The sequence below is a fragment of the Streptomyces sp. NPDC048504 genome (assembly GCF_043200035.1).
Classification (GTDB): Bacteria; Actinomycetota; Actinomycetes; order Streptomycetales; family Streptomycetaceae; genus Streptomyces.
Map to the genome: position 1 here is coordinate 1 of NZ_JBICXA010000024.1, position 115,072 is coordinate 115,072.

Sequence of the window (115,072 nt, forward strand, 5' to 3'; positions counted from 1 at the left end):
CGACCTGACGCGACATCACACTCTCCGGATCCTCCTCGGACCCGATCACTCTCTGCTGCCACAGCACGTAATCCGCGTACTGCACCGGCAACGGCACCCACCCAGGCGCACGCCCCTCACACCGCGCCTCGTACGCCACCGACACATCCCGCGCCAACGGACCCATCGACCAGCCATCACCCGCAATGTGATGCACCACCAGCACCAGCACATGCTCATCGCGGCCCACCCCGAACAACCACGCACGCAGCGGAATGCCGGCGCTCAGGTCGAAGACGTGGCGCACCGCCTCCGCCACCGCGGTGTCCAGTTCCTCCGGTCGCACGTCTGCGACGGTCAGTGCGAAGCCGCTCTCCTCGACCGGCAGAATCCGCTGATACGGCTCCCCGTCCGTCTCCGCGAACACCGTCCGCAGCACCTCATGCCGCTCCAGCACGTCCCGCAGCGCGCTTTCCAGGGCATCCCGGTCGAGTCGGCCCGACAGCCGTAGGGCCATCGGAATGTTGTACGTCGCGCTCGGACCTTCCAGCTGCGTCAAGAACCACAGCCGGCGCTGCGCGTACGACAACGGGATCATCGGGATTCCTCCTGTTTACGCGTAACCGCGGCGGGGATCGTGTTCCCCATTCGAAGGTGTCGCACCTGAGGGGCATGCCTTCGCAGCCTCCGCTCGAGCGGAGGCTTGATATTCAACTGCCGGTTTCGTCAGGGGCGGCAGTTGTTTTGGGCTTCGAACGGGTCGGTCATCCGTCATCCCTTACAAGACGTGTCCACGGGCGGCCGTAGGCGGAGCCAGTTCACTATGGTCCAGGCCGCATGTCTGATCAATGCCGGTGATCGAATTCGCCGATCGTTCAACTGCGTCCTGACCGCACTTGAACAGACGTGGCCGGCCCCCGCAGAGCATTGCCTGCCCGCGGTCGGGGCGTCATCGCTTGGGATTCCGGGCTTTCCCGGGGTACGTGCGCCGGACATGGGTGGAGCGACCGTTTTGAAACGTTGACTACCCTTTCGGGGGCCTCATTCCGCCGCTGTTTTCACTCAGGATGCCCGCATACTCACGTCTCGTAGTGGGCGCAATACGGAATATTTGGCTCCGAATAAACCCCCCTGTCGTCGCGCAGATGTGAATGTAGGGTGGATGCCGAAGAGCGTCCGACAACCGTCATACGGTCGCGTGTCGGCCACCCGGCGACCGTTAATGGCCATACAGACACCGGTCCGGCTCACCCCGTTGCTCCAAGTTCTCGTAAAAGTACGTGGCACGAACCGGCTCATGCACGGCACGACCCACGAACAGCGGTTCCGAGATACTGATTAATCTGGGGGTAGATCTTGACGCAATCTGGAAGTGAAAGGGCCATATCCAGACCGGAGTACGACTCCAGGACTTCGGACAGCCGGATCGCAACCGTACCCATCGCGTCGCTGCTGCGGGGTGACTCGCCTCGTACCGAGGGCGTGGACGCCCAGCACATCGCACGGCTCGCCGAAATCGAAGGACCCTTACCCGCCGTGCTGGTGCACCGACCGACGATGCGGGTCATCGACGGAATGCACCGCTATCTGGCGGCACTCTCGAACGGCCAGAAGACTATCGAGGTCGAGTTCTTCGACGGAACGACCGAAGAAGCGTATCTGCGGGCCGTGCAGGCGAATTCGATGCACGGGCTCCCGCTCTCCCCCGCCGAACGCAAAGCCGCAGCCGCCCGGATCATCGCATCCCTGCCCCACATGTCGGACCGCGCGATCGCGAAGGCGGCGGGTCTGGGTGCCAAGGCCGTGGCCGGCATCCGCCGCCGGATGGACGAGACGCCCCAACTCAACGCCCGTGTCGGCCAGGACGGCAAGGTCCGTCCCCTCAACAGCGCCGAGGCGCGGTACCGGGTCGCCGAGTTGCTGGCCGAACGTCCCGACGCCTCCCTGCGGGAACTGGCGCGGATCACCTGCGTCTCGCCGGCCACCGTCAGCGACGTCCGAAGACGTCTCGCCTCGGGCGAGTCGCCCGCCCCGGAGCGCTCGGGGGGCCGGAGCCAGGCGGACAAGGGCCCGGCCGCGAGCCGGCCCGCCGCCGCGCCTCCCCAGCCGGCCGGGCGTAAGCAGCACCGCCGGATGCGTCTGGTGGCGCAGGATCCCGGAGTGGTGCTCGACAAGCTGTCGCGTGATCCGTCACTGCGTCACAGGGAGGAAGGGCGGCGGCTGCTGCGGCTGCTCCAGCAGCACGCGATCGCCACGCAGGAATGGCCCGCGCTGAGCACCTCCCTGTCGGGCGACTCCAGGGAAACCGTGGCGAGTCTCGCCCGGGAGTACGCCAAGACATGGCTCGGCTTCGCACAGGAGCTGGACGAGCGTCTCCGGGCCGGGCTGCTCGCCAGCGGGTGAGGACGGCCGCCCGGGCGGGAGCAGGGGGCACACGCCTGCGGCCGCGGACCTGCTCCGCTCGCCGCACCGATGAGGAGCCCGGCCCCCGGGTGATCCGGCTGCCTCCGTCACGGTAATCGGCCCGGGACCGGCTGCGGCCGGAACAGGAACCCGCCCCATCCGGGCACGGCATCCGTCACCGGCCGCCAGGTGCCCTCCTGCCAGCCGTGCATCATGTACGACAGGGAGACGGTGAGGCTGCGGACGGTGTCGGCCGTACGCCGCCGGTGGGGGCGCCGGCGCCCCCACCGCAGGAGCAGAGCGGGGCGGTCGCGCAGCAGTGTCGCGAACGCCCCGAGCAGGACATCCAGTTCGTCCTCGCCGAACTGGATCCGGATGAAGTCGACCCGTGTCAGGTCCTTCCGCCGGCTGAGATCGTCCACGGTGGCCGCCCGTGGACCACCCGGGCGTCCCGGCACGAGACGGTGCACCTGCCCGTCCGGGCCCGCGAGGGTCCTCAATGCCGCGATGCACCGCGCGCAGCCGGCCCCGACGTCCACGCAGACGGCGCCGGGTGCCACGAGCTGGTCCAGTCCCGGGGCCTCCGGATGGGGCACCGGCCGGTGTGGCCGACTCTGGGCGACCGGGGAGGCGGGTCCCGGTTCCCGGGAGTGCCGGAGCCCTGGCAGCGCGACGACGGAACCGCGCGGGTCATCCGCTGTGGGGAGCTCGGATGCCTCGGTCGGCGGCCCGTCGGCGCCTTCGCGACCCGGCCTTCCGTGGTCTGCCACTGCGCATCAGTCCTTCCGGGTCGTGTCACCGCGCCGGCATCGTGGCCGGGCGCCCGTTGACGGTTCGAGGCTAGGTTCCTCACCCGCCGGACCGCGTCCCCCACGGTGACGACCCCGTGTCCTTCGCGGCGCCACGCCCTCCCGTCCGGGACCGTCGGAGGGTGTCCTCCCCTGGGCGTGTCATCCCCTAGGCGTACGCCTAAGGGCGGGGCCTGCGTGCCGGTGCCACAGAGGTGGGAGTCGACCCGGGGCGGGTGGGTGCGGTGCGTGGCTCACCGCGCGGCCAGTCCGTGCCGGCCGGCCGTCTCGTACAGGGCCTGGAGGTCCTCGCCGCCGAGAGCGTCGGGGCCGTCTCCGTGCGGGACGAGTTCGATGAGCAGGGTGTCGCCCAAGTGTGCTGAGGTGCCCACGAGATGGGCTCGCGCGGGGCCTCCTGCGGGCTGTTCGGCAGGTGTCGGTGTGCAGAACTCAACCCCGGCTTCCAGGAGTGCGCGGGCCGCGCGGGTGATGTCGTCCGTGCGGAAGGTGAGTCGCTGCTCCGCGCGGTGCGTGGGGGGCGATTGCGGCGTCGTCCCGTGGCGGAGGCCGGTATCGGGCTCCGGGGCCGCGAGGGTGAGGGCCATGTCGTTCTGGAGTCCGGCGAGTTCCACGGCGCGGGGCGTCGGGTCCGCTGCGCTGTCTCCGCACGGTCGGCGCGGGGTCAGCCCGAACCCTTCCTCGTACAGGCGGACACAGCCATGGAGGTCGGTCGCTCCGACACCGGTCGTCACGCCTTCGAGCCGCACGAGGGGGGCCGCGGGCGTCCTGGGGGCGGGGCTCTGCGGGAGCCGCGCCCAGCGGTGGCCGCCCGGCCGGCCCGCCGGGGTGTGTCCGGCGGGCAGCAGGGTGTGGTTCATGCCGCCGGCCCCCGCGAGGATCGGGTTGCCGCGTGCGGAGCCGACCTCACGGGCACCGGCCCGCAGCGCCCGCTCCGCGGTGGCGGTGACGTCCGTGCAGTGCAGTGCGATGTCGGCGATGCCGTCGCCGTGTGCGTCGAGGAAGCCCCAGGTGGCGGGTCCGGAGGTGACGACGAGGGAGGCGGTGTCCTGCCGTAGCAGCAGGGAGCTGCGGTCGGGGGCGACGGAGTCCGCCACGCACTCGAACCCCAGGGCCGAGACGAGGTACTGGGCGGTCCGCTGCTTGTCCTTGGCGTACAACTCGAAGTACGCGATGCCGTGCCCTGCCATAGGTCTTCCTTCCTGCGCGAGGTGGTCGGGAGGGCCGTGCCGTCCCCTCCGGGTGCCGACGTTCGAGGTGCGCGTCGTGACCGCGTGCACGTCGTGACCGCGTGCACGTCGTGAGCGCGTGCGCTGCGGTCGTGTGTGCGGCGCGCGCGGTTCCGGCCCGCAGCTTCGTGTCCGCGGGCCGTGGACGGTGCCGCGTGGTCAGTACTTGTCGAGGAACTCGATCAGGGCCGCGTTGACCTCGTCGGGGCGTTCCAGATAGCCGAGGTGCCCGCAGTCCGCGATCTCCACGAGGTCACAGTCGGGGATGGCGTCGGCCACCTCGGCGACCAGGTGGGGCGGGCAGACGAGGTCATGGCTGAAGGCGATGGCCCGGCACGGCACCGTGATGCCGCGCAGTGACGCGCGCCGGTCGCCGAGACCGTCGACGGCGGCGGCCTGGCCGGCGGAGGAGTGGCCGCCGCCGGTGAGTTCGAACAGCTCGAGCAGGGGCGTGACAGCGGTGTCGTCGTTGAGGGTCGTCGGGGAGAACATCTCACTGACCGTCTTCACGGCGTCGTAGCCGGCCGGCAGTCGTATGCCGCTCTCCCGCAGCGCGCGGTCGGCGGCGCTCTGGGCGCGCCGGAAGGCGTCGGAGCGGGCCCGGGACGCGATCAGGATCGCGGAGCGGACCAGTTCGGGTGCGGCGAGGGCGAGTTCCTGGGCGATCATGGAGCCGAGGGACGTTCCCACGATGTGGCAGGGGCCCAGTCCCAGCTGCTCGATGAGGCCCCGGGTGTCAGCCACCATGTCGGCGAGGCGGTAGTCGCCCGCGGGGGCGTCCGATGGTGCGATGCCCCGGTTGTCGAAGGCGACGGTCTCGTATCCGGCGCGGTTCAGTGCCGGCGTCTGGTGCATCGTCCATACCCGGCCCGACGCGGACGAGCCCATGATCAGCAGGACCGGCGTGCCGCTGCCGGAGCGCTGGTAGGAGAGCCTCATACCGTTGGTGTTCACGAATGGCATGTCGAGCCTGTTCTCGTAAGGGGGCAACAGGCGCTCTCCGTTCGGTCACCACGGAGAGGTCCGGGTGGCCGCCCCGCCCTCGGCCCCCGTCGGTCCCGGCTCGCGGGCCGGGTGTCGTGCTCGGTGGAGCGTGCGGGCTCCGTCACGGCTCACGATGGCATCGCACCTCGGCGGCGATCAAGCGTTGCCGGGGGGGGCGGGGTCGGTGTTCAACCGCTGCGCCCGCGCGGTTGAACGGCGGCCGGCCACAGCGCTTGCGGCGCGGTGCGGCCGGGCCTGCCTCGAACACCTGGGTACGGGAGGTCCGCGGGAGCGGGTGTGCCGGTGTGGGCGTCGCGTCAGGCACCGCGCCAGACCGGAGCACGCTTCTCGGCGAAGGCGCGCGGGCCCTCGACGGCGTCATGGCTGCGGCGTCGTTTCTCCTCCCACGGGTACGTCGCCGTGAAGGCCTCTTCCAGCGGCAGGTGCAGGGACCGCTGCACCGCTTCCTTGAGGGCCCGCACGGAGAGCGGGGCGCTGCGCCGCAGGGCGTCCGTCCAGGTGTCCACGGCGGCGTCCAGGTCGCGCAGCGGGACGACCTCGTTGACGAGGCCGAAGCGCAGTGCCTCGGCGGCGCTCATGCGGCGTCCGGTGAGCAGGTATCCCATGGCCTGTTTCAGGGGCATCTGCCGGGCCAGGCGGAAGGCGCCGCCCGCGCCGGGGACCAGGCCGAGCGTGGCCTCGGGCAGCGCGAACACGGCGTGGTCGGCGGCGACGACGAGGTCGCAGGCCAGGGCGAGTTCGAAGCCGCCGCCGAGGGCGTAGCCGTTGACGCGGGCGATCACGGGCTTGGACAGGTCGAACCGGTCGGTGAGCCGGGGTGAGCCGGGCTGTCCGCGGCTGCCGAAGCTGGTGGGCGGGGTGCCCTCCCGGTCCAGCCGGGCCCGCTCGCGCAGGTCCTGGCCGACGGTGAACGCGCGCTCGCCGGCGCCGGTCAGCACCGCTGCCCGGATGTCGTCGTCGGCCTCGATGTCGTCCCAGACGAGGGCGAGTTCGCGGTGCATGCGCTGGTTCATCGCGTTGAGCACCTCGGGCCGGTCGAGGGTGACCCGGGCGATCCGGCCGTCCTTCTCGTAGCGTACGCCCGAGTCCCCGCCGCCGATCACGGTGTGCGCCCGGCCGCGGGTGCCGAGGCGTTGGTGAAGCGGCCGACCTTGTCGATCACGTCGGAGCTGTAGAGGCGGAGGGCCTGTTGCAGCGCGAACTCGGACATGTAGCGGCGGAAGTCGTCGGGTGACTCCTCGGACAGGTTCAGCATCCGCCGGTTGGCGAGGACCGCGCTGCCGCGCAGGCGTTCCACGCTGCGTTCCACCGCGAGGTCGAGTTCGGTGCGGTCGTGGACCTCGTCGACGAGGACCCGGGCCTCGGGTTCGGTGGCGAAGATCCGCCGTCCTTCGAGGATCATCTGCCGTGACAGGCGTGGCCCCGCGGAGCGGGTCAGCCGGAAGTTGGCGGCGCCGGGGACGATGCCCTCCTGCGCGGCGGGGAGGCTGATGTAGGCGTCGGCGGCTGCGATGACGTGGTCGAAGACGAGCAGCAGTTGGGCTCCGCCGCCGATCGCGAAGGAGTCGACGACGGCGACCCACGGTTTGTCGGTGGTCCCCGACCGCCAGCCCGGTGCGTCGGTGCGGATGCCGCACAACAGCTTGTGGATGTAGCCGAGTTCGCGGCGAAGCAGGAAGTCGACGAGGGAGATGTCCCCGCTGTGCAGGGCTTTGAGGTTGATGCCCGCGCTGAAGACGCGGCGTCCGCGGTAGCGGGGGTGGGTCATCTCGCCGCCGCGCAGGAGTCCGACCTCGACGGCCGGGTCGAGCAGGGCGAGGTCGACCGCGGTCTCCATGTCGTCGACCTGGGCGTTGTCCTCGGCGTTGAGGGCGTCGTCGCGGCACATGGTCAGCCGGGCCACGGCTCCGGTGCGTTCGAGGCGGACGGAGCCCAGGTCGGCGCGGCCGGTGCGGGTGAAGTCGGGCAGCAGTGCGGTGGCGCGCGGGGTCGGGCGGAGCATGGCGTCGAGGAGGTGGGCGCCGGCCAGGGGTGAGCGCAGGATGCGGCTGAAGAAGATGCCCTGGTCTATTTCGTGGCCCTCTTTGCGGGCCTGTGGCCGGCCGCGTTCGGTGGCGAGCTGGTCGTCGGTGGGGACGAGGCCGGGGAAGGCGGTCGCGGCGGCCCTGGCCAGTTCGTCGATGCGCAGGGGGCGGGTGCGCCGGTCGGTGAGTTCGTCGTAGACCGCGTCGGTGTGGGTGTCGAGGAACGCTGCCCGCAGGTCGCGGACGGTGTCGGCGGCCGTGGTGGCGAGGGTCTGCTGCCGTGCGGAGCGTTCGCCGTGCGGGGGCAGGCCGTCCAGCAGGGTCCGGTGGTGGCGTGCCGCCTGTTCCAGGGTCTGTCTGGCCCGGGGCAAGGGTGCGCGGACGTCGTCCGGGTCGGTGTGCGGTGCGGTGGGTTCCGCGGTGGCGGTCATGCCTCGGCTCCTGTCGTGGCGCGGCGCAGGACGCGGTCGCAGGCCGCGAGGTGGGCGCCGAGCGCCTCTTCGAAGCTGGTGCCGGCCGCTTCGTGCAGCAGTTGGCGGCGGATGGCCAGTTCGGTGCCCGAGACGGCACGTGCGCGGTCCGCGGCGAGCCGGAGGGCCTCGGGCACGTCGTCGGTCAGCTCGTCGACCAGGTGCAGGGCCAGGGCGTCGGCGGCGCTGACGGGGGTGCCGTAGAGGACGGCGTGGCGGATGGGGGCCGCGTGGGTGCCGTGTCCGGCGAGCCGGTACAGGGCCATGCCCGGCCAGGTCCCGCCGCCCTCGACGGGGACGACCAGGCGCACCGTGGTGGTGGCGATGCGGTGGTCGGTGGCCAGCAGCACGTCCAGGGCGGGGCCTCCGCAGTCGCCGTCGGCGACGGCGACGGTGGTGGCGGGCAGGCGTTCCAGGCGGCGCAGGACGCGCTCCCACTTGCTGACGAGGGAGACGGTCAGGCCGTCCGGCAGGGGTCCACCCGGGGCGCCGGAGACGTGTACGACGACGCTGGCGCGTCCGTCGAGGTCCTCGGCTGCCTCGCAGGCCGCGGTGACGGCGGCGACGGTGTGGGCGGACAGGGGCTGCCGCCCGTCGATCCGCAGGGGGATCTCCTCGGACGCGGGGTGTGCCGCGGCCGTCGGGGTGCTCTTCATCGCTTCTCTCACCTGTTCCGTGGTCACCACTGCACCAGCGCGGTCTCGATGGTCGAGCCGGGTCCCATCGTCATCAATACGCCGTAGTCGCCGGCGTGGGCGGCTCCCTCCCGGAGCAGTCGCTCGTAGGAGAACAGGAAGGACCCGCTGGAGAGGTTGCCGTAGTCGCGCAGGACGCCGGTGGTGTGCCGTAGGTCGTGGCGGGTGAGGCCGAGGTTGACGCGTACGGCGTCGATCACCTTCTTGCCGCCGGAGTGCACGAGCCAGTGTGCGATGTCGCGCCGCCGCAGGCCGGCGCCAGTGAGAAGCCGGTCGACGATCTGCTCGGCGTTGGCTCCGACGACGTAGGGGACGAGCGGGTCGAGGTAGAAGCTGAACTTGTTCTGGTCGTCGTCCCAGTCGTAGCGCATCGCTTCGATGGCGTCGGTGATCAGGTGGCTGGCGAAGGCGAGGATGCGGGGGCCGTCCTGTGCCGGCGGGGTGCCGGCCGGGCCGTAGGCGGCGTCGGGTGGGTCGGCGGTGAGCGCGACGGCCGCTGCGCCGTCCCCGAAGAGGCTGTTGACGACGGCGGTGCGCATGCTGCCGTCGATGACGTAGGCGGCGGAGCAGGCTTCCGCGCAGAGCATCACGGCAACCTTGCCGGGGTTGGCGGTGACCCAGCCGGAGGTGGCGTTGAGGGCGTTGAGTCCCGCGTTGCAGCCCATGCCGACGACGTCGACGCGGCTGGTGCGGGGCAGGAGGCCCATGGCCTTGATGAGGTGGGCGCTGAGGCCGGGGGTGAGGAATCCGGTGGTGGTGGTGCAGCACAGGTAGTCGATGTCGGCGAGGTCGAGGCCGGCGTTCTCCAGGCAGGCGCGGATGGCTCGGGCGCCCATGTCGAGGGCGGTCCGCTTGTGCTTCGCGAGGAGTTCGCCCTGCGCCTCGGGAAGGACGGCGCCGTCGCTGTCCCGGGGCGGGAGGGTGAGGTGGCGGCGTTCGATGGCGCTGTTGAGGAAGACCGAGCGAACCTTGGGGTCGGTGATGCCGAAGAGGTCGAGGACTTCCCGCTGGGAGTACGAATGGTCGGTGACGGCGGTGCCGACCCCCATGATCCGTGGGCTGCCGAGGCCCTTGGACGGTGTGGTGACGGGGGTGTCGAGGAGGGCGGTGTCGTGGAGATCTGCGTCGGCGGTCATCGGAAGGTCCACCCCCACATGCGTGGCTTGCTGCGAATGAGACGTCGTGCTGTCGACACGGGACTTCGCTTTCTGTGAGTGACGGGAGGGAAAGGCGGTGCTTCAGCGGGCCCGGGCCGCTTCGGCCGTGATGAACCGGGCGAGCCGTGCCGTGCCTTCGGTGATGTCGGCCTGGGTCAGGTAGCTGATGGACAGGCGCAGGCTGTGCTCGCCGCCGCCCTGGGGATAGAAGTAGGACATGGGCGTCCAGATGACGCCGTGGTCCTCCGCCGAGCGCACCAGGGCGGCGTTGTCGGCGGGGAAGGGGACGTCCAGGGTGAGGAAGAACCCGCCGTCCGGCTCGTTCCAGCGAACGCCGAGTGCGCTGCGCTCGGGTTCGGGGAAGCATTCGTCGAGCCGTTTCAGGATGGCCCGCATCGCCTCCCCGTAGTGCGCCGAGGTGTCGGTGTTGAGTTCCGAGGTGCGTCCGCCGGCGGCGAGGAGCATGCCCGCCACGGCGGCCTGGCTCAGGGGCGAGGTGTTGACCGTGACCATGCTCTTGATCTTGATGAGTTCGTCGGCGAGGAGGCCCTGCCCGCCGTTCTCGTCCACAACCACCTGGTCGGCGACGGCGAAGCCGACCCGGGCGCCGGGGAAGAGGGTCTTGGAGTACGAGCCGAGGTGGACGACACGCCGGTCGCGGTCGAGGGACTTCAGGGTGGGCAGTTGCCGACCGGGGCTGACCAGCCGGTAGGGGCTGTCCTCCAGGATCAGGAAGTCCTCGCGCCGCGCCAGGTCGAGCAGAGCGTGCCGCTCCCGCAACGGCATCGTGGATCCGGACGGGTTGGAGTGGTCGGGGACGACGTAGAAGGCGCGGGGGCGGCGGCCGCGCGCCTTCTCGGCGGCGACCGCGGCCTCCAGACCGGCGCTGCGGAAGCCGTCGGGGCCCTCCGTCACCGGGGTCGGTTCGACGCCGAGCAGCCGGGCGGCCCCGGTGATGCCGACGTAGCACGGGCTGGAGACCAGCAGGGTGTCCCGCGGCCCCGCCAGCAGGGCGCGCAGGGTGAGGAAGATGGCCTCCTGGCAGCCCACGGTCACCACCACGGCCTCGGGCGGCACGTCGATGCCCTCGTCCTCGCGCAGTGACAGCGTGACGAGTTCGCGGATCTGCCCGCCCGTCGGTCCGTACTGGAAGAGCGCGTCGCGGATCTCCCCCGGTGTGGCGCCGCGTTCCTCCAGGTGGTCGAGGTAGCGGCGGATGTGCCGGAAGATCTCCTCAACGTCGAAGAAGCCGTCGTACGGGCGGCCCGGTGCGAACGAGACCGTCCGGGGGTAGCGGTGGGTGATCTCGTTCAGGAAGTTCATCGTGTCGAGGACCGGGTCGCTGACGCTGGCGTGCAGTTCCGCTCTCCGGAGGGTGGCGGGTGCCATGTCTACCAACGCCATTCCTGCTGGCCGTAGAGATGGCCGGCCTTGATGCCGCGGTCGGCGCACCAGGTCATGAACTCCTCGATCTGCTTGATCTGGTACGTGTCGGGGGTGTACGTCGTCGCCATGACGTGGCCGAGCCAGGGCTCCTCGCCCATGGCGTACACGTACGCCTCCTTGGCGCCCAGTTCGGTCATGATCGCGGCGGCCTGCTCGGCGTTGGAGCCGGACAGCTTGCGGGAGTTGCTCATCTTCTTGGTGATCGGGATGGTGAGCAGGGCCTGGTAGAGCCAGGTGAGGGGGGCGCCGTCGCACTCCATGCCGAGGAAGGCGTAGTCGGCGGCGCCCAGTTCCTGCTTGACGTAGCGGTAGAGGGAGGGCTCGATACCGGAGGAGTCGGCGCCGGCGAAGACGTTCTTGCCGGCGAGCCGCACCCAGTACGTGGACTTGGCGCGGATGTCGAGGTCGCAGTGCTCTCCGAGGAACGGGGTGGCCGTGACCTTGCCGCCGGGGAACTCGACCTCGTCGAAGTCGTCGACCTCGATCACCGGGAAGCCCTGGCTCTTGAGCATCAGCGCTATGTTCGGGTCGGCCAGGTTGCCGCGGGAGGACCGGGGCACGACGATCGCGCCGACGCGGCCACGCAGTTGCAGCAGGGTCTCCAGCACGATGTGGTCCTGGTGCCCGTGGGTGATCAGCACGAGGTCGATGAAGTCGGGCAGGTCGTCGAGGGTGTAGCGGTCGCCGGCCGTGTTGTCGGCGCTGATGAAGGGGTCCGTGACGATGGCCGCCTGCGGGGTCTGCATCACCAGACAGGCGTGGCCGAAGTAGCGGATGCGGCCGCCGGACTCGATGTGGCGGTCCTCGGCGAGGGAGGGCTCTTCGCTGAGCATGTGCGACAGCTGTCCGGCCTGGGTGTCGTCGAGGCCGAGGGCCTCGCGCAGGTGGCCGAGGGTGGTGGGCCGCACGCGGGTGCGGAACAGCTCCGCGAGACCCTCGTGGCGGAAGGGGATGTCGAGCTCCAGGACGTCCGGGGAGGGCAGGCGCGGAGTGCTGAGGACGAAGGGGCGCTCGATGCCGGTCTCGAAGGACAGCTGCACCGACTGCCGCGACTCCTGGTAGATGTCGCTCTTGTAGACGACCGGCTCCATGAAGCGCAGCTGCGCCTGGTTGTCGGTGTCGTAGGCGAGTTCGATCAGGCCGCCGAGCTCCGGCGGCAGCTTCGGGTACAGCGGGGTGAGGTCGAAGCCGGTGGCGTTGGCGCGCAGCAGTTCCTGGCCGGCGACGATCGCGTCGGCGAAGCGCAGGATGTGCGCGCGGTCCCGCTTGATCGCGGCGAGCAGATCGCGCACCTCGTCGGCGCGCTCCTCCGGGATGTTGATGAAGTAGCCGCCGCGGAGGTCGGGGTTGTTGCTGGCCGCCACGTGCACCTGGGGGGACTGCAGGTAGGACTCGAGCAGCGGTACCTGGAGGAATGCGAGGTTCATCGCCGACTGCACCGGTGCCGTGGTGTACGGCCACGCGAAAAATCTGTCGATCAGCGGTTCGACGATCACGTTCGAGCGCAGGAACAGCTGCTGATCAGCCATTGGTTTCCCATCTCTTGGAGCCTTTGAACAGGCAAGGGTGCGGCCTCAAGCTAGGCGTGACGGGGCCGACCGATCAATGTCCAACAGATTTAACGGCGTTGTGTTCAACTGCTTCCTCGCAGCAGTTGAACATGCGGAAAGCCCTCTGCAATTCGGGCAGAAAAACGCCGTCTGTTCAACCGTGTACCAGCGGCAGTTGAACACCCCTGGACCATTGTTACGGTTGTTCCATTCTTCGCCGACTCTTCCGTCGCCGCTTCGTGAATTGCCGCCGAATTCCCTATGCAGAAAGGGCCGATCGCGTGCTCCTCGACGAACTCGTGGTGGCTCCGGTGACGATCACGCCGACGAAACCGCTGACGCCGACGCATGTCAAAGGCCTGTTGTGGACCGACATACTGGTCAAGGCGAGCGCGTCGGTCGGGCGAGTTCGGCTGTTGTGGAACAACCGGATGGCGACCCTCACGACCCAGTCGACCGCGTTCTGGCACTACTTGGACCGGGTCGAGCCGGACACGGACTGGAACCTGGAGTCGGCGGCCGCGATCGGTCAGCGTTACGTCCGCTTCCACTCCGAGGGAGGGAGGAGCGACCCCCGGGGAGTGGGCGCCTACCTGGAGCGGGTCGACGCGGCCGGGTGGATCCACCCGGCCGGCCGGCGGGTGCTGGATTCATGGCGCGCGGAGCTGGAACTGCTGGGTGTCGGCGATCTCGGCCTCGGGGAGGACCGTCCGCTGGCAGCGGCGGCGGCCACGACGCTGCAAGCGCTGGCGGAGCGGGGCCTGTTGATCGACCACCGCCGCTTCGGCGGTCCCGTCCACCTGGACGGCACGCGCTGGGGCCTGCCGCTGCGGCAGCTGGTCGGGAGCGACGGGCATCCCAACTACCTGCTGCCCATCCTGCGCGAGCTGATCCCCGCGATCGGCCCGGGCCGGGTGTTCCTGCTGGTCTTCGACGACGGTCTGGCCGCCGACTATCTGCTGCTCGACCGGGTGCTGACCGCGTTCGGCGCCCGTTCGGTACGGCTCGCGTTCAGCAGGGTGCCCTTCGGTGGAACCGTCCGCTCCAGCCGGTACGGCGGCTGGAGCGGGACTACGCTCTCCGACCTGTCGGCGGTCTCCGGTTCGGCCGACAGGGCCGCCTACCGGCTGGGGATGCGGCTGTACTTCGCGGGGGTGCTGCCCCGCCGCTCCGAGCAGCCGTTCCGCATGCAGTTGCTGCGCCGATGCGTGGGACGCGCCGCCCGGCTGCTCACCCGCACCGCGGCCGACGTCGACGGGGGCATGCCGCCGGAGGCGCTCTCCCGGTCCCGGGACCCGAACGGCTTCGTCGACCCCTACCGGCTGACGACGTCCCTGCTCGGCCCGCCGCCGGCGGACCCGCGGCTGCTGAGGATCTACACGTGAGCGGGTTACCGGCCGGGGCGACGGCGGACGCGGCGGCCCTGCGGGACGCGGCGCTGTCCCGGGTGGCGGCGGTCCGTGCGCGGCTGGGCGCCGGACCGGTTCCCGGGGGGCTGGGGGTGGCCGTGGTCGTGGCCGACCTCGACGTCGCGGCGTTCGTTCGGGGCGCCGCGCTGTTCGCCATGGGGGTCCCGGCCGACCTGCGGGAAGGCTGGTACCAGACCTTCACCAGAACGGTGTTCCTGGCGGGCCGGCCGGAGGCCGTGGCCCTCCGGCACCCGCACCGGCTCGTCACTCCGGACGGGAACCTCGCGTGGCACGGCCCGGCCGCACGCGGGGCGCTGCTGCCGCTGTCCCGGCTGCTGCGCTCCTTCCAGGGCCCCCGGCCGGTCGAGGTGCCGGCCGGACCCCTGACCGTGACCGTGCCGGGGCCGCCCTCCGGACACGCCGCGCAGGTGTCGGTCGCGGTCGGCGACGTCAGCACCGGCGCCTACCTGGTCCATGTGCACCATCTGATCGCGGAGGCCGTGCTGCGCGGGCTGGTGGGCCCCGGTGACACCCTCCGGGTCGGCCACCGGCAGTTCCTCGACCCCGCGGAGTTCCACGACGCCCTCGACCCCGCCCGTGCCGGTGCGGTCCAGACCCGGATCGCCGGCAGCGGCTCCGACCCCGACCGACTGGCCCTGTTCGGCGTGCTGACGTCGGACCGCAACGAAGGAGACCACTGACGTGCAGGCCGAACGGGTGCTCGCGGAGCACCGCCGGTTCCTGGAGTGCCTGGAGCGCCCCGAGGAAGTGCAACAGGACCTGCTCCGGGACATGCTGGAGCGCAACGCGGACACGTCGTTCGGGCATGAGCACGGGCTGGCCTCGGTCCGCACCCTGGACGAGCTGCGCCGGGCCGTGCCGATCCGCACCCATGAGGCGATGATGCCGTGGATCGAGCGCGCCATGGACGGCGAGCCGAAGGTGCTGACCACCGACGATCCGGTCGTCTACTTCTCGTCCAGCGGGAGCACGGGCCGCGAGAAGCACATCCCCATCACCCGTACCTACATGCGGCAGACTTTCCTGCCCTTCTACCACGCGAGTTTCGCGCCGCTGCTGCGGACACTTCCGCAGGCTCCGGCCTCGCCCGGTGGTGTGCTGAACCTCTGGCAGGACCCGACCTCGCCGATCACCCGCACCCAGCAGGGCCGGCCGCACATCGGCGCCAGCCAAGTCGACTACCGCAAGTTCGGCGAGGACGCCGCCGTGGGTCTCGGCAACAACGCCGAGTGGAGCCGCATCCCGGAGGCGCTGGCCGGTGACGACCCCTGGGAGCGCAGCTTCTACAAGCTGCGCCTGGCCGCCGAGCAGGACATCCGGGTGGTGATCGGCGTCAATCCCGCGATGGTGGCCGGGCTGCCGTACCAACTGCGGCAGATGTGGCCACGGTTGGTGGACGACATCCGGGCCGGGACTCTCGGCGGGCACCGGCACTCGACGCCGAACCCGGAGCGTGCCGAGCAGATCGAGGAGTACGCGAAGACGTTCGGCACGGTCCACCCCTACCATCTGTGGCCGCACCTGGCCGCCGTGTTCGTGTGGAACAGCGGCCTCGCCCGGTCCTACCTCCCCCGGGTGAGGGAGACCTACGGGCCGGGGGTGCGGCTGTTCCCGGCGCCGATCGCGTCCTGCGAGGGGCCGGCGGCCGTTCCCGTCGACGGGCATCCCCACGGGGCGCCGCTGTACCTGCCGGGCTGCGTCTACGAGTTCGCCCCCGCCGAGCGGCCGGTCACCGCCGGCAGTGAAACGCTGTCGGCCACCGAGGTGGAGGAGGGGCGCGACTACCACCTGGTGCTCAGCCACGTCGGCGGGCTGTACCGGTGCGCCGTCACGGACGTGGTGACGGTGGTCGGGCGGGTGGGCCGTACCCCGCGTATCGAATACGCCGGGCGGGACGTCGCCCGGTCCGCGGCCGGGGAACGGCTGACCGAGGCCGTCGCGCTGCGCGCCCTGCGGGCCGCCTGTGACGACACCGGCGCGGAGCTGCGCAACGCGACGTTCCGCCTGCGCCCCGAGGACGAGGGGACCGGCGCCCGCTACCAGATTGCCGCCGCCTTCGCGGGGCCACCGGTTCCCGCACTGGCCGCCGCGCTCGACCGGCGGCTGTCGCGGGAGTGTCCCGGCTACGCCCCCGGCCGAGACTCCGGGGCGATCGGACCGCTCGAGGTGATCACCGTGCACCCGGACGCGTTCCTGCGGGAGTGGGAGCGCGCCGCACGCTCCGGGCAGCGTCCGCCCCGCATCAAGGACCGTGTCTTCCTGCCCGACGAGGAGAGGTGGGCGAGGATCGTCGCCACCGCGCAGGAGGTGGCGGTGTGACGCCGGAGCGGGCAGCGGGGCAGGGGTCGGCGGACGTGGTCCCCGGCCGGGGTCAGTACACCGAGGACGCCCGCAGACAGCGGCTTCAGTGGCTGCGCGGGCACAGCGGCGCCGCACTCACGTCGCTGGAGCGGACCGGCCTGGACGCGTACAACCTGGTCGGGAACGTGGAGAACTTCATCGGTTCGGTCGAGGTGCCGGTGGGTCTGGCGGGGCCACTGCTGTTCGTCGGGGACGCGGCGCGCGGGGAGGTGGTGGCCCCGCTGGCGACCACCGAGGGCGCCCTGGTCGCGTCGGCGTCCCGGGGTGCCCGGGCGGTGACCGCGTCCGGCGGGGTGACCACGATGGTGCTGTCGCAGCGGATGACGCGAGCGCCCGTGCTGGAGTGCGCCGGCATCGCCGCCGCCCACCGCCTCACCGAGTGGTTGCGGGAGCGGCGGCCCGCGCTGGAGGCTCAGGTCGGGCTGGTCTCCCGGCACACCCGTCTGGTGGACGTCGAACCTCACCAGATCGGCCGGTACCTGCACGTGCGGTTCGTCTTCGAGACCGCCGACGCGGCCGGGCAGAACATGACGACGGCGGCGACCTGGCAGATCTGTCGCTGGCTGACCGACACGCTCGCTGCCGATGAGGGGCTGCGGCCCAGGAACGTACTGCTGGAGGGCAATCTCAGCGGTGACAAGAAGGCGACCGTCGGCTCCATGCTGGCCGGTCGCGGAACCCGGGTGACGGCCGAGTGCCGCCTGAGCCGCGCCACCATGGACTCGGTGCTCAAGACCACGCCCGAGGCCATGGTCAAGGGCCACCTCTCCACGGTTCTCGGCGCCCAGCAGATCGGCATGCCGGGCCACGGCGTCAACGCGGCGAACATCGTCGCTGCCCTGTTCGTCGCCACGGGACAGGACGTGGCCTGCGTCCACGAGTCGGGCGTGTCGATCTTCTCGATGGAGCAGGACGGCGACGACCTGGTCGCCACGATCCTGCTGCCCAACCTGGTCGTGGGGACGGTCGGCGGGGGCACCGGGCTGCCGCACCAGCGTGACCTGCTCGACCTGCTCGGCTGCGCGGGCACGGGCGGCGGCCGCCGGTTCGCGGAGATCATCGCCGGGTTCGCGCTGGCCCTGGACCTGTCGACGATGGCGGCGCTTGTCAGCGGTCAGTTCGCCCAGGCTCACCAGCGGCTGGGGCGGGCCAGGCGGGTGGACTGGCTGCAGGACGGTGACCTCGACGCGGCCCTGCTGCAGCCGGTGCTGACGCGCGGGCTCGACGACCCCGGCCTGCACGTCACCCGGGTGGTGTCGTCGCCGCCCCTGCGCGGCGACGGGATCGCCGGCGAACTCGGCGCGCTCGCCGAACGGCGCAGGCTGAGCGGGCTGCATCCCCTGCGGGTCGACTGGACCGCCGGCGACGGGTCCACCACCACGGTCGACCTCGTCGCCAAGGTCAAGCCACGGGGCGAGGAGATCGTCGCCGGAATCGCGATGGTGCTGTCGCTGTGCGGCCCGGAACCGGCGCGGGCGTGGGAGCGTTGGGGCGCAGTCACCGGGTTTCCCGACGCGCACCGCCGTGAGCTGGCGGTGTACCGGCGCACGGAGAGCGCTCTGACGGATCTCCTCCCGCGCTGCTACGGGATTCTCGAGGACGACGAGCGCGAGGCGTACGTCGTCCTCATGGAGCGGTTGTCCGACGACGGCCGACCGTGGACACGTGACCGGATCGACAGCGTGCTGCGGGGCATCGGCCGGGTCCATGGGCACTGGCTCGGCCGGGACGGGGAACTGCTCGCCGAGGGCTGGCTGCAGCGCGTGCCGGAGCCGGCAGACCTGGCCAAGGCGCACGAGCTGTGGGGGGCACTGGTCCGGCACGCCGCGCACGAGCAGCCCGAGCTGCTGGGCCCCGCCCGGACGGACGTGCTGATCGGGCTGGTGGAGGACGCCGGACAGTGGGCCCCCGCCGTACACGCCCTGCCCCGGACGCTGGTCCACAACGACCTCAACCCGCGCAACATCGCGGTGCGCGGAGGACGGGTCGCCGTGTACGACTGGGAACTCGCCACGGTCGACGTGCCACAGCGCGACGTCGTGGAACTGCTCGCGTCCACCCTCGGTCCCGACGCCACGGCGGACGACGTCGAGCACGCCCTCACCGCGCACGCCGAAGCCGTGGCCGCGGTGTCGCCGGAGGCGGCGGCACTGGTGGCCGGATGCGACTGGCGCCGCGGCTACCAGCTGGCGCTGCGCACGTTTCTGACGACCCGGCTGACGCTGTACCTCGCCGGGCACAGCCAGCGCGAGTTCGGCTTCCTGCCCGGCGTCGTGGAGACGGCGTTCCGGCTGTGGCAGCTCGAAGAGGCCCGAGAGGACGACTGACATGCGGGCCGCTGTCGTGGGTATCGACGGTTCGGGCAAGACCACTGTGCTGCGCCGGATGCGCGAGCGGGGTGACGTCATCGTCGTGCACGCCATACGGGCCCACGACGACCCGGACAGTCCCTATGCCGCGCTGTCCAGGGCACTGGCCGGGGCGTCGGCCGCGGCGGACGCCCTGGGCCGGGTACAGCTGAAGCTAGCCGTGCTGTACCTGCAACTCTGTCTGTACGGCCCGACGGAGCGGCAGGCGTCGCGGAACGGCCGGCCCCTGGTCTCCGACCGGCATCCGCTGATCGATCCACTCGCGTATCTGCCGATGTTCGCCCGCACCGAACGGGAGGACACTCCTGGCGCGGACGTCGATGCTTGGTGGCGCGGGCAGGAACCACGGGACGCCCGCGCGGTACGCGACTGGCTCGTGGCCCGCACGGGAAGCGCCGACCCGTGGCCGCTGGGCACCGACTTCCTGGACCAGGCGACGAGGCCACTACAGGACGTACTGGATTATTTGAGCCGGTCGTTCGGCGTGCCGCTGCCGAACGCCGTGGTGCTGCTCGACCTGCCCGTCGAGGACGCCCTGGCACGGACCAGGAGCCGGTCGAGCAGGAGCGAGCTGCACGAGACGGCGGACCTGTTGTCGCTGGCCCGGCAGCACTACGACACCGCTCTGGCCTGGCTGCCGCGAGCACGGCCCGAGGTCTCCGTGCACCGTGTCGACTGCCGCGGCCGCACCGCAGCCGAGGTGACCGAGGCAGTTCGGGCAGTGGTCGCCTCTGAGGTCTGAGGGATAGGGCGGAGCGCGGCACTGACCTCCACCGCGGTACGGGCACTGCCGAATGACGGCGAGGAGGACCCGGTGGCAGTCATGAGCGGCGCCTCGCGCACCACCCTTCGCTGCTCCCTTGCCAAGGTCTTCATTCTGCGAGGCCAGTCGACTCCTGCCACCAACTCGACGGCCATGGCGGTGACTTCGGCCTTCGCGTCAGGTGCGAGTCGGCCTGGACGGTGTGGTTGTTGCCGAAGACCCGGGTCAGAGGTCCCGTGCCGGCGTAGCTCTTGCGGCCCCTCACGTCGGCGTAGCGGCCGGGGTCGTTTGAACCTCAACCGCCCCGATTGGCCAATGAGTTGGCGTGCTCGCGGGCATTGACGGTCTCCGTCCGTGCTGTCGGGACTGGCAGTCGGGGTTTCCTGCATCACTGGCATGGGGTGTTGATGGCGATCGGGTGGGGTGACTCGCCGGGTCGGCTGTCGGCACTGGGCTCCGTGTTCGCGCTGGGGTTCGCCGCTGTCGCGGTCGTAGTCACGCGCCGTACTTCCCAGATCGAGTCCGAACACGACTACGGAGTCGCCTTCGACGCGGACACCGCCGGCCTCCCCCAACAGCACTTTGTGGCCGGACTCCAAAACCCTTCCACGACCGACGCGTCGTCTGCCCGCATGACTGGATCGGAGATTTGATCTCCCGTGATCTGGTCGAGCCGAATGCCCTGGCCGCCGAACACCAGAGCGTCTTCCCCGCCCGGGCGCTGTCCGCGTTGACCGTCAACGGACGTCTGTACGGAATACCGCCAAGCGTGGACACCGTCGCACTGATCCACAACACGCAACTCGCGCCGCAACCACCCAAAACCTTGGACGAGTTGATTGCCACAGGCCGGCGGCTGGCTTCGGCTTGGCCGCTCCGGAATCCATCGCCGCGTTCGAACGGCTGGGGGAACTCGGCGAGTCCGGCACAGGACTGCTCCGTCGGTCGATCGACCGCGATGAAGCCTTCGAGCTCTTTGCCACGGCCCGTAGCCCCTGCCTGATCAGTTCCTCGGATGTCATGCAGCGCCTTCAACAGCGAGCACCAAGTCGTTCACGACTACCAGAAACGATCATGCAACTGATGAGAAGCGACTTTGAAAACGCTCCCTACGCTGCAGGCTGCTACGCCTCGTGAACACCCGTCCGGAGAACGTACGTCGCGAGACGTCGAGCCGGTTGCCAGGTCAGCCGAGCTGCCTCAACAACGCGAGGCCGCTTTGGTCAAGTTGGTAGAAGACACTTCCGCCGATGCGCTGCTTCCACACAACGCCGCTCCCGGTCAGCACCGCGAGATGTTGGGAGACGGTGCTCTTCGCAAGCCCCAGCGTCGCGGCCACTGCTGTGGTCGTCATCGGTAGTTCAAGGGTGCGCACCACCTGTGCGCGCCCCTTTCCCAGCAGCAACGCGAGCCGGTCCTCGGTTCCGCCGCCGTCGGCTCCGGCCGTCAGTACACGCAGGCGGCCCGTGGCCCGCGCCTGATACGACATGGCCACCCCGTCGCGGTTCTCGACGAGCAACCGGAGGCCGCCGGAGAACGCGGTGGGGACGAGGAGCAGCCGGGACCTCGTGATCCGCAGATCGAGATCCCGGTGGTAGGGCACGGTGAGCCGGGGCCTGGACCAGAGCACCCGGCCACCCAGCTCGCCGAGCATCGCCTCAGGGCCCTCGACGGCGAGAGTACGGCCACGGAGCAGGATCTCCTCCTCCAACGAGGAGCGGATCCGGTTCCAGTGGGGAGCGAGCGCACAGTCCCAGTACCGCTTCAGCAAGGAGTAGAGGCCCCGCTCTTCCGGCACGTTGCCCCTGGTGCGGCGCAAGCGGTCCAGTTCGGCCGCGAAGGTGTTCAGCGCAGGGTCCGGAAGGGGCACGAACCCGGGAACGAGGCGCGACAGCCCGGAGTCACGCAGCACCCCGGACAGGTCCCGCCCCAGCCCTGCCGGCATGTTGAGGCGTACCGCTCGCGCCCAGTCCGCGTACGGCGCGGGTACCTCACCCCGGTAGCGGGCGAGGAGACCGAGGCTGCCAAAGGTCTCCCACAGGGGGCTGAAGGTCAACCGCACGGTGCGGAGGGTGTCCTCGTCGACGTCGATCCTGATCACGACGCCGCGTGCCGAACGCGAGATCGTAGTGCCACTCCGCCATCCCCCTGTTCGTCGACCCGTAAGGCCTCTGTCCGGAATCCCAGCGCCGGCTGCGGACCGTCAGGAGACGTCCACCCGCATGGCGATGTCCTGACACAGGGCGAGCACGTCCTTGATCCAGGGACGAGGGTCGCCGCTCTCGTACGTCTTCATCGTCTCCACCGCCCAGTACTCCTCGAAGGTGAGGACAGCCGGAGAGGCGGCCTTGAACCTGTTGGCACGCCATTTGGGCTGGTGACTGCCGAACTCGCCCTCGCCTTCGAGCAGGGCGTCGACGGCATGGCCGAAGGCCAGTCGGGCCGAGAGCACCGCACTCTCCAGGTCGTCTGCCTCCATCTGCCCCAGCGCGTCCTCGACGTACATGTCCGCCTCCCCCAGAGAACGGGCGATGACGAACGAACGGAACGCCGTCCCGGCGAGACGACCGCGCCGCTCGTCGACCCAGTCGGCGCCGATCAGGGGAAGACAGTGTCTGATGCGGGCGAGCGTGAGTTCCTCGACGGGCGCCAGGACGTTTCCCGCGACGGTGCCCCGCTCGTACGCCTCCCACGAGACCTTGGCCAGCATCTGGTCGATCTGGGCGTCACACCAGTACTTCACCTCCCACCGTTTCTCCTGCGCGTAGAAGACCTCGAGGCTCACGAACGGAGGCTCCAGCGGCACCGGCAGAGCCCCGCTCGTCTCGGCGTCGTGGAGCGGGTTCGAGACGATGTAGATGTCGTAGTCGCTGCGCAGGTTGTGCCAGCCACGGGCAGCGGAGCCGACGACGAACGCGGCCTGGGTGTCGTCGGGGATGAGGTGACGCTCCCTCAGCGGGGCCAGCCAGTCTTCCTCGGTCATCTTCTGCATGCCGTACGCCCTTCTCCTGGACATGTCCGAACTCGATGCCATCGCCGCACAGCACGCCCGGACCCGTTGCTGAGCCCTTGAACGGACTCGTCAGCGGCCCCGCGCGAGCCGGGGCCCCTCACCATTCGACGATCCCCTTGTCCACCAGCTCGCCGAGGAACTCGACCACGTCCGCCAACACCTGCTCCTCGTCGGCCCCGTACTCCTCGGCCACCAGCCGCGCCACCTCGAGAGTGTTCCGGCGGCCGTCCAGCGAAGCGAAGATGAACGCGGCAATGCCCTCCAGGAGCAGTGCCCTGTCCTCGTCCCCGATCAGGAAATCGTCCTTCATCCGGCGGATTCTGATGCCGAGCACCCGGCGCGGCAGGACATCGCTCCGTGCGACGACCTCATCCATGGGGGATTCCCTTCCTTCGCGGCGTTTTCTACACGGGGATGCAGGAGTCCGGTGTCAGGCCCGCACCTCGCTCAGATCTCGAAGCTTCCGCACGGTGCTCATGACGAGTACGACCGGTGCGAACAGGAATCCGGCGCACACTATCCACAGCGCCGTGTGCAGGCCGAACGCGTTGGCCAGTACACCGCTGAGGAGGGCTCCCAGGGGAAGTGCGCCCCACGAGATGAAGCGCACCGTCGCCATGACCCTGGAGAGGAGATCCGGCGGTGACTCCACCTGCCGGTGCGTTCTGGCCATGATGCTGCCGATCACTAGGGCCATCGCCACTCCGGCGTTGCCGATGACGAAGAAGCCGATGGTGCCCCGCGTGGTCGTCATCGGTATCAACAGTGCGAGGACACCGCCGGCGACCGCTGACACGATCATGGCGCGCGCTGTTCCGATCCGCGCCGCGAGCCTGGCCGCCACCATCGAACCGAACAGGGCCCCGACTCCGTCCGAGGCGATCACGAGGCCGACCACGGTGGACGACGCTCCCACCTCCCGCACCAGGTAGAGCGGGGTCAGCGCCATCAGGGCCGCGGTGCAGAAGTTGCTCAACGCCGCCCAGATCATGCACGGTCTCATCACGGGATGCCGCAGCACGAAGAGGCATCCCTCGCGGATGAGCGTCCATACCGGCACCTGCGGCTGCGCCTTGGGCCTCCGCTCGGGAAGCGTCCACAACGTCGCGGCCGACAGGAGGTAGCTGACGCTGTCGATCAGGAGGACGTCGACGGCTCCCACGACCTTGATGAGCACCCCGCTCAGAGACGGTGCTCCGGTCGAGTTGACCGCGTCCGTGCCCGAGATCAGGCTGTTGCGCGCGGTGAGTTCGTCCTTGGAGACCAGCGCCGGCAGGAAGGTGGAGCTGCCGACGTCGAAGAGTACGGTCGCCAGACTTGTGATCAGGGCTGTCAGCAGCAGATGCACGAACGTGAGCCGGTCCAGCCACCAGGCCACCGGCACGGAGCCCATGGCCGTCATACGCACCAGGTCCATCGTCACCTGCAGCCCGCGCAGGGGGACCTTCTGCACGATGACCCCGGCCGGCAGCCCGAGGAACAGCCAGGCGGCCTGGCTCGCGGCGGCCAGCAACGTGACCTGGGAGGTCGTGGCATGCAGGTTGGTGAGTGCCACGAGTGGCAGCGCCACCGACGTCATGTTGGATCCGGCGCTACTGACGGTGGAGGCGAACCAGAAGCGCCAGAAGGTCCGGGAGTCGTTCGTGCCGCGGGTGGCGGCTTGGCTTGTCGTCATCCGGTGAGCTCTCTGGAAGCATCGCCGCGCTCCTCGTACCCCGGTCCCAGCAGCTCTGACTCCTCGAACGCCGCGAGGGTACGCATGTTTTCCAGCGCTCCGACCTCGGCGAGGTAGCGGGTCAGTTGCGACGCCGCTGCGGCGACATCGCTCTGGATCCTGTGCTTCGGCCAGCTCTCCGCGACGACCTGGTCGATCTGCTCGCTGGTCAGGCCGATGTCCCGAAGGTGGTGCGCCGTCTGCGCGTAGTCGGGTTCGAGGAAGGCGTAGACGGCCGCGGGGATCAGCGGGCCGAGGGCCTGTCGTTCGGAGCGCCCCAGGGCCGGCCACAGATGGGAGAGCACGGACCTGAAGTAGACATGGTGGCGGCCTTCGTCCTCCGCGTGGTCACGGATGATGTTGCGCACGGACTGCGGCAGTCTGCTGTCGCGAGGGATCTGGGACAGCATCCCCGAGATGAGGGTCTCGCTCACGATGGCGAACAACAGTCCTTCCACGCCCCTCAGATGCTGCGGCAGCCGGCCGCGTACCTCGTCGAGTCGCAGCAGGAACGCGGGGGGAACGCGGGCCCCTCTCCGCAGCCATGGCACGCGGGTCTCGGCCTCGATCTCGCAGGCGAACTCATGCGAGAACTGGGCGTGCCAGGCCTCGTCCGTGACGATCTTGTACGCGTCGGACCTCATGTGCCCGGGGAGGGCAAGACCCGAACGGCCCCGGCTGATCTTCGTGGCGACGGGGATGACCGCGAGGGTCTCCAGCTCCGTCGTGAACTCCAGGTAGTCGTACAGCCGTTGCAGGAGCAGCCCCTTCACGACGGCACTCCCCTTGGCCGCGACCAGGGGGTGCCGCACCACCGGGTACAGCTCGGGCGGGAAGTAGAGTTCCAGCTCCGCGGCGGCGAAGTGCCGACGGGGGCGGCGGCGTACGCTCGCGAGGTCGTCCCAGCGTTCGAAACGGCTCACGTACTCCGGACCGCGTGGCCGTTCGGCAGCCTCTCCACGGAGCAACTGCTCCTCGAACCGCTGGAGATACATGGGTGCTCCCGTTACGCGACGAAGAGGATCAACCGCTGGTCGACGAGTGTGTCCAGCTCCTCCTCCACGGCCGTGAGTTCGACGCGTGCCTCGCTGAGCACCGTGGCGAGTGTGGCCGTCCCGTCGATCCGCTGCAGCACCCGGACGATCGGGCTGTCCGGTTCGAGTACGAACTCGATCTGCCCGTCGTTCGCGAGGTACCAGTCGCCGCTGTCGTGGGACAGGAGCAGAAGTCCCTTGGCGGAGACGGGTACTCCGTCCAGGTCGTGGCTCCGCCTCGGCTCGAAGAGCTGCTGGGTGTCGGCCACCGGATCGCTCTGCACGCGGAGTTCGGAGCGCACCGTGCCCGCGTTCATCGACTCCAGCTGCGGCGCGGACGTCACCATCTCGGCGAGCAGACCCATGTTGATGATCCGTGTCAGGAGTTCCACGGAGGGTGAGTCGCTCGTCCCGTCCGCGAAGTCGCTCAGCCGCCGTCGGATCGCCCCGGCGTCCAGGTAGGCGTCGGCGCCCGGCGCCGCCAGGGCACGCTCGACCAGTTCCTGCCTGTTGCCGTTCATCAGCCTCACCAGCATGCCGTAGGCGTGGTGGGTACCGCTTCCATAGAAGAAGGGGCCCTTGGGCCGTTCGGCTATGCGCTGCGGGAGCCGCGATCCCACGGCGTCGCGGAGTATCCGTTTGTCCCACAGCAGTCGGGGACGCAGGTGCTCCGGGATGGACGAGGTGAGTTCCACGATCCGGTGATCGAGGAACGGCACGCGTGCCTCGACACCACTGCCGGCCGCGGTCCGGTCCTCGTGCCAGACGTTGTACTGCTGGATCTTGCGGTACTCGGACAGCACGTACGACGCGTAGACGTCGGCGCTCCGGGTCCTTCCCAGGGAGTCGAGGGCGTCGTCGGACAGGAACGACTCGTCCTCGCCCCACCAGTGCCGGAGGCCGGGCAGCCGGTCGAAGTGCGTGGTGCGGTTCATCCCGGTCAGCCCGGCGAGGAAGGACGGCCAGTCGTCGCTCATGCCGTCGGAGTAGCCGCCGTTGAACTCGTCACTGGCGGCTCCGAGCAGCATGCCGCGCAACTCCGGCCGCACTTGGCGGGCGAACCGATGGAGTTCGTGCTTGTAGTACACCTCCGGGCCGACCATGGGGCTCTCGGTGAGCCAGACCAGGCGCCGCCACTCCTCGGGTGTGGGCGTGAGGTCGGGTTCGAAGAGCACCTGATGGTTGTGGACCCCCCACAGACGGGACAGCCAACTGGCGTGCTCCGCGTCCCCGTTGGCGTGTGTGCCGCCGCTGAGGACGGTGAACGTGTGGATGTCCTCGACCTGCGTCCTTGCCAGGGCCAGGACGATCGACGAGTCGATCCCTCCGGACAGGAAGAGCCCCAGTTCACTGTCGGCGGTCGCGCAGTCGCGGATCGACGCCTCCAGCAGGTCTCCGTACCGCTCGATGAAGCCCTCGGCGCTGGTCGACTCGTCCGCCTCGGTGGGCAGTTCCCAGTAGCGGTGCTCCGTCGTTCTGCCGTCGCGGAGGTCCACGCGGAGCACCGAGGCCGCCGGCACGCTTTCCACGCCCTCGAACCAGGTGCACATCTGTTCCGCGCTGAACCGGGGTGCGGCGGCGAGGGCGGGCAGGGCCAGAGCCTTGTCCCATGCGAACCGGCGGGGCGTCGCGGGGTCGGCGAAGAGGCCCTTGATCTCGGACGACAGGACGATGCGCTCGTCTGTGCGGTGGTAATACAGCGGCTTGATGCCGAAACGGTCGCGCGCCAGGACGAGTTGTCCGCGGGCACGGTCCCAGAGGACGATCGCGAACATACCGCGCACGTCGCGCAGGAAGTCCAGGCCGTGCTGCCGGTAGAGGTAGAGCAGGACCTCGCAGTCCGAGCCCGTCTTCAACCGCACGTCCGACGGAAGGCCGGCGGCGAGCTCCTTGTGGTTGTACACCTCGCCGTTGGCGATCAGGACGAGATTGCCGTCGTCGCTGACGAGCGGCTGGGTGCCGTCCTGCGGATTCACCAAGGACAGCCTGGTGAAGGCAAGACCCACCGGACCGCTTCGCAGCAACTCGCGCTCGTCAGGGCCACGGTGGTGCAGCAGGTCGGCGAAGTCGTTCAGAAGGGCATCGAACTCCGGCCCGAGGTCCTGTCCGTCGAGCCGGGCAACGCCTGCGAGTCCACACATGAATCGTCCTTCAGTGGTGCGTTACCCGATTCCCGGATTTGAGCGGTAAGTGCGCCCCGGTGACGGGGCGCACTTACCAGCGGCCATGATCAGACCGTCCCACGCAGGACAGTGCCCTGGGTGACGGGCTTGGCGGCGGGCTTCGTGTACTTACGCATGCAGATCCCCTCCTCTCGTAATGGCGTACCGGCTCAGACCCCTGCGGCATTGAAACCGCTGGTGTCCGGTTCACCGGCCGATGAAGTGAAGCACGGGAGCAGCGGGCTCGACCAGATGTTTCGCCTCTCACCGAATCACCCTTTCCATTTGTCCGGATCGCGCGCGGATTGCCAGGAGTGCGTCGGCTGCTCCTCGTTCTTCGCGCCGCCATAAAACACCCCCGTCACTGTCTCGACCTGCACTTGTCATTCGGTGTGCGCGGCTGTATAGATGGGAATGCTCCCTCGACGTGTGCGGCGCCACCGTCCGGATGCGTCGAATGCCTCGTACGGCCTTTCTTTCCTCTCATATAGCGGCCCGAATAGAGAGGTGCGCGGAGCCATCACCCGCCCTGCCGAAATCATTGATCTCGGAGTGAGATTGTGACGCACAGCCAGGACCATCCATCCTCAGGTGCCACGGACGCGACCGGGGAACTCCGTGATGTGTGGCACCGTTTCCCGGGCCGCTCATGGCCGGGAGAAGTCGCCGACGAGGACAGGGAACTTCTGGGCTGGATCGGCCCGCTCGCCGTGTCGGCACAGGGAAACCTGCGCCGACGGCTCGGTGAGTCGAATCCCGGGCTGGGCCTGCTGGACCACTCCCACGCGTTTCTCGCACTTCCTTCCTCCCGTTTCCTGGCCATGGTGAAGCCGATGTTGGTTGAGGAGCTGAAGGCGGCACGGAGGAACCGCGAGCCGGACCCTCAGGATGCGGAAATCCGAGGTTTCGAGCGCTTCACCACCTCGCTCCGTGACCCGGAGACCGCCGTCGGCCTGCTGCGGAAATATCCCGCGCTGGCCAGGGAACTGGTTGCGGAATTCGACCGCTGGGTGGCCTTTCGTCTGGAATTCGTGACGAATCTGGTGACCGACCTGCCCCTGCTCCGCGCAGGGCTGGCGGTGACGGCCGCGTCCGCGGCCGATGTGGAAGCCGTCGACTTCGGCGCGGGAGACGCCCACAACGAGGGAAAGGCGGTGGCCGTGCTCTCCTTCCATGGGGGACCCAAGGTTGTTTACAAGCCGCGCTCCCTCGCCTGCGACGCGGCGTTCGCGGAATTCGTCGACTGGCTCGGCGACCGGGGTCTGACGCACCGTCTCCGCGCCGCGCGCGTCCTCGACCGCGGTACCCACGGGTGGTCGGCGCACTACGCGCCGGCTCCGTGCGCCGACGACGGGTCCTTGCGACGCTTCTACTGGCGGCAGGGCGCGTTCCTCGCCGTATTCCACCTGCTGCGCGGCTACGACATGCACTTCGAGAACCAGGTGGCGGTCGGTGACAACCCCGTCTACTTCGACTTGGAAGCGCTGTTCCACACGGAGCCCTCGGACCCGGGCTGGCTCGACGACGCGGAGGACGTGGTGGCACGGCGTCTCCGCGACTCCGTGCTGGCGGTGGGCCTCCTGCCGCACCGGCTCATCCGGACCGACGAACACGGCGTTCGGGCCATGGAGATGAGCGGCCTGGCCGGTGGTGCGGCACCTGGCGAGTTCTGGGCCCACCCCAGCACCGAGTACCGCGATCCCGGCACGGACCGCATGGAACCGGTCCCGGCGTTCCACCCGGTCGGGGAGTACGGCAACCGCCCCTCCGCCGTGGGCCGCAGTCACGCCCCGGAGGACATGGCTGATGACCTGATCTCGGGCTTCACCCACTGCTATCGCCTTCTGCTCGCTCAGCGTCCGGCGCTGTCGCGGGCCGACGGGCCGCTGGCGCGGTTCTCCCAGGTCCCGGTGCGGGCGGTGCTGCGCGACACCTTCCAGTACCGCGCCGTACTCACCGAGTCCTGGAACCCGGCCCTGCTCACAGATCCGGACCAGCGCCACGCCCACCTCGGGAGCCTCGCACGGTACGACGTCGGCAACGCCATCGAGGACAGCGAGTGGCGGCAACTCGCGTGCGGCGACATACCCGCCTTCCAGACCACCTCGGACGGCACCGATGTCAGAGACCACTCCGGGGTCCTGCAGAGGGACTTCTTCTCGCGAAGTGGCGCGGACGGTGTGCGGAATCGCCTCGCGTCCTTCTCGGAGGAGGACCTGCGGGAACAGATCTGGTTCGTCGAGACTTCGTTCGCCACCCGCCAGGAGGGCGGTCACCTGTGCCGCCCAGGTTCTTCCGCGTCCGGGGCCGCGTCCCCCGGTCTCGATCTGGATCTGGATCTGGATCTGGCAGTCTCCGCCGCCCAAGGCATCGGGGACCGGATATGCGACTCGGTGATCCATGGCGAGGGAGGACTGGTCGAATGGCCTTCGCTCCGCATGGCGGGTGACCGTTACTGGTTCGTGGAGGCCGGTGGTATGGGCCTCTACCGCGGTGTCAGCGGCATCGCGCTCTTCCTCGCCGAGCTGGGCCGGTTCACCGGTACGGACCGCTACCGCACACTGGCCCAGGACATCCTCGCCGCCCTCCTGGACCCCGACGACATGCCCGAACCGGAGGAGCTGGCGGGCCTGGACATCGGGGGATACGGCGAACTGGGGGGTGTTCTCTACCTCCTGACCCGGGTGGGCGAGATCTGGGATGCCCCCGAACTCCTCCGTTCCGCCCACCGGCTCGTGCCGGCGTTCACCGCGGCCCTCGACGCACCGCAGCCCCTGGACGTCATGACCGGGGTGGCCGGGGCGGCACTGGCCCTCGTCGCCCTCCACAGAGCCGACCCCTGCGCCCAGGCCCTCGAGGTCATCCGTGCCGCCGGGGCGAAGCTTGCCGACATGGAGGAGTCCACCGCCCCCGGATTCGCCCACGGCCTGGCGGGCAGGGCCCACGCGTTGACGGCTGTCGCGACCCTGACGAGCGACACGACACTGCTGGACAAGGCGGCCGAGGCGCGCAAACGCGTCGCCGGCGCGCGTCTTGCCTCAGCCTCCTGGTGCCGCGGGAACGCCGGTCTCGTCATGGCCGAAGTCGGCAGTCAGCGACTCGTCGACGGTGTCGGGTACCAGCGGCACCCCGGGCTGGACCTCGTCGAAGCGGCCGCGGTCCAGGGGGTCTGCAACGATTCGCTCTGTCACGGCACACTCGGTCTGGTCGAAGCGCTCCTGACCACCGCCGAGCACACGGGCAGCGAGGAACTGCTGCGAGCCGCGCGGGGTGCGGCAGCCGGCGTCGCCCGACGGGTGGCCGTCGGGCGGGTGGTGACCGGTGTCCCCCGGGGCACGTGGACGCCCGGCCTCCTGGACGGAGCCGCCGGAATCGGGTACGGCCTGCTGAGGACCGCGGCACCGTGGCGAGTGCCTAACGTGCTCCTGCTGTCCGCCCTGTAATAGCCCACCTGGTGACCGACGCGACAGACCCACCGGCCGCCGTGGCCCAGCGCTGACCGGCATGGTCCCCTCAACGCTGACGTGGGGCATGAAGGGGGCCGGAACTGAAACTCGGCGACATCACTCCCATGAAGCCACACCCCGATGTGCTCGCATCAGTGCGCACATACCGGAAGTGTGTTGAAAGTCTCCACCAGTTTTCGTGAGCCCGACATCGCGGTCAGGACGAAAAGGATGAATCAATCGCTTCACCGGGCGCCTCGCATCGCCGACGAATCGAGGCCTCATCCACAACGACGTCCTGCATCATTTCCCTTGTCCGGAAATGCACTCAGTGAACGATGCACACTCGAACATTGACAGCCGGACGGAGTGCAATCATGCTGTCACGCATGCCTGCTTTTCCACGGAAGGAAAAACCCTTCACGTACTTCAGCGGCGACGCTGCTCTCTACGACCAATCAAGGCCCGCATATCCGGAACCGATGATTTCTCGAATCGTCGCCGCGATGCCTGGACGTAGCGTGGTCAATGTCGGGTGCGGCACCGGCATCGAGGCCCGACAGTTCCAGGCGGCCGGGTGCACCGTGCTCGGGGTGGACCCCGATGCGCAGATGGCGGAGTACGCCCACAGCACCGGTGTCGAGGTCGAGGTCGCGGCGTTCGAGACCTGGGCTTCGGCGGGCCGCGTGTTCGACGCGGTCGTCGCCGGGACGGCCTGGCACTGGGTGGACCCGGTGGCCGGGGCAGCCAAGGCAGCACGGGTACTGAGGCCCGGCGGCGTGCTCGCACCGTTCCACCACTCGTCCCACACCCCGCACGAGTTGGTCGATGCCGTCGGCGGGAGCGCGCTGCCCGCCTGGACCACGCGCTCCGCGGAGGCGTACCAGCGAGTCGCGCCTGACTCCGAGTTCGACGCCGCCGGCCGTCGGAGATCGGCCATGGATCTCTATCAGCCGATGTTCGACAAGATCGCCGACGCGATCCGGGAGACGGGCGTTTTCGGCCAACCCGAGGAGTGGCGGCTCGACTGGGAGCAGAGGTACTCACGAGATGAGTGGCTCGCCCTGGTCCCCACGCAGACCGCCCTCGCCGGGCTTTCGCCGGACAGGATGGCTCAGATACTGGAAGCCACGGCGAAGGCAATTGACAAAATGGGCGGCAGCTTCACCATGACCTACACCACCGTCGCCGTGACGGCGGTGCGTGCGAATACCGGGAGCTGGGTCGGTCCGGCCGAGCACGGCACCCTGCAGAGCTGACTCGTCCTCATGCAGCTTCGGCGCTCGTAAACACCGCGGGAGAAGGTTCTCTTGAGAGCCCATCAGCACACCGGATACACAGAAGTCGGTTCCGCCGATGAATTGCGCGGGCTGCTTGGTAAGCCCAATCAGCGCGCGGTGAACAGGGCACGCCCTCGGCTGCACGAATACGACAAGCAATGGCTCACCATCTCGCCGTACTGCGTACTGGCGACTTCGGATGTTCACGGCAGATGCACGGCATCCGGGAGGGGTGACCCTGCTGGGCATCTTTTCCACGTCCTCGATGACACGACGATCGCCCTGCCCGAACGGCCCGGCAACAAGCGTGGCGACAGCCTCTTCAATATTCTGAGCAATCCACGCGTCGGGATCATCTCCCTGGTCCCCGGCTCCACATCGGTGCTGCTCGTCAACGGGCGAGGCCGCGTTCTCCGGGACGCGCCCTTCTTCGAAGCGATGACGCTCCGCGGGCACCGACCGAAACTCGCACTGCTGGTCGAGGTGGAGGAAGTCACCTACAACTGTCCCAAATCGTTAATTCGGTCCGGGCTCTGGCAGCCGGAGAGCTGGCAGCCGGAGGTGCTTCCCTCGCTCGCCACGCTGATCAAGGCGGTCGAGGCACCTCCTCAGACCGTGCAGGAGCTGGAGGACCACTACGCCCCGCAGAACTACTCCAAGCGTCTCTACTGACCAGCTCCCGGAGGGGAGTTGCGGTCTCCCGGTCCTGTCGCGCCCCTCATCATGAGACGTACGGAACCAGGGGCGGTATCCCCGGACCACCTCAGTCGGCCGACGGCCCAGGCGGCTTCTGGCCGCGCAGGAAGCCTGCCAGAACGGAGTAGTCCAGGTCCCCCAGTCCCGCAGCCATCGCCTCCCCGGCCAGCAACCGCGCCTGCCCCGCCAGGCGCAACCGCGTTCCGTGGTGGGCGGCCGTCGCCTCCGCGATCTCCATGTCCTTGGCGAAGAGCCTCAGCCGCGAGTCCGCGGGGAACTCGCCGCCCTCGATCATCGCCCGCTTGCGGACAACCAGTGGCCCGACCCGGGTGCGCTCGAGTTCGTCGAGCGTCAGGTACGGGTCGAGGCCCAATGTGTCGGCGAGGGCCAGTCCTTCGGCCAACAGAGCCATCATGGGCGAGACACACGCGTTCAGGACGCATTTCAGAGCCGCCGCGGCTCCCAGCGGGCCGCAGGGCACCACCGTCCCCAGCGTCTCAAGTACCGGCCTGGCGAGGGCACATGCCTCGTCGCCACCACCGGTCAGGACTCGGAGCTGCCCAGTCACCACCTGGGGAACGCTGCCCGTCACCGGCGAGTCGAGCAGGTGCACGTCCGGCGGCAGCCCCCTGGCCAGCTCGACGATCTCATGCGGTGCGATCGTCGACATCTGCGCGATCACCCGCGGCCGGCCGGCCACCATCCCCTCCGGCCCGCTCATCACCGACCGCACGGCGTTGGCGTCGCTCACCAGCACGATGGCCACCTGGGCACCCGCCGTGGCCGCCGCGGGTGACGGTGCCACCGTCACCCCGCTCCGCATGAAGGGCGCAGTCCTGGCCGGAGTGCGGTCCCACACACTGACGCCGTACCCGGCTTGCGCCAGCCGTACGGCGACCGGCCCACCCATCAGTCCGAGGCCGCAGACTGCCACGGCGATCACCCGGCCTCCCAGCGGAACGTTGTGGTCTCGACATGTCCAGCCCCCCGGCACCGAACCGGACTCACCGCACCAGCTCCACTGCCCCCGTGGGATGCGCACCGGACAACGTCCGCGCCGAGGCCAGCAAGGCATCGAGATCGGCGTCCGACCCGGACACGTGCAGGTCGGTGAGCATCCCGCTCGGCGGCATCAGCGCCTGGAGCCACGCCGGGCACGACACCTCCACCGGGTCACCGCACGCCTCACGCCATTTCGCCGAGAGGGCGATGTCGAACCCGGTACCCGACCGCCTGGCCGTGATCTCAGCCGGTCCACGCCGCGAGCGGTACTTCGAGGGCGCACTGTGTGCGGCGTCGGCGCCCGTCCCGTCGTCGGCGGGGCCCGAGTACATGTTGAACACCATGGCCGGACCGTCGAGCACGTACGTCAGGTGCCAGGCGCCGAACGGCACCACCGCCAACTCCCCGGACCGGCACACCTGGAAGCCCACGAACGCCTCGTCGCCGGACTCGTCAGCCATGCTGCTCAGCATGAGCACACGCCCGCTGAGCACCTGGAAGATCTCCAGCTGGTCGGCGGGGTTCCAGTGCCCGGTCGAGCGGAATGGCTCACCGCCGGGCAGCGTGCCGTGCTCGTAGACGACCAGGTCGGCGGACCATAAGGTGCCCCCGGCTCCCGCGGGGCCCTGCTCGGCCACCCGAGAGGGAAGCACGTCCCGGGCCGCGGAGTACAGGCGCGGATCGGAGCCGTCCGCGACCGCCGCCGCCATCGCGGCTGAGTCCGCGAAGAGTGCCTCTGGCCCGCTCTCCGCACCCTCTTGGAAGAAGTCCGAGAGACGCCGCTCCATGAGACGGTTGCCAGTGAGCTCCACAGAACACCTCATATCGTCATGCTCGAACATCCTTCGAGCGGTATCAGCTCTTACGAAAGCGGGGCGAACGGGATTTGCGACGGAGACCAGCCTCGAAGGGAGTCCTGGCGACCGGACAGAGCGGTCACTGCGGGGATGAGGAGGCCGTGGCCCACCCGTTGATCGTTGCCAAGCAGTCCAGATGCGCCGCGGGGTCGCTCTCGGGATCGTCGGGACCGGACAACAGGTTGTCGAGCAGCAGTAGCCCGCTGAGGTAGAGGCCCAGGGCGAGTTCGCGGCGAGCGGCCCATCCGGAGGCCCCGGGAAACTCGCGGTCCGTCCTGTCGGAAAGCCGGCAGGCCGCCTCCGACAGGACGTGGAAAGTGTGCGTGTAGAGGAGCCTTCGGGGCCACAGCGGGTCGCTACGGCTGAGTTCACGGAAGAACTCCACGGTCATCAGCATGGCGGGCAAGTCCACCGCGGCGCTGCCGTACGCCGGGAGCGGGCGACGCAGCCGAATCTCGTGGCTGAGGGAGGTGTCCTGGCTGATCTCGAATCCACCGCCGATCGCGGCATCGAACAGGGTCAGACTGAACAGCGCCTTCGCGGCGTCGTACACCGGATCCCAGTATTCCTCGATACCGCGCGGATCCAGCACGGTGAACCGCGGGCCGGGTATGCGGTCGACGCCGCTGCCGGGCCCCTCCTCCGTGCGGATGATGAGGTTGCCCAAGTTCAGGTCGCCATGCACCGGGTAGTACAGCCGCGCCGGCTCGATCGCGGCGAGCACGTCCGGCCGAGCAGCGACCCGGCGGAGCAGCTCGCGGACGGACGGAACCCGGCGCCCGTTCACCCGCAGCTCCGTATCTCCCACCAGCGGCCCCAAGTGCTGCTGGAGCAGTGGCAATCGGCGAGAGAGACGGTCCATGTGGGTGCCGAAACCGTGGCCCAGCGGGGCTGGCACCACATCGGCCGCGTAGCCATGGGTGCCGAGCACCGCGAACACCGACCGCAGCGTGGCCAGGAACCGTCGCCTGCCCTGATCCCCGTCGTGCAGCAGCATGGTGGGAGAGACCCCGTCGATCCGGGGCATCGCGTACGCTCCCCAGCCCGGCCCCCGCCACTGGCCGACGAGCGGCACGTAGTAGGGCGAGAGGTACGGCAGTTCCCTGTGAATCCGGGAGATCTGTGCGGACTTCCGGAGGAAGGAACCCAAGTCGTGGCCATCCACCACACCGGCTCCGGCGCGCAGGACCTTGACCACGACCGCCTTCGCGTCCTCGTCCTCGCACAGGTACACGTGCGCAGGAGTACCGCCGCCGCCGAGTGTGAGCGCCCGCCGCAGCTTGAGTTCCTCGCGCACCCCCGGGGGGATCTGTTCCAGGGAGTCCGCTGCGGAAGAAGGCACCCCCGTGCTGATCATCGATGTATCCGCCCTTCGCACCGCGTACGAATTGACAGTGGTCGCGCCTTCTCGCCGGTTGACGCCGGGCCCGACGCACTCGCACCCGGTGGCGCTGTCACGCGACCGCGACCGCGCGCGGGCCGGCGCAGAACTACGCAGTCCCCTGAAGGGGACCGGCCGCCTGCCACGCCGACGCGACATCGGCAACCACGATTTCGTTGACGGCGTCGAGGACCTCTTCGGCGGTGGCGCCGTCTCCGTCGACGATGTGCCAGCCCCATTGGGTGGCCATCCGTTCGTACTCCGCCAGCAGAGCGCTCTGCAGTTCCATGAAGGACGTCCGGCCCGCCCGGCCCGCGAAGCCCATGTCCTCCACCGGCCCGACGCCGCCACGCCGCGCTGTGATGCGCCGATAGCACTCCTCCGGCGTGACGCGCAGGAAGATTCCGATGTCGGGCTGCATATACCGGGTGGAGTAGCAGTCGGTGATGAAGTCGCGCATCCTGGCAATGATCTCGCCGGAGAGGTCGTCGTGCGGGACCTCTCCGGCCACGCGCAGCACCTTCATCACGTTCTTGTAGCCGAAGCTCTCCGTGACGACGATCCTGCCGCTGGACGCACTCTCGTTGATGAACTCCGCTTGGATCAGCATGTCGGCCACGAATTCAAGCATCGCGGATGTCGCCATGCCGGAGCGGTGGACGCCAACCGGGGAAACAGTGCCGTCCTGTTCGAGTTTGGCGCGCGTGAAATCCTCGTAGAGAGGCGGACCGTGTTGCACACGGAGCGAGGATGCATCCTCGGCGCCACCGTAGCGCGACCGCCATGTCTCCACGAGGAGCTGTCGCAGAGTGATGTGAGGGAATTCGACCCGGTCCACCTGGGCGGCGATATCCCGCCATCTCAGAAACTCGGACTTGTATCCCTGGTCGGCCAGCCGTGCGGTCAAGCCGTGAGCGACAGTGGTCTTACCAGCTCCGTCCAGCCCTAGGATTCCTACATAGAATCCTCGGCCGGCTCCAGCTGTATCCGTCATAGCCATGGAAATGCTTTCATGTCAGTTCAGCATCCATTCGCTCGATCCCTAGCAGTACCACAGCGCGCCATGTGTGCGCGAGGAATTACTCACCACTCAGTCGTCCCGTTGAGGTCGCAGACCCACATAAGCTAGCTGGCAGCCGGACGTACGGCAAGGGCATCAGAGCCGGGGCGGGTTGCCGCTTCCGCGCCGAGAACCCACGGAATGCAGGGAACAGTCCGATACAGCGCGGGTTCGGATGAACGCCGGTCCCATGGGCACGGGTTAGCGATGTCGCGCCTTACGCGGGCTTCGAACTTTCGATCCCGCGGTGGGGATGTGTCGCCCCCAACCAGCGCCGGAAAATCGGAATCAAAGCTTCCGTCAAACGCGAACGTCCGCAATTGACGGACCATGGGCGGCTTACCCGATTGCCGCTTCCGAACCTGGACCCCATAGACCTGATCAAAACAACGGACATAGCGGATTCAACCCGGCTATCAGGACGTTGACTCGCTCCGATCTCGGTGATTAGCTCGCTGTTCAAGGAAGATGAAGCGGGATGTTTAGATGCCCGCTCCTGCCTCTTGCACTCAGCGCGCCGGAGCCGCCAGGACCGGCTCCAGTCGACGCGCTCGGGATTCAAGCTCCGGTACATCGCTTCATGGTGAAGAAACTCCTGACGGCAGAGATTCGGAACGGAGTACATGATGGCCAACATCGAACATGACTGGCGTGGGCTCAGCAACGAGGAACTCTCGCAGTACGCGACCCAGGGGTACCTCCATCTGCGCGGGCTGTTCAACGAGGCGGAGATCGACCTCGGGCGGGAGATCGTCGACCGGGCCGTGGATGCCCTGATCGTCGACGGCGAGGATCCGGTGCCCTACCACGCCAGCTACTTCGACGAGGGCAGCAGGAAAGATCTGGTGCGGGTGCGCAACGCGATAGCCCAGCAACGCGCGCTGGCGTACTTCCTCGACCACCCACGGCTGGTCGGGCCGATGGTCTCGCTGCTCGGCGAGGGGCTGCACGTGCTGGGCACGGAAGTCTTCTACCGTGACATCGACCAGGCGCCCCACGAGCCCTGGCACGTCGACGGTGGCTCCGCGATGCACGACGTGAACATCGACCACTCGGGACGCAGTCTGCAGGCCAAGGCGCAGATCTTCCTCACCGAGGTGTCCGAGCCCCGTTCCGGGAACTTCCTGTTGATCCCGGGCAGCCACACGGGGCCCGCCCCCACCGCCACCGACATTGAGGAGCTGAACAGGCAGCAGCGCGCGGGAGGCGTCCCCGGGGCGGTGACCGTACGCGCGAAACCCGGTGACGTGCTGCTGTTCCCGTACTCGCTGTGGCACGCCGTCGACTGCAACGTCCACGCGCCGCGCAAGAGCTTCATCCTGCGCTTCGGGCACCTGTGGCACCGGCCGCACGACTACCACGCGCAACCTCCCACCGTGCTCGACGACCTCTCGCCGCGCCTGCGCCGGATGTTCGGCGACTTCGGGGCGACGGGACACCCGATGGACCACTACAAACCGACCGACCAGACGACGGTGATGGGCCGCGGCGGCGACTACACCCGGCTGGTCCCGGCTCCACTCCTCGAACAGCACGGCAAGGACGCGTACGAGCCCGCGTCCTGGGCGGCCGACACACCGTGGACGGTCTGCAACAGCGCTCCGGTACCGCGATGAGCAGCGGGGGGACGCTGTGGCTGTGAAGCTCCAACGGTATGAACTAACGCCGCAAATGCGGGATTACGACGAGTTCAACGACGCCGGGCGGCGTCATTACCTGCCCTACCTCATGTACTTCGGACGGCCTGATTTCATCTCGCCGACTGTCAACACCGACCGGTCCGGCTTCCGCGTCAGCACCGGGCCGGACGGGACCAAGGCGTCCGCCGCCGGGCATGTCCCGCCGGGACCGGTGCGTATCCTCACCGGCGGCTCGACCGCCCTCGGCGTAGGCGCCACCGGCGACGACAGTACGCTGGCATCCCTGCTGTGGAGCCGGTACGCCCCGTCCGAACCGTGGCTCAACTTCGCCGGCCACTGCTTCAACCCGGCCCAGGAAGCACTGCTTTTCACGCTGTACCGGAACCTGCTGGGCAACATCAGCGAGATCGTCATCTGTTCTGGTGTCAACGCCATGATGCTCGCGCGGCTGCCCGAGTGGCAGCAGGGTGATCATGGCGCCTTCTTCTTCTGCGGCGAGTACTTCGAGAAGATGGAGGAGCTGCGGGAGCAGAACCGGGACCGGTCCAGGCGCTTCGTCCGCCGGGCGAAAGCGTCGTCCTCACCAGCCGGCGTCGCGACCTTCGACGACGTGCGCCGCGACATCACCACGGTCATCGACTCCGCGGCGGACACCACGCTCCGCCAGCTCGACACGTGGCAGCGCGTAGCCGGTCCTGAGACACGTATTTCGTACGTTCTCCAGCCGATGTCCCGGTGGATGCGTCAGACCTCCACACCGCAGGAGGAGATCCTCTTCGAGGAGAGGGACCGAATCTACAAGCGGGGGGTGTGGGAGGAACTCTACGGGGACGTCGCGACGACAGAGGTCGCGCGAACCTTCGCCGCGGCGCTTCGCGTCGGCTGCGAGAAGCGGGGAGTCCGGTTCCTCGATCTGAACCCCGTCGTCGCCGAGGCGACGACCCCGCACGACTGGCTCTTCGTCGACCGCGTGCACTACAACGACACGGGCCACGACATCGTCGCCAGAACCATGGCCGAAGCACTCGAGCTCTCCTAGGCCCCAGCGTCTCCAGACACGCGGTGCGCGTGCTGCCCAAGCGAGGTGTGGCATGTCTTTCATACGCATGATCGTCGACAAGATCTTCCGGCGCCGGAAACGCGGCGGACGGAAGGACGACGCATCGATCTATCCGATGTTCTGAGAGTTCGCGACTCCGCTCGGCACACGTGGCAAGTCCACCTACTGGGAGGGCCCATGCACCATGACGTGACAAGCGGCGGCACCGTCGCACCCGCCTCATCCGCGCGGGGCGTCGGCTTCGAGCACACCTATCGCAGGCTCTACGCCCACGCCGCCGATCCTGAAGCGCTCGTCCCGGGTGGCACGCTGGTCGACCTGGTCCGCACGGAGCTGCTCCAAGCCTCCGTCGGCACCGATCAGCCGCTCGACAACCTGATCCGCATGGCCGCCGAGTGGTCGTCCGCAGCCGCCGACGCATACCGAGCGGTTGGGCGCCTCACTGACGCCGAGGGCCGCCGGCTCCTCGTCCGCAGGGCAGCCCTTGGATGGGCGCCCCTCGGCCTCGCGTCCGGGGCGTGGCTCCAGTGGCTCACGGCCCCGGGCACCGCGGACTCGACCCTGTCGCTCCGGACCCTCGCGCTCTACGCCTCCGATGTCGGCGTTGGCCACCCCGGTTCGGCCAGGGGCAGTGCCTACCTTGGTCTGCTGCGGCGGTTGCGGGCCTCGGACAACGCCGTACCGCTGGCTCGTCTTGCCGGCGACCGGCGGATCGCGGACATGGCATTCCGTCTCGCGGCCCTGCTCCTCCTGATGAGCCGACGGCCCGACGACTTCCGCGACGAGCTCATCGGGGCGGACCTGTGTCTGCGCGCCGTAGGGGTGCCGCCGCCGCTCGCTCTGGCTGGGCGGGAGCTGAACGCAGACTGGGCGGCGATCGACTACTCCGCGGCAACGGACGGCGGTCTTCCGCCGATCGACCGGTGCCGTGCCATCGCGGACACCCTGGTGCGGTCCGGTCCGGAGTCAGCCGCACGGGTATACACGGGCTTCCGCTGGGCACTGGCCACGCTGAAGGGCCAGATCGACGCGCTGCGCGAGGAGTTGCGCGCATCGCTGGACCCTGGCTTCGACATGGCCGAGCTGATGCGACGGCGTGCCAGGGAAGGCTCGTTCTACCACCGTCACGTCCTCTTGAAGGATCGGCCGCTGTCCGAGTGGCTGAAGGACTGCCGGGACGATCCGAAGCCGTTTCTCGATGTCCTGGCGCGCAGCGATCTCGTCAGACCGGGGCGTTCCGGTGCCAGTCCTCTGGTCAAGGGGTTGGTCAGCGAGCGCGGCCCGATGTTCAGGATCTTCTCGCCCGATGATCTCTCCGTCATCAGCCGGTGGATCGACGCCCTCCCCGGTACCACCAAGCCCCGCGATTCTGACGCTCCCACCCGTACACCGGCTCCCGCCGCACGGCCGTCGGACCCGCGACCCCTGGTGAAGCTGCCCGGCCTGCTGGAGACCGGAGTCCCGTCCGGCGGCGGCCCGCGCGACCTGCGCGAGGCCTACCACGCGCTCATGGTGCGTACCGGCAGCCCGGAACTGAACGACTGGTGCCTGCGATACATACGAGGATGGCTGGCACGCGCCCGGCATCGAATGGACTCCCGGTCCGTGCCGCTCCCGGCGCGGTGGACGACCGAAGGTCTGCGGCCCTGGCTCCTGGCGCAGCACGACCGGCACGGAGCGTACTTCGAGGAGAGCGTGAACGTCCCGTTGCCGTCACGCGAGGCCGTGGTGGACGACGCTGTGCAGACGGCGCCGCTCACCCTGATCGACGGAAGCTGGCTGCAGGGCTTCACCGACTACGAACTGGCGTCTTCGGACATCGGACACTCACTCTTCGCGACCTACTGGGACGAACTGGGCAATGGCGACACCAACCTGAACCACCCCCTGATCTACCGTCAGGTCTTGAAGGAGATGGCCGTCCAGCTACCGCCCACGGACTCACCGGAGTTCGCGCGCTGGCCGGGCTTCCGCTACGCGTCGTTCGAACTGCCCGTCTACTGGCTGTGCATCGGACGCTTCCCGCGCACCTTCCTGCCCGAGGTGCTCGGTCTCAATCTCGCCATGGAACTGTCCGGCGTGGGCGGCGCCTACCGCAGGGCGGGGCTGGCACTGCGGGAATACGGCTTCAGCACCCGCTTCGTGGACATCCACAACACCATCGACAACGTCGCGACTGGGCATTCCGCCTGGGCGGCCGACGCCGTCGACTCATTCATGACGAGCTTGCCGGACCGCGCCGGGCCGGGCAGCCGGGCAGAGACCTGGGAGCGGGTGCGCGTCGGCTACCGCTCGCTCAATCCCCCCACCGGATTCATGGCCCGCAGGGCCGGCCGTCACGGTCGGCTCGCCGGAAGCCGGTCTCGCGGTCCCAGAGCGGTCGTACCAGGGACGGAGGAGCACACCGGTGTCTGACCTGGTTCTCGGAATCTCGGCCTTCTACCATGACAGCGCGGCCGCGCTCGTGCGCGACGGAGTTCCCGTCGCGGCCGCGCAGGAAGAGCGTTTCAGCAGGAAACGGCATGATCCCTCGTTTCCCGTCCAGGCGGTCCGCAGCTGTCTCGACGAGTTGGAGGTGTCCTTCGCGGACATCTCCACGGTCGCCTACCACGAAGACCCCCGGCTGAAGTTCCGCAGGGTACTGGCCACCCTGATAGGTACCGCGCCCGCGGCTGTCACCTCCTTCCGTGAAACCCTGCCGAGTTGGCTGCGGTCCGACGGCAAGCTCCGGACGCTCCAGGTCATCCGGCGCGAACTCGAGTCGATGGGCCTGGGGAAGGTGCCGGACATTGTCGCGCGGCGGCACCACGAGTCACACGCGGCCTCGGCCTTCTTCCCCAGCCCGTATCAGTCGGCCGCCGTTCTGTGCGTGGACGGTGTGGGCGAATGGGCCACCACGACGTTGTGGCATGGCCGGGACACTCAGCTCAGGGCGCTCGCCGAGATCCGGTTCCCGCATTCGCTGGGACTGCTGTACTCCGCCCTGACCTACTTCTGCGGCTTCAAGGTCGATTCCGGCGAATACAAGCTCATGGGCCTGGCCCCGTACGGCAGGCCCCGGTACGCGGACCTGATGAGGGAGCGGCTGATCGACATCAAGCCGGACGGGTCGTTCCACATGGACATGCGGTACTTCGAGTACCTGCGGGGGCAGGTGATGACCGGCCGGGCGTTCGAGAAACTCTTCGGCGGTCCGCGGCGCACGCCCGAGGGACCGCTGACGCAGCGCGAGTTCGATCTGGCTGCGTCCGTCCAGAGCGTCACCGAGGACGTGATGCTCCGCCTGGCTCGTACCGCGCAGGAGCGCACAGGGGAAGCCACCCTCTGCCTGGCCGGCGGCGTGGCGTTGAACTGCGTCGCCAACGGAGAGATCGTCAGGAGCGGGGTCTTCGACGAGGTATGGATCCAGCCCGCTGCCGGCGACGCCGGCGGGGCACTGGGGGCGGCCATGGCGGTGGCGATGGAGCGAGGAGCCGTGCGCGACCACGTCGGCAGCCGACGTGACGCGATGTCCGGCTCACTACTGGGCCCCGCCTTCAGCGACGCGCAGATCGCCGAATTCCTGCGGAGCCACGGAATTCCACACCACCGTCCGGATTCCGGCAGCCTGGCTGATGACGTCGCGGCGGCACTGGCCGACGGCAAGGTCGTCGGATGGTTCCAGGATCGCATGGAGTTCGGACCTCGGGCGCTGGGAGCCCGCTCCATCCTGGGCGATCCGCGCGATCCCGCGATGCAGTCCACCATGAACCTCAAAATCAAGTTCCGGGAGTCGTTCCGCCCGTTCGCGCCAGCCGTGCTGGCCACTGATGCGAAGGACTACTTCGACCTCCGCCAGGAGAGCCCGTACATGCTGGTGGTGGCGCGGGTGGCGGCGGCCCAGCAGCTCCCGGTGACCGAGACCGACGCGACCGGAATCGACCTGCTGCACGTGCAGCGTTCCACGATCCCCGCCGTCACCCACGTCGACGGATCCGCGCGCGTGCAAACGGTCACCCCGGACAGCAACCCCGCCTACCACGAGCTGCTGACCGCCTTCAAGGCGCACACGGGCTGCCCGGTGCTGGTCAACACGTCGTTCAACGTCCGCGGCGAGCCGATCGTGAACTCGCCGCACGACGCCTACACCTGCTTCATGCGCACCGACATCGACATGCTCGCGATGGGCGGTTTCCTGCTGCACAAGAGCGAGCAGCCTGCGTGGTCCGAGGAAGGCGACTGGCGTGCGGACATCCCCCTCGACTGACCCCTCCCGCCAACCATCCTCACCGGAGAGGTCGTGAGAGACATCATGCTCTTCATCATCTACTTCCTGGTCGTCACCCCGATCGGCCTGGCGAGCCGCTTCCTTCTCGACCCGCTGACGCGACGTCGCAGGCAGCGGGCAAAGACCTACTGGATCGAATCAGCTGATCATTGAGCTTCTTCGAGTTGGCCACCGATCAGGTGATGGCCGGTGAAGCGCAACGAGCGAGGCCCCCGGGCTGTTGATCGAGATGTCTGACGTCTCAATCACGTTGCTCGGGGGCCTCGTTGGTCATCCATCCTGCCGCACTCGACCTGCCACATGCGCTCGTGGATTGGGTCACCATGCTCGTTGTCACCCGTGAGAGCGACCGGCGCCGCAAGCTCCGCCCGTCCCAACGCGCGATGGTGGCACTGGTGTACCTGCGCGAACACACCACTCTGGCGAAGATCGCTGCCGGGTTCGGGATCAGCGAGTCCACCGCCCACGCCTGCACCAGCGCGGTCATCGACCTCCTCGCCGACCGTGCACCGGGCCTGCTGAAGGTCCTACGCGAGCAGGATCCGGACTTCGTCCTCCTGGACGGCACGCTCGCCGAGTGCGACCGGGTCGGCGACGGACGGGCCGACTACTCCCACAAGCACCGCCGGCACGGGGTGAACGTGCGGCTAGTCACCGATCCGGACGGCCGGCTGCTGTGGCTCTTGCCCGCGCTGCCGGGCCGCTCCCACGACCTGACCGCCGCCCGCACCCACCGGACCATCCGCATCTGCGAGCGCCAGGGCGTCCCCATCCTGGCCGACCTTGCCTACCAGGGCGGTGACCCTTGGCTGACCACGGGCATCAAACGCAGGCCCCTGCGGGAACTCCCCCCTAGCGGGAAGACCGTCAACCGGTGCCCTGGCCGCGGCCCGGGCACCGGTTGAGCGCGGCGTGGCCTGCCTGAAGTCCTGGCGGATCTTCCACAGGTCCCACTGCCGCCCCAACCGCATGACGTCAATCGCCAAAGCCATGCTCACCCTGGAGCGGCAACACTGAAGAGGCTCCCTACGTTGTTCACTGACGGCGTCCGGCTCTACCACCAGGATCCGGTGCAGCTGGTCGAATACCCCCAGTCTGCTGCCACCTCTCCAGACGTCGCCAGCGGCTCGATCAACGCCCACAAGTGGTCGTCCGCGATTCACTGCCGAGTACTCATACCATCACGAACGGCCGAATCGACACACCGATCACGCCCGACCAGGACGGTTCAAGAAGGTCGTGTTACGAGTTCTACGGAGTCACCTGCTACTACATCGAAGCCTCGGTCTCATCTCTGATGGCCTGGATGCGCTCGTCCAGCTCCTTGGCGAACTCCGCCCAAGTCTCCGCATACTGTCTCGCGAGGTCGGCGATCAAGTCACCAAAGTGCGGCGGCACTGCTGCGGCAAGCTTGGACCACTCCTGAGCCCCGATGGCGTTCAGCTGCAGGACACGAAGCAGGTATCGCCCCTCTTCCTTGTGTCTCAGGGACGGATCACGCACCAGTTTCTCGACCAGCGAGACAGGATCCGGCTGAACCAGCCGCACTCTTCGTACTACACGCCCTGTACCGGCCTGCACCGAATCCGCCGGGCTGTGGCGATCGGGCTCGGAATCCGTCTCAGTCGCCACCTGCTCCGCCACGGGCGGCTCACCGGACGTGATTCGCTTACGGACGTCGCTCACGGTCGCCGGCGAGATACCTGCGCGGCGTGCCACTTCGCGTAGCGAAGCATCCGGATTCTCCGCGATCAGCTCGGCCGCACGGATCCTGCCCTCGGTGCTGTTGAGGGGGCGGGCCTTGCCGTCTCTGCCAACACGTGCACCCAGCTGCGACGCGTCAGCGTCCGAGCTTCGTCGGAGGAGCGCCACCGCCTTGGCTCCCAGGCCTGCGGCGCGTGCGATAGCCCGGTCCGACATCTCGGGATGTGACGCGATAATGCGCGCGGCCGCAGCTCGGCGATCTTCCTTTGACAGAGGAAGACCATGCGTCACATTAGCTTCGACGGCCCGCAGGAAGGCTTCCTCTGGGGTGCCATCGAACAACTCGACTTCGATCGTCTCCTGGCCTTTCAAAAAGGCAACCATCAGGCGATGCATCCCGTCGATCACGCGCATACTGCGCCGATCCACGAGAATAGGAGGAAGGGGAACATCAAGATCGGCTAACCGAGCTACGTGATTCGCATCCTGACCTTCCAACCGCGGTGATTCACCCGGCAGGAGAGACTCAATCAGAACGGGTACAACTTGTCTTTCGCGAGCCTTGGATGGCACAATCGGCGAGGCCGCATCGATCGCTCTATCTTCACGTATTGATGACATCAAGTCGACAGTGTGACGATTCAAGCTCATCTCCCCCATTGGCACAAGATTCGAATCCCTTTGCCACAAGAAAATCCGACAGACACCACCACGCTTTCCTGGAATCCGAGCAAGAGGCCGTAATAAGCGCCCAGGACATTACAGCGGCCCCTGAAACAGGGCATGGGTAAGAACGTCCAGTGCCTCACATCCGTTCCCAACTCAAGGCGAGCCCGACATCTCACCCATTCCTGCCGCCTCACTGGCGATCGCCGCCAGCACCTCCGGTGCGCCGACAACACCTCCAGCGAACCAATCCCGTCTCCCCTGAGCTCTCGAAAGCCCTTTCGAACACACATACATGTTCACGTTTCGCTGCAGAGCTGTCGAGGTTTCCTACCTGTGAACCGACGGCCGTTCAACTGCGGCGTCGCATCAGTTGAACGAGCTGCGCAACACATGTCCTGTGCGTTCCAACGTCCCAACCGCCACAGCAGTGACACGGCCACGCCCAACGGAGCCACTCGCAACACATCGTCCACACCACTCGCCACCGTCGGCCCAGAAGCGCGGGAGGAGACTTGGGCACCCGGGCCGCCCGGCACTACGCCCGACCACACCCCGCGTGCCACCAGAACTCCAAGTTGACGACGGCCGAGAATTACGCACCCACGAACACCTCATGCAGCGCGCCTTGACATGACGCAACGATCTCCCTCTCTGCAAACACTTTCCGTGACTCTCAGGGAGATCATTCCGACAGGCCCACGTGAGGCCGGAATACCGACGTTCGGAAATGTGCACGGTGAGACTCTCGATCACGTCGTCCTGCGTGTCGTAGCCGACCTCGTCACGCTGCTTACCGAGAGCCTTCCGGAACCGAATCGTGTACGGGTGCGGGCAACGGGCCGGCCTGGAACAACCGCACTCCTTGAAGAACGACCCCATTCCACGAGCAAGCTGTCGACCCACGCATCAAGCCTTCCGAGCAGGGCGATGGGCGGCACAGGAGGCCCCTGCCGCAGGCGCAGGCGCAGGTCAGCAAGCCGGAGATTCGGGAGTCTCTCCATGCTCGGTAAAAGGTCAGCACCGGGTCGGCTCCCTGCCTGCGTTTATGCAGGTCAAAGGCTGTTCGCCTACTTTACAGCGAGGGACCCGCGCCATCACAGGCCCAAGCGTCATGTATGGACCAGGTAAAGAGAGTGGTTCATAGATTCAGTTGCGGTTGCCGGGACCCCTGCGGGGGATGAATGTGGCCACACAGGCCTGATCAGCACCCTGGAGGCACCGTGACCACCACATCTGAGCCCCGGGTGTCGGGGCTGGAGATACGTTCCATCGACTATGTCCCCCTGAACGAGCGCCACGGCAAACTGTGGCATCTGGGCCCCCTGTGGTTCATGTCGAACGCGCAGATCGCCACCCTCGCCGTGGGTCTGATCAGCATCACCGAGGGCGGCAACCTCATCTGGTCGCTCATCGCGATCGTCGCGGGCACCCTGCTCGGCACCTTCTTCATGGCGTTCCACTCGGCTCAGGGCCCGCAGCTGGGGCTGCCGCAGATGATCCAGTCGCGGCCTCAATTCGGTTACGTGGGCGCCCTGTTGGTGTGGCTGTTCGCGTATGTGCAGTACGCGGGCTTCAACGTCTTCAACACGATCCTCGCCGGGGAGGCCTTGCACACCACGGTGCACGGCGGCACCAAGATGTGGGTCGCCGTGGTCACCGTGGTCGGCTTCGTGATCGCGCTGGTGGGCTACGACGTCATCCACAAGGCGGAGCAGTTCCTGACGTACACCTTCCTGGTCGTCTTCGGGATCTTCACCGTGGGCGTGCTGGCGACCCTGCACTACCCGGCCGGTTCCTTCGACCTGGGCGGCTTCTCCTGGACGCCGTTCCTCGCGCAGTTCGGTGTGGTCGCCGGCTATCAGATCAGCTGGGCGATCTACGTCTCGGACTACTCGCGCTACCTCCCGCCGGACGTGACCGTCCGCAAGACCTTCTACTGGACCTACTTCGGCTCGGCGCTCGGCGGGGTCTGGCTGATGACGCTCGGCGCGCTGCTCGCCGCCTGGGCGGGCAAGGACTTCGACACGATCCGCTCGATCGACGCGGCGGGCGACAAGGTGTTCAGCGGCTTCGGCGCGATCGTGCTCCTCTTCGCCACCCTGGGCCTGGTCTCCGTGACCGCGCTGAACATGTACGGCGGTTCACTGACCCTGATCAGCGCGATCGACTCGTTCAAGAAGGTCCAACCGACCGTGGGCGTAAGGGCGTTGACGATCGGGCTGACCGCGGTGCTCTCCCTGGTCGGCGCGATGGCCGCGACCGCGGACTTCCTGACGAACTTCAACAACTTCCTGCTGCTGGTGCTCTATCTGTTCATCCCGTGGACCGCGGTCAACCTGATGGACTACTACGTGGTGCGCCGCGGCCACTACGCGATCGCCGAGATCTTCAACCCCCATGGCATCTACGGCCGCTGGGGCTGGCACGGCATCATCTCCTACCTGGTGGGCTTCGGCGTCATGGTGCCGTTCTTCTCCGTCGGCACCCTCTACGTCGGCCCGATCGCGCATGCCATGGACGGCGCCGACCTCTCCCTGTTCGTCGGGCTGCCGGTCGCCGGGTTGCTGTACTGGTGGCTGAGCCGCTCGATCGACGTGGCGGCCGAGATCCGCGTGGCCGAGGCGGAGGCCGAGGAGTTGGAGCAGGCGGCACACGAACACCGCGAGCCCTGACGGCCGTTGGGCCCTTACACCACCGCTTCCTGGACCGGTCCGATCTCCGGCTGCTTCTCGAACTGCGTGCGGTACAGCTCGGCGTACCGCCCACCGGCGGCGAGGAGTTGGTCGTGCGTGCCGCGTTCCACGATCCGGCCCGCCTCGACGACGAGGATCTGGTCGGCGGAGCGCACGGTGGACAGCCGGTGAGCGATCACCACGGCCGTACGGCCCTGCAGCGCCTCGGCGAGGGCCTCCTGGACGGCCGCCTCCGAGGTGTTGTCCAGGTGGGCGGTGGCCTCGTCGAGGATGACGACGCGCTGGCCGGCCAGCAACAGCCGGGCGATGGTGAGGCGTTGGCGCTCGCCGCCGGAGAGCCGGTAGCCGCGTTCGCCGACGACCGTGTCCAGGCCGTCGGGCAGGGACCGTACGAGGTCGTCGAGGCGGGAGCGGCGCAGCGCGTCCCACAACTCGTCCTCGGTGGCGGCGGGTCGGGCCAGGAGGAGGTTGGCGCGGACCGAGTCGTGGAAGAGGTGGCCGTCCTGGGTGACCATGCCGAGGGTGGCCCGCAGGGAGGCGGCGGTGAGGTCGCGGACGTCGACGCCTCCGACGCGTACGGCGCCTTCGTCGACGTCGTAGAGCCGGGGCAGGAGCTGGGCGACGGTGGACTTGCCTGCGCCGGAGGAGCCGACGAGGGCGATGGTCTGGCCGGGTTCGGCGCGGAAGGAGATGCCGTGCAGGACCTCGGCGCCGCCGCGGGTGTCGAGGGAGGCGACCTCTTCGAGTGAGGCGAGGGAGACCTTGTCGGCGGAGGGGTAGGCGAAGCGGACCTCGTCGAACTCGACCGCGACCGGGCCCTCGGGGACCTCGCGGGCGTCGGGTTTGTCCTCGATGAGGGGTTTGAGGTCGAGGACCTCGAAGACGCGCTCGAAGCTGACCAGCGCGCTCATCACCTCGACGCGGGCTCCGGCGAGGGCGGTGAGCGGGGCGTAGAGGCGGGTCAGGAGCAGGGCCAGTGACACGACCGCGCCCGGCTCCAGGCTGCCGTGCAGGGCGAACCAGCCGCCGAGGCCGTAGACGAGGGCGAGGGCCAGGGCGGAGACGAGGGTCAGGGAGGTGATGAACACCGACTGGGCGGTGGCCGTGCGGACGCCGATGTCACGGACCTGGCTCGCGCGGTCCGCGAACTCCACGGACTCCTCGTCGGGGCGGCCGAAGAGTTTGACGAGGGTGGCGCCGGGCGCGGAGAAGCGCTCGGTCATGCGGGTGCTCATCGCGGCGTTGAGCGTGGCGGCCTCGCGCTGCATGCGGGCCATGCGGCTGCCCATGCGGCGGGCCGGGATCACGAACACCGGGAGCAGCACGAGCGCGAGCAGGGTGATCTGCCAGGACAGGGTGAGCATGACGACCAGCGTGAGCAGCAGCGTGACGAAGTTGCTCACCACTCCGGACAGGGTGTTGCTGAACGCGCGCTGTGCGCCGATGACGTCGTTGTTGAGCCGGGAGACGAGCGCTCCCGTACGGGTGCGGGTGAAGAAGGCGACCGGCATGCGCTGCACATGATCGAACACAGCCGTCCGCAGATCGAGGATGAGCCCCTCCCCGAGCGCGGCGGAGAGCCGCCGACCGAGAATCCCGAGGGCCGCCTCGGCGACGGCGATCAGGGCGATGAGCAGGGCGAGGCGTACGACGGTCCCGTCGTCGCCGCCCGACACGATCGCGTCGACGACATGTCCGGCCAGGACGGGGGTCGCGACGGCGAGCAGCGCGGTCACCACCCCGAGCAGGACGAAGCGGGCGATCGGGCGGCGGTGCGGGCGCGCGAACTCCGCGATGCGGCGCAGCGTGGCGCGGGCGAACGGGCGGCGCTCCTGTTCGGCGGTCATGACACTGTGCAGTTGGGTCCAGGCCGTGCTCTCCATGCTCATGGGAGAGACCGTAGGACCTCAAGCGTCGTTGAGGTCAACGAATGCGCCGGATCTCCGGGCGAGGAGTGGCACGAGGGCTCGTGTAGGGGCGCGCGTAAGGAACTGTCCCCGCTGCGGCAACCCGCAGTTGACGTGGCATGGGGACCCTCTCGGGATGTGATGGTCGTCCGAAACGCCCAAGGTCTCAAGCGTCTCCCCGTCCGGCAGATCCTGATGCTGGTCCCGCTCGCGCTCGTGCTGTGGATCGCCGTGCGCCATTGGCCGGTGCTCGTCGAGGGCTTCGGTCACCTCAAGGATGCCGACTGGCCGTGGCTGCTGGCCGCGGCGGCCGCGACCTGCGGTACCTGGGTCGCCGCGTCCGCCGGACGGCAGGGCGCGCTCGTCGAGCGGCTGCCCGTACGCCGGTTGCTGGCCACCCAGTTCGCGGCGGGCGCGGCCAACCACCTGCTGCCGACGGGGCTCGGCGCGAGCGCGGTCAACCTGCGGTTCATGGCCTTGTGCGGGGTGCCGCTGGCCCGCTCCTCGGCCGCCGTCGCGCTGTATCTGCTGGCCGAATCGGTCGCCCGGGTGGGCCTGTTGCTGGCGCTGCTGGTCGCCTTCCCGGACGCGCTGGAGATCGGCTCGCTGCTCCCGCACGGGGCGGTCGGTCCGCTGCTGCTCGGCATCGGCCTGGTGGCGTGCGCCGCGGTGCTGGTGCTGCTGCTCGCCCGCAGGCTCCGTACCGCCGTTCTCACCTTCGTGCGCTCCGCGCTGGGCGAGGCCAGGTCGGTGCACACCCGGCCGTCCCGCGCGCTCGCCCTGTGGGGCGGTGTCCTCGCCTTCCCCTCGCTCCAGGCGGCCGGACTCGTCGCGGTGGGGCTGGCGTTGGGGCTGCCCGTGCCGCCCGCGTCCATGGTCGTCGCCTACCTCGCCGCGACGGTCGCCGTCGCGCTGATACCGACCCCCGGCGGAATCGGCTCCGTCGAGGCCGCGCTCATCATCGCGCTGGTCGCGGCGGGCGGCCCGGTCGCGGTGGCCACGGCGGTGGTGCTGGCCTACCGGATCATCACCGTCTGGATCCCTATCATTCCGGGCGCGTTGACGCTCGGCGCACTGGTCCGACTGAGAGTCATCTGATTCCCTGACCCGCTCCAACATTTCTGTAAAGCACCATCAGCCCTGGTCGGTACATCGACCGGGGCTTCTTCGCGCTCACCTCAACCACCTTGTTTTACTTTTTACTTGACTCCACATGACAGCACGAGTTGACTGAAGAGCGTTGATTTGTCAGCCGAGGAGGCAGGACTGTCATGGGGGACGAGACGTTAGGAATCATCCTGGCGGGAGGCAGGGGCGAACGCGCCAAGCCGCTCACCCTCGCCTCGGCCGACTACATCCGCAGCAAGGCCCTCATCCCGTTCGTCGGCCGCTCCGTCGTCGAATGGCTCGTCGAGGCCTGCCGCGACCAGGGCATCCGCCGCTTCTACGTGATCGCCCAGGGCGCCGAGAACCACAGCCAGATCAAGCTCGTGCTCGGCCACGGCGAACGGTTCGGCGTGGAGATCCACTACTCCCGTGCCCGCCTCGACCGGTACAACGTCGGATCGGGCGCCGCCACCCTGCACAACCTCGAACAGTGGGACCTGACGGGCCGTGCGCTGGTGCTGCCGGTGGACTCGGTCTTCGAGTTCGACCTGAACAGGCTGAACGACGCGCACGACGCCGCCGACGCCGTCGTGACCGTCGCCTCGGTCGGCCGCACCCCCGAGGAGATCGCCGGCAAGTACGGCGTGATGCAGACCTCCCCGGACGGGCTGGTCTCGGGGTTCGTGGAGAAGCCCACCTTGGACCGCGTCCACCGGATCTTCCCCGAGACATCGTTGCCGTCGTCCGTCCGGACCCTGCCGACCAACGCCGGGATGTACCTGGTGGACTGCGGCCGGCTGCGGCTGGCAGCGCGCAACCCCGAGATGATCCGGCTCGCCCAGCAGCGCCTCGACTGGGGCGGCGACCTGCTGCCCTGGCTGGTCGGGCGCGGACTGCCGGTCGCCGCCGCGCCCATCGACCGGCTCGGCGACCTCGGCAGCATCGCCGACTATCTCGCCACCCTCGGCGACGTGCTCGGCGGCCGCTACCGGTGGATGACCCGGGCCATGGGCGAACCGACGAGCACCGACCCGCCGTACTGGATCCACGAGTCCAGCCTGCGCACCAAGGACAGCGTCACCGGCACCACCCTCGCCCAGAAGATCTCCGAGGGCAGTGTGGTCATCGGCCCCGCCGTGCGCATCGGGCGCAACGCCGAGATCGGGCCGGGTGTGAAGCTGCGGTTCAGCGACATCGGTGACGGCGTCGACGTGGACGAGGGCGCCCGGCTCAGCCGGACGGCGATCGGCGACAGCGCTGTCGTCGGGCCGTACGCCCGCATCACCGACTCGTACGTGGGCCCGATGGCGCGGGTGCATTCCGAGCGGGACAACCCGGTCCGGCTCGTCCACTCCGCGATCGGCGAGGCCGCCGACCTGCGGCCCGGCACCCGGCTGTCCGGGGTGAGCGTCTATCCGCGGCTGCGGGTGCCCGCCGTCACCGGGCTGCCCACCGGCACCCATCTGACCAGCTCCGACGACATCCTGCACTGGATCTGAGCGCCCCCAACTCCCCCGCCCCTTCCGGCTCTTCCGCAGCCCCCGTGGAGATCTCGATGGACAGCCCGATCGCCGTCATAGGAGGAACCGGCCGCACAGGCCGGCTCGTCGCCCGTCAACTGCTCGCCCGGAGCGAGAGCGTCCGCGTCATCGGCCGCAGCACCCAGCGCGCCCGCCGCCACACGCCGCCGCAGGCCCAGTTCTTCGCGGCCGACGTGCGCTCCCCCGACTCCGTCCGCACCCCGCTGCACGGCTGCTCCGCGGTCGTCTACATCGTGGAGCCTGGCACCGACGACGCCGGTCCGGACAGCCCGGAGACCACCCTGCACACCGGGGTCCGCCATGTCCTCGACGCCCTGCGCTCCACCGCCGCGGCCCCGCACGTCGTGCTGGTCAGCCAGCGTCATGTGACCCGGCGCGACCACCCCATGAACGCCTACGGCCGGATGCTGGACTGGCGGCTGGCCGGCGAGAACGCGGTCCGCTCCTCCGGGCTGCCGTACACCGTGATCCGGCCCGGCTGGCTGACCGACGAGCCCGACCACGGTCATCTGCACCTGGAACAGGGCGACTTGGGGGACGGCCGGGTGGCCCGCCCGCTCGTCGCCGACGCCTGTGTGCAGGCGCTGTACTCCCCCGCGGCCCGCGGCGTGACCTTCGAGATGCGCAGCGAGACGGGACCGGGCGCCAGTCCCGTGCCCTGGCAGGAACTCTTCGCCGGCCTGCGCGCCGACGCCCCGACCGCGGCCCGGGCCGCACTCACATGAGGTGGCCACCGATGTGTACGACACCCCGACGGACTCTGCGACCGATGCCATGACAGAACAGATGACCTTACGCCCCGACGAGGCCACCGGATCCCCCGGCGGCCGTCCCTCCGACGTCACCCCCGGCCGGCCACAGCCGCTGGGCCCCACCGTCGACGCCGACGGTGTCAACTTCTCGCTCTTCTCCGAACACGCCACGCAGGTCGACCTGTTGCTCTTCGAGCACTGCGACAGCCCGCAGCCGTACCGCACCATCACGCTGCTGCCCGACCGGCACCGCAGCTTCCACTTCTGGCACTGCCACGTCAGCGGGATCGGCGCGGGCCAGGTCTACGCGTTCCGCATCGACGGACCGCGTGACAACGGCGAGTTGGGCACCCGGTTCGACCACCGCAAGGTGCTGATCGACCCGTACGCGCGCGCCAACATCAACGGCCGCTGGGAGCGCACCCACGCGATCGGTCCCGGTGACAACGTCGAGAGCTGCATGCGCAGTCTGGTGGTCGACCTCGACGACTACGACTGGGAGGGCGACACCCCGCTGCGTACCCCGATGGCGGAGACCGTCGTCTACGAGATGCACGTGCGCGGTCTGACCGCGTCGCCGACCTCGGGCGCCGAGCGTCCCGGCACCTTCTCCGCCGTCATCGACAAGATCCCGCATCTGCGTGAACTCGGCGTCACGGCCGTGGAGTTGCTGCCTGTCTTCGACTTCGACGAGACCCAGGTCCTGCGCACCGGCCCCGACGGCACCCCGCGGCGCAACTACTGGGGCTACGACCCCTACGGCTTCTTCGCCCCGCACACCGGCTACTGCTCCAGCCCTCATCTCGCCACGCACATCACCGAGTTCCGCGACATGGTGAAGGCGTTCCACCAGGCGGGCATCGAGGTCATCCTCGACGTGGTCTTCAACCACACCAGCGAGGGCAACGAGTTCGGGCCGACGATCAGCTTCCGGGGCGCGGCCAATGAGGCGTACTACCACCTGTGGCCGCAGGACCGCTCGCACTACATGGACTTCACCGGGTGCGGCAACGCGGTAAACGCCAACCATCCGATGGTCACCAAGTTCATCGTGGAGAGCCTTGAGTACTGGGTGACCGAGCACCACATCGACGGCTTCCGCTTCGACCTCGCCTCCGAACTCTCCCGCGGCCCGCTCGGCTACGAGATGGCCGTGCCGCCGGCCCTGTGGGCGATCGAACTGTCCCAGGTGCTGGCCGAGACGAAGATCATCGCGGAGCCGTGGGACGGCGGCGGCCTCTATCAGGTCGGCCGGTTCCCGGGGAAGCGCTGGGCGCAGTGGAACGGTCCATTTCGCGACGACGTACGGCGGTTCGTCCGCGGTGACGCGGGGATGGTCGGCGAGGTCGCCTCACGGCTCGGCGGCTCCGCCGACCTGTTCGCGGCCCAGGGCGAACTCCCCACCAACAGCATCAACTTCATCACCTGCCACGACGGCTTCACCCTCAACGACCTGGTCAGCTACAACGCCAAGCACAACCACTCCAACGGCGAGGCCAACGCCGACGGCGCCGACGAGAACTACAGCTGGAACTGCGGCGTCGAGGGCCCCACCGACGACGCCGACGTCGAGTGCCTGCGGGTACGGCAGATCAAGAACCTGCTGTCCCTGCTGATGCTCAGCCGCGGTGTGCCGATGCTGCTGGCGGGCGACGAGTTCCGCAACAGCCAGGGCGGCAACAACAACGGCTACTGCCAGGACAGTCCGGTCTCCTGGCTCGACTGGAACCAGGCCAGGAAGGAGAAGGAGACCACCGGCTTCACCCGGCGGGTCATCCAGCTCCGCAAACGCTACCGCACCCTGCGCGAACCGCAGTTCTTCTCCGAACGCCTCAACTCCCGCTCCCTGCCCGACATCACGTGGCACGGCACCCGGCTCGACCAACCCGGCTGGGAGGACCCCAACGCCCGGGTGCTGGCCTGCACGTACGGCGGTTTCGACGGTGACCCGGATCTGCATCTGATCCTCAACATGTACCACCTGGGCCTCGACTTCGAGCTGCCCGAGATCCCCGGTCACCGCTGGCACCGCGTGCTCGACACGGCCCGCCCCGGCCCCGACGACATCCCGCCGCCCGGAGAAGAGGAGCTGGTCGACGGTCCCACCCACCACGCCCAGGGCCGCAGCGTCGTCCTGCTGGCGGCCCTGCCCGACGAGAAGGGCACCTGAGATGACTACCCCTGCCCAACGCCGCATCCACTCCGACACCCTCGCGGGCTACGTCACGTACTACAGCCCGACCGGCCGCCGTTTCGGCCTGCGCACCTCCGACGAACGGGAGTTCACCGTCCACCTGGCGTCCAACGCCGTCTCCCGCATCGTCCGCAACCTCGGTGACGACTACCGCGACACCACCGCCGACACCGCCGACATGCTGGCCGAGGGCCGGTTCCTCTTCGCGTACGGCATCCTCTACGAGTGGGAGGGCGGCTCCCGGTTCGACGCGAAGGAGATCACCTTCCCGGAGGAGACGCGCGGCCAGTACGTCTTCGAGCACCCGAACTGGTGGGTCCAACAGGCCACCGCCATCGCCGACTTCTATCTGCGCGGCCAGTTCCCCGACGGGGTGTACGACTGGCGCGGGTTCCGCACCCACCTCACGCTCAGTGGCACCCACCTGCCGGACTTCGCCGGCGGGGACGTGCGCCAGGAGACCGACACCATCTCCCGGCTCGTCTACGGACTGTCCACGGCGTACCTGCTGACCGGCGAGGACCGCTTCCTGGAGGCGGCCGAGGCCGGCACCCTGTACCTGCGCGAGCACATGCGGGTGGACGACGTCGCCGACGGCATCACCTACTGGTACCACGGCATCGACATCACCTCGTCCGGCCACCGCCCGGTCTTCGCCTCGGAGTTCGGCGACGACTTCGACGCGATCCCGATGTACGAGCAGATCTACGCGCTCGCCGGCCCCACCCAGACGTTCCGCATCACCGGCGACCCGCGGATCCTGGAGGACATCGACCGGACGTCCGCCCTGTTCCAGAAGTACTTCCGCGACCCCGTGCGCGGCGGGTTCTTCTCCCACATCGACCCGATCACCCTGGACCCGAACGCCGACTCGCTGGGCCGCAACCGGGCCCGCAAGAACTGGAACTCGGTCGGCGACCACGCCCCGGCGTACCTGATCAACGCCTATCTCGCCACGGGCCGCGCGGACTTCGCGGCGCTGCTGGAGGAGACGGCGGACACCATCGTGGAGCGGTTCCCCGACGAGCCGAACAGCCCGTTCGTCCAGGAGCGGTTCCACGCGGACTGGAGTCCGGACCGGACCTGGGGCTGGCAGCAGGACCGGGCGGTCGTCGGCCACAACCTGAAGATCGCCTGGAACCTGACCCGCATCAAGTCCCTGTTCGACAAGACCGAGTACGCCACGACCGCCGAGCGCATCGCCGAGATCATGCCGGCGGTGGGCAGCGACGGACTGCGCGGCGGCTGGCTGGACGTGGTCGAACGGCAGCCCGACCCGGACAGCGGCATCCACCGCATGGTGTGGCACGACCGCAAGGCCTGGTGGCAGCAGGAGCAGGCGATCCTCGCCTATCTGATCCTGGCCGGCACCACCGGCGACCCGGAGCAACTGCGGCTGGGGCGCGAGGCGGCGGCGTTCTACAACGCCTTCTTCCTCGACTACCAGGACGGCGGCGTCTACTTCAACGTCCTCGCCAGCGGTATCCCGTACCTGCTGGGCACCGAGCGCCTCAAGGGCAGCCACGCCATGGCCGGCTACCACGCGCTGGAGCTCTGCTACCTCGCGGCCACCTACACCGGGCTGCTGCTCAGCAACGACCCGATCACCCTGCACTTCAAGCCCCGCCCGGAGGACCTCCCGGACCGGGTGCTGCGCGTCGCGCCCGACCTGCTGCCCGCGGGCACCGTGGAGCTGACCCGGGTGTGGATCGACGACCGGCCGCACCAGGACTTCGACGGCAAGGCCCTCACCGTCCGGCTGCCGCGCGGCGACGAACCCGTCCGGGTCCGCGTCGAACTGGAGCCGGCCACGATGCGGCTGCGGATGCGCACCACGTTCGACGGCGGCACCGCGCACGTCGTCTGCCACGGAGTGATCGACGCGGCCGAACTGGGCAAGTTCCGCCGCATATTGGCCGAGGTCATGGCCGCGGCCCCGCGCCGGGTGGAGTTCCATCTCTGCGAGGTCGGGGGCATGTGCCGGCCGGCCATCAACGAGCTGCTGTTCCAGCGCACCAAGGCGGGCCTGGACGTCGACTTCGTCATCGTGGGCTGTGCGCTGCCGGACGTGGCGGACGCGTTGCTCGCGACGGACGCCTTCCTGCTGGCTGGGGGTGACGAGTGCAACCATGACTGAACTCGCGACCTTCACCCTCCCATTACGCCCGATGCGCGCCCCGGGGGCACCGCCGGGCACCTCCGCCGGTCTCCCCGCCTACTGCCGTGATCTGTTCGGCGACTTCACCCGTGCCGACCAGCGGCGCTGGGGCGAGGTGTACGTGCGCGGGCTGCTGGACGTGCCCGGGCGCAAGACGCCCGCCCGGATCTCCGAGCAGGTGCTCGGCAGGCGGGCCGTGCAGCAGATCCAGCAGTTCGTGAACCAGAGTCCGTGGGCGTCCGCTCCCGTACGGGGGCGGCTCGCCCGGCAGGTGGTGCGCGCCTCGCGGGCCGAGGCCTGGTCCATCGACGAGGTGGTCTTCGCCAAGAACGGCGACCGGTCGGTGGGCGTGGCCCGGCAGTACGCGGCCTCCCAGGAGCGGACGGTGAACTGCCAACTGGCGCTCGCCGCCTCCCTGGTGGGGCAGGCCGGCGGGGTCCCGGTGAACTGGCGGCTGATGCTGCCGGCCCGCTGGGACCGCGACGAACGGCTGCGCGGCCAGGCCCACGTGCCGGTACAGGAACGCTGCCGGCCACGCTGGAGCTACGTCCTGGAGGCGCTCGACGAGATGCTCGACGAGTGGTCCCTGGAACCGCTGCCGGTGCTGGCCGACTGGCGCTGCGAGAGCGACCCCGACCCGCTGCTGCGCGGTCTGGAAGCACGGGGCCTGGGCTATCTCGTGCAGGCCGCGCCGCACACCCCGGTGCTGCTGCCCCGACGGCAGGCCACCACCCCCGGGGTGCGCGGCACGCTCGCCGAACTCGCCGGGCACGCGGCCCGGCACGGTGAGCGCACCTCGGTGACCTGGCACGACCCGGTGACCGAACGCATGCGGCACTCGGAGTTCGTGACGGGCCCGGTCCTGCTCCGCGCGGACCCGGCCGCCGCCACGGCACCCCGGCCGCGGCTGCTCCTCGCGGACTGGCCCTACGGCCGGCCCCGTCCGCGCGCCTACTGGCTGACGAACCTCCCGGCCCGCCGGCTCGCGGAGATCGTGCCGCTGGCGCAGCTGCGCAGGTTCGCCGAGGAGGCGCTGGGCCGGATGCACGAGGAGTTCGGGCTCGGCGACTTCGAGGGCCGGTCCTTCCGCGGCTGGCACCACCATGTGACGCTGGCCTCGGCCGCGTTCGGCTACGACATGGTGCGCCAGCAGGCCGACGAGAGAGCGCTGACCCGGACGCGTGCCTGAACTCGCGCACCGCGTGGGCCCCGTACGGATCCGTCCGTACGGGGCCTCCGCACGCTCACTTCTCCCAGCCCACCCGGCTGAAGTCGACGTCGCCGAGTCCCGGCACCCCGTAGTTCGCCAATCCCTTGCGCACGGCGAGGATCTGAGGCCGCTGGTACAGCTCGATGTCGTGACCGAGCTTCCAGATCTCGGCGTCCGCCCGGTCGTAGAGCTTCTCGGCGGCCCGTTCGTCGAGGGTGCCGACGGCCTGGGAGAGGAGCTTGTCCACCTCGGCCGAGCCGACCCCGCCGTAGTTCTGGAAGGCCTGTCCCTTCTCGGGGCGGCGGTAGACGGCGTAGGCGGAACTCGGGTACGTCAGGCCGGTGAAGCGGAAGATGGCGAGGTCGAAGTTGCCCTTCTCCAGGTACTGCGGTGCGTAGGCGGAGGCGGGCACCTGCTGGATGACGACCTGGACACCGACCTGGGCGAGCATGTGCTGGACGAGCTGGGCGAGATCCTCGCCGAGCCGGTTGGTGCCCTCGCTGAGCACGAAGCGGAGGGTGAGGCTACGGCCGTTCTTGACCCGGGTCTTCCCGCTGCCCGGGCTCTTCCAGCCCGCCGCGTCCAGGGCTCGTGCGGCGGCCTCGGGGTCGTAACTCCCGTACGGGTGCGAGTTGTCGGCGTATCCGGGCTGGTTGGTCATGAAGAAGTGGTTGCCGAGCAGCGGCACCTTCACCGGGAGTCCCTCGGCGGCGACGTCGGCCAACGCCGTGCGGTCGACAGCCTGTTGGACCGCGTTGCGCACGGTCCGGTCGGCGAGCGGGCCGCCCGCGCCGTCGAGGGTGATGTGCACCTCGTCCCACGCGGACCCGATGCGGATGTCGCTGTCGGACGCCTTCTTCAGCTGGGCGTAGGCCTCGCTGGTGGCGGCGTTGACCGCGTCGACCTCGCCGTTGAGGAAGGCCTGGAGGGCGGCGTCGGCGTCGAGGACGCGGAAGACGATCCGGTCGAGCCGGGGTCGGGTGCCCCACCACCGGGGGTCGGGCACGAAGGTGAGTGTCTGCGCCGTCCTGTCGACCTGGCTGAGCTTGAACGGCCCGGCGGTGATGGGCAGTTGCCCCTGCCAGCCGGAGTTGAAGCGCTGCGGGGTGTCGTAGCCGGCGGCCGGGAAGAGCGGGGTGAACAGCCTGCGCCAGTCGGCGTACGGCTGCTTGAAGGTGACGCGGACCTCGTGCGGGCCGGCGCCCTGGCGGACGTCCGCGATGCGGTCGTAGCCGCTGGTGTCGGCGACCAGGTAGCGCTGGTCGGAGCCGGAGAGCGCGTGCCACTGGGCGGCGAAGTCCCGCCAGCCCAGGGCCGTTCCGTCGGACCAGCGGGCCTTCGGGTTGAGCCGGTAGGTGACGACCTGGGGCGAGGTGCCGGTGACGGACGCGGACAGAAGGTATTCGGGGACCGCGTGCGGGACGCCTTTGACGTCACGGGCGAAGAGCCGGGGCTCGGTCATGCTGTCGACGGTCCACACGTCGTCCAACGCGCCGTCGACGTGGTCGTAGTTGAACTGCGTGATCATCTGCGCGATCGGCAGGGTCAGCGTCCCGCCCGAGCGAAGGGCGTCCGTGGGCCGGGAGTTGATGTCGTACGTGCCGTACGTCGGCAGGGCCGGGTGCCGGCCGGGGTCCGGAGAGCCGGAACAGCCGGCCACGAGGAGGGTGAGTGCGCAGGCCGGCGCCCACGCGGACCAGACCCGTAACCGCTGCACCTAACGGCCCTCCCCGTGCGGACGAACCGTCAACTGCCCGAACTGTCACGCGAATTGCGGAGCCGGAGCTTAACATCACGATGTGTCACCCATATGAAGCGGAACGAGTTCCATGCTCTCCCTGATCCTCAGGCGCCTGGTCCACTGCACGATCCTCTTCCTCTCCTCCGTCGTCCTCACCTACACCCTCGCCGCTACGGCGCTCGATCCACGCGCCTACTTCGAGGGCCGGCAGCCGCCCCCGCCCAGCCGGGTCGTCGACCGCGAGCTGGCCCGGCTGGGCATGGACGACCGCGCCCCGCTGCCCGAGCGCTTCGCGCACTGGGCGGACCGGGCCGTCCACGGCGACCTGGGCCGGACCATCGACGGCGAGTCCGTGGACGCCGAGTTCGGCCGCCGGGTTGGAGTGTCCGTGCGGCTGCTGCTGGTGGGGACGGTGGCCGGTACGGCGGTCGGGGTGCTGGCCGGGGTGTGGGCGGCGGTCCGGCGCGGCGGGCTGGGCGACCGGGCGCTCACGGTGTTCTCGTTCGCGGTGCTGTGCGCGCCGACGTTCGTGCTGGCGCTGCTGCTGAAGACCGGGGCACTGGCGGTCAACCGGGCCGCGGGCAGCACGGTCATCCTGTACACGGGCGAGCACACCCCGGCACTGCAGGGCGACTGGGCGGCCCAACTACGTGACACGGCAGCCCACTTGCTCCTCCCGGCGATCTGTGTGGCCCTCCCCGCGATCGCCTCGTACAGCCGCTACCAGCGTGCCGCGACCCTCGACGTGCTCGGCGCCGACCATCTGCGCACCGCCCAGGCCAAGGGGCTCACCCCGGGGCGGGCGCTGTTGCGGCACGGGCTGCGGATCTCGCTCGTCCCGGTGTCGGTGTTCTTCTCCTTCGGGATGCTGACCCTGTTCACCGGGGCCGTGTTCACCGAGGAGATCTTCGGCTGGCCCGGCATGGGCAGTTGGCTCGTCGACTCGGTGCAGAAGGGCGACGTCAACTCGGTGGTGGCGATCGACCTGTTCGCCGCGGCCGTCGTGCTGCTCGCCGGCCTGCTGGCCGACGTCGTGCACGCGCTCCTCGATCCCCGGGTACGGCAGCCGTGACGGGCGCCGGCCGGGGGCGGGCGGTGCTGCGGCGGATGGTGGTGCGGCGGCCGGGGGCGCTGTGTGGACTCGGGGTCCTGGTGGCGCTGTTCGCGCTGGCTTTCGTGGGGCCGTTCGTCAGCCCGTGGACGCACACGGACGTCGACTACACGGCGCTACGGCAACCGCCGGACGCGCGGCACTGGATGGGCACGAACCGGATCGGGCAGGACGTGTTCGCCCAGGTGGTGCGGGGGCTGCAGAAGTCGTTGCTGATCGGGTTGCTGGTCGCCCTGTTCTCCACTGTGCTGGCAGCCGCGGTGGGTGCGTGCGCCGGTTACTTCGGCGGCTGGACGGACCGGGTGCTGATGTTCGTCGTGGACCTCATGCTCGTCCTCCCCGGCCTGCTCGTGCTGGTCGTGGTCGCCCCGAAGCTGCGGGACCGCGGCTGGATCGCACTGGTCGGGCTGCTGGCCCTGCTGGGCTGGATGGTCACGGCGCGGGCGGTGCGCGGCATGACCCTGTCCCTGAAGGAGCGTCAGTTCGTGGTGGTGGCACGGCTGATGGGAGTTTCCTCTCTGCGGATCATCTGGCGGCATGTGCTGCCGCACACGGCGTCGTTCCTGATCACGGACGCGACGATCGCCGTAGGCGGGGCGGTGATCAGCGAGACCGGCCTCTCGTACTTCGGCCTGGGCGTCCAGCCGCCCGACGTCTCCCTCGGCACGCTGATCGCGGACGCGACGGATGTGGCGCTGGTGTATCCGTGGATGTTCTTCTTCCCCACGGGCTTGTTGATCGCGTTCGTGCTGGCGGTCAACCTGGTGGGCGGCGCCCTGCGGGACGCGCTGGACCCGACGACGACGGACTCGGCCCGGCCGTCCCGAACCTCCCTGTCGGGGATACCCAGTTGACCACCGTCCTGGAGGTCCGTGGCCTGACGGTCGGCGTCGAGCGGCGACCGGCACTGCCCGTGGTGCGCGGCGTCGACCTCACCCTCCGACGCGGTGAAGTCCTGGGCCTGGTGGGCGAGTCGGGCACCGGCAAGACACTCACCGCGCTCGCCCTGATGGGGCTCGCGCCGCCGGGTGCCCGGGTGGGCGGTTCGGTACGACTGCTGGGCGAGGAACTACTAGGCCTGCCGGTACGGGAGTTGGCGAGGATCCGCGGCCGCCGCATCGCGATGGTCTTCCAGGACCCGCTGCACGCCTTCACCCCGGTGCGGCGGGTCGGCGACCAGATCGCGGAGGCCCTGCGCATCCACCAACACCCGCGCCCACGCCGGGAGTCGGCGCAGCGGAGGGCGGTGGAACTGCTGGACTTCGTAGGGGTGCCGAGGCCGGGGTGGGCGGCACGCGCCTACCCCCACCAGCTCTCCGGCGGGATGCGCCAACGGGCGATGATCGCGATGGCGATGGCCAACAACCCCGACGTCCTGGTCGCGGACGAGCCCACCAGCGCGCTCGATGTCACCGTCCAGGCACAGGTGTTGGAGGCCCTGGCTGCCGCCCGGCGCGAGACGGGCGCGGCGTTGCTCCTGGTCACCCACGACCTGGGGGTGGTCGCGGGCACGGCCGACCGGGTCGCCGTCCTGTACGCGGGCCGCATCGTGGAAACGGGCCCGGTGGAGGCGGTCCTGACCCGCCCCCGAATGCCGTACACCCTCGGCCTGGTCGGCTCGGTACCCCGCCCCGACGCCCGCTCCCCCCTCACCCCGATCCCGGGAACGGCCCCCACTCCGGGCACCGCGGACCCCGGCTGCGCCTTCGCTCCGCGCTGCCCCCTCGCCGAACCGGACTGCGTCGCCTCGGACATCCAACTCCTGGGCGTGGACAGCCCGTCCAGAGCCGGCTTCGCGGGAATCGACGCCCACGAAGCCGCTTGCCGCCGGGTCCGGCTCGTGTCGCAGCGGACGGCGGTGGAACTGTTCCCGCCCGGCGGGGAGATCGGTGGGGGTGCACGGGGCGAGGGAGGCATGAAGGGCCCGGCGCTGATCAGCCCTGGCGACGGGAGCCCGGGGGCGCGGAGCCGGGCCTTGCCGCCTGCGCCGGGCGACGGGAATCCGAAAACGCGGGGACACATCACGCCGCCGGTGGCGGGCGGCGGAGACCCAGAGGCAGCGGGACTCCCCGCTCCGCCCTCACCCGGCCACGGGAATCCGGGGCCACACGGAGGCGGCACGCCGCCCACTCCCGGCAACAGGGGCCCAGGTCGGCACAGGCAGACCACGCCGTCCACACCCGGCACCGGGAGCCTGTGGCCATGGAGACGCAGCACACCTCCTGCCCCCGGCAACGAGAACCCCGCGGCCACACCGTCCACACCCGACCACGGGAACCCGGCGCCGCTTGGACACGCCACGCCCGCCGCACCCGGCCACGGGGACCTGGAATCACAGGGACCCACCGCACGGCCCGTGCCCGGCACCGGAAACCCCGAGTCAGCCGCAGGCACCCCACCGTCCGCGCCCGCCCCCGGAGACCCGGCATCACGGGCACGCCCCACTCCGTCCCTCCCAGATCCACCGAATCCTGTGCCCGCGCTCCCCCGACCAACCGCGGAACCCACCCCGCCCACGCCCGAACTCGTCCTGCGCGTCACCGGTCTGGCCAAGTCCTACGTCCCGCCCAGTGGCCGGCGCCGTCGCGAGCGGACGGTGGTCGCCGTGGAAGAGGTCGATCTGGAGGTCCGCCGCGGCGAGACCCTCGCGCTCGTCGGTGAGTCCGGGGCCGGGAAGTCCACGGCGCTCATGGAGATCGTGTCGCTCACCGCGCCCGAGGCGGGGGTCGTGGAGATCCTCGGGCAGGATGTCGCGCGCCTGACGCGGCGGACCGCGCGGCTGTTGCGCGGGGCCGTGCAGATCGTGCCGCAGGATCCCATGTCGAGTCTTGATCCGCGGATGCCCGTGGGCGACATCGTCGCCGAGCCGCTGCATGCGCGGCGGGTGCCTCGGGACGTCGTAGCGTCACGGATTCCGCGGTTGCTCAGCCAGGTGGGGTTGGATCCGGCGGACGCGGAGCGGTATCCGCATCAGTTCTCCGGGGGGCAGCGGCAGCGGGTCGCCATCGCCCGGGCCCTGGCCGTCGAGCCCGCGTTGCTGCTGCTCGACGAACCCGTGTCCGCGCTGGACGTGTCCGTGCAGGCGCAGATCCTGGATCTGCTGCTGCGGCTCAAACGGGAGTTGGGGCCTGCCTATCTGCTGGTGTCGCACGACCTCGCGGTGGTGCGGCAGATCGCCGACCGGGTGTCCGTGATGTACGCGGGGCGGACTGTGGAGACGGGGCCTGTGGCCGAGGTGTTCGACGCGCCCCGGCATCCCTACGCGCGGGCCCTTCTGTCGGCCGTCCCGCTGCCGGACCCGGTCGCGGAGCGCGCCCGGCGCCGGATCGTGCTGCCCGGCGACCCCCCGTCCGGTGTGCCGGTCACGGCGGGGTGCCGGTTCCTGGCCCGTTGCCCGGTCGCCGCGCTGCTCGCGCCGGGGCCGCGTACGCGGTGCGAGAACGAGATTCCGCGGGCCGCTCAGGTCACCGTGGCGGGCACGCACACCGTGGCCTGTCATTTCCCGCACGGCGGAATGCCCTGGCAGCACATACGGACGGACCGGGGGACGTCCGGCCGGCCGTCGTACTGACCGCCGGACCGTCCACCGGTCCGCTGAGCCTGGTGCGCTGTTCGTCCGTACGGGCGTCACCTCAGCAGCAGGCACCACTCGCACCGCTGGACTGTGCGATGCCTTCGCGCAGGGGATGGGTGGTGGCACCCGATCCGTTCAACCAGAGTCCGCTCGTCACAAGTCCACCGACGAAGACGACGATTGCTATGAGCGTGAATACTTTGATGCTCATGAAAATCTCCTCTCCGAGCATTTACGGATGACGCGTTGACAAGGAGAGTCAACAAGAACTTACTCAATCAGTCAAGTATTAATCTCGCAAAAGACGATCTCGAAAAGCGGAATGCCCTTACCCATATGAAATCTGAATTAGCGTCAATTCAGAAAATGCCAGTCCAGACCACTTCGCGCCAGCGAATCGATCACGCCGACTCCATTGGATCGTCGGCGACTTACTGGTAACGTTGATCTGTCATCCCGGTGGTCATAGCCACCTCCAAGGAGCCCACATGGACCCTCTCGAAAACACGACGACGACAGGGCTGGGCGAGCGCATCCGGCTGCTGCGCGGCAAACGTGGCCTCAAGCAGCAGGATCTGGCGTCCAGCGAGATATCGGCGAGCTACATCTCCTTGATCGAATCCGGCAAGCGCGCCCCCTCGGAGTCCGTGCTCGCCGCGCTCGCGGAGCGCCTCGGCTGCTCCGCGGAGTACCTGCGCAGCGGCCGGGACGACCACGAGCTGGAAGAGGCACGCCTGCGGCTGGCCTTCGGCGAGATGGCTTTGCGCAACGGCAGCAACGGCGAGGCGCTGCAAACCCTCAGCGAACTGCTGACCAGGCCCAGCCTGTTGGACGTCTCCATGACCCGGCGCGCCCGCATGGGCCAGGCCTCCGCGCTGGAGAAGCTCGACCGCACCGAGGCGGCCATCGCGGTCCTGGAAGAGCTCTACCGCGACCCCGACCTGGCCCCGGGTTCCACCGAGTGGTGCCAGACGGCGGTCGCCCTGTGCCGCTGCTACCGCGACGCCGGCGACATCACGCTCAGCATCGAGATCGGCGAGCGGGCCATGTCCCGGCTGGACGCCCTCGGCCTGGACGTGACGGTCGACCACGTCCAGCTCGGGGCCACGCTCATGGCGTCGTACCACATGCGTGGTGACCTGACGCGGGCGCAGCTCATGGGCGGCAAGCTCCTGGACGCCGCCGAGAAGCAGGGCGCGCGGGCAGCGCGGGGCGCGGTGTACTGGAACGCGGGTCTGGTCGCCCGCTCCCGCGGTCAGCTCAACGAGGCCATGGCCCTGGTGGAGCGGGCGCTCGCGCTGATGTCCGAGGACGACAACCTGCGCCATCTCGCCATGCTCAAGATGAACTACGGCTCACTCCTGCTCCAGGTCGACGAGCCCGAACCGGCGCGCGGCAAGCAGTTGTTGGAGGAGGCACAGCAACTGCTGGCCGAGGTGGGCAACGCGCCGGAGCTGGCCCAGTGCGAGATCGGGCTCGCCGACGCGGACGCGATGCTCGGGCAGTGGGACGAGGCCGCGGCGCACGCCGAGCGCGCGCTCGGGCTGACCGGCACCGAGTCCCGCATCCAGGCCGTCGGCGCCCGGGGCACGCTCGCCGAGATCCAGCTGATGCGCGGCAACGTCGACCAGGCGGCGCAGTATCTCCAGGCCGCCACGCGGCAGTTGCGCCAGTTCCGGCCGTCCCACCAGGTGGCTCTCAACTGGCGTTACCTGGGCGACCTGTGGAAGCGGCAGGGCAACACCGCCGAGGCCCTCAAGGCGTACGACCGGGCCCTGTCGGCCGCCGGTATGGCACCGCACCGCGACCCCAGCCAGATCTTCACCGAGCACCAGCGTTCCTGAGGTCCCGGCCGTATTCCCGAATCCGGTCGAGTTCCCTACCGTCCAGGTGGAGTTCGGCTCGCGGGCGGCACCGCGCAAAGGCGTGGACCATCGGCCGTCGTGCCTGGTAAAGGCATGGACCATTCGACGTCGAACAGACCGCCGGAGCAGGTCGCCCGGTTCCGTTTCCCGCCGGACCGGAGCCCTCCGAACCCCCCGCCTGGAAGAGTGTCCGGTCCGGGGGGTTTCGTCGTGTCTCCGGTCGGGGCGCCGGCGGCGGACGGATGAACTCCCCCGAATTACCGCGCCGTTCGCCGGAACAAGCCCGCCGACGGCGCTCATTTCCTCGCCCTGGAATTCCCGCCGCGCACCGCCGACGGGAATTCCGAATACGGCCCGGATTCTCAATTCCCGGTCGGCGCAAGGGAATTCCCGGCGGCGGATGCCGTCAGCGGGAGGCGTTCGCCAAGCGGTGCACGGCCGCGAGCGGGATCGGCAGCCGGTCGGGGCGGAGCCGGGACTCGTACACGGCCTCGTATACGGCCTTGTCCGCCTCGAAGGCGCGCAGCACCACGGGCCGGCAGTGCGGGTCCTCCCCTCCGGCCGCCGCGTAGCCCTCGATGAACGCGCGCCGGTTGCGCAGCGCCCACGCGGACGCCCACCGTCGGCGGCGCATTCGTCGGGCGGGCGAGCCGTCCCCGGAATCACCGGACTCCAGGTCGGCGAGGCCGGTGCGGGCCGCGTAGTCGAAGGAGCGCAACATGCCGGCTACGTCCCTCAACACCGGCTGCGGGAGGGCGCGTTCGGCGGCGGTGCGGGCCGGCTCGCCCTCGAAGTCGACGATGCGCCAGCCGTCGGCGGTGCGCAGCGCCTGGCCCAGGTGCAGATCGCCGTGGGTGCGCTGGGCGAACACGGGGCGGCCGCGCCCGGCGACCCGGGCGTAGTCGTCGAAGAGGGCGCCGATCCGGGTGGTGTAGCGAGCGAGCGCCGGGACCTCCTCGGCGGCCTCCTTGAGCCGCATGTTCATCCCCGCCGCCTCCTCGGCCACGTCCTGCGCCGTGAGCCGGCTGCGGCCGAACGCCTTGTCCAGCGCACCGTGCACCTCGGCGACGGCCCGGCCCAGGCTGTGGGCGTGCGGGGTGAATCCGCCGCCGGTCGGTACGCCGCGGCCCGCCTCGTCCATGCAGTCGCTCGCGTGCCTCACCGCCTCCTCCCAGCCGTCCCGGGCGTCGGGCAGGAACTCCTCGACGAGGCCGAGCACCAGGCCCTCCGCGCCGGGGGCGTCGCTGTGCAGGGCACCGTAGAGGCGGGGTGTGCGGGCGCAGTGTTCCCGGGTGAGGGCGTGCAGGGCCTCGACCTCGGTGTGCGGGCCCGGTTCGGGGCGGCGGAAGATCTTGAGGAGGATCTGGCCGCCGTAGGCCACGGCCGTGTTGCTCATCTCGCCGTCGAGCGGGTGGGGCACGAGGCCGACGGGGAGCGGATAGCGGCCGGTGCGTTCCAGGCGGGGGCCGGGGCCCGTGCCGCCGCCCGCCAGTTTGCGCAGCAGCAGGCCGAGGAGAGCGCCGTCGGCCAGGGCGTCGTAGACCCGCCAGCCCTGCCAGGGGCCGGCCGGGACGGTGGTGATCGCGGCGGGTTCGAGACGGGCGGGGAGCTCGGGCCGCAGGCCGAGCAGGAGTTGGTAGTGCAGGGTCTGTCCGTCGGGGCGTGCGGCCGAGACCACGGCGTGCAGGAGCAGGGGTGGTTCGTCGCCGAGCGCGGAGGCCGCGCGGGCTTCGAGGCGTGCTCCGGTGAAGCGGGCGTCGAACCAGCGGCGGCCTTCCAGCCAGGGTCCGAGGGCCGGGAACAGGGGTTCGAGGATGCCGTCGCTCATGATCCCTCCGCGGGTGTGAGCACGTGCGCGACCTGGTGGGCCGGATCGAGGCGTACGTAGGTGGACTCGCCCCAGGCGTAGGTCGCCCCGGTGAGTTCGTCGCGCAGCTTGAGCGTGCCGTCGGCGGGCAGGCCGAGGGCGGCCGGGTCGCAGGTGACGGTGGCCTCGTGGGCGTGGTGCGGGTCGAGGTTGACGATCACGAGCACCAAGTCGCTGCCGCTGTCCGGCAGTTCGACGCTCTTGGTGTAGGCGAGGATCTGGTCGGAGTCGGTCTGCTGGAGGCGCAGGTTGCGCAGTTCCTGGAGGGCCGGGTGCAGTCGGCGGAGCCGGTTGAGCAGGGTGATGAGGGGCGTGATGGTGCGGCCCTCGGCTTCCGCACGTGCCCAGTCCCGGGGCCGGAGTTGGTACTTCTCCGAGGCGAGATAGTCCTCGGTGCCCTCGGCCAGCGGGGTGTTCTCGCAGAGTTCGTAGCCGGCGTAGACACCCCAGCTCGGCGCGGCGGTCGCGGCGAGCACGGCCCGGACCTCGAAGGCGGGTCGGCCGCCGTGCTGGAGGTAGGCGTGCAGGATGTCGGGGGTGTTCACGAACAGGTTGGGCCGCATGAACCCCGCGCTGTCCAGGGCGAGTTCGGGCAAGTAGTCGGTCAGCTCCTCCTTGGTGTTCTTCCAGGTGAAGTAGGTGTACGACTGCTGGAAGCCGGCCTGCGCCAGCGCGTGCACCATCGCCCGCCGGGTGAACGCCTCGGCCAGGAACAGCACATCGGGGTCGGTGGCGTTCACCTCCGCGATCAACCACTCCCAGAACTGCACGGGTTTGGTGTGCGGGTTGTCCACGCGGAAGATCCGCACCCCCTGGTCCATCCAGTGCCGTACGACGCGCAGCGCCTCGGCGTACAGGCCCTCGGGGTCGCCGTCGAAGTCGAGTTGGTGGATGTCCTCGTACGTCTTGGGCGGGTTCTCGGCGTAGGCGATGGAGCCGTCGGCGCGGTGGTGGAACCACTCGGGGTGCTCGGTGAGCCAGGGGTGGTCCGGTGAGCACTGGAGGGCGAGGTCCAGGGCGACTTCGAGGCCCAACTCCCGTGCTGTGGCGACGAAGTGGCGGAAGTCGTCCTCGGTGCCGAGGTCGGGGTGGATGGCGTCGTGGCCGCCGTGCCGGGAGCCGATGGCCCAGGGCGAGCCGACGTCGTCGGGGCCGGCGTGGAGGGTGTTGTCCGCGCCCTTGCGGTGGGTCGTGCCGATGGGGTGGACGGGTGGCAGATAGACGACGTCGAAGCCCATCGCGGCGACGGCGGGCAGCCGCTCGGCGGCACTCCGCAGTGTGCCGCCGACCGGGCGGCTGCCCGCCTGGACCACCGCTCCCTCCGAGCGCGGGAACAGCTCGTACCAGGAGCCGACGAGGGCGCGCCGCCGTTCGACACGCAGGGGCAGGGGCCGGGAGGCGGTGACGAGGTCACGCAGCGCGTAGCGCCCCAGGGCGGCCGTCACCCGGGGGGCGGTGACGGCGGACAGCCGGGCCGGAGGGGGGCCCAGGGTGTCGCGGAGCGCGGCCGCGGCCGCGGAGACCGCCTCCCGGCGGTCCGATGCGGTGATGCCGAGTGCGGCCCGTTCATGCAGCAACGCGCCCTCGGTCAGGGTGAGTTCGGTGTCGACGTCGGCCTCGATCTTGAGCGTGGCGTCGTGCCGCCAGCTCTCCAGCGGGTCGGCCCAGGCCTCGACACGGAAGGTCCACAGGCCTTCTGCGTCGGGCACCACGGTGGCCTGCCAGCGGTCGGCGTCCTCGTCGACGAGGGTCATCGGGACCCGGTGGGCGGGGCGCCCCGCGGGATCGTGCAGGACGACGTCCGCGGCCACGGCGCCGTGGCCCTCGCGGAAGACGGTGGCCGTGATGTCGAGGTGTTCTCCCGTCACGGCCTTGGCGGGCAACTCCCCGTCCCGCACGCGTGGTTGGACGTCGAGAACGGGGATGCGCCCGGTCACCGGTGTCATGGTCGACTCCTCCCCGCTCGGATCCCGTCAGCGGAGCCCGGTCGGGGCCGGCGTCCGGGCTGCGAGCAGGTCGATGATGGTCCGTGCGAAGAGGTGGCAGTGGTTGCCGGTGCGGCCGGTGACCAGGTCGTCGTGGATGACGACGTCCTGGTCGACGTACTCGCCGCCCATGTTGCGCAGATCGCCCAGCAGGTTGTTGTGCACCACCGCGCGCCTGCCCTGCATCAGACCCTGCACGGGCGCGGCGAGCCACATGCCGTGGCAGATGATGCCCTTGAGGATCGCCGGGTCGGCGAACGCCCGGCGCAGGAACTGCGAGGCGGGCGGCAGCAGTTGGGGGTCCTCGGTGAAGCGCAGCCGGTCGGCGACCATCCCGGAGGGGACGATCACCGCGGAGTACTCCTTCAGCGCGAACTCGTCGAGGTCCTCGAAGGACTCGGTGACCTCGAAGGGCATGCGGTGCTCATGGCCCTGGAAGGTCATCTGCTCGTTGCCCCACAGCCGGGACAGGAAGTGGACCTCGGCTCCCTCCTCGGGGAAGCGGTAGCGGTAGTAGAGGATCTCGGGCTCGTAGAAGTCGCTCTCCATCAGGACGGCGATCTTGTGACCGGACAGTCGCACGGCGGCTACCCCTTCCCCTTCGCGGTGACCAGGTCGATGAGGAACGGCCCGCGGTGCGCGAGCGCCTGGGCGACCGCCTCCTCCGCCTGCCCGGGCTTCTCGACCCGTACGGCGGCCACGCCGAGCGAGCCGGCGAGGGAGACGAAGTCGACGGCCGGGCTGCTCAGGTCGAAGATCTCGGGCTGTTCGTGGGCGGGGATGTGCTGCTCCCGCCAGTACTCCTCGATGTTGTCCTCAAGGAGCTTGTAGCTGCCGTTGTTGCAGACGACGAACTTGGTGGGGAGGCCGTAGCGGGCCGCCGTCCACAGTGCCTGGAAGGTGTACATGCTGCCGCCGTCGCCGGTGAAGCCGACCACCGTGCGGTCGGGGTGGGCGAGTTGGGCGCCCAGCGCGCCGGGGATGCCGACGCCGAGGGAGCCGCCGCGGGTCTGCATCCACTGGCCCGGCACGGTCGGCGGGAGCCGGCGGAAGAGCGCCGGGGACGCCGTCAGTGCCTCGTCGAAGAGGATCGCGTCCGAGGGCAGCCGCCGGGCGAATTCCTGGGCGAGGGCGATCGTGGGCAGCTCCGCCGCCTCGGCCGCGGCCTCGGCCCGCTCGTCCGCCTTGGCGAGTGCCGCCGAACGCTGCGCGGCGTGCCGGCGCAGCCGTTCGGCCGCCGCCGTGCGCCGACCCAGGCCCATCGCCCGGCCCAGCGCGTCGGCGAGGAGGCCCAGGGTGGCCTTCGGGTCGGCGACGATACCGAGGTCGACGGGGTGGTTCTTGGCGATCGCGCCGGAGTCGAGGTCGATGTGCACGACCGGGACGCCCGCCCCGAAGACGCCGTCGAGCGCCGGGTACACCTCGGGCAGCGCGTAGGTGCCCACGATGAGGACACCGTCGGCGGCACCGGTGATCTTCCGGCTCTGTTCGCCGAACATGTGGCCCAACTGACCCGCGTAGGCGGGGTGTTCGACGGAGAGGTTGACCTCGGCCCAGTCCGCACCGTACACGTCGGCGCCCCACACCTCGGCCAGCCGCCCCAACTCGGCCTGGGCGCCCGCGAAGTGGACCCCGTCACCGGCGATGACGATCGGCTTGCGGGCGTCGGCGAGCAGCGCCGCGGCCTTCGCCACGGTGTCCGGGGTCGGCAGGCTGCGGGTCTCCGGGTAGGACACGGGCGCCACCGGTTCGGCGGTCTCGTGGTCCATGACGTCGGCGGGCAGCACGACCAGCACCGGACCGTACGGCGGGGTCGCGGCGACCTTGAAGGCGCGGCGCAGCACCCGCAGCGTGGAGTCGGGATCGACCACGCGGGTGGCCCACTTGGTCACCGGCCTGGCCATGCCGACCAGGTCGGCGGCCATCTGCGCGTCCATGCTGTCGTAGCGCAGTCCGGACTCGCCGACCAGGGTGACGATCGGGGCGTGGCCGCGCATCGCCTGGTAGAGCATGCCGATGCCGTTGCCGAGCCCGACTCCGGAGTGGAGTTGCAGGACCGCCGGGGTGCGGGTGGCGCGTGCGTAGCCGTCCGCCATGCCGACGGCCGTGCACTCCTGGAGGGCCAGGATGTACTGGATCGAGGGGAAGGAGCGCAGTTCGTCGAGGAACCCCTGCTCGACCGTGCCGGGGTTGCCGAACATGAACCGGACCCCTTCGGCCTGCAGTTGTTCGAGCAGCGCGATCCGCGCGGGCCTGCTGTCCATCGTGTGCTCACCTCTCGTCGGAGCAAAGGGCGTCGGGCGGCCTCAGGCGGTCGCCGTGAACCCCCACTGCCGCAGGCCCTCTTCGAGGACCTCGACGGTCTTCTGACCGGTCAGATAGGAGTCGGGCGTCGAACGGCCCGTGATGAACGGGTAGTCGACGATGACGGAGGTCGTCTTGCCGAAGTTGCCGTGGTAGGCGCCGCCGGGTGCGGTGGCGTCGCGCAGGATGTACTCCAGCGGGTACGGGGGCGGCCCCATCACGAAGTCGGTGCCGAGGAAGCCGGTGCCGTCCTTGTAGTCGTACTCGATGCAGTGGCCGGTGACGTGCTTGCCGCGGATGAGGGAGACGCGGGTCTCCTGGTCGCGGGCGAAGGCGAGGCAGGCGACGCCGTAGCACTCGGCGGCGATCGGCCGGTCCAGCGCGTGGAAGGCGAAGATCAGGTCGTGGACACGCCAGTTGTTGGCGAGGTCGACGATCGGTCCGCTGCCGCCGACGATCAGCAGCGCGTCGTAGCGGTCGGCGATCTGTGAACGCACCTGCTCCAGGCGGGTGTTGTAGGCCTCCCAGTCGCGCAGGAAGTACGGCTTGGACCGGTAGGGCCGGTCGGGCAGCCAGGACGACAGGTCGAGGGGGTTGTCGAGCCGGTCCGAGGCCTCGACCTTGCGTACCTTGTCCGCCGTCTCGGGCGTGGTGACGGAGCGGCCGAGCGGCGGGTCGACGTACTCGGGGTCCATGCTCGGCGGCAGCGCGTGCGGGCGCTTGCCGGTCGCGGTGGCGAAGGTGAGGTGATAGCCGGCCTGGTCGAAGGTCTCCAGGGGGCCGATCAACTCCTCACCCCAGTAACCGTATTCGGACAGGACGACCAGAATGCGCTTGCTCATGGGGTTCCTCCCGTTCGGCGGGACGGTGCCGACTGGCGGATTCCTGTGTACGTCGGCGGAGTTCGCGCCGGTGGTCGGCGGGGCCCGGGTCACGGCACATCCTCAAGTGGCCGAACGCACTACGGCATGTCCTGGCCATCGATCTTCGACCTGTGAACTCGGGGGCCGCTGCCGGGAGTTGCCGCAGCTCTTACGGCGACTTCGCACAGTGCGGCCGGTCCCCGTGCGCGGGCGGCCGGGGCGGGCGCGGTTGTGGGGTCATCGGACGTGTGTCGCTTCCGGCCCCCGGGAGCGGAACCCCGATGAGCGGAGACTTTCATGCCGAGCGAACAGACCGGCTCCGACCGGGAGATCGCCGCGTTCGTGCAGCGCTGGTACGACCTGCTGAGCGAGCACGCGCCGGTCGAGGAGCTGCTGCCCTTCGTCGCCGACAAAGGCCTGGTGATGGCCTTCCCGGAGCGGACCCTGTACAGCCACGCGGACTTCCTCGACTGGTACACGGCCGTCGGCGAGGCCTACACCGACCAGAGCCACACCGTGGAGGAGGTCACCTCCCACGAGGACGGCACCCGTATCGACGTCGACGTCACGGTGGTGTGGACCGCCAAGTCGACTGCGGACGGCACCGTCTCGTCCTTCCGGATCAACCAGAAGTGGCAGTTGGAACGGTCCACACCGGGTGCCCGTCCGCTGATCGTCGACTACCGGGTCGGCGAGCCGACCGCGATCTGATTCCCGTCACCTTTTGGAGGCTGACATGCCGTCGAAGTCGGTGCCCTCAGGGGCCGATTACATCGTGGTGGGCGCCGGCTCGGCCGGCTGCGCGGTCGCGGCCCGGCTGAGCGAGGACCCGTCCGTGAGCGTGGTCCTGCTGGAGGCGGGCGGCTGGGACGAGCGCCCCGAGATCCACCGGGCCGACGCGGCCTCGGTCCTCTCGCTGCTCACCGCCGAGTGGCGGAGCGAGATCGACTGGGGCTACGTCACCGAGTCCGAGGCGGGCATGGAGGGCCGCCGTGTCCCCGTGGCCCGTGGCAAGGTCGTCGGCGGATGCAGTTCCGTCAACGCCCTGATGTGGGTGCGCGGCAGCCGCCACGACTACACCCGCTGGGTCGCCGAGGGCGCCACCGGATGGTCGTACGACGACATCCTGCCGTTCTTCCGTCAGGCCGAGGACTACTCGGGCGGCGCCGACGCGTTCCACGGTGCGGGCGGTCCCGTGCGGGTGCGGCAGCTCGATCAACCCGCGCCGATCGCGCGGGCGTTCGTGGCGGGCGCCGGTGAACTCGGCTACGCCACGGACACCGACGGGGACTACAACGGGGCCCGGCAGGAGGGCTTCGGCTTCCTGTACCAGACGTTCCGCGACGACGCGGGCCACCGGTGCAGCACCGCCGACGCCTATCTGCGCCCGGCCTTGGAACGGTCCAACCTGACCGTGCTCACCGACACCCTGGTCACCCGGCTGCTGCTCACCGGGACGCTGGCCACGGGTGTCGAGTACGTCCAGGACGGCACGCGGCGTCAGCTGCGCGCCGAGGGTGAAGTCATCGTGTGCGCCGGGGCGTTCGAGACGCCGAAGCTGCTCATGCTGTCCGGGATCGGACCGGCCGCGCATCTGCGGGAGCACGGCATCCGGTGCGTCCAGGATCTGCCGGGTGTCGGCGCGGGACTGCAGGACCACCTGTTCGTGCCGATCTGCTACCAGTCGCTGCAGGGGCACCCGGACGGAGCGCTGCTGTCCGAGGCGGGGCTGTTCACCCACACCCGCGAGGCGGGTCCGGAGGACGCCCCCGACCTGCAGTTCACGTTCGGTCCCATCAAGTTCCTGCCGGCCGACGCCCCCGCCGACCAGTGGGAGGGGCCCGGCTTCACCTTCGCGCCGATCGCGCTGCGGCCGCAGAGCCGGGGCCGGATACGGCTGCGCGACAGCAGCCCGGAGTCCAACGCCGTCGTCAGCGCCGGCTACCTCACGTCCACGGCCGACGTCGATGTCCTGGTCCACGGTGTGCGGCTGGCCCGGGAGTTGGCCGCCACCCGGGCCTTCGACCCGTTCCGCGGCGACGAGTTGGGCCCCGGCAAGGACATCACCGGTCCCGAGGAGCTGCGCGGATACGTCGCCGCGAACGCGACCACCCTGTGGCACCCGGCCGGCACCTGCCGGATGGGCACGGGCGCGGGCGCCGTCACGGACCCGGAGCTGCGCGTGCACGGCATCGCGGGGCTGCGGATCGCGGACGCGTCGGTGATGCCGTCGATCACCGCCGGCAATACGCACGCGCCCAGCGTCATGATCGGCGAGCGTGCGGCGGCGTTCGTCCGCGAGGCCGCCGCTCCGTCCCGGTCCGCTCCTTCGGCGTCCGTGCCGTCTCTCTCCGAACCGTCCCTGTCCGACGTCCACTTGAGCTAGGGGATGCAGCATGTCCGACCTTGACCAGACCCAGCAGGAGAACCTGGCGCTGTACCGGCGCTTCCTCGACGCGTTCAACTCCGGCGACCTGGCGGAGATCCCCCGGGTCATCGCCGCCGGCTTCACCGACCACCACCCCGGGTTCGACATCACCGGCATCGACTCCTACCTGGAGGCGCTGCGTGGGGCCTACAACTCGCTTGACTTGAAAGGCGAGTTGGACGAGCTGTCGGCGCTCGGCGAGGACCGGGTGCTGACCCGGGTCAAGCTGACCGGCACGCATCTCGCGCCGCTGCTCGGCTTCCCGGCCACGGGCCGCAAGGTGGAGTGGTCCACCACCGAGATCTGGCGGGTCGAGAACGGCCTGTTCGTGGAGCGCTGGGCGCAGGACGACATGCTCGGGCTGCGCGAGCAGATCTCCTCGGACGCCTCGAACCTGGCTGTCGTCCAGCAGGTCAGCGACGCCGTCAACCAGCGCCGTCTGGACGCCCTCGACGACCTGTTCGGGCCGACGTTCCACGACAACAACCCGGCGTGGAGCTGCGAGAGCCTGGAGGAGCTGAAGGGAATCATCCAGGGCGCCTACGACGGGCTCGACTTCTCCGTGCACCTCGACGCGCTGTACCCGGCCTCGCCGGACAAGGTGATCATGCACATCACCTTCCACGGCAAGCACATCGCGCCGTTCTTCGGCCAGGAGCCGACCGGCAAGGAGGTCTGCTGGACCAGCCTGGAGGTCTACCGGCTTGAGGACGGCAAGGTCGTCGAGCGCTGGGTGCAGGCCGACACCGCCGGCCTGATGCGCCAGGTCGGCGTCCCGCTCCCCTGATCGATCCCGTACCCCGGAACAGTCACAGAAAGGACGGGCGCATGGACACCCGAGAAGTGGTCGACACGTACTACCGGCTGGCCAACGCGGGCGAGTGGGACGCCTGGTGCGACCTGTTCGCGGCCGACCAGACCATGGACGAGCAGCTGGCCGGACATGTCGAGGGCCGCGAGACCCTCCGGGAGATGATGAAGGGCTTCCCGGAGATGTACGCCTCCTTCGCCAACGTCCCCCGGCACGTGGTCGTGGACGGCGAGCAGGCCGCGGTGGTCTCCGACATCACCGGCCGCACCCACGACGGCATCACCGTCGAGGCCAGGGTGTGCAACTACTTCCGCGTCACCGGCGGCCTCATCAGCTACTTCGCGAACTTCCACGACAGCGTGCCGTTCGCCCCGGTCACCGGGACGTGACGGCGATGACGACTTCCGCCCCGGCCGGCCTGCGCTGGTCGCACGTCGGCCTCAACTGCCGTGACCAGAAGGCCACGGAGGACTTCTACACCCGGCACTTCGGGTTCGCCCGGGCCCGGGTGGTGGAGGCCGACGGGGTCCGCGTGGTGTTCCTGCGCAACGGCCCCGTCTATCTGGAGCTGTTCGCGACCGACGCGGACGCCCTGTTCACCACGGCGAAGGACGGCCCGGCCAACCCCGGTACGGCACGCCATCTCGCGTTCCAGGTCGAGGACGTGGACGCGTTCCTCGCCGCGGCCGGCGGCGAACTGGAGCCGCTGCTCGGCCCGTTGACCTTCGACGCGTTCATCCCCGGCTGGAAGACGGTGTGGGTGTCCGACCCGGACGGCATCGTGCTGGAGGTCAGCCAGGGCTACACCGATCAGTCCACCGACGAACTGGCCACGTACGCCTGACAGGAGAGTCCCCCACCATGAGGCCCGTCCCCGACCAGACCATCCTCCTCACCGGCGCCACCGACGGCATGGGCCGTGAGCTGGCCCGTGAACTCGCCGCGCAGGGGGCGTCGTTGATCCTGCACGGCCGCAGTGCGACCAAGGGCGCCGAGCTGCTGGCGGAACTGCGCGCGTCCACCGGCAACGACCGGCTCAGCTACGAGCTGGCCGACTTCTCCTCGCTGGAGGACATCCGCAAGCTCGCCGACCGGATCCTGTCCACCCACGACCGGCTCGACGCACTGGTGAACAACGTCGGCATCGGGGTCGAGCTGGCCCGCCAGGAGAGCCAGGACGGCCTGGAACTCACCTTCCAGGTCGACTACTTGGCGGCCTACATGCTCAGCTGCCGGCTCGCGCCGCTGCTGGTGCGCTCGGCCCCGGCCCGCATCGTGAACGTCAGCTCCGCGGGCCAGGCTCCGATCAATTTCCGTGACGTGATGCTGGAGCGGAACTGGGACGGAGTGCAGGCCTACTGCCAGGCCAAGCTCGCCCAGATCACCCTGACCTTCGACCTGGCCGAGCGGCTGCGCGGCACCGGGGTGACGGTCAACGCCCTGCACCCGGCCTCGTACATGCCGACGAAGATGGTGGTGAACCTGTTCACCCCGCAGAGTTCGGTCGAGGAGGGCGTGCACAGCACCCTGCGCATGATCACCGACCCGTCCCTCGACGACGTCACGGGCGCCTACTTCAACCGTACCCAGCGGTCCCGCGCGGGCGCCCAGGCCTACGACGAACGCGACCGCGCCCGGCTGCGCGCCCTGAGCGAGTCACTGACCGGGGTGAGCTTCCCGGCCGAACTCGTCTGACCCCGCGCCGGGTAACACCGAGCCCCCGCCTCGTGCACGGCGGATTCCAGGGGTCGTTGCAACACGTGATCACTGACGTGTGGTGGCGAGAAGTTTAGACAGACGCTCGGCTGGGGTTTCCCAGCCGAGCGTTTTGCGTGGGCGGCTGTTGAGTTCGGCGGCGACAGAGTCCAGACGCTCACGGGTGTGGGCGGCCAGGTCGGTGCCCTTCGGAAAGTACTGCCGCAGCAGTCCGTTGGTGTTCTCGTTCGAGCCGCGCTGCCAGGGACTTGCGGGATTGCAGAAGTAGACCGGGATGTCCGTGGCGAGGGTGAATTCCTGGTGGGAGGCCATCTCCGAGCCCTGGTCCCAGGTCAGGGACCGCCGCAGGTGGGGCGGGAGCGTCCTGACCGTCTCGACGAGGGCGTCGCGGGTGCTGCCCGCGCTGTGGTCGACGGGCAGGTGGGCGAGCATCACGTAGCGGGTGGTGCGTTCGACGAGGGTGCCGATCGCGGACTTGCCGTCCTTGCCGATGATGAGGTCGCCTTCCCAGTGGCCGGGGACGGCCCGGTCGGCGGCTTCGGCGGGCCGGTCGCTGATCAGCACCATGTCCTTGATGGCGCGTGGCTGACGCTTGCAGGACTGGCGGTGCGGCCGGCGCCTGGCCCGTCCGGTCCGCAGGGCCCTGGTGAGTTCGCGGCGGAGTTCTCCGCGGCCCTGGACATAGAGGGCCTGGTAGATCGTCTCGTGGACCACGTGCATCTCCGGCCGGTCGGGGAAGCGTGCCCGCAGAGCCTGGCAGATCTGCTCAGGGCTCCACCGCAGGGTCAGGTGGTCCTGGATGAAGTCACGCAGTTCAGCGTGCTGTCCGATCTTCCCGGTGTTGGGACGGGGCCGTCGCTCCTCGGCGCGACGGTGGGCTGCGTGTGGCCGGTAGGTCCACTGCCTGCCCCGCCACAGGGCGCCGTTGCGGCGTATCTCCCGGCTGACGGTGGAGGGGCTGCGGCCCAGCTCGGCGGCGATGGTCCGGATCGACACCTTCTCCCGCAACCGGTCCGCGATGTGGATCCGGTCTTCCTCGCGGAGGTACCTGGACGCACCGGGAAGCCGAAGCCTCCACTCGGATCGGAGGCTTCGGCTTCCCGGTGGGCGGCGAATGCCAGCCGTTGCGCCATCTTTGCCAGTCCGCAGGTTGATCCCGACAATCCGGCTGGCTTCTCTGTTGCTGTAACCCTGCTGCATGAGCTGGGAGTATGCCTCCCGCTCACGCGTCAGACGGCGCCCCTTCCGGTTCCGATCCGCTCGGATCTCGAAGTCCATCGCATCCCCTGAGCTGGGGTGTTGCGACAACCACTAGAACTCAAGCACGCGAGGCGGGGGCTTCGTGGTGTGCGGGTGCTAGCTCGCGGTGACGGACAGCTTGTGGTGGAACACGTTGCCCGGGTCCCAAGTGGCCTTCACCTGCCGCAACTTGGCGAGGTTGCCCTTGAAGTAGAGGGTCTGCCAGGGCACGCCGGAGGTGTTCCAGGCCGGGTCGGTGAGGTCGGTGTCGGGGTAGTTGATGTACGAGCCGTCGTTGGTGTCGTTCGGTACCGGCACCCCGCCGGTGTCCGCGTAGAGGTCGCGGTACAGAGCGCGCATCCAGGCGACATGCCGGTCGTCCTGTGTCGGATCCGGCCAGTACGTCGTGAAGTTGGCCTTGAGGATGGAGTCCCGCTGGGCCAGCGCGGTGGCCGTGGGCGACACGGTGTTGACCTTGCCGCCGTAGGAGTAGAGCAGGATGCCGGCGTGCCCGTCGTAGGCGGCGTCGGAGAGGTAGCCGTAGAGCGTCTTGGCCTGGGCGGCGGACCAACCCTGGCGCAGATAGGCGCCCTTGGACTTCGTGCGGTTGTAAAGGCCTGTGTCGTAGGGGTCTTTGAGGGTGGTCTTCAGCCAGGGCCAGGAGGAGCGGGCGTCGGTGTACGGGACTCCGATGCCGCCGGTGACCGCGGCGACGTAAGCGTCGAGGAGGGCCGATGCGTCCGAACGAGTGCCGTCTATCTGGGTGTTGAGGACGAGGCTGCCCTGGATGCGGTTGTAGAGGATCAGGACGCTGTGGAGGCTGTCGTAGGAGGAGCCGGCGACGCTGTTGCGGGCGTGCCAGGCGCCGTGGTTCGCGATCAGCGCGGTGAAGGCGGCCTCCGTGAGGTCGCTCCACTTGATGGCGACCGTCGACTTCAGCAGGGTCTTCGGCGGTCTGGGCAGCAGGGTGGCGGGGTCGGTGCCGGTGGCGTCGGGGGCGCGGAACCAGTAGCGGGTGACGATCCCGAAGGTGCCTCCGCCACCGCCCGTGTGGGCCCACCACAGGTCGCGGTGCGGGTCGTCGGCCTCGCGGGTGGCGACGACGGCACGGGCGGTGCCGGAGGCGTCGACCACGACGACCTCGACGGCGTAGAGGTGGTCGACGACGGCGCCGTACTGGCGGCACATCGCGCCGTAGCCGCCGCCCGTGACGTGGCCGCCGACGCCGACGGTCGGGCAGGTCCCGCCGGGCAGGGACACGCCCCACTCCAGGTACAGGGTGCGGTAGACGTGGCCGAGGGTGGCGCCGCCCTCCACGAGGAAGGCGCGGCGGGCGGGGTCGTAGTGGACCGCGTCCATCTCGGACATGTCGACGAGTACCCGTACGTCCGGGTCGTCGACCAGTGAGTCGAGGCAGTGGCCGCCGCCGCGTACGCCGATGCGCTTGCCGGCGTCGACCGCCTCCTGGACGACGGACACCACCTGGCCGGTGGTGTGGACGAGGCGTACCGAGTCGGGGGCGGCGACGAATCTCGCGTTGTAGCCGCGGGACGTGAGGTCGAGATAGCGGGCGTCCGAGGCGCCGACGGTGACCGCGGCGGGGGTAGTGGTGGTGTCCGTGGCCGTGCTGTCGGCGGCGAGGGCGCGGGTGGGGACCACGGCCGCGGCGATCCCCGCCGCGGTGGCGGTGCCGAGGAGTCCGCGCCGGGTGAGGCCCGCGACGGGGCGTGAGTCGGGTTGCTGTCGTGTCACTGCTGTCTCCTTCCTTCGTGAAAAAACTGCCGCCCAGGAGGCCAGGAGCCTTCTGGGCGGCAGGAGTTGAGGTGGACCGGCGTCAGACGACGTCGTGTCCGCTGACCGTGGTCTCCGGGATCTCGTCGCGGACGTCCCAGTGCTCGGCGATCAGGTCGTTCTCGAGCCGGAAGATCTCCACGACGGCCGAGCCCCGGTCCGTCGAGGTGGCGCGGAAGTGGGTGTGCACGAAGACCAGGTCACCGGAGCCCGCCGCGCGCTTGATCTCGAACCGTGCCTCGGGGAGCTGCTTGCGGAAGCCCTCGATGAACTCGACCAGCGGCCCCCGGCCGTCGGGCAGGTTCGGGTTGTGCTGGATGAGGTCCGCGGCCAGGTACTTGTCGGCCAGGTCGGTCTGCCCCTGGTTCCAGACGGTCTCCAGGTAATCGCGCACGAAGTGCACCTGGTGGCTGCTCATGAGTTCTCCTTGGCTAACTGATGTGTACAGGTGTGGCGGACTGCTCGGCGACCTTGGCCACCGACGCCTGCCGGACGGACAGCAGATGGGCCAGCGCGGCCAGGACGAGGACGCCCAGGGCCGCGGCCGGGATGGGGCCCGCGCCCACGCCCGGCAGCAGGGAGCTGCCGATGAAGCTGCCGAGGCTCATCCCGAGGTAGAGCGCGGCGGCGTTCAGAGCGAGGATCAACCCCGGTTGCAGCGGCACCAGTTCGACCAGCCGGGCCTGCTGCGGGGCCTGGTAGAGCTGGCTGAAGAAGGCCCAGAACGCGAAGAACACGAGCCCGGCCGTGGAGTGCGGGGCGACCAGCAACAGGGCGAAGCCCAGGGCGAGTCCGATGACCGCGAGGCCCACCGTCCGTTCGCCGCCCAGCCGTTCGGCGATCCTCGGCGCGGACGCGTTGCCCGCGACACCGATCACGCCGAAGGCGAGCAGGGTCACCGAGATCAGTCCGGACGACGCGTCGAAGCGGTCCTTCAGATAGGCGCCCGCGATGCCGTAGACGGTGAACTGGGCGGCCATGAACAGCAGGGTCGTCGAGACCGTGGCCACGGTGGCGGGAGTGCGCAGCGCCCCCCGGTACGCCTGCACGGTGGGCGGTTCGCCGGCCGGGATCTCGGGGACGAACACGAACACCGTCACGAAGGCGATCGCGGAGAGCGCGGCCACGCCGAGCAGCGCCGGACGCCAGCCGAGGCTGCCGCCCAGGAACGAGGCGAGCGGCACCCCGAGCACGGCAGCGGCCGTCATCCCGCCGAAGACGGTGGCAAGGGCCCGTTGCCGGCGCTCCGGCGGGACGATGAGCGCCCCGGCTGCCGAGGCGCCGGGGCCGAAGACGGCCGCGCCCATCGCGCCGAGGACCCGAGTGACCGTCAGGAAGCCGTAGTTGGGCGCTACGGCGCCGAGCGCGGCGCCCACGGTGAGCAGCCCGATGCCGACGAGGAGGACCCGCTTGCGGTCCCACCGGCGCAGCAGGATGGGGGCCGAGGGCGCGCAGACCGCGAAGGTCAGCGCGAAGACGGTGACGAGGATGCCCACCGAGGCAGGCTGGACGTGCAGGTCGTCCCCGATCGGACCGTTCAGGCCGACGACCGCCAGCGAGATCGTCCCCAGGCTGAAGTAGCCCAGCGAGAGTGACAGCAAGGCCGGTAAGGCGCTGTTGCGGGACGGCATCACGCCACCTCCTTTTCCGAACGGGAAAGGTGCATGCGGTGACCGTAGGAGCGGTCCAAGGACCGTCGCGCGCGCCGCGAGGAGGACCCCGGCACTGCCCGAGGTCCGGCCCCGCACTACGTCAGGTCGCGCCGAAAGCGCGTGAGCGCAGCACCAGCGGCACGCTGCGGCCGGAGCTGATCAGCCAGTGCTCCACGGCGTTGACCAGCAGGAGCAGCAGGGCGGTGAACGCCAGCACGGCGAGGGCCGGCAGAAGGGGGGCCACGGCGGCGGCGGCCAGCAGCACGAGGCCGCAGTAGAAACGGGTGGCGGACGCGGCGCCGAACATCCGGCGGCGCGTGTAACAGAACGTGAGCAGGATCAGGGCGGCGCCGACGGGCAGCAGTCCGGCGGCACCGGAGTGCGGGATCCGCAGGGGGTCGTGGACGGTCCGTACGGCGCCGACGGAGACCAGCAACAGCCCGGCGACCAGGACGAGATGGCCATAACTGAGGACGTCCCGTACGACGATCGCGGGGGTGGGGTGGGTGCGCAGGGCGTGGGCGACGGCCGAGGCGACGAGGTGGAAGTAGAGCCACCACAGGGCGCAGCCGATGAGGAAGGCGAGGACGAGCGCGGTCAGACTGACCGGGTCGAGTGGTCCCTTGGCGACTCCGGCGCCCACGGAGAAGATGTTCTCGCCGAGGGCGATGATGATGAACAGCCCGAACCTTTCCGGGAGATGGTTGACCCCGAAGGCCAGTCGCCGCAGATGCCCGCTGAGCAGGACGGGTGCCGCCAGCTCGGCGACCACGGCGACCGCCCAGCACACCTCTCGCCAGGGGGCGGGGAGGGTGGCGGCGCCGAACAGCACCAGGGCGAAGGCGAGTCCGGCCCGGTAGGGATGGATGGTGTAGAGGGCGCACTCCCTTCGAATGGCCTCGCCGATGAGCAGGCGCAGGGCGAGGTAGCTGCCCGCGTACAGCAGGGCCTGTTCGCGGTCGTTCAGGGCTTGAGGCGCGGCAACTGCCATGCCGTAGACGGCGAGTGCGGTCAGCATCAGGAACACCCGCTGCAGACTGGTCTCGTGCACGGCGTTCATCGCCATGACGACGTCCACCCAGGCCCACCACAGCGGGACGAGCACGAGCAGACACTGTCCCAGCACGGGCCAGGTGGCGTGCCCGGCGAGCAGGTGCGCGACCTGGCCCACGCCGAACGCGAGGACCAGATCGAAGAACAGCTCCGCCCAGGTGGCCCGGTCACGCACCTGAACGGCCGGGACGGTCGTTGTCGCGGTTGCGTCGGTCATCGTCGTATCGGGACACGGGAGGACACGGCGAGCGCGCAATGCGCGAAGTGGGCCCCTATTACGGCAAGTTGCCCGCCCAGCTGTCCGAACTCCGCCGCCCGCCGACCACCACCCGCACCGGCCCGCCGTTCACGTCGACGAGCCGCGTCCACCCCGCCGCCAGGGCCAGGGTCCGATTCGGCACGGCCGCCCGCAGCCGCTCCTGATGCAACACCCGCCCGTCCTGGCCGACTTGCAGCACCGGCCGCTTCAACAGGGCCGAGGCCCGCAGGACATACGGATGCTCGTCCCCCGGGGCGACACGGTTCGGGACGATCCAGCGCAGCGGCGACTCGACGAGCAACGGCACGGTGTGGCGGGGCCGTTCGGCACCGGCGAGGCTCTCCAGAACGGCGGCGGCAGCCCGGACCCCGTCGCGGGTGGCGGTGGCCGCGCTCTCGACCGGGTGCAGGAGACTCCCGGCGGCGAACACACCGGGCCGGGATGTGTGTAGGGCCCCGTCGACGGCGGGGCCACGAGTGCCAGGGTCCAGAACGAGGCGCCCCTTCCTGGCGAGTTCATGGTCGGGCACGAAGTCACCGGTGAACACGACGGTGTCACAGGCCAGTTGGGCGTTACGACCGTCCCGGTGCCGGACGCGGACGCCGGACAGCCGCCCGTGACCGAGGAGTTCGGTGACGGTGGTGTCGGTGAGGAGGGGGATGCGGTGGCGGAGGCGGGCGTTGTGGGCGCGGGTGATCGCCGTCTGGGCGATGGGCAACTCGGTGACCATGGCGACGACTTCGGCTCCGGCGGCCCGCACGGTTTCGGCGGCAGCATAGGAGACGTCCTCGGCACCGACCACGACGGCACGGGTACCGATCCGCTGACCGTACAGGTGCACCGCCTGCTGCAACTCCCCGGTGGTGTACACCCCGTTGGGCCGAGTACCCGGCACCAACCTGGCCGCGCGGGGCCGTTCGCGGGCACCGGTGGCGAGAACGACGGCTGCTGCGTGGATGGCCTCCGGGCCTTGCGGACCAACGGTGTTCAGGGCCAACGGCCCCGCCCAGTCGAGCGCCGTGATCCCGGTACGGACGACGGCACCGGCGCGTACGGCGGCGGTGAGGACGAGGCGGGCGTACGCGGGCCCGGTGAGCGGATGCGTCCAGGTGCCGAAGCCGCCGTGGTGGCAGTGCCGGGGCACTCCCCCGGCGTGCTGTTCCCGGTCCAGGACTTCGACACGGGCGACTCCGGCGGCGGCGAGTCGCGCGGCTGCCGCGAGTCCCGCGGGTCCGGCGCCGACGACGAGGACGTCGACTTCGCGTTCCGGGCGGCTCATGGGCGGCTGCCTTCGCGCGTCGGATGGATGGATCATGCCCCGGCCCCCTCGAACAACTCCCGTACAGCCGCCCCGCAGTAGAACCCCTGACAACGCCCCGCCCGTGCCCGCGTGCGCCGACGCAGTCCGTCGAGGTTGCGCGGCGGCACCGTACTCGCGAGCGCGTCCCGGATCTCACCGCGCGAGACGCGTTCGCAGTGGCAGACGAGGGTGCCGTACGAGTTCGCGGGCGATCGCGCAGCCCACGACTCCCGCGCCGACCACCGCCACGTCGTAACTCCCCGACGGCAGCGGTCCGTTGGCGGTGACCGTCATACAGGGGTCCGGTCGAGCAGTGCCGTCACTTCGGTGCGGAAGGCGGCGAGACGTTCGGCCGCGTGGTCGGGGGTGATGCGCGGTTCGTAGACGGCGGCGGGTTTCCAGTCGGGCAGGGCGTCGGCGAGCGTCAGTCCGGGATCGGCGCCGAGTTGGGCCAGTGCGCCCACACCGAGGGCGGTCGCGTCGGGCAGCGCGGAGACCTCGACGGGGCGTTGGAGCAAGTCGGCTTGCGTCTGCATGAGCAACGCCGAGCGGGTCAGGCCGCCGTCGACGCGCAGGACGTCGAGGGGCGTGCCGAGGTCGGTCGCGGCGGCTTCGGCGAGTTCGACGACCTGCGCGGCGAGGCCCTCGCACAGGGCGCGCACCAGGTGTCCGGCGGTGGTGTCGAGGCCGAGGCCGGTGAGCGAGCCGCGCACCTCGCCGCGCCACCAGGGGGCGGCGAGCCCGGCGAGGGCCGGTACGAAGATGACGCCCCCGCTGTCGGGTACGGCGCCGCCCACGCGGTCCAGGTCGGCGGCGCCGCTGATGACGCCGAGGTCGGCGAGCCACCGTACGGCGGACGCGGCCGTGTAGACCTGACCGTCGAGGCAGTAACCGGTCCGCCCGCCGAGCCGCCACGCCACGCAGCTCACCAGTCCCGAGTCGCCGCGCCGGGGTGTGTCGCCGGTGTGCGCGAGGAGGAACGCCCCTGTGCCGTACGTGCACTTGGCACCGCCGGGTGCGGTGATGCGCTGGGCGAGCAGCGCCGCCTGCTGGTCCACGACGAGGCCGGTGAGGGGTATCTCCGCGCCGAACGCCGTGGTCGTACCGATGAGTTCGGCGCAGTCGACGACACCCGGGAGGCGTTCTCCGGACAGGCCGTAGACGTCGAGGGCGCGGGGTGACCAGGCGTCCTTGTCGAGGTCGAGGAGCTGGGTGCGGCCCGCGGTCGCCGCGTCGGTCACGTGGGTGCCGGTGAGGCGGTGGACGAGCCAGGAGTCGCTGGTGGTGACCATGCCGTCGCGGGTGAGGTGGCGCCGTATCCAGGCCATCTTGGGTGCCGCGAAGTACGGGTCGAGCGGCAGGCCGGTCAGCCGGCGCAACTCGTCGGCGTGCTCGGCGAGTTCGGCGCAGACGCTCTCGGCGCGGCGGTCCTGCCAGACGAGTGCGTCGGTGAGCGGCATTCCTGTCTCGGGGTCCCAGGCGAGGACGGTCTCGCCCTGGTTGGCGAGGCCCAGTGCCGTCACGGGTTCGTCGGCCTCGGCGAGGGCGCGGCGCCCGGCGACGATGACCGAGTCGTACAGTTCCTCGGGATCGGCCTCGACCAGGCCGCCCGGCAGCCGGCGGGTCCCCACCGAGACGAACCCGGTGCCGATCACGCCGCGTTCGGGACAGATCACCAGGGCCTTCGTGCCGGATGTTCCCTGGTCGACGGCGAGTACCGGACCCGTCATACCACCCCTCCCGTAGATCACTCCGCGACAGACTGCCGCCGGTCCGCACCGGACGTCAAGGGTTTCTGATCATTGCTCAACTCGCAGATATATCTGCCGAGTTGGGGACGATCGGGAAACCGCCGGTGATGCGGAACGCGCGCCTCTATAGTGACCGCGGACCGACGTGATCTCCTCGACCGCCGCCCGCAGGAGGGCTGTTGTTACTCCACTTTGCCGTCATGCCCGTCAACCGCCTTGTGGCGGACGGCTGATGGCGAGAGACGGAGCACGTCCCGCCTACGATCCCGCCGGCCACGACACGGCCCTGCGCGCGGCGCTGCAGGATCTGCGGACCGGGCGCTGGATGGCGATGCGCGGTCTGCTCGCCGGCACCACCCAGTGGTGGCAGTGGACGCAGCGCACCCAGGTCCTGGCGGCAGCGGCGGCCGGTACCGACGTGGTGCGGGCCTGGCTCGCGGAGGAGCCGGAGAGCGTGCCGGCCGCGTCCGTCCCCGCCAGCACGACTCCCGGGGAAACCCCACGGAGGCCTTGGGCCTGATGACGCGCTAAGTGGCGGGGGCGAGCCGGAACAGTCGAGGCACCCCCAGGCCGAAGAACACACCGTTTGGAGTGCCGGTGGTCTCGACCCAGAACGTCTCTGGATGATCCTTCAGGAAGTCCTCAAGGCCCCGCGACTGGTTGTCGTCCGTGTCGCCGCTTCGGGGCGGGAAGAACTCCCTCGTGCCGTCGTCGAGCCGCAAGACCCGATCCCACCTGTTGCCGATCCAGACCTCAACATGTAATTGCTGCATGGCGTACAAACTCCCCCAACCCACCCGGGTCGAATACGTCAACTGAGGTTCAGGGCACGGCGGGCCGCGTTGATGACGTTGTGGGCGTCGGCCCCATACACGGCCGACTCGCGCAAGGTACGCCAGACCTTCGAGTACAGGGCAATGTTGTCGGCGTCGTCCAACCACAGTTCGGCGTGCCAGTCCTCGGCGACCACCAAGCGGTCATCGAGGACCCAGAATCCGTTGGCAGGCACGATCTTGACGGACGCCGTGAACGGGATGATCCCAAGCTCCACTGTGTCCATCCCGATCATGCCCGTGAGGCGGTCGAGCTGGGCGGCTAGGACCGAGGGAGGGCAGATCAGCGACCGCAAGGCGGCTTCCCACATCAGCACGTGGAGCCTGCGCCCAGGGCGGTACAGCCACTCCTGCCGTTGCGCCCGGGAGCGCACAGCGGCCTCAACATCGTTGGCTCCGCCCAGCAGCTCGGAATACCGCTGGACGACATGGCGGGCATACTCGGGGGTCTGCAACAGCCCAGGGACCACCGACTCTTCCCAGATCCACATTTCCGAGGTGCGCTCGATCTCGGCGCTCAGCCCTTCGTGCAGCGGCTTGAAGCCGTTCGCCAGGGCCCGGCGCCATGACCTGATGTGGGACTCGAACCCGGCCAGACGGGCGGCGAGTTCGGGATACAGGTCCGGCTGGTCGGTCGCATGGGCCCACGCTTGAAGATCCTCGGGAGTGGCCGTCTGCCTGCCGTTCTCCAGCTTGCTGACCTTGGAGCCCGGCCAGCCGAGACGCTGTGCGAGTTGCCGACCGGTGAGCCGGCCACCGGCGCACGAGAAGCGAAGTTCGCGCAGCCGTGCCCCGAGCGCCTCCCGTGCCTGCTGGTAGTCAGTGCTCACCGGTCACGCGCGCTACTCAGTCGGGGCCACTTGCTCGGCGAACTGGTCGTACGGCACGGCGTGATGCATGGCCGCGTCACGGACGACGGAGTACCGCACGACTTCGGCAGGTTCCGTGATCAGTTCGATGTTGAGCAGGTTGTCGGCGTCGTCGAAGTGCAGAAGGGCAACGAGGCGCGAGTCGAAGATCCAGAAGTCTTCCGCGGACAGTTGGACCGCGTCCTCGCGCCACAGATAACGGATGTCCTCGCCGACCGATGCGTTGTACCGGGCGTAGTCGAGCAGGAACAGCTGCTCCGTGGTGGGCGGGTTGTCGGCGATACGGACGCGGCCGACCTGCTTGCCGGCCTCCGTCTGACGGCGGATGTTGACGAACCAGGCCTCGTTGGGGTCCCAGGTGGATGAGCCCGTGGCCAGGAACTCCTGAAAGTCGGGGTCCTGACGGTCGGAGGCGTAGCCGCGCCGCGTCTCCAAGCGCCAGGCGGTGTGCTTGAAGGTCTCGAAGAGACGCCGGAAGGTGGCCCGGTCTACCAGTTCGGGCACCCGCTCCATCTCCTTCGGTCCCCAGTTCACTAGCAGTTCGCGCGGCACGACCACCGCTGCCTCGTCCGGCCCGAAGTGCTGGAGTTGCGCGAGGTCCTCAGGGTCGGTGACCGGAGTGCCCTGAACGACGACCTCACCGGTTCCCTCGTCGGTGTGCAGGGCGGGGCAACCGTCGACCTTGCTGTCCGTGCCGGTGAAGCGCAACTGACGAGCCATGGACGCTCTCCCTTCCAGGTGGTTGATCCAACCAGCTTGGCCGGGGCCTCGGCTCGGCACTACGGGGTCGGGCAGGGGCCGGGAGAAAACACTAGCAATCTCGATGAGGCATCGAGCAAATACGAGAAAACAACGTATCGCCAGCCAACTCCTCACTTCTAGCGTCCCGTTCATGGCTACAAAGGAAGTGCGGGACGTCGACCCGTACGCGGCAGTGGAGTCTCTGCGGACAGCGCTCACGGAGGCCGGGGTCGTCTTCCCCTCCCTGAGAGTCGACGCAGCGTCCGCCGACCTGAAGCTCGTCGAACTGGGGCGCATCCGCGCCGATGTGGCCGATCGCCTGGCAACTGCACTTCGGCGAGGAGGCCTTGAGTGATGGCAAAGGAACGGCACTCAGCAGGTGCCCTGGTCCACGACCCAGAGAGAGACCAGTTGGGCTACGTCATGGGGCACGAGGGCCCTTACGTACAGCTGCGGCCGGTGACCGGCGGGCGGGAGTGGGACGCCGACCCCGCGCTCATCCGCCCGGCCACGGACGAAGAACGCCTCACTGCCCTGCAGGAGCGGACCCGCGCTCTGAACTCGGCCAGCAGCGGCGGCATCCTCTGATGAACGCGGACAGGGTGGACACCTCGACTATGTCCGCCGAGTGCGCGGTCGCCCAGCAGCCGGGATACGCGGACCTGCACGACGAGTGCCGGCAGACCGAGGACGTCCCCCTCCCGAATGGGGGCGGCATCCTGCTCGTCCCCCGCTGCACCTGCCCACATCACCGCTACGTCTGACGACCCGCGAACTAATCGAAGCCGAGTCCCGACAGCCCAGGGGTCAGCCCCACTCCCAACTCGACGGGGGTGGGGCTGAATTGCATCTTGCCGCGCCCAGCATTGAGCTTGCGCTACCCGCATCGGGCCATACCCGAGCGCACCTGAGCGCCTTGGAACGGACAAGAATCAGGACTACCGATCAGCTCAACTGACTGCCCACGGGGTACTTCGCAACCCCCGTGACTACTGACGTGAGTTAGCTCCAAGGCTGATCGGGCTGAGCCTACTGACACGACTGATTGATGGGCTGAGTAGCAGCCCACCCGAGAACATTTGCGTACACGTCAGCGCGGGTGTCTCGACCCGATCCGTAAGGGTTCGGATCGAGGCTGCCTGCGCACCCGATCCGACCCATGACAGGGAAGGTAAGGATCGGTGGACGGCACCGCCATCATCATCATTCTCGCCATCGCTGGCGTGGCTTCCGTGCTGCTCTTCGCAGTCAAGGGCCTGCTGGACCAAGTCCCGGACGTGATGGAGTCCGCCGGACGAGCCCGCGACTCGTGGCACCGCTTCAGGAGTCCCAACCTGCCGCCCCCGGCGGACGACCAGGAGCCGCCGGCTGCCGCCTAGGCCGTCGCGGGGCGGGACGGGGCACAGGGAGGGGCTGAGAAGCCCGCCGTGATGCTGTGGGACTGGGCGGGCGTAGGCCTGTTCGTCCTCTGCGTGGGGCTCTCGCTGGCCGAGGTCACCAGCGTGTATCCGACGTCCGGCGCCATGCTCCACATGGCCGACCGGCTCGGCGGCCCACGACTCCGACTGCGACCGGGCCGAACTGGCTAAACTCACTGACAGAATCGTCCGAAACCCGTGCTCACAGCCCCGCAGCAGGTACGGACCCCCGTCCGGATACGGCAGGATGAGCGGTCGCGCCGGTGCGGAGAACCGTTCCGGCCGGCGCGACGGCAATTCCCGCAATGCCCGCACTTCGAGCAGGTGGACAACGTGACGACTCTTCACATCCGGCCGTCGGCGGCGCCCTTCGCCTCCGTTTCTCTCCCCGGAGGTGACCGGTGAACCGCACGCCTACCCTGGACGACTTCATGCTCGCCGGAATAGCGCTGGCCTCGGGCCTGCTGGCGGCGTTTCTGCTGCGGATACTGCTGCGCTGGCTGGGCAAGCACGCCGACCGCACCCGCTGGAGCGGCGACGACGTGATGGTCGACGCGCTGCGCAGCGTCCTGCCGTGGTCGGCGGTCATCGGCAGCGCGGCGGTCGCCGGGGCGGTGCTGCCGTTGACGCACACGGTCCAGCACCAGGTCAACCAGACCCTTCAGGTGCTGATCATCCTGGCCGTGACGGTGTCGGCGGCCCGGGTGATTGCGGGACTGGTCCGGGCGGTCACCAACTCCCGCTCCGGGGTGGCCGGTTCGGCCACGATCTTCGTCAACATCACCCGGATACTGGTCCTGGCGATCGGCTTCTTGGTGATGCTCCAGACCCTGGGCATCTCGATAGCGCCCATGCTCACCGCCCTGGGCGTCGGCGGTCTCGCCGTCGCACTGGCTCTTCAGGACACGCTCGCCAACCTGTTCGCGGGCATCCACATCCTCGCGTCGAAGACCGTGCAGCCCGGCGACTACATCAAGCTGAGCAGCGGCGAGGAGGGCTATGTCGAGGACATCAACTGGCGTCAGACGACGGTACGGGCGCTCTCCAACAACCTCGTCGTGATACCGAACGGCCAGCTCGCCAAGACGAACATGACCAACTTCATGCGTCCCGAGCAGGAGTTGACGATCCTGGTCCAGGTGGGCGTCGGCTACGACAGCGACCTGGAGCATGTCGAGGAGGTGACCCTGGAGGTCATCGCCGAGGTCATGACCGACATCACCGGCGCGCTCCCGGAGCACGAACCGGCCATCCGCTTCCACACGTTCGGCGACTCCCGGATCGGCTTCACGGTGATCCTGGGGGTCGGGGAGTTCAGCGACCAGTTCCGCATCAAGCACGAGTTCATCAAGCGCCTGCACAAGCGGTACCGCGCCGAGGGCATCCGCATCCCGGCACCGACCCGCACGGTGGCGCTGCAGCAGGGGGCGCTCCCACAGGGGGTGGTCGCCATACCGCAGCAGCGCATCCGGGAGGACGAGCCGGGCGAAGTCCCCTCCACCCGGCTCGACTGACCCGACCGGTCAACTCCCTCAGAGCGTCGCGGAGTTGTCGCGATAGTGCCCACCGGTCCGGCTGTGCGGGGCGGTAAGGGACGGGTTCACCGGCGTCACCGTCCAGTCCGGATGACCGGGCATGCGCGGCGTCGCCGTACCGTACAGCCAGTCCCGCAGGAAGCCGGACAGGTCCTGGCGGGAGACCTTCGAGGCGACGGCGATGTAGTCCTCGGTCGTCGCCGAGGAGTCGCGGTAGCGGGCGAGGAAGGCACGTTCGACGGCGTGGAAGGTGTCCTCGCCGATGAACTCCCGCAGGGCGTATAGGACCAGGACGCCGCCCAGGTAGCGCTGGTCGTCGAAGAGGTCGACCGCGTTCGGGGCGGCGACCGGGCCCGAGTCGTGGCGCCACTGGTCGCCGCGCGCGTAGGTGTCCTTCATGCGGGCGTCCATCGTGGTCAGGCCGAGGGAGTCGGGCCAGCCGCGCTCGTAGCGGTAGAGCAGTCCGTAGAAGTCGGCGTGGCCCTCGTTCAGCCACAGGTCGGCCCAGGTGGCGGGGCTGACGCTGTTGCCGAACCAGGAGTGGACCAGTTCGTGCATCATGTGCGAGCCGATCTTGCTCTCCACCTGGAGCAGGAAGTTCGGCTTGTACAGTGTCAGGGTCTGGGTCTCAAGTCCCGTGAAATCAAAGGCGTTCGGGGCGTCCGAGTTACAGGGCAGCAGTCCGTACGTCTCGAACGGGTAGGCCCCCAGGCGCTGTTCGAGCCAGTCGACGAGGCCGGGGGTCAGCGCGAGCGCCGGTTCCAGGGCGGCGGCGCGCGCGGTCGGCACGACGTCCCGCAGCGCCAGTCCGTGCGGGCCGCGCCGCTCCTTGATCACGTAGTCGCCGACGGTGATCTGCGCCAGCTCGGTCGCCATCGGTGAACGGGAGCGGTAGCTGAACGCGGTCCGGTCGCCGTCCAGCCGCTCGGTGCACACCAGTTGACCGTTCGCGACCCCGCGCAGCCCGTCCGGGACGGTGATCCGGAACGTGAAGTCGGCCTTGTCGCTGGGGTGGTCGTTGCAGGGGAAGACGGTGTGCGTCAGGTTCGGCTGGCCGCACACCGCGAAACCGTCGGGGGTGACGACCCAGCCGCCGGTGGGCGCGGCGGCGCGGGCCGGGTCGACGGAGTACTCCACGCACACGGTGACCCGGGCCCTCGCCGGGAGCGTCCTGGCGGGCGTGATCCGCAGCTTCTCGCCGGCCTGCTCAAAGTCGGCCTTACAGCCCTGGACGCGGACCGTGCCGATGTCGAGGCCGAGGGCGTCGAGGGAGAAGCGGGCCAGGGCTTCGGTCGTGCGGAGTTCTATCGTCGCCGTGCCGTCGACGAGCTTGGTCGTCGGGTCGTAGGCGAGGTCTAGGTCGTAGGCGAGGACGCGGTAGCCGTCGTTGCCGAGGCTCGGGAACACCGGGTCGCCGAGGGTCTCGGCGCCCTCGTCGCCGTACCCCCGTCCGGTCGTCTCGTCCCCGTTCCCCCGTCCGGCCGCGAAGGCCGGGGAACCCGCGGTCAGTGCCGTGGCCGTGCCGATCAGGGCGGCCGCGGGGGCCGTCACTCTGCTGCGATATCTCATGATCCGCTTTCGCTCGGGCGGCCGGGTGGTCAGCTCCGGCCGTCGGTCAGTCAAGGCGATCCATCCCTTACTGACTGCCGGACCCTGCGGTCGGTTGCCCTTGATCCACGCGCGGGTGCTCGCGCGGTGCGGACGGACCGCTGTCGAGTGGGACCGGATGAGGAGATATCTTGATGTCGAGCAATGTTGCAGACGTGGAGCGGAGCACCGGTGACTGACTCGACCATCATCTATACGCACACTGACGAGGCCCCGGCCCTGGCGACGTATTCCTTCCTGCCGGTGGTCCAGGCGTACGCCTCGCAGGCGGGTGTCGCCGTGACCACACGGGACATCTCGCTGGCCGGGCGCATCATCGCCGTGTTCCCGGAGTACCTCACCGAGGACCAGCGGATCCCGGACGCCCTGCACGAGCTGGGCGAACTGGCGAAGACGCCCGAGGCCAACATCATCAAGCTGCCGAACATCTCGGCGTCCATCCCGCAGCTCAAGGCCGCCGTGGCCGAGCTGCAGGAGCAGGGTTACGCGCTGCCGAACTACCCGGACGACCCGAAGACCGACGAGGAGCGGGACATCCAGTCCCGTTACGACAAGATCAAGGGCTCCGCGGTCAACCCGGTCCTGCGCGAGGGCAACTCCGACCGGCGCGCCCCCGCCTCGGTCAAGAACTACGCCAAGACCCACCCGCACCGCATGGGTGCCTGGTCGGCGGACTCGAAGACCAATGTCGCCACGATGGGCGAGAACGACTTCCGCTCCACCGAGAAGTCCGTGTCGATCGCCGAGGCCGGTTCGCTGAAGATCGAGCTGGTCGCCGAGGACGGCACCACCACCGTGCTGCGCGAGTCCGTACCCGTCCTCAAGGACGAGGTCGTCGACGCCTCCGTGCTGCACGTCGCCGAGCTGCGCGAGTTCCTCACCGCGCAGATCGCCCGCGCCAAGGCCGAGGACATCCTGTTCTCGGTGCACCTCAAGGCCACGATGATGAAGGTCTCCGACCCGATCATCTTCGGCCACGTGGTCCGCGCGTTCTTCCCGAAGACCTTCGAGCAGTACGGTGCGACGCTCGCCGCCGCCGGTCTCTCCCCGAACGACGGTCTCGGCGGCATCCTCAAGGGCCTGGCCGCGCTGCCCGAGGGCGACGCGATCAAGGCGTCCTTCGACGCGGAGATCGCCGAGGGCCCCGCGCTCGCGATGGTCGACTCCGACAAGGGCATCACCAACCTGCACGTGCCGTCCGACGTCATCGTCGACGCCTCGATGCCGGCCATGATCCGCACCTCCGGCCACATGTGGGGCCCGGACGGCGCCGAGGCCGACACCCTCGCGGTGCTCCCGGACTCCTCCTACTCCGGCGTCTACCAGGCCGTCCTCGACGACTGCCGCGCCCACGGCGCCTACGACCCGTCCACCATGGGCTCGGTGCCGAACGTCGGTCTGATGGCGCAGAAGGCCGAGGAGTACGGCTCGCACGACAAGACCTTCGAGGTCCCGGCGGCCGGTACGGTCCGCCTCGTCGACCAGGGCGGCGACGTCGTCCTGGAGCAGGCGGTCGCCAAGGGTGACATCTTCCGCGCCTGCCAGACCAAGGACGCCCCGATCAAGGACTGGGTGAAGCTCGCCGTCACCCGCGCCCGCGCCACCGGCAACCCGGCGGTGTTCTGGCTGGACGAGACCCGCGCGCACGACGCCCAGCTGATCGCCAAGGTCAACGCGTACCTGCCGGAGCACGACACCGAGGGCCTGGACATCCGGATCCTCGCCCCGGTCGAGGCGACCCAGCTGTCGGTGGAGCGCATCCGCCGCGGCGAGGACACGATCTCCGTGACCGGCAACGTGCTGCGTGACTACCTGACCGACCTCTTCCCCATCCTGGAGCTGGGCACCAGCGCCAAGATGCTGTCGGTCGTCCCGCTGATGGCGGGCGGCGGCCTCTTCGAGACGGGCGCCGGCGGCTCCGCGCCGAAGCACGTGCAGCAGCTGGTCAAGGAGAACTACCTGCGCTGGGACTCGCTCGGTGAGTTCTTCGCGCTGGTCCCCTCCCTTGAGCAGTACGCGACGTTCACCGGCAACGCCCGCGCCAAGGTCCTCGCCGACACCCTCGACCGCGCGACGGCGACCTTCCTCAACGAGGACAAGTCCCCGACCCGTCGCGTCGGCGGCATCGACAACCGCGGCAGCCACTTCTTCCTGTCCCTGTACTGGGCCCAGGAGCTGGCCGCGCAGACCGACGACGCGGACCTCGCGAAGGCGTTCGCGTCGCTGGCCGAGACCCTCGCGGGCGCCCAGCAGCAGATCGTCGAGGAGCTCGGCGCGGTGCAGGGCAGCCCGGCCGACATCGGCGGCTACTACCAGCCCGACCCGGCCAAGGCCGCGAAGGTGATGCGCCCGTCGACGACGTGGAACGAGGCGCTGGCTTCCCTGAGCTGACGCAGGCTCTCCGAGTCACTCCGCCCCGGCCGGGTTCTTCCGGCCGGGGCGGCGTCGTTGCCCGGCCTCGCCCGCAAGCCATAGCGCGCGCCGCCCCGCACCCTCGGCGACAGAGGGACTTCCTCCACGCAATTGCGTGAGCCAAATGTCTCGAACCAAGTCGATGCCGGTACAAGGCTGTTGGCGTCCGGGCACACTTGCATGGAGCAATACTTGAGCCGGGCGAATGCGGGGGTGAGGCGATGGCCACGGCCGGCAGTCCGACGGTACGGCGCCGCCAGCTCGGATCCGAACTGCGGCGCCTGCGTGAACACGCGGGCATGCGGATCGAAGACGCGGCGACGCACCTCGAGTGCTCCATGTCCAAGATCAGCCGAGTGGAGACCGGACAGTCCCCGATCAAGGCACGGGACGTCCGGGACCTGCTGCAGTGGTACGGGGTGACCGACCCGGTGCGCATCGAGACGGTCATGCAGATCCACAAGGACGCACAGCAGCAGGGCTGGTGGACCCACTACGGTGAGGTGCTGCCCTCGGGCATGGCCACCTACGCGGGGCTGGAGGCCGACGCCCGCGTGCTGCGCTCGTACGAGCCGACGTTCGTGCACGGTCTGCTGCAGACCGAGGAGTACGCCCGCGCCGTCATCGCGGCCGTCCGGCCGAACGAGCCCTCCGAAGTGGACCAGTTGGTGAGCTTCCGCAAGGAGCGCCAGGAGTTGCTGACGCGCGAGCCGGACCCGCTGGAGCTGTGGGTGGTGCTGGAGGAGAGCGCCCTGCGCCGTCCCGTCGGGGGCAAGCAGGTCATGGCCGCGCAGTTGGAGCACCTGATCGGGGCGACGGCGATGCCGAACGTGACGATCCAGGTCATGCCGACAGCCAAGGGCGCCCACGCGGCCCTCGCGGGGATGTTCTCCCTCATGGAGTTCGAGCCCCGTACCCCCACGGTCGTCTACGTCAACTCCATCGCAGGCAACGTCTACTTGGAGAAAGAACGCGACGTGCGCACCTTCATCCAGACCTTCGACCTGGTGCGGGCCGCCGCTCCGGACCCACAGGACACACCCGCGACCCTGGAGCGGATCGCAAGGGAGATACACGCGTCATGAGCACACCTCACGGACGACACATACCGCCGACCGCACTCGACTCGTCCGACTGGCGCAGGAGCAGCCGCAGTTCGGGCAACGGCGCGTGCGTCGAGGTCGCCGTCATCGGCGGTGTCGTCGCGGTCCGGGACTCCAAGCACACCGGCGGACCCGCTCTCGTCTTCGGGCCACGGGAGTGGCGCAGCTTCCTCGACACGGCGGGCGGGGATCCCGTCCACCGTTCCTGAGCGGAGCAGCCATCCGTGGCCGCCGCCCCCGCTCCCCTGCCTGTCGCGTCCAGCGCGTTCTACACGCTGGACGCCTTCTGGACAGCGGCCGGAGTCGCCGTCGCCGTGATCGTGGGATGCGGCGCGATCTGGGCCGCGTTCAGAGCCGCCCATCCTCGCCGGCGCCTCAACTACAGCGTGGCCCATGCCCCGTTGGTGGACCGGTGCATCGGTGCGGGCCTGGAGATCCGGCGCAACGGCACCCTGCTCAGCGATCCGTACGTCGTCACGGTGGTGCTGACCAACCCGGGGCGGCGGGACATCGCCAGCAACGCGTTCGACCGGGGGGAGCCGTTCCGGGTGCGCCTGGGCGTGCCCGGTGTCGAGATTCTCGGCGCCGAGTCCCGGCCGAGCGCGGCGCAGGCTCCGCCGGCCCGGATCAGCGGTGCGGAGCTGCGCATCGGGCCGGGCCTGATCGGCGGCGGCACCACGGTCACCTATCGCGTGCTGGTCGACACCACGCCGTCGTACGACTGCCGTCACTCCCTGATCGACGTACGGGTCCAGACGGTGTCCGCGCCACTGCCCCGGGGTCCGAACCAACCCGCACCGCTCATGCTGCCCTGAAGGCCCCGCCGCTCACCAGTCCCGAACAGCGATCAGCTCCTCCACGTCCGCGTCCGCGAAGCCGTACGCGTTCGCCACGAACCAGAAGTCCTCGGTGGCGGCCTCGGTGAGGGCGTACAGCGCGGGCAGGTCGGCGGGGTGTTCGGTCTCGACGCGCTCGCACAGGCGCAGCAGGATCGCCTTGCCGAGGTCCACCACGTGGTCGGGGTAGTAGTCGTCCCGGTAGAGCGACCGCAGGAAGGCGTGCTCGGTGATCTGCTGGTTGCTGACGGGCATGGTGGTGCTCCCCCGGTCCGTGATCGTCGTTGCGGATACCTTGATCCCGCACCACGCCACTGACAACGCCCCCGGGAGCCGCCCGTGTCCCCCACCGCGCCGTCCGCGCCGTCCTTCGAGCTGCTGCCCGGCGCCGCCGACTCGCCCGTGATCCTCCATGTGCCGCACTCCGCACGGGAGATACCGGCCGACGTCCGCGCGGACATCCTGCTGGACGACCCGGCGTTGGAGCGCGAGCTGGACCACATCACCGACAGCCACACCGCCCGGATCGCCGCCGAGGCGGCACGCGCGTGTGCACTCACCCCGTGGCGGTTCGTGAACCGGCTGTCGCGTCTGGTCGTCGATCCGGAACGCTTCCCGGACGAGCGCGAGGAGATGCTCGCCGTCGGCATGGGCGCGGTCTACACCCGCACCACCCACCACGCGGACCTACGGCCTGCCGACCACGCCCCCGGGCCGTTGATCGACCGCTACTTCCGCCCGTACGCCCGAGCGATGACGGAGGCCGTCGCCGACCGCCTCGCCGCCACCGGCCGGGCCGTCGTCATCGACCTGCACTCCTATCCCACCGCCCCGCTCCCCTACGAACTCCACGGCACCGACCCCCGCCCCGCCGTCTGCCTGGGCACGGATACCCTCCACACCCCGCCCACACTGCTGTCGGCGGCACGCGAGGCGTTCGCGGGGTGCGGGGAGATCGGGCTCGACAGCCCGTTCATCGGTACGTACGTGCCGCTGGAGTTCTACGGCAAGGAGCCGGCGGTCGGCGCCCTGATGGTGGAGATCCGCCGGGACACGTACATGACGGAGCCCGGTGGCCCGCCCGACGGCACGTGTATCGCCCGGCTCGCCTCCGCACTGGCGACGCTCGTGAACGCCGTATCCGGATAGCGTCCGGACCTCCGGCTGGAGCACTCCCGCAGGACAGGCGGTCGGGGGCGTACGAGGGTGGACGCATGACCGAGGAGACCACCACGCTGACCGGCCAGGCACCGCCCCCCGTCCGGGACTGGCCCCCGCTCGACCTGACCGGGACGGAGTTCGACCCGGTCCTCGCGGAGCTCATGCGCGAGGGCCCGCTGACCCGGATCCGGCTGCCGCACGGCGAGGGCTGGGCGTGGCTGGCCACCCGCCACGACGACGTGAAGATGATCACCAACGATCCGCGGTTCGGCCGCGCGGAGGTCGCCACACGTCAAGTGACGCGCATGGCCCCGCACTTCAAGCCCCGCCCGGGGTCACTGGCGTTCGCCGACCAGCCCGACCACAACCGGCTGCGCAAGGCGGTCGCGGGCGCGTTCACGGTCGGCGCGATGAAGCGGCTGCGGCCCCGCGCGCAGTCACTGCTCGACGCGCTGGTCGACGGGGTCGTGGCCGACGGGCCGCCCGCCGATCTGATCGAGCGGGTCCTCGAACCCTTCCCGATCGCCGTGGTCAGCGAGGTCATGGGCGTGCCCGACGAGGACCGGGAGCAGGTGCACGCCTGGACGCGGCAGATCATCTCCACGTCCGGCGGCGCCGAGGCCGCCGACCGCGCCAAGCAGGGCATGTACGCGTGGATCACGGACACGATCCGCGCCCGCGCCGAGAGCGAGGGCACCGACGTGTACTCGCTGCTGGGCGGCGCCGTGGCCCGGGGCGAGATCAGCGAGGCGGAGGCATCCGGTGTGGCGGGCCCGCTGCAGATCGGCGGCGAGGCGGTCACCCACAACTGCGGTCAGATGCTGTACCTGATGCTCACCCGCCCCGACCTGCTGGAGCGCCTGCGTGCCCAACCCGAGTGCAGGGACGCCGCGTTGGATGAACTCCTGCGCTACATCCCGCACCGCTCCTCGGTCGGCCTGGCCCGGATCGCCCTGGAGGACGTCGAGTTGCACGGCCTGCGCATCAGCGCGGGCGACCCGGTCTACGTCTCCTACCTCGCCGCCAACCGCGACCCGGCCGTCTTCCCCGACCCGGACCGCATCGACGTCGACCGCGATCCCAACCCCCACCTGGCCCTCGGCAACGGCTCGCACTACTGCACCGGCGCCGTGCTGGCCCGCCTCCAGACCGAACTCCTCGTCGACACCCTGCTGGACCGCCTCCCGGGACTCCGACTCGCCGTCCCCGCCGAGGAGATCGTCTGGCGCCGGAAGACGATGATCCGGGGGCCGCAGACGTTGCCGGTGACCTGGTAGACCACTCGCGCGCGAGGACGGGGTGTCCTCAACTCCGTCCTCGCGCACCGGTGTTCACGCCCGCAGCCACTCCGTGACGACGACCTCGCCGCCGGCCCGCAGCCGTAGCGCGAAGGGGCCGGCCGGGGGTGCGTCGCCGGCGAAGCGGCCCATGGCGTCGGCCGTGAGGGTAGTCGGGTGCAGGGCCTGGGGGCCGTTCAGGATCTCGATGCCGGCCGGCTGGGGTGGCATCACCTGGCCCATCAGGCCCTCGCTCGTCACCTCCACGTCGATGCTGAGGTCGCCCGCGGTGAAGGTCAGCATGCGGGGCGCGACCGTGGCCCCTCTGACCGGGATCGCGTCGACCAGGGAGTCGAAGGTCAGCTCCGCGAGTCGGGCGTCCATGTCGTACAACGCGTAGGCGTCCATGGCGAGTTGACGCAGCTCGGCGGGGACCGGGTCCAGGATGGCGGCGGCCTGCCGCAGCTCCTCCGCCAGGAGCCCGTCGTCGAACTCACCGCCGTCGGCGCCCTGTTCGTCGCCCAGGTCGTCGAACTCGTCGTCGTCGAAGGGGTCCTGGCCGAAGGCGCCGAACGCGTCGAGACCGTCGTCGTGCATGCCGTTCACACCGCCCCCCGGGCGTCGAGTCGGGCCCGCAGCCGGCGCAGGCAGCGCTGGCGCATCGGGCCGATGCTGCCGACGGCGATCCCCAGACCGGCGGACACCTCCTGATAACTGGGCGGCGGCGAGGCCATCAGCACCCGCAGCAACTGCCTGCAGCGGTCGCCCAGTTCCTCGAACTCCTGCCACAGCCGCCGGATGCGCTCCGCGTCGGAGGCCGCCTCCTCCGAGTCGATCAGCGACTGCTCGGGCGTGCGCTCCTCGCTGATGCGGTCGAGGAGTTGGGGATCGTCCGTCGGCATGAGCCGCCGTAGCGACTTGATCACCTTCAGGCACTCGTTGCGCGCGGTGCTCGCGAGCCAGGAGCCGGCCTTCTCGGGTTCGCGGATGCGACGCAGGTGCTGGGCGAAGCGGAACCACACGGTCTGGTAGACCTCGTGGCCGTCGGCGTCGGAGAGCCGGTGGGCGCGCACCACTGACCAGACCAGTGGGCTCAGCCCCTCCACGAGCGCCTTCCAGGCGGCCGCGTCGCCGTCGACGGCGGACTGGACGAGCGCGCCGACTTCTGCACGTTCCAAGGTGCCACCCCTCGTGTACGGCATGTCATCGTACGCCGTGGAGGGGATGGTTCCGGCCCTCATGCCGAAGGGGAGAGCGGTACGACGGGGACCGGGCGCCACGTGGGCGGGCGCAGCGCCGGTACGTGTGCCCCGCGCACTTCGGCGTACTCGGGGTTCCCCGTGAGGAGTTGGGTGCGGGCGGCGCGTGCGTCGGTCTCCTTGTTGGCCGTCATGAAGGCGGCGACCATGCCGGCGGCGACGGGCGCGGCGAACGAGGTTCCGCTCCAGCGCGCGAGCCCGTCGAACGTCACCTGGTCCGGGCTGCCCGGCTCGGCGTCCCCGGCCTGGCTCAACACGCCCTTGTGGGCGGGAGATTGGCAGGTGCAGGAGTAGGTGAAGCCGAAGCGGCAGGCGTCGTAGGTGGTGTGCTGGTAGGCGTACGGCGTGGGTGCGCCGAAGCCGGTGAGGGGGCCGATGAGCCGCTCTCCGGGGGCGTAGGCCTTGACCCAGGCTCCGTGGTTGCTGAAGCAGGCGCCGAACTCGCCGTCGCTGCGCAGCGCGCCGACCGAGAGGACGACGTCCTGGTAGTCGGGCAGGTCGGCGTAGGCGGCGGGCCAGAACGGGGTGGCGCTGGCGTTGTTGCCTGCGGCCGCGACGAGGAGGGTGCGCTGGCCGCGCAGGGCCTGCATGAAGCCCTCGACGCCGAGGAGTCCGTCGGTACGGCCGTTCGAGGTGCCGGCGGAGAGGCTGATGACGTCGGGCCAGCCGTTCTGGTCGACGGCGGCGAACAGGGCCTCGCCGAAGTCTGATTCGAGGATGGCGCCCGCGTCGTTGAGGGTGTTGCGGACCGTGACCTCGGTGTTGGGCGAGACGGCCGCGACGAGCCCGGCGATGAACGTGCCGTGCCCCACGTACTGTTGGAGCACTCCCGCGTCGTCGGTCTCCCTGATCTGCGCGTCGCCCTGGACGTGGGCCAGCAGCGGGTACGACCGGTAGTCGTGCATGAGACCGGTGTCGATGACGAGGACGCCCACGGCGGTGTCGGCGTCGTAACCGGCTTCCGCGGGCGCCGGGTTGGAGCCCTCGGTGAGCGGGGCGGGCACGGGTTCGTCACCGGGGCAGGCGTTCACCGCGATGGACACCACATGGTTGCGGCTGACGAGTCGGCGTCCGGCTCGGCCCTCCGGCTCGCGCAGTGCGCGCAGCGCGTTCGCGACGGCGTGGTCGCCGCGCCGGTCGCCGACGCCCGGGTCGCCGACCTGGATGCGGGTGATGCCGGACCGGTTGGTCTCGGGGCCCGCCCGGCGCACGGAGTCCGCGGTGAGGCCGGTGGCCGCGGTGAAGTGGGCGCGTACGGCGTCCTCGACGACGCGGGCCTCCTCACCGTCGCGGGCGAGCACGACGCCCTTCTCGTAGAAGAACTCGGCGGAGTCGTCCGGCCCCATCGCGAGGGGGACGTCGGGCATCGAGCGCTGGATCTGGTCGAACTGCTCGTGGAATCGCTGTGGTGCCATGGCGTGTTCCTCCCACTGCGGCGGCGGTCGTCAATCAGAGCCGCCGGCCCGCTCCTTGATACAGCTCCAAACCTGTGTGGTCTGCACCTGGGACCACTAGCATGGGAGAAGTGACAGCGGGAAGCGACTCGGTTCTCGAACTGCTGCCGATGGTGTTCGCGGCTCCGAACGAGGCGCTGGCCGGTGCGCGGGAGGTTCTCGACGGCGATCCGACGCCGTTCCGGGCCTCCGTGGCGCACCACGCGATCGGCATGTGGCAGCGGGACTTCGGCGATCTGCGGCTCGCCCTGCACCATCTGCGGCGCGCCCGCGACCTGGCGGCCCGCGCGGATTCGGCGGACCGCGAGGCCGACGTACTCGGCACGCTCGGCGTGGCGTTGGTGCACGCGGGCCGGACCCGGCAGGGCCTGGAGGCCTTCGAGCGGGGCATCGCCCGCGGCACGGGCCAGACCCGGGCGCGGGTGCTGTACCGGCGGGCGTACGTCTGGTGGGTGCTGGGCCGGCACCGCGAGGCGCTGGAGGACGTACGGCGGGCCATTGCCGTGCTGCGGCAGGCAGATGACGTGATCTGGATCGCGCGGGCGATCACCCTGCGGGCGACCGTGCATCTCGCGCTCGGCGCGGTGGACCGGGCCGACGCCGACTTCACGGCGGCCGAGCGGCTGTGGGAGACCACCGGCCAGGAGCACGACAAGGCGGACGTGGTCGAGAGCCGGGGTCTGGCCGCGTTCCGGTCGGGTGACATCCCGGTGGCGCTCCAACTCCTGGACTCGGCGGAGGAGATGTACGCCAAGCTGGCCACCCCCAGCTTCATGCTCACCGTCCGCCGCTGCGAGGTGCTGATGAGCGCGGGGCTGGCCGGGGAGGCGCTGGCGCACGCGGACACGGCGGTCGGGCTGCTCGACGGCATCGGCGGACAGTCCACCCGCAAGGCGGAGTTGCTGCTCGTGGCCGCCCGTGCGGCGCGGCTCGCGGACGATCCGCACACGGCGATCGCGCGGGCGGCCGTGGCGGTACGGCTGTTCGCCGCGCAGCGGCGCACCTGGTGGGAGACGCACGCCCAACTGGTCCTGATCGAGGCCCGGTTGGCGGCCGGGCGCGCGTCGGGACGCCTGGTGGCGGACGCCGCCGCGGTGGCCGGCCGGCTGGCCGCGTTCGGCTCACCGTCCGCACCGGAAGCCTCGCTGTTGGCGGGCCGGATCGCGCTGGCCCTCGGCTGGATGGCAGACGCGGAACGGCACTTGGCGGTCGCCGCCCGCAGCAGACGCGGCGGACCGCCGCTGGCCCGGATGACCGGCTGGGCGGCACAGGCGCTGCGCGCGCAGGCCGCGGGCTCCGGACGAGGTGTGCTGGAAGCCTGCCGGCGCGGGCTCGACGTCCTCGACGACCACCGTACGACCCTGGGCGCCTCGGAGTTGAGGGCGCGGGCGACGGCACAGGGCGCCGAACTGGCGGCACTGGCCCAGCGCGCGAGCCTGACGTCCGGCGGCCCGCGACGCCTCCTGGTGTGGAGCGAACGCTGGCGGGCGACCGCCCTCTCGACGCCCCCCACCAGGCCGCCCGCCGACCCGACCCTGCTCAGCCACTTGACGGCGTTCCGCGAGATCGCCGCCCGCGCGGAGGAGGCCCGCATGGAGGGCCACCCGGTACCGACCCTGGAACGCGAACAACGGCGCCTGGAACGGGAGATCCGCTCCCGCACCCTCCACATGCGCGGCGACGCCCCCGGCGAGGGCGACCGCTTCGATCCAACTCGCCTGCTGGCACGCCTCGGTGAGGGGCGCCTGGTCGAACTGGCCGTGGTGGACGGCCGGGTGCACGCCCTGCTGTGCGGGGAGGGCCGGGTACGCCGCTTCGAGGCGGGCCTGCTCGCGGAGGCGATGGCCGAGGCGGAACACGTACAAGCCGGTCTACGGCGGCTGGCGCATCCCGGGGCGGAGGCGAGGCTCCCGGTGGTGGAGGCGGCGGGCCGGCGCCTGGAGGAACTCCTCCTCGGCGAGGCCGCTGGGCACCTGGGCTCCGGCCCGGTGGTGGTGGTCCCGCCGGGCCGACTCCACCGCGTTCCTTGGGCGTTGCTGCCCTCGCTGCGTGATCGCGTGCTCAGCGTGTCGCCGTCGGCGGGCAGTTGGCTGCGCGCCCTGGACACCGAACCGCCGCCCGGCGACCGGCACGTCCTGGTGCGCGGCCCGGGCCTCGCGACCGGCGGCGCCGAGGTCCCGGACCTCGCCGACGGCTATGTCAGGCCCACGGTCCTGGAGCACGACGACGCCGAAGTCCCCCGCGTGCTGGCCGAGTTGGACGGCGCGACCCTGGCCCACATCGCGGCCCACGGCACGTTCCGCGCGGACAGTCCCCTGTTCTCGTCGCTCCGTATGTCCGACGGCCCGCTCATCGTCCACGACTTCGAACGCCTCGCCCGCAGCCCGTACCGCATCATCCTCTCCAGCTGCGACACGGCCCGCCTCGCGTCGGTCGGCGCGGACGAACTCCTCGGCCTGGTCACGGCGTTGCTCCCCCTGGGCACGGCAGGCGTGATCGCAAGCAGCGCCCCGGTCAGCGACGCGGCGGTCGTCCCCCTGATGCTCGCCCTGCACAAGGGCCTGCGCGCCGGCCTGTCCTTGGCGGAGGCGCTGCGCGATGCGCGTGCGTCGTTGCCGGGTGATGCGGTGCATCAGGCGACGGGGTGGGCGTTCTCGGCGTTCGGGACGGCCTGACCCGCCCCCCGCGCGGGTCGGGCCGCCGGCTCACGCCGACTGCGCCGCGGGCAGTTCCACCAGCCACGGGAGTGCGCCGCGGTCGCTCGCGCCGAGTCGGGCGTAGGCGCTGTAGAGGTGGTTGCCGACCGTGCGGATGGAGAGGGTGAGGCGGTCGGCGATCTGGCGGTTGCTGAGGCCCGCGGCGGCGAGGGTGACGATCTGGCGCTGGCGGGCGGTGAGTTCGCCCAGGACCAGGCCGGACAGGGCCGGGGTGCGGGCGCCCTGGCAGCGGCGGGCCAGGGCGACCGCTCGGGTGCGGGACATGCGGGCGGCGCGGGGGTCGCGGTGGGCGCGGACCGCCTGGGCGCGCGCCTCGGCCGCGAAGAGCAGGAAGCCGCGCTGTTCCAACTCCCCTGCCACCTTGTCCAGCGCGGGGCCGTCTCCCTCGACCAACGCCTCCGCGTGCCGCGCGAGGACGGCCGGTCCGTCGCCGGGCAGTTTGGCGAGGCGGACGGCGACGCGTTCGGGGGCGCCGAGGCGGACGGCGTCGTAGAGGACGTACGCGGCGGGCCTGCCGTCCTCGGCGGTGAGGCCGCGGCTCTCCTCGCCCTCTCTCCACCTGCCGTCGGCGATCTCGCGGGCCGCCTCCACATCGCCGCGAGCCGCCGCCACCCAGCTGCCCGTTTCGCCGGACGCGGGGCGGTGGGCGAGGGCCTCGTCGGTGGCCGGTACATCGCCCGACTGGGCTGCGGCCAGGGCGAGTTCGGCCGCGCAGGCGCGGCTGCCCGAGGTTTCGCGCAACCCTTCCCGCGCCCAGGCCGCCGCCTCGCGCAGCTCGCCCCGCAGCCGTGCGAACCGTGCGCGGACGGCCGCGTACCCGGCCGGTACCGGTGCGCCCTCCGCCACCAGCCACTCCCCCACGGGCGTCGGCAGCGGGCGTACGTCGGTGCGGTCGATGCGGCCGGTCAGGGCGGAGCCTTCGGCTGCGAGGGCGGGGGCGCACTGGTCCGGGGTGCGGGCCAGCCGGCGGGCCCTGAGCCGGCCGGCCGCGGCGCGTAGCGCGGGGCCGTGCAGGGGGTGGGCGAGGCGGACGGCGCCCTGGTCGTCGACACGGATCAGGGCCTCGGTCTCCAGGCGTTCGAGGACGTCGAGGTCGAAGTCGTCCAGCGAGGACGCCAACGGCTCGGCGAACGCGAGGCGTTCGAGGCTCTCGCGCTCCTCGGGGCCGGTGCGGGCGAGGACTTGTGCGGTGCGTTCGCGGACCGTCGCGGTGACCGGCACCGGGCCGCGCCACGTCCACTCGCCGGAGTCGGTCGCCCGGGTCAGCAGCCCGCGTTCGCGCACCGCGCCGAACAGGTCGCGCAGCAGCCGCAGATCACCTTGGCAGAGGCCGAACAGGCGGTTCACCGTGAGGGGTTCCAGCGGGCCGCCCGCCCCCAGTGCCAACAACTGGGCCGTCTCCTCGCGGGGCAGCGGCTCCAGCGCGAGGCGCGGCAGCAGCTCGCCCGTCCACAGGCGCGACACCGCACCGGGCACCGGGTGGCCGTCGGCCACCACGATCACCAGCCGGGTCCGGCTGTGGACGGCGAGTTGGTGGACGAGCGCGGCCGAGGAGTCGTCGAGCAGATGTGCGTCGTCCACCAGCAACAGCCGGACACCGGAGAGGAGTTGGACCGCGCGGTGCAGGGTGACGCTCTCGGGGAGCAGGTGCGCGAACGCGGCGAAGGGGATCCGGCGGGTCTCGGGCGTCCCGGTGACCTTGGCGCAGTCGCTGCCCCGGACGGCCTCGGTCACCAACCGGGTCTTCCCCCGGCCGGCCGGACCGGTCACCACGATGCCGTGCCGCCCGGCCGTCAACGATCCGCGGATCAGCTCAAGTTCGTCCTCCCGGCCGGTGAACGGCCAGGGCAGCTCCAGGGTCTTCGCGTCCTGTTCGAAAGTCGTCACACAGATATGAGCCCGGCTACTCACCCCTGATACAGGGTGACTTGAGTAGCCCTCGACTCAGGCGCCCGGGAACGGTCACCGGCAATCTGGTCGCATGACCACCCGCTACTGCTCCCTCGCGCAGCAGTCGGCCCCGGAGTTCGGACCGGGACTGACCGCCGAGCGACGCGGTGCGCTCATCGGCGGAAGCCGCATGTGGGTCAATGGCACGGTCCTGCACTACTACTTCTTCGACGCCGACAACCCCGAGAACACCGTCGCCACCGACACCTCCGTCATCCCGGTTCCCGGAACGGGCGAGATGCGGCGGGTGCCGTGGGCCGGCGCCAAGGAGCAGCAGGACGTCGTACGCGAGTGCTTCCGTGAGTGGCAGGGCCTCGGCATCGGCGTCGACTTCGCCGAGGTGGGAGACCGTTCGGAGGCGGAGCTGCGCATCGGGTTCCAGCCCGGTGACGGCTCCTGGTCGACGATTGGCCGCGACGCGCTCACGGTCGGACTGTCCGACCGCACCATGAACTTCGGCTGGGACCTGACCGCGCCCGGGCAGGGCGCTACGGCCCTGCACGAGATCGGGCACGCCCTGGGGCTGCTGCACGAGCACCAGAGCCCGTTCGCCGGCATCCACTGGGACGACGAGGCCGTCTACGCCGAGTTGGCGGGCCCGCCGAACTTCTGGAGCCGGGACAGGACCCGCTTCAACATCCTGCGCAAGCTCGACCCGGACGAGGTCAACGGCTCCGTCTGGGACCCGCAGTCGGTCATGGAGTTCCCGTTCGCGTCGGGACTGATCCTGGAGCCGGAGGAGTACCGCACGGGTCTGCACCCGCACGGCGGTCTCTCTCCCTCCGACAAGGAGTTCGTCCTGCGCTGGTACCCGCCCGTCGGCCCTCCCCGGCCGGCCGAGCTGGTGCCGTTCCGGTCGGCGCCGTTGCGTCTGGGACCGGGCGAGCAGGCCGACTTCGCGATCGAACCGACACAGACACGCGAGTACGCCGTCGGTGCCTTCGGGGACAGCGACACGGTCGTCGTGGTCTTCGAGGAACGGGACGGCGAACCGCGCTTCCTCGCCGGGCAGGACGACGGGGGCACGCCGCACAACGCCACATTCAAGGTCCGGCTCGTCAAGGGCCGCCGCTACTTCGTCCGTGTGCGCCTGTACTCCACGTGGGGGTCGGGGGACACCGCGGTGATGTGCTGGTAACAGCATGGGTACAGCCGCACGCGGACGGATGAACCACTGTCCGGCGCCGGGGGAAGCGGCCGAGGTTCGTAGCCTTCGGGGGAGGGATACGAACCTCGGCCACGCCGCCATGTCCAACTCACCCGGCACGCAGGGCTCTTGTGCCCCGGTCCCCCAACTCCAGTGGCCGCGCAGGGTCCTTGGACCACTCCTCCAGCGAACCGTCGTACACCGACACGTCCGTACGGCCGAGCAGCGTGAGCGCGAGCGCGGCGCCCGCCGCCGAGATGCCGCCGCCGCAGTACAGGACGACCGGTGAGTCGTCGGTGTCGAGGACCGCGCCGACCCGCGCCGCGAGTTCGTCGGCCGGCAGCACGTGTCCGGACGCGTCGAGGAGACCCCGGCCCGGGAGGCTGCGGCTGGCCGGGATGTGGCCGCGGCGGCTGTAGCGCGTGGGGGCAGAGCCGTCGTAGCCGCCGCTGGGAAGGGCACACACGAGGGTGCCGGGGCGCTCGCCGCGGCTGATGGCGGCCACGTCCTCGATGCCGGCCCAGAGGTCCGGACGTACGACGGGTGTCGCGGGCCGGACGGTCGGGACCGGGTCGGTGTCGTCCCCTGAGGCCAGCGGACGGCCGGCTGCTTCCCACCCTTCGAGACCGCCGTCCAGTACCGCCGCCGGTACCCCGATCGCCCGCAGGATCCACCACAGCCGCGCGGCCCAGATCCCGCCCCCGCTGTCGTACGAGACGACCTCGCTGCCCTCCCCCCGCCCAGCTGGGCCAGTGCGGCGGCGAGGGCCTCCGGGGACGGCACGGCGAAGTGGTACGGCGCGTCGTGGTCGGAGAGGTCGCCGGTCAGGTCGGCGTGCCCGGATGGGCCCATACGCGCACTGGCTCGCCGAGAACGGCGCGATCCCGGACGACCGGGACTGGGCGAAGTCGTTCACCAATGGCCCGCTGGACGTGGCCACATGAGAGCCCTGGCCTGCCAGGCGCGGACGCTGACCCGGCGTCTCGCCGTCGACTTCATGAGGGTGGGCAGCGCGCTGTGTCGGCCGTGACCGGACCGACCCGCCAGCCCTCCCACCCCTCGAAGGACCCGACATGCATCGCCGTACCGCCCTCTCCGCCATAGCACAGCAGGGCGTTGTCGAGGACTTCGCGGAAGCGTTCGTGCGTCGAATTCTGTACGCCGGTCGTCGGGTCCGGGCGGTGCACGATGAGGGTGATCGCGAGGAACTTCACGATGCAGCCCGTTCCTCACGCGCGTCGTCGGGGTGGGCGAGGCCGAGGTGGTCGCGCAGGGTCGGGCCCTCGTACTCGGTGCGGAAGACGCCCTGTTCCTGGAGCAGCGGGACCACCTTGTCCGCGAACGGGTCGAGGCCGGTCGGGGTGATGTGCGGGACGAGGATGAAGCCGTCGCTGGCGTCGGCCTGCACGAAGTCGTTGATGGTCTTCGCGACCGTGGACGGGGAGCCGATGAAGGCCTGCCGGTTGCCGGTCTCGATGACCAGGTCGCGGATGGACCAGCCGTTCGCCTCCGCCCGCTCACGCCATTCGCGGGCGGTCGCCAACGGGTCGCGGTACATGCGGACTTGGGCCCGGCCCTTGGAGATGTGGTTCTCGCTGACGTCCGGGTCGATGTCGGGCAGCGGGCCGTCCGGGTCGTAGGACGACAGGTCCCGGTTCCAGACGAACTCCAGGTGCTTGATGGCCGTGGCGCCGCTGACCTGCTGGCGGCGTACCTCCTTGGCCAGGTCCTCGGCCTCGGCGTCGGTGTCGCCGAGGACGAAGGTCGCGGCCGGGAGGATGAGCAACTGGTCGGACCTGCGGCCGTACTTGGCGAGGCGGGACTTGACGTCGGTGTAGAACGCCTGGCCTTCGTTGAGGGTGCTGTACCGGCTGAAGATGGCGTCGGCGGAGGAGGCGGCGAACTCGCGGCCCTCGTCGGAGTCGCCCGCCTGGAAGATCACCGGGCGGCCCTGCGGGGAGCGCGGGACGTTGAACTGGCCGTGGATGTCGAAGTGTTGGCCCTGGTGGACGAAGGCACCGGCCTTGGCATCGCTCAGGAAGGTGCCGGTCGCCTGGTCGGCGACGACCTCGTCGCCGCGCCAGGAGTCGAAGAGCTCCTGCGTCGTGGCGAGGAACTCCTTGGCCCGGGAGTAGCGCTCCTCCTGCGGCAGGAAGCCGCCGCGGCGGAAGTTCTCGCCGGTGAACGCGTCCCAGGAGGTGACGACGTTCCAGGCCGCGCGGCCGTCGGAGAGGTGGTCGAGGCTGGCGAACTGGCGGGCCACCTCATAGGGCTCGTTGAAGGTGGAGTTGATGGTGCCGGTCAGGCCGAGGTGTTCGGTGACGGCGGCGAGCGCGGCGAGGATCGTGAAGGTGTCGGGGCGGCCGACGACGTCCAAGTCGTAGATCTTTCCGCCCTGTTCGCGCAGCCGCAGCCCCTCGGCGAGGAAGAGGAAGTCGAACTTGGCGCGCTCGGCGGTCCGTGCGAAGTGCGCGAAGGAGCTGAACTCGATGTGGCTGCCGGCCGCGGGGTCGCTCCACACGGTGGTGTTGTTGACGCCGGGGAAGTGGGCGGCCAGGTGGATCTGCTTCAGGGGCTTGCTCATGTCGTACGGTCCCTCCGGCTCAGGCGGTGGCTGCGGCAGCGGCGTAGCGGTTGGCGGGGCGGGCGAGCCCCAGCAGTCCGCGCAGGGTGTCGGCCTCGTAGGCCTGGCGGAAGGCGCCCCGGCGCTGGAGTTCGGGGACCAGGCCCTGGGTGATCGCCGGGAGGTCGTGCCCTGCGACGGCGGGCCGCAGGCGGAAGCCGGCCAGGCCTGCCGACTGCAACTCCTGGAGCAGGTCGGCAAGTTGGGCGGGTGTGCCGGTGAAGATGCGGGCGTCGCTGGTGTACGGCTCCCCCGCGAGGGCGTCGAGGCGTTCGCGGCGCGCCACCGCCGTGGCCTCGTCGTCGTCGAGGAAGACCACCAAGTCGCCGAAGATGTGCAGGAGTTCGTCGGCGCGGCCCGCGGTCCGCTGCTCGGCGCGGATCTCCGCGACGATCGCGCGGGCGTCGTTGGTGTCGTGCGGCGTGACGTAGCCGACGTCGGTGGCGCGGGCGACCAGCCGGTACGGGATGGTCTGGTGGGCCAGGGAGCTGACGATCGGCTGGCCCTGCGGCGGCCGGGGTGTGATGGAGGGGCCCTTGACGCTGAAGTGGCGGCCCTCGAAGTCGATGTAGTGCAGCTTGTCTC

94 protein-coding genes and 5 pseudogenes (1 of these 99 cut by a window edge) are annotated in these 115,072 nt (G+C 69.9%); 48 read left to right on the forward strand and 51 right to left on the reverse strand.

Going from position 1 to position 115,072, the window contains the following annotated elements:
- On the reverse strand, nt 1-577 hold a 577-nt coding region (locus ACGFY9_RS43485; RefSeq protein WP_393763828.1), incomplete at its 3' end, for a condensation domain-containing protein.
- A 938-nt stretch (nt 578-1,515) separates the two neighbouring features.
- Here ACGFY9_RS43485 and ACGFY9_RS43490 point away from each other — a divergent pair.
- Nucleotides 1,516-2,382 (forward strand): transcriptional regulator, encoded by an 867-nt coding sequence (locus ACGFY9_RS43490; protein WP_393763830.1) that lies wholly within the window; start codon nt 1,516-1,518, stop codon nt 2,380-2,382.
- A gap of 107 nt (nt 2,383-2,489) precedes the next feature.
- On the opposite strand, the gene ACGFY9_RS43495 is transcribed toward ACGFY9_RS43490, so the two are convergent.
- From ACGFY9_RS43495 to ACGFY9_RS43535, 9 genes are all read right to left on the reverse strand, one after another.
- Nucleotides 2,490-2,942 (reverse strand): hypothetical protein, encoded by a 453-nt coding sequence (locus ACGFY9_RS43495; protein WP_393763832.1) that lies wholly within the window; start codon nt 2,940-2,942, stop codon nt 2,490-2,492.
- A gap of 482 nt (nt 2,943-3,424) precedes the next feature.
- Nucleotides 3,425-4,378, reverse strand: a complete 954-nt coding sequence (locus ACGFY9_RS43500; protein WP_393763833.1) for a hypothetical protein — start codon at nt 4,376-4,378, stop codon at nt 3,425-3,427.
- 198 nt (nt 4,379-4,576) lie between these two features.
- The gene (locus ACGFY9_RS43505) at nt 4,577-5,380 is read right to left on the reverse strand and encodes an alpha/beta fold hydrolase (protein WP_393763835.1); all 804 of its coding nucleotides are present in this window, start codon (nt 5,378-5,380) and stop codon (nt 4,577-4,579) included.
- A 338-nt stretch (nt 5,381-5,718) separates the two neighbouring features.
- Nucleotides 5,719-6,525: an enoyl-CoA-hydratase DpgD gene (gene dpgD, locus ACGFY9_RS43510; RefSeq protein WP_393763837.1), complete on the reverse strand. Its 807-nt coding sequence runs from the start codon at nt 6,523-6,525 to the stop codon at nt 5,719-5,721.
- Nucleotides 6,522-7,877, reverse strand: coding sequence for a (3,5-dihydroxyphenyl)acetyl-CoA 1,2-dioxygenase DpgC (gene dpgC, locus ACGFY9_RS43515; RefSeq protein ID WP_393763839.1), 1,356 nt, complete (start codon nt 7,875-7,877; stop codon nt 6,522-6,524). The genes dpgD and dpgC overlap by 4 nt, the downstream gene beginning before the upstream one ends.
- Nucleotides 7,874-8,572, reverse strand: coding sequence for an enoyl-CoA-hydratase DpgB (dpgB, locus tag ACGFY9_RS43520; RefSeq protein ID WP_393763841.1), 699 nt, complete (start codon nt 8,570-8,572; stop codon nt 7,874-7,876). The genes dpgC and dpgB overlap by 4 nt, the downstream gene beginning before the upstream one ends.
- A 23-nt stretch (nt 8,573-8,595) precedes the next feature.
- A complete protein-coding gene (gene dpgA, locus ACGFY9_RS43525) occupies nt 8,596-9,660 on the reverse strand; it encodes a 3,5-dihydroxyphenylacetyl-CoA synthase DpgA (RefSeq protein ID WP_393764102.1) in 1,065 nt (354 codons plus the stop codon).
- Between the two features lie 189 nt (nt 9,661-9,849).
- Nucleotides 9,850-11,157: a PLP-dependent aminotransferase family protein gene (locus ACGFY9_RS43530; protein ID WP_393763843.1), complete on the reverse strand. Its 1,308-nt coding sequence runs from the start codon at nt 11,155-11,157 to the stop codon at nt 9,850-9,852.
- A 2-nt stretch (nt 11,158-11,159) separates the two neighbouring features.
- Complete coding sequence (locus ACGFY9_RS43535) at nt 11,160-12,743, reverse strand: MBL fold metallo-hydrolase (RefSeq protein WP_393763845.1); 1,584 nt, start codon at nt 12,741-12,743, stop codon at nt 11,160-11,162.
- Between the two features lie 302 nt (nt 12,744-13,045).
- On the opposite strand from ACGFY9_RS43535, the gene ACGFY9_RS43540 reads away from it, so the two are divergent.
- The 6 genes from ACGFY9_RS43540 to ACGFY9_RS43565 all read left to right on the forward strand — a co-directional run bounded on the left by ACGFY9_RS43540 (nt 13,046) and on the right by ACGFY9_RS43565 (nt 20,690).
- Complete coding sequence (locus ACGFY9_RS43540) at nt 13,046-14,149, forward strand: hypothetical protein (RefSeq protein ID WP_393763846.1); 1,104 nt, start codon at nt 13,046-13,048, stop codon at nt 14,147-14,149.
- Nucleotides 14,146-14,874, forward strand: coding sequence for a DUF6182 family protein (locus ACGFY9_RS43545; protein WP_393763848.1), 729 nt, complete (start codon nt 14,146-14,148; stop codon nt 14,872-14,874). The genes ACGFY9_RS43540 and ACGFY9_RS43545 overlap by 4 nt, the downstream gene beginning before the upstream one ends.
- 1 nt (nt 14,875) lies before the next feature.
- Entirely contained in the window at nt 14,876-16,513 is a 1,638-nt protein-coding gene (locus tag ACGFY9_RS43550) for a GH3 auxin-responsive promoter family protein (protein WP_393763850.1), read from the forward strand.
- Entirely contained in the window at nt 16,510-18,882 is a 2,373-nt protein-coding gene (locus ACGFY9_RS43555) for a hypothetical protein (RefSeq protein ID WP_393763851.1), read from the forward strand. Before ACGFY9_RS43550 ends, ACGFY9_RS43555 begins: the two co-directional genes overlap by 4 nt.
- 1 nt (nt 18,883) lies before the next feature.
- Nucleotides 18,884-19,666, forward strand: a complete 783-nt coding sequence (locus tag ACGFY9_RS43560; protein ID WP_393763853.1) for a hypothetical protein — start codon at nt 18,884-18,886, stop codon at nt 19,664-19,666.
- A gap of 661 nt (nt 19,667-20,327) precedes the next feature.
- On the forward strand, nt 20,328-20,690 hold the full coding sequence (locus ACGFY9_RS43565; protein ID WP_393764104.1) for a hypothetical protein: 363 nt from the start codon (nt 20,328-20,330) through the stop codon (nt 20,688-20,690).
- A 183-nt stretch (nt 20,691-20,873) separates the two neighbouring features.
- Here the strand turns inward: ACGFY9_RS43565 and ACGFY9_RS43570 are convergent, their stop codons facing one another.
- The 6 genes from ACGFY9_RS43570 to asnB form a co-directional block, all read right to left on the reverse strand.
- A complete protein-coding gene (locus tag ACGFY9_RS43570) occupies nt 20,874-21,788 on the reverse strand; it encodes an ArsR/SmtB family transcription factor (protein ID WP_393763854.1) in 915 nt (304 codons plus the stop codon).
- A gap of 102 nt (nt 21,789-21,890) precedes the next feature.
- A complete protein-coding gene (locus ACGFY9_RS43575; protein WP_393763856.1) occupies nt 21,891-22,703 on the reverse strand; it encodes a hypothetical protein in 813 nt (270 codons plus the stop codon).
- Between the two features lie 94 nt (nt 22,704-22,797).
- A complete protein-coding gene (locus tag ACGFY9_RS43580; RefSeq protein WP_393763858.1) occupies nt 22,798-23,076 on the reverse strand; it encodes a PqqD family protein in 279 nt (92 codons plus the stop codon).
- A 54-nt stretch (nt 23,077-23,130) separates the two neighbouring features.
- Entirely contained in the window at nt 23,131-24,375 is a 1,245-nt protein-coding gene (locus ACGFY9_RS43585; RefSeq protein WP_393763860.1) for an MFS transporter, read from the reverse strand.
- On the reverse strand, nt 24,372-25,409 hold the full coding sequence (locus tag ACGFY9_RS43590; RefSeq protein WP_393763862.1) for a diiron oxygenase: 1,038 nt from the start codon (nt 25,407-25,409) through the stop codon (nt 24,372-24,374). The genes ACGFY9_RS43585 and ACGFY9_RS43590 overlap by 4 nt, the downstream gene beginning before the upstream one ends.
- Before the next feature lie 11 nt (nt 25,410-25,420).
- Nucleotides 25,421-27,589: an asparagine synthase (glutamine-hydrolyzing) gene (gene asnB, locus ACGFY9_RS43595; protein ID WP_393763864.1), complete on the reverse strand. Its 2,169-nt coding sequence runs from the start codon at nt 27,587-27,589 to the stop codon at nt 25,421-25,423.
- Between the two features lie 581 nt (nt 27,590-28,170).
- Here asnB and ACGFY9_RS43600 point away from each other — a divergent pair.
- The 3 genes from ACGFY9_RS43600 to ACGFY9_RS43610 all read left to right on the forward strand — a co-directional run bounded on the left by ACGFY9_RS43600 (nt 28,171) and on the right by ACGFY9_RS43610 (nt 33,008).
- Nucleotides 28,171-31,053 carry a type 2 lanthipeptide synthetase LanM family protein gene (locus ACGFY9_RS43600; protein WP_393763865.1) on the forward strand — a complete coding sequence of 961 codons (2,883 nt, stop codon included), beginning with the start codon at nt 28,171-28,173 and terminating at the stop codon, nt 31,051-31,053.
- A gap of 380 nt (nt 31,054-31,433) precedes the next feature.
- The gene (locus ACGFY9_RS43605; RefSeq protein ID WP_393763867.1) at nt 31,434-32,315 is read left to right on the forward strand and encodes a class I SAM-dependent methyltransferase; all 882 of its coding nucleotides are present in this window, start codon (nt 31,434-31,436) and stop codon (nt 32,313-32,315) included.
- Nucleotides 32,316-32,366: 51 nt separating this feature from the next.
- Nucleotides 32,367-33,008: an MSMEG_1061 family FMN-dependent PPOX-type flavoprotein gene (locus ACGFY9_RS43610; protein ID WP_393763869.1), complete on the forward strand. Its 642-nt coding sequence runs from the start codon at nt 32,367-32,369 to the stop codon at nt 33,006-33,008.
- A 91-nt stretch (nt 33,009-33,099) separates the two neighbouring features.
- Here ACGFY9_RS43610 and ACGFY9_RS43615 read toward each other — a convergent pair whose 3' ends face one another.
- From ACGFY9_RS43615 to ACGFY9_RS43630, 4 genes are all read right to left on the reverse strand, one after another.
- Nucleotides 33,100-33,975: an NAD(P)-dependent oxidoreductase gene (locus ACGFY9_RS43615; RefSeq protein WP_393763871.1), complete on the reverse strand. Its 876-nt coding sequence runs from the start codon at nt 33,973-33,975 to the stop codon at nt 33,100-33,102.
- 61 nt (nt 33,976-34,036) lie between these two features.
- Nucleotides 34,037-34,846 (reverse strand): hypothetical protein, encoded by an 810-nt coding sequence (locus tag ACGFY9_RS43620; RefSeq protein ID WP_393763873.1) that lies wholly within the window; start codon nt 34,844-34,846, stop codon nt 34,037-34,039.
- Nucleotides 34,847-34,970: 124 nt separating this feature from the next.
- Nucleotides 34,971-36,248 (reverse strand): phosphotransferase family protein, encoded by a 1,278-nt coding sequence (locus ACGFY9_RS43625; RefSeq protein ID WP_393763874.1) that lies wholly within the window; start codon nt 36,246-36,248, stop codon nt 34,971-34,973.
- A 133-nt stretch (nt 36,249-36,381) separates the two neighbouring features.
- Entirely contained in the window at nt 36,382-37,179 is a 798-nt protein-coding gene (locus ACGFY9_RS43630) for a hypothetical protein (RefSeq protein ID WP_393763876.1), read from the reverse strand.
- 779 nt (nt 37,180-37,958) lie between these two features.
- Between ACGFY9_RS43630 and ACGFY9_RS43635 the strand changes: the two genes are divergently transcribed.
- From ACGFY9_RS43635 to ACGFY9_RS43660, 6 genes and pseudogenes are all read left to right on the forward strand, one after another.
- Nucleotides 37,959-38,948: a phytanoyl-CoA dioxygenase family protein gene (locus tag ACGFY9_RS43635; protein ID WP_393763878.1), complete on the forward strand. Its 990-nt coding sequence runs from the start codon at nt 37,959-37,961 to the stop codon at nt 38,946-38,948.
- Between the two features lie 55 nt (nt 38,949-39,003).
- The gene (locus tag ACGFY9_RS43640) at nt 39,004-40,011 is read left to right on the forward strand and encodes an SGNH/GDSL hydrolase family protein (protein ID WP_393763880.1); all 1,008 of its coding nucleotides are present in this window, start codon (nt 39,004-39,006) and stop codon (nt 40,009-40,011) included.
- Nucleotides 40,012-40,209: 198 nt separating this feature from the next.
- On the forward strand, nt 40,210-42,447 hold the full coding sequence (locus ACGFY9_RS43645; protein ID WP_393763882.1) for an iron-containing redox enzyme family protein: 2,238 nt from the start codon (nt 40,210-40,212) through the stop codon (nt 42,445-42,447).
- Entirely contained in the window at nt 42,440-44,278 is a 1,839-nt protein-coding gene (locus ACGFY9_RS43650; RefSeq protein ID WP_393763884.1) for a carbamoyltransferase, read from the forward strand. Before ACGFY9_RS43645 ends, ACGFY9_RS43650 begins: the two co-directional genes overlap by 8 nt.
- Nucleotides 44,279-44,311: 33 nt before the next feature.
- On the forward strand, nt 44,312-44,452 hold the full coding sequence (locus ACGFY9_RS43655) for a hypothetical protein (RefSeq protein WP_393763886.1): 141 nt from the start codon (nt 44,312-44,314) through the stop codon (nt 44,450-44,452).
- 113 nt (nt 44,453-44,565) lie between these two features.
- Nucleotides 44,566-45,316: pseudogene (locus tag ACGFY9_RS43660) on the forward strand (transposase family protein).
- Nucleotides 45,317-45,568: 252 nt separating this feature from the next.
- Here the strand turns inward: ACGFY9_RS43660 and ACGFY9_RS43665 are convergent.
- Nucleotides 45,569-46,417: a transcriptional regulator gene (locus ACGFY9_RS43665; protein WP_393763887.1), complete on the reverse strand. Its 849-nt coding sequence runs from the start codon at nt 46,415-46,417 to the stop codon at nt 45,569-45,571.
- Nucleotides 46,418-47,892: 1,475 nt separating this feature from the next.
- Here ACGFY9_RS43665 and ACGFY9_RS43670 point away from each other — a divergent pair.
- Nucleotides 47,893-49,344 (forward strand): purine-cytosine permease family protein, encoded by a 1,452-nt coding sequence (locus tag ACGFY9_RS43670; RefSeq protein ID WP_393763889.1) that lies wholly within the window; start codon nt 47,893-47,895, stop codon nt 49,342-49,344.
- Between the two features lie 14 nt (nt 49,345-49,358).
- Here the strand turns inward: ACGFY9_RS43670 and ACGFY9_RS43675 are convergent, their stop codons facing one another.
- Nucleotides 49,359-51,248, reverse strand: a complete 1,890-nt coding sequence (locus ACGFY9_RS43675) for an ABC transporter ATP-binding protein (RefSeq protein ID WP_393764106.1) — start codon at nt 51,246-51,248, stop codon at nt 49,359-49,361.
- A gap of 165 nt (nt 51,249-51,413) precedes the next feature.
- Between ACGFY9_RS43675 and ACGFY9_RS43680 the strand changes: the two genes are divergently transcribed.
- The 6 genes from ACGFY9_RS43680 (at nt 51,414) to ACGFY9_RS43705 (ending at nt 60,213) form a co-directional block, all read left to right on the forward strand.
- Nucleotides 51,414-52,370, forward strand: a complete 957-nt coding sequence (locus tag ACGFY9_RS43680) for a YbhN family protein (protein WP_393764108.1) — start codon at nt 51,414-51,416, stop codon at nt 52,368-52,370.
- A gap of 173 nt (nt 52,371-52,543) precedes the next feature.
- Nucleotides 52,544-53,878 carry a sugar phosphate nucleotidyltransferase gene (locus tag ACGFY9_RS43685; RefSeq protein ID WP_393763890.1) on the forward strand — a complete coding sequence of 445 codons (1,335 nt, stop codon included), beginning with the start codon at nt 52,544-52,546 and terminating at the stop codon, nt 53,876-53,878.
- 56 nt (nt 53,879-53,934) lie between these two features.
- The gene (locus tag ACGFY9_RS43690; protein ID WP_393763892.1) at nt 53,935-54,645 is read left to right on the forward strand and encodes an NAD(P)H-binding protein; all 711 of its coding nucleotides are present in this window, start codon (nt 53,935-53,937) and stop codon (nt 54,643-54,645) included.
- Between the two features lie 61 nt (nt 54,646-54,706).
- The gene (glgX, locus tag ACGFY9_RS43695) at nt 54,707-56,842 is read left to right on the forward strand and encodes a glycogen debranching protein GlgX (protein ID WP_393763894.1); all 2,136 of its coding nucleotides are present in this window, start codon (nt 54,707-54,709) and stop codon (nt 56,840-56,842) included.
- 1 nt (nt 56,843) lies between these two features.
- Nucleotides 56,844-59,003 (forward strand): AGE family epimerase/isomerase, encoded by a 2,160-nt coding sequence (locus ACGFY9_RS43700; protein WP_393763896.1) that lies wholly within the window; start codon nt 56,844-56,846, stop codon nt 59,001-59,003.
- A complete protein-coding gene (locus ACGFY9_RS43705; RefSeq protein ID WP_393763898.1) occupies nt 58,996-60,213 on the forward strand; it encodes an IS701 family transposase in 1,218 nt (405 codons plus the stop codon). Before ACGFY9_RS43700 ends, ACGFY9_RS43705 begins: the two co-directional genes overlap by 8 nt.
- 55 nt (nt 60,214-60,268) lie before the next feature.
- On the opposite strand, the gene ACGFY9_RS43710 is transcribed toward ACGFY9_RS43705, so the two are convergent.
- The gene (locus ACGFY9_RS43710; protein WP_393763899.1) at nt 60,269-61,951 is read right to left on the reverse strand and encodes an ABC transporter family substrate-binding protein; all 1,683 of its coding nucleotides are present in this window, start codon (nt 61,949-61,951) and stop codon (nt 60,269-60,271) included.
- Between the two features lie 112 nt (nt 61,952-62,063).
- Between ACGFY9_RS43710 and ACGFY9_RS43715 the strand changes: the two genes are divergently transcribed.
- From ACGFY9_RS43715 to ACGFY9_RS43725, 3 genes are read left to right on the forward strand one after another with little or no spacing between them, the layout of a single operon-like run.
- Nucleotides 62,064-63,047 (forward strand): ABC transporter permease, encoded by a 984-nt coding sequence (locus ACGFY9_RS43715; RefSeq protein ID WP_393763901.1) that lies wholly within the window; start codon nt 62,064-62,066, stop codon nt 63,045-63,047.
- A complete protein-coding gene (locus ACGFY9_RS43720) occupies nt 63,044-63,940 on the forward strand; it encodes an ABC transporter permease (RefSeq protein WP_393763903.1) in 897 nt (298 codons plus the stop codon). The genes ACGFY9_RS43715 and ACGFY9_RS43720 overlap by 4 nt, the downstream gene beginning before the upstream one ends.
- The gene (locus ACGFY9_RS43725) at nt 63,937-66,657 is read left to right on the forward strand and encodes a dipeptide ABC transporter ATP-binding protein (protein WP_393763905.1); all 2,721 of its coding nucleotides are present in this window, start codon (nt 63,937-63,939) and stop codon (nt 66,655-66,657) included. The genes ACGFY9_RS43720 and ACGFY9_RS43725 overlap by 4 nt, the downstream gene beginning before the upstream one ends.
- Before the next feature lie 61 nt (nt 66,658-66,718).
- Here the strand turns inward: ACGFY9_RS43725 and ACGFY9_RS43730 are convergent, their stop codons facing one another.
- Nucleotides 66,719-66,871, reverse strand: a complete 153-nt coding sequence (locus tag ACGFY9_RS43730; RefSeq protein ID WP_158697264.1) for a hypothetical protein — start codon at nt 66,869-66,871, stop codon at nt 66,719-66,721.
- Between the two features lie 277 nt (nt 66,872-67,148).
- Here ACGFY9_RS43730 and ACGFY9_RS43735 point away from each other — a divergent pair, with 277 nt between their 5' ends.
- The gene (locus ACGFY9_RS43735; protein ID WP_393763907.1) at nt 67,149-68,504 is read left to right on the forward strand and encodes a helix-turn-helix domain-containing protein; all 1,356 of its coding nucleotides are present in this window, start codon (nt 67,149-67,151) and stop codon (nt 68,502-68,504) included.
- A gap of 427 nt (nt 68,505-68,931) precedes the next feature.
- On the opposite strand, the gene ACGFY9_RS43740 is transcribed toward ACGFY9_RS43735, so the two are convergent.
- The 5 genes from ACGFY9_RS43740 to ACGFY9_RS43760 are packed head-to-tail and all read right to left on the reverse strand — an operon-like array spanning nt 68,932 to nt 75,523.
- Complete coding sequence (locus tag ACGFY9_RS43740; protein WP_393763909.1) at nt 68,932-70,353, reverse strand: hypothetical protein; 1,422 nt, start codon at nt 70,351-70,353, stop codon at nt 68,932-68,934.
- Nucleotides 70,350-72,338: an alpha-1,4-glucan--maltose-1-phosphate maltosyltransferase gene (locus ACGFY9_RS43745; RefSeq protein ID WP_393763910.1), complete on the reverse strand. Its 1,989-nt coding sequence runs from the start codon at nt 72,336-72,338 to the stop codon at nt 70,350-70,352. The genes ACGFY9_RS43740 and ACGFY9_RS43745 overlap by 4 nt, the downstream gene beginning before the upstream one ends.
- 27 nt (nt 72,339-72,365) lie before the next feature.
- The gene (locus ACGFY9_RS43750) at nt 72,366-72,959 is read right to left on the reverse strand and encodes a DJ-1/PfpI family protein (protein WP_266865035.1); all 594 of its coding nucleotides are present in this window, start codon (nt 72,957-72,959) and stop codon (nt 72,366-72,368) included.
- 5 nt (nt 72,960-72,964) lie between these two features.
- Complete coding sequence (locus ACGFY9_RS43755; RefSeq protein WP_393763912.1) at nt 72,965-74,641, reverse strand: thiamine pyrophosphate-binding protein; 1,677 nt, start codon at nt 74,639-74,641, stop codon at nt 72,965-72,967.
- Nucleotides 74,642-74,683: 42 nt separating this feature from the next.
- Nucleotides 74,684-75,523, reverse strand: a complete 840-nt coding sequence (locus ACGFY9_RS43760) for a type 1 glutamine amidotransferase domain-containing protein (protein WP_393763913.1) — start codon at nt 75,521-75,523, stop codon at nt 74,684-74,686.
- Nucleotides 75,524-75,841: 318 nt separating this feature from the next.
- Between ACGFY9_RS43760 and ACGFY9_RS43765 the strand changes: the two genes are divergently transcribed.
- The 6 genes from ACGFY9_RS43765 to ACGFY9_RS43790 are packed head-to-tail and all read left to right on the forward strand — an operon-like array spanning nt 75,842 to nt 80,478.
- Nucleotides 75,842-76,255, forward strand: a complete 414-nt coding sequence (locus ACGFY9_RS43765; RefSeq protein WP_393763915.1) for a nuclear transport factor 2 family protein — start codon at nt 75,842-75,844, stop codon at nt 76,253-76,255.
- A 25-nt stretch (nt 76,256-76,280) separates the two neighbouring features.
- The gene (locus ACGFY9_RS43770) at nt 76,281-77,930 is read left to right on the forward strand and encodes a GMC family oxidoreductase (RefSeq protein WP_393763917.1); all 1,650 of its coding nucleotides are present in this window, start codon (nt 76,281-76,283) and stop codon (nt 77,928-77,930) included.
- Between the two features lie 10 nt (nt 77,931-77,940).
- Complete coding sequence (locus tag ACGFY9_RS43775; protein WP_393763919.1) at nt 77,941-78,759, forward strand: ester cyclase; 819 nt, start codon at nt 77,941-77,943, stop codon at nt 78,757-78,759.
- 41 nt (nt 78,760-78,800) lie between these two features.
- Nucleotides 78,801-79,172, forward strand: a complete 372-nt coding sequence (locus tag ACGFY9_RS43780; protein WP_393763921.1) for a nuclear transport factor 2 family protein — start codon at nt 78,801-78,803, stop codon at nt 79,170-79,172.
- A gap of 5 nt (nt 79,173-79,177) precedes the next feature.
- The gene (locus ACGFY9_RS43785; RefSeq protein WP_393763923.1) at nt 79,178-79,627 is read left to right on the forward strand and encodes a VOC family protein; all 450 of its coding nucleotides are present in this window, start codon (nt 79,178-79,180) and stop codon (nt 79,625-79,627) included.
- Between the two features lie 17 nt (nt 79,628-79,644).
- Nucleotides 79,645-80,478 carry an SDR family NAD(P)-dependent oxidoreductase gene (locus tag ACGFY9_RS43790; RefSeq protein WP_393763925.1) on the forward strand — a complete coding sequence of 278 codons (834 nt, stop codon included), beginning with the start codon at nt 79,645-79,647 and terminating at the stop codon, nt 80,476-80,478.
- A gap of 69 nt (nt 80,479-80,547) precedes the next feature.
- Here the strand turns inward: ACGFY9_RS43790 and ACGFY9_RS43795 are convergent, their stop codons facing one another.
- The 9 genes and pseudogenes from ACGFY9_RS43795 to ACGFY9_RS43835 all read right to left on the reverse strand — a co-directional run bounded on the left by ACGFY9_RS43795 (nt 80,548) and on the right by ACGFY9_RS43835 (nt 89,523).
- Nucleotides 80,548-81,699: an IS30 family transposase gene (locus ACGFY9_RS43795; RefSeq protein ID WP_393763927.1), complete on the reverse strand. Its 1,152-nt coding sequence runs from the start codon at nt 81,697-81,699 to the stop codon at nt 80,548-80,550.
- A 156-nt stretch (nt 81,700-81,855) separates the two neighbouring features.
- Complete coding sequence (locus ACGFY9_RS43800) at nt 81,856-83,490, reverse strand: FAD-binding oxidoreductase (protein ID WP_393763928.1); 1,635 nt, start codon at nt 83,488-83,490, stop codon at nt 81,856-81,858.
- 82 nt (nt 83,491-83,572) lie between these two features.
- Entirely contained in the window at nt 83,573-83,947 is a 375-nt protein-coding gene (locus ACGFY9_RS43805) for an ester cyclase (protein WP_390164886.1), read from the reverse strand.
- A gap of 13 nt (nt 83,948-83,960) precedes the next feature.
- Nucleotides 83,961-85,160 (reverse strand): MFS transporter, encoded by a 1,200-nt coding sequence (locus ACGFY9_RS43810; RefSeq protein ID WP_393763929.1) that lies wholly within the window; start codon nt 85,158-85,160, stop codon nt 83,961-83,963.
- A 121-nt stretch (nt 85,161-85,281) separates the two neighbouring features.
- Nucleotides 85,282-86,451 (reverse strand): low temperature requirement protein A, encoded by a 1,170-nt coding sequence (locus ACGFY9_RS43815; protein ID WP_393763931.1) that lies wholly within the window; start codon nt 86,449-86,451, stop codon nt 85,282-85,284.
- A 58-nt stretch (nt 86,452-86,509) separates the two neighbouring features.
- Nucleotides 86,510-87,772 carry an NAD(P)/FAD-dependent oxidoreductase gene (locus ACGFY9_RS43820; protein ID WP_393763933.1) on the reverse strand — a complete coding sequence of 421 codons (1,263 nt, stop codon included), beginning with the start codon at nt 87,770-87,772 and terminating at the stop codon, nt 86,510-86,512.
- A 32-nt stretch (nt 87,773-87,804) separates the two neighbouring features.
- Nucleotides 87,805-87,990: pseudogene (locus ACGFY9_RS43825) on the reverse strand ((2Fe-2S)-binding protein); the annotation flags it as partial.
- Nucleotides 87,947-88,087, reverse strand: coding sequence for a hypothetical protein (locus tag ACGFY9_RS43830; protein WP_393763935.1), 141 nt, complete (start codon nt 88,085-88,087; stop codon nt 87,947-87,949). The pseudogene ACGFY9_RS43825 and the gene ACGFY9_RS43830, both read right to left, overlap by 44 nt.
- Nucleotides 88,084-89,523: an FGGY family carbohydrate kinase gene (locus ACGFY9_RS43835; protein WP_393763936.1), complete on the reverse strand. Its 1,440-nt coding sequence runs from the start codon at nt 89,521-89,523 to the stop codon at nt 88,084-88,086. Before ACGFY9_RS43835 ends, ACGFY9_RS43830 begins: the two co-directional genes overlap by 4 nt.
- Nucleotides 89,524-89,776: 253 nt before the next feature.
- Between ACGFY9_RS43835 and ACGFY9_RS43840 the strand changes: the two are divergent.
- A pseudogene (locus ACGFY9_RS43840) lies at nt 89,777-90,022 on the forward strand (hypothetical protein); the annotation flags it as partial.
- A gap of 49 nt (nt 90,023-90,071) precedes the next feature.
- On the opposite strand, the gene ACGFY9_RS43845 reads toward ACGFY9_RS43840, so the two are convergent.
- From ACGFY9_RS43845 to ACGFY9_RS43855, 3 genes are all read right to left on the reverse strand, one after another.
- Complete coding sequence (locus tag ACGFY9_RS43845; RefSeq protein ID WP_393763938.1) at nt 90,072-90,266, reverse strand: hypothetical protein; 195 nt, start codon at nt 90,264-90,266, stop codon at nt 90,072-90,074.
- 89 nt (nt 90,267-90,355) lie between these two features.
- Nucleotides 90,356-91,207, reverse strand: coding sequence for a helix-turn-helix domain-containing protein (locus ACGFY9_RS43850; RefSeq protein WP_393763940.1), 852 nt, complete (start codon nt 91,205-91,207; stop codon nt 90,356-90,358).
- 12 nt (nt 91,208-91,219) lie between these two features.
- Nucleotides 91,220-91,966: a DUF6879 family protein gene (locus tag ACGFY9_RS43855; RefSeq protein WP_393763942.1), complete on the reverse strand. Its 747-nt coding sequence runs from the start codon at nt 91,964-91,966 to the stop codon at nt 91,220-91,222.
- A gap of 172 nt (nt 91,967-92,138) precedes the next feature.
- On the opposite strand from ACGFY9_RS43855, the gene ACGFY9_RS43860 reads away from it, so the two are divergent.
- The 6 genes and pseudogenes from ACGFY9_RS43860 to ACGFY9_RS43885 all read left to right on the forward strand — a co-directional run bounded on the left by ACGFY9_RS43860 (nt 92,139) and on the right by ACGFY9_RS43885 (nt 94,919).
- Nucleotides 92,139-92,342 carry a hypothetical protein gene (locus tag ACGFY9_RS43860; protein ID WP_393763944.1) on the forward strand — a complete coding sequence of 68 codons (204 nt, stop codon included), beginning with the start codon at nt 92,139-92,141 and terminating at the stop codon, nt 92,340-92,342.
- Complete coding sequence (locus ACGFY9_RS43865) at nt 92,342-92,575, forward strand: hypothetical protein (protein WP_393763946.1); 234 nt, start codon at nt 92,342-92,344, stop codon at nt 92,573-92,575. Before ACGFY9_RS43860 ends, ACGFY9_RS43865 begins: the two co-directional genes overlap by 1 nt.
- Nucleotides 92,575-92,751 (forward strand): hypothetical protein, encoded by a 177-nt coding sequence (locus ACGFY9_RS43870; protein ID WP_393763948.1) that lies wholly within the window; start codon nt 92,575-92,577, stop codon nt 92,749-92,751. Before ACGFY9_RS43865 ends, ACGFY9_RS43870 begins: the two co-directional genes overlap by 1 nt.
- Nucleotides 92,752-93,168: 417 nt before the next feature.
- Entirely contained in the window at nt 93,169-93,366 is a 198-nt protein-coding gene (locus tag ACGFY9_RS43875; RefSeq protein WP_393763950.1) for a hypothetical protein, read from the forward strand.
- A 30-nt stretch (nt 93,367-93,396) separates the two neighbouring features.
- A pseudogene (locus ACGFY9_RS43880) lies at nt 93,397-93,546 on the forward strand (amino acid permease); the annotation flags it as partial.
- Between the two features lie 260 nt (nt 93,547-93,806).
- On the forward strand, nt 93,807-94,919 hold the full coding sequence (locus tag ACGFY9_RS43885) for a mechanosensitive ion channel family protein (RefSeq protein ID WP_393763952.1): 1,113 nt from the start codon (nt 93,807-93,809) through the stop codon (nt 94,917-94,919).
- A gap of 18 nt (nt 94,920-94,937) precedes the next feature.
- On the opposite strand, the gene ACGFY9_RS43890 is transcribed toward ACGFY9_RS43885, so the two are convergent.
- Nucleotides 94,938-96,509, reverse strand: a complete 1,572-nt coding sequence (locus ACGFY9_RS43890; protein WP_393763954.1) for a M1 family metallopeptidase — start codon at nt 96,507-96,509, stop codon at nt 94,938-94,940.
- A 210-nt stretch (nt 96,510-96,719) separates the two neighbouring features.
- Here ACGFY9_RS43890 and ACGFY9_RS43895 point away from each other — a divergent pair, with 210 nt between their 5' ends.
- The 4 genes from ACGFY9_RS43895 to ACGFY9_RS43910 all read left to right on the forward strand — a co-directional run bounded on the left by ACGFY9_RS43895 (nt 96,720) and on the right by ACGFY9_RS43910 (nt 100,878).
- Nucleotides 96,720-98,939 carry an NADP-dependent isocitrate dehydrogenase gene (locus tag ACGFY9_RS43895; protein ID WP_393763956.1) on the forward strand — a complete coding sequence of 740 codons (2,220 nt, stop codon included), beginning with the start codon at nt 96,720-96,722 and terminating at the stop codon, nt 98,937-98,939.
- 242 nt (nt 98,940-99,181) lie between these two features.
- Nucleotides 99,182-100,045, forward strand: a complete 864-nt coding sequence (locus ACGFY9_RS43900) for a helix-turn-helix domain-containing protein (protein ID WP_393763958.1) — start codon at nt 99,182-99,184, stop codon at nt 100,043-100,045.
- Nucleotides 100,042-100,272 carry a DUF397 domain-containing protein gene (locus tag ACGFY9_RS43905; protein WP_393763960.1) on the forward strand — a complete coding sequence of 77 codons (231 nt, stop codon included), beginning with the start codon at nt 100,042-100,044 and terminating at the stop codon, nt 100,270-100,272. Before ACGFY9_RS43900 ends, ACGFY9_RS43905 begins: the two co-directional genes overlap by 4 nt.
- A 15-nt stretch (nt 100,273-100,287) precedes the next feature.
- A complete protein-coding gene (locus ACGFY9_RS43910) occupies nt 100,288-100,878 on the forward strand; it encodes a hypothetical protein (protein WP_393763962.1) in 591 nt (196 codons plus the stop codon).
- A 12-nt stretch (nt 100,879-100,890) separates the two neighbouring features.
- On the opposite strand, the gene ACGFY9_RS43915 is transcribed toward ACGFY9_RS43910, so the two are convergent.
- Nucleotides 100,891-101,154: a DUF5713 family protein gene (locus ACGFY9_RS43915; RefSeq protein WP_393763964.1), complete on the reverse strand. Its 264-nt coding sequence runs from the start codon at nt 101,152-101,154 to the stop codon at nt 100,891-100,893.
- An 84-nt stretch (nt 101,155-101,238) separates the two neighbouring features.
- On the opposite strand from ACGFY9_RS43915, the gene ACGFY9_RS43920 reads away from it, so the two are divergent.
- Nucleotides 101,239-102,048, forward strand: a complete 810-nt coding sequence (locus ACGFY9_RS43920; protein WP_393763966.1) for an N-formylglutamate amidohydrolase — start codon at nt 101,239-101,241, stop codon at nt 102,046-102,048.
- Between the two features lie 65 nt (nt 102,049-102,113).
- Nucleotides 102,114-103,337 carry a cytochrome P450 gene (locus ACGFY9_RS43925; protein WP_393763968.1) on the forward strand — a complete coding sequence of 408 codons (1,224 nt, stop codon included), beginning with the start codon at nt 102,114-102,116 and terminating at the stop codon, nt 103,335-103,337.
- A gap of 54 nt (nt 103,338-103,391) precedes the next feature.
- On the opposite strand, the gene ACGFY9_RS43930 is transcribed toward ACGFY9_RS43925, so the two are convergent.
- The 3 genes from ACGFY9_RS43930 to ACGFY9_RS43940 are packed head-to-tail and all read right to left on the reverse strand — an operon-like array spanning nt 103,392 to nt 106,011.
- Nucleotides 103,392-103,934 (reverse strand): hypothetical protein, encoded by a 543-nt coding sequence (locus ACGFY9_RS43930; RefSeq protein WP_393763970.1) that lies wholly within the window; start codon nt 103,932-103,934, stop codon nt 103,392-103,394.
- Nucleotides 103,935-103,939: 5 nt separating this feature from the next.
- Nucleotides 103,940-104,578 (reverse strand): RNA polymerase sigma factor, encoded by a 639-nt coding sequence (locus ACGFY9_RS43935; RefSeq protein WP_393763972.1) that lies wholly within the window; start codon nt 104,576-104,578, stop codon nt 103,940-103,942.
- Nucleotides 104,575-106,011 carry a S8/S53 family peptidase gene (locus ACGFY9_RS43940; RefSeq protein WP_393763974.1) on the reverse strand — a complete coding sequence of 479 codons (1,437 nt, stop codon included), beginning with the start codon at nt 106,009-106,011 and terminating at the stop codon, nt 104,575-104,577. The genes ACGFY9_RS43935 and ACGFY9_RS43940 overlap by 4 nt, the downstream gene beginning before the upstream one ends.
- 110 nt (nt 106,012-106,121) lie before the next feature.
- On the opposite strand from ACGFY9_RS43940, the gene ACGFY9_RS43945 reads away from it, so the two are divergent.
- Nucleotides 106,122-108,725: a CHAT domain-containing protein gene (locus ACGFY9_RS43945; RefSeq protein WP_393763976.1), complete on the forward strand. Its 2,604-nt coding sequence runs from the start codon at nt 106,122-106,124 to the stop codon at nt 108,723-108,725.
- A gap of 30 nt (nt 108,726-108,755) precedes the next feature.
- Here the strand turns inward: ACGFY9_RS43945 and ACGFY9_RS43950 are convergent, their stop codons facing one another.
- Nucleotides 108,756-110,654, reverse strand: coding sequence for a LuxR C-terminal-related transcriptional regulator (locus ACGFY9_RS43950; RefSeq protein WP_393763978.1), 1,899 nt, complete (start codon nt 110,652-110,654; stop codon nt 108,756-108,758).
- Between the two features lie 94 nt (nt 110,655-110,748).
- Between ACGFY9_RS43950 and ACGFY9_RS43955 the strand changes: the two genes are divergently transcribed.
- The gene (locus ACGFY9_RS43955) at nt 110,749-111,855 is read left to right on the forward strand and encodes a M12 family metallopeptidase (RefSeq protein ID WP_393763979.1); all 1,107 of its coding nucleotides are present in this window, start codon (nt 110,749-110,751) and stop codon (nt 111,853-111,855) included.
- Nucleotides 111,856-111,973: 118 nt separating this feature from the next.
- On the opposite strand, the gene ACGFY9_RS43960 is transcribed toward ACGFY9_RS43955, so the two are convergent.
- From ACGFY9_RS43960 to ACGFY9_RS43975, 4 genes and pseudogenes are all read right to left on the reverse strand, one after another.
- Nucleotides 111,974-112,780: a sulfurtransferase gene (locus ACGFY9_RS43960; protein ID WP_393763981.1), complete on the reverse strand. Its 807-nt coding sequence runs from the start codon at nt 112,778-112,780 to the stop codon at nt 111,974-111,976.
- Between the two features lie 190 nt (nt 112,781-112,970).
- Nucleotides 112,971-113,078, reverse strand: a pseudogene (locus ACGFY9_RS43965) (LLM class flavin-dependent oxidoreductase); the annotation flags it as partial.
- Nucleotides 113,075-114,448: an NtaA/DmoA family FMN-dependent monooxygenase gene (locus ACGFY9_RS43970; protein WP_393763983.1), complete on the reverse strand. Its 1,374-nt coding sequence runs from the start codon at nt 114,446-114,448 to the stop codon at nt 113,075-113,077. The gene ACGFY9_RS43970 and the pseudogene ACGFY9_RS43965, both read right to left, overlap by 4 nt.
- 19 nt (nt 114,449-114,467) lie before the next feature.
- On the reverse strand, nt 114,468-115,072 hold the 3' portion of the coding sequence (locus ACGFY9_RS43975; RefSeq protein ID WP_393763985.1) for an LLM class flavin-dependent oxidoreductase. The gene runs 616 nt beyond the window's last position; 605 of the gene's 1,221 nt are visible here — the last part of the coding sequence; the start codon falls outside the window, past its right edge; the stop codon is at nt 114,468-114,470.

What these genes read in the sequence shown, in the direction of transcription:
- ACGFY9_RS43760 (WP_393763913.1), bottom strand. Translation starts at nt 75,523, where the DNA reads ATGAGCAAGCGCATTCTGGTCGTCCTGTCCGAATACGGTTACTGGGGT.
- ACGFY9_RS43865 (WP_393763946.1), top strand. Translation starts at nt 92,342, where the DNA reads ATGGCAAAGGAACGGCACTCAGCAGGTGCCCTGGTCCACGACCCAGAG.
- ACGFY9_RS43730 (WP_158697264.1), bottom strand. Translation starts at nt 66,871, where the DNA reads ATGAGCATCAAAGTATTCACGCTCATAGCAATCGTCGTCTTCGTCGGT.
- ACGFY9_RS43755 (WP_393763912.1), bottom strand. Translation starts at nt 74,641, where the DNA reads ATGGACAGCAGGCCCGCGCGGATCGCGCTGCTCGAACAACTGCAGGCC.
- ACGFY9_RS43635 (WP_393763878.1), top strand. Translation starts at nt 37,959, where the DNA reads ATGGCCAACATCGAACATGACTGGCGTGGGCTCAGCAACGAGGAACTC.
- ACGFY9_RS43820 (WP_393763933.1), bottom strand. Translation starts at nt 87,772, where the DNA reads ATGAGCCGCCCGGAACGCGAAGTCGACGTCCTCGTCGTCGGCGCCGGA.
- ACGFY9_RS43530 (WP_393763843.1), bottom strand. Translation starts at nt 11,157, where the DNA reads ATGGCACCCGCCACCCTCCGGAGAGCGGAACTGCACGCCAGCGTCAGC.
- ACGFY9_RS43780 (WP_393763921.1), top strand. Translation starts at nt 78,801, where the DNA reads ATGGACACCCGAGAAGTGGTCGACACGTACTACCGGCTGGCCAACGCG.
- ACGFY9_RS43870 (WP_393763948.1), top strand. Translation starts at nt 92,575, where the DNA reads ATGAACGCGGACAGGGTGGACACCTCGACTATGTCCGCCGAGTGCGCG.
- ACGFY9_RS43605 (WP_393763867.1), top strand. Translation starts at nt 31,434, where the DNA reads ATGCTGTCACGCATGCCTGCTTTTCCACGGAAGGAAAAACCCTTCACG.
- ACGFY9_RS43580 (WP_393763858.1), bottom strand. Translation starts at nt 23,076, where the DNA reads ATGGATGAGGTCGTCGCACGGAGCGATGTCCTGCCGCGCCGGGTGCTC.
- ACGFY9_RS43690 (WP_393763892.1), top strand. Translation starts at nt 53,935, where the DNA reads ATGGACAGCCCGATCGCCGTCATAGGAGGAACCGGCCGCACAGGCCGG.
- ACGFY9_RS43505 (WP_393763835.1), bottom strand. Translation starts at nt 5,380, where the DNA reads ATGCCATTCGTGAACACCAACGGTATGAGGCTCTCCTACCAGCGCTCC.
- dpgC (WP_393763839.1), bottom strand. Translation starts at nt 7,877, where the DNA reads ATGACCGCCACCGCGGAACCCACCGCACCGCACACCGACCCGGACGAC.
- ACGFY9_RS43970 (WP_393763983.1), bottom strand. Translation starts at nt 114,448, where the DNA reads ATGAGCAAGCCCCTGAAGCAGATCCACCTGGCCGCCCACTTCCCCGGC.
- ACGFY9_RS43855 (WP_393763942.1), bottom strand. Translation starts at nt 91,966, where the DNA reads ATGGCTCGTCAGTTGCGCTTCACCGGCACGGACAGCAAGGTCGACGGT.
- ACGFY9_RS43740 (WP_393763909.1), bottom strand. Translation starts at nt 70,353, where the DNA reads ATGAGCGACGGCATCCTCGAACCCCTGTTCCCGGCCCTCGGACCCTGG.
- ACGFY9_RS43830 (WP_393763935.1), bottom strand. Translation starts at nt 88,087, where the DNA reads ATGACGGTCACCGCCAACGGACCGCTGCCGTCGGGGAGTTACGACGTG.
- ACGFY9_RS43905 (WP_393763960.1), top strand. Translation starts at nt 100,042, where the DNA reads ATGAGCACACCTCACGGACGACACATACCGCCGACCGCACTCGACTCG.
- asnB (WP_393763864.1), bottom strand. Translation starts at nt 27,589, where the DNA reads ATGTGTGGACTCGCAGGCGTTGCCCGGCTCGACGGACAGGACCTCGGG.
- ACGFY9_RS43560 (WP_393763853.1), top strand. Translation starts at nt 18,884, where the DNA reads ATGCGGGCCGCTGTCGTGGGTATCGACGGTTCGGGCAAGACCACTGTG.
- ACGFY9_RS43805 (WP_390164886.1), bottom strand. Translation starts at nt 83,947, where the DNA reads ATGAGCAGCCACCAGGTGCACTTCGTGCGCGATTACCTGGAGACCGTC.
- ACGFY9_RS43795 (WP_393763927.1), bottom strand. Translation starts at nt 81,699, where the DNA reads ATGCAGCAGGGTTACAGCAACAGAGAAGCCAGCCGGATTGTCGGGATC.
- ACGFY9_RS43585 (WP_393763860.1), bottom strand. Translation starts at nt 24,375, where the DNA reads ATGACGACAAGCCAAGCCGCCACCCGCGGCACGAACGACTCCCGGACC.
- ACGFY9_RS43940 (WP_393763974.1), bottom strand. Translation starts at nt 106,011, where the DNA reads ATGGCACCACAGCGATTCCACGAGCAGTTCGACCAGATCCAGCGCTCG.
- ACGFY9_RS43790 (WP_393763925.1), top strand. Translation starts at nt 79,645, where the DNA reads ATGAGGCCCGTCCCCGACCAGACCATCCTCCTCACCGGCGCCACCGAC.
- ACGFY9_RS43810 (WP_393763929.1), bottom strand. Translation starts at nt 85,160, where the DNA reads ATGCCGTCCCGCAACAGCGCCTTACCGGCCTTGCTGTCACTCTCGCTG.
- ACGFY9_RS43915 (WP_393763964.1), bottom strand. Translation starts at nt 101,154, where the DNA reads ATGCCCGTCAGCAACCAGCAGATCACCGAGCACGCCTTCCTGCGGTCG.
- ACGFY9_RS43860 (WP_393763944.1), top strand. Translation starts at nt 92,139, where the DNA reads ATGGCTACAAAGGAAGTGCGGGACGTCGACCCGTACGCGGCAGTGGAG.
- ACGFY9_RS43535 (WP_393763845.1), bottom strand. Translation starts at nt 12,743, where the DNA reads ATGGCTGATCAGCAGCTGTTCCTGCGCTCGAACGTGATCGTCGAACCG.
- ACGFY9_RS43745 (WP_393763910.1), bottom strand. Translation starts at nt 72,338, where the DNA reads ATGACACCGGTGACCGGGCGCATCCCCGTTCTCGACGTCCAACCACGC.
- ACGFY9_RS43775 (WP_393763919.1), top strand. Translation starts at nt 77,941, where the DNA reads ATGTCCGACCTTGACCAGACCCAGCAGGAGAACCTGGCGCTGTACCGG.
- ACGFY9_RS43935 (WP_393763972.1), bottom strand. Translation starts at nt 104,578, where the DNA reads ATGAGGGCCGGAACCATCCCCTCCACGGCGTACGATGACATGCCGTAC.
- ACGFY9_RS43715 (WP_393763901.1), top strand. Translation starts at nt 62,064, where the DNA reads ATGCTCTCCCTGATCCTCAGGCGCCTGGTCCACTGCACGATCCTCTTC.
- ACGFY9_RS43925 (WP_393763968.1), top strand. Translation starts at nt 102,114, where the DNA reads ATGACCGAGGAGACCACCACGCTGACCGGCCAGGCACCGCCCCCCGTC.
- ACGFY9_RS43675 (WP_393764106.1), bottom strand. Translation starts at nt 51,248, where the DNA reads ATGGAGAGCACGGCCTGGACCCAACTGCACAGTGTCATGACCGCCGAA.
- dpgA (WP_393764102.1), bottom strand. Translation starts at nt 9,660, where the DNA reads ATGGGGGTCGGCACCGCCGTCACCGACCATTCGTACTCCCAGCGGGAA.
- ACGFY9_RS43700 (WP_393763896.1), top strand. Translation starts at nt 56,844, where the DNA reads ATGACTACCCCTGCCCAACGCCGCATCCACTCCGACACCCTCGCGGGC.
- ACGFY9_RS43705 (WP_393763898.1), top strand. Translation starts at nt 58,996, where the DNA reads ATGACTGAACTCGCGACCTTCACCCTCCCATTACGCCCGATGCGCGCC.
- ACGFY9_RS43575 (WP_393763856.1), bottom strand. Translation starts at nt 22,703, where the DNA reads ATGTCCAGGAGAAGGGCGTACGGCATGCAGAAGATGACCGAGGAAGAC.
- ACGFY9_RS43835 (WP_393763936.1), bottom strand. Translation starts at nt 89,523, where the DNA reads ATGACGGGTCCGGTACTCGCCGTCGACCAGGGAACATCCGGCACGAAG.
- ACGFY9_RS43500 (WP_393763833.1), bottom strand. Translation starts at nt 4,378, where the DNA reads ATGGCAGGGCACGGCATCGCGTACTTCGAGTTGTACGCCAAGGACAAG.
- ACGFY9_RS43900 (WP_393763958.1), top strand. Translation starts at nt 99,182, where the DNA reads ATGGCCACGGCCGGCAGTCCGACGGTACGGCGCCGCCAGCTCGGATCC.
- ACGFY9_RS43665 (WP_393763887.1), bottom strand. Translation starts at nt 46,417, where the DNA reads ATGCGCGTGATCGACGGGATGCATCGCCTGATGGTTGCCTTTTTGAAA.
- ACGFY9_RS43735 (WP_393763907.1), top strand. Translation starts at nt 67,149, where the DNA reads ATGGACCCTCTCGAAAACACGACGACGACAGGGCTGGGCGAGCGCATC.
- ACGFY9_RS43685 (WP_393763890.1), top strand. Translation starts at nt 52,544, where the DNA reads ATGGGGGACGAGACGTTAGGAATCATCCTGGCGGGAGGCAGGGGCGAA.
- ACGFY9_RS43770 (WP_393763917.1), top strand. Translation starts at nt 76,281, where the DNA reads ATGCCGTCGAAGTCGGTGCCCTCAGGGGCCGATTACATCGTGGTGGGC.
- glgX (WP_393763894.1), top strand. Translation starts at nt 54,707, where the DNA reads ATGACCTTACGCCCCGACGAGGCCACCGGATCCCCCGGCGGCCGTCCC.
- ACGFY9_RS43590 (WP_393763862.1), bottom strand. Translation starts at nt 25,409, where the DNA reads ATGTATCTCCAGCGGTTCGAGGAGCAGTTGCTCCGTGGAGAGGCTGCC.
- ACGFY9_RS43640 (WP_393763880.1), top strand. Translation starts at nt 39,004, where the DNA reads ATGCGGGATTACGACGAGTTCAACGACGCCGGGCGGCGTCATTACCTG.
- dpgB (WP_393763841.1), bottom strand. Translation starts at nt 8,572, where the DNA reads ATGAAGAGCACCCCGACGGCCGCGGCACACCCCGCGTCCGAGGAGATC.
- ACGFY9_RS43890 (WP_393763954.1), bottom strand. Translation starts at nt 96,509, where the DNA reads ATGAGATATCGCAGCAGAGTGACGGCCCCCGCGGCCGCCCTGATCGGC.
- ACGFY9_RS43955 (WP_393763979.1), top strand. Translation starts at nt 110,749, where the DNA reads ATGACCACCCGCTACTGCTCCCTCGCGCAGCAGTCGGCCCCGGAGTTC.
- ACGFY9_RS43785 (WP_393763923.1), top strand. Translation starts at nt 79,178, where the DNA reads ATGACGACTTCCGCCCCGGCCGGCCTGCGCTGGTCGCACGTCGGCCTC.
- ACGFY9_RS43625 (WP_393763874.1), bottom strand. Translation starts at nt 36,248, where the DNA reads ATGATCAGCACGGGGGTGCCTTCTTCCGCAGCGGACTCCCTGGAACAG.
- ACGFY9_RS43680 (WP_393764108.1), top strand. Translation starts at nt 51,414, where the DNA reads ATGGTCGTCCGAAACGCCCAAGGTCTCAAGCGTCTCCCCGTCCGGCAG.
- ACGFY9_RS43645 (WP_393763882.1), top strand. Translation starts at nt 40,210, where the DNA reads ATGCACCATGACGTGACAAGCGGCGGCACCGTCGCACCCGCCTCATCC.
- ACGFY9_RS43765 (WP_393763915.1), top strand. Translation starts at nt 75,842, where the DNA reads ATGCCGAGCGAACAGACCGGCTCCGACCGGGAGATCGCCGCGTTCGTG.
- ACGFY9_RS43930 (WP_393763970.1), bottom strand. Translation starts at nt 103,934, where the DNA reads ATGCACGACGACGGTCTCGACGCGTTCGGCGCCTTCGGCCAGGACCCC.
- ACGFY9_RS43815 (WP_393763931.1), bottom strand. Translation starts at nt 86,451, where the DNA reads ATGACCGACGCAACCGCGACAACGACCGTCCCGGCCGTTCAGGTGCGT.